A 115,343-nucleotide genomic window follows, 5' to 3' on the forward strand; every position below is an offset into this window, starting at 1 on the left:
CTGGTTCATATCAGTGAGCCGGATCGCGCGGCCAGGAATTGATGAGATCGTCATTGGGCCAAATGACGTTCGTTTTGAAACTTTGCGAGCTGGCGGGCCAGGGGGTCAGCACCAGAACACTACCGACAGTGCCGTACGTGTTGTCCATATTCCAACGGGTATCCAGTTAATCGCCCGCAATGAGCGATCTCAGCATCGAAACAAGGCAACGGCGCTAGAACGTCTTGGAATGGTCCTGAAGCATCTCCAGGAGGACAAAATCGAAGAGGCCAAGGCCGCACGCCATCTTGAAAACCGCAACATCGAACGCGGAAATGAGGTGAAGATCTACCGTTTCTGATCGGTTTAAAAGAATGGCCCGCATATCCGGGCCGTTCTCTCATTTCAGGTTTGTGTGAGCGCTTTTCTTGTTACGCCAGGGTGCGTTCTGCGGCCTGCTGTGATGGTCATCTAAAAGTGAGCCGGCTTCACATTTCGTTCTTCTGCGCCGGAGTAGAAAAATGAAACGAATTTACATGTTTCGAAGTGGACGGCATCGATTGCGGCGCAATTCAAAAGGAGGCTATTCCGTGCTGCAATTAACAATCCACCAATTCAATATTCTAGACACGATGCCGTTCGAGAAGTGCCCGAATATCGTTGGCAAGATTGACAGCTTCGGGAACGAGGACAGTAGCTCCCTCAATTGTGCCGTAATGAGCCTCGAGGCATTGCAGTAGAAGTCGCTTAAGTGCCGTTTCATCCGGTGTCTGGGGCAGTTTTGACGCGAAGTATGTCGCTTCGAGCTGCCGCTCTTTGGTCTGGAACCACTCCTGAAGCTCGGTGAGTGCCCAGTCGCCACGACGAATTGACTTCAGTTGCTCCCGGTTGCGCTCAAGATCGAGGTCTTGTTCAATGAGAATTTGCTCGACTTCGTTGAGCAGTCGAACCACATGGTAGGCAAACTTAAGATCGTACCCATGTTCTTCAATGGATCGAGCTCGGTGTAAATTGGAGGAGTTCGACTTTTTGGCGATCTTGGACATCTGCGCGTAGGCATAGCCTTTGAACTTCTGCCAGGCGCCTTTGTGAAGAAACGCTTTTCGGCTCTCACGCACAAGTTCACTGACCTGCGTCGAATGTGTGACGCATCGTCGTGGCGTGAATAATGCATCGATCATGTTCGGATTGTTTTCCATACAGAGTTGGAAAAACTTCACAATTGAGAATACCGTAAAGTCGTAAGTACGATCTTTTCCGTCACAATCGGGAACATGGTGTTGCTGCCATTGTTCAAATCGCTGGAGTTGTTGTCCAAAGCCGGGAATCTCACCTGCGAGATGGGGAAAAACGTCTTCCTTGGGTGGAATGCAGAAGCCAACAAAATCAATATCCGATCCGCCAGACGAGACCCCATAAGCCTCGCTTCCTATAATGGTCAGGTATTGTAGATTGGAGGGAAGCCAACGCGGCGGCTGAATCGAGCCCTTTTCGTATAGTTTATCAATCAGCGTCATGTGGTGGAATCCCTGCAAACTTGAAATCTTGGCATTCAAATCGTGTTAGATGCCCGGCTATTTATTGGAAATTTGATAGACTATCGGGCTATGATTGTTGTTTGTGCATTGCAATCGACTATCGCCGTTTTCATGGCGCGTCTGGCAGCCGCTATTTGAATGTGACGCAGGCAATTTCGGACGGCGGGGACCGACATTTCCTTTATTTGATCAGGTGAATATCGATCACTGATACGCGCAAGGGCAACCTCCCCGATGATATGAGAAAAGCGCCAGCAAGCGAGATATGGTCCTCGGGGTGCCCCCGTAATCCGGCCGAAATGGTCAGCGGTGGCGACTGATGCGATGATTTGTGCATGTTTTCTGGCCTGTTGTGGTCCACCAAATGCCTCCACCAGATCAACAAATTTTTTGGCACTCATTTCGCTCGTGCGGTGAACATGGGTGTGAAAGCGGGCCGACAGAATACCAATCCTGCGTAGCTCGTTGGATAGCTTCAGCCTGTCCGCCAGCGCATTGACGGGACCAATGCCGAGTTCTTCATGTCCGAGATGCGATGGCAGTTTTTCGTCCGCCGTTAAAGCCTTGCCTAAATCGTGCACGAGCGCACCAAACGTGATCAAAGGATCCTCGAAACGGCAGGCAGCAGTATCGACCACCATCATTGTGTGAGCGAAAGCGTCCCCTTCCATGTGATGCTCGACAGGCTGAATTCTTCCCTTAAGGGCGGCCAACTCGGGAAAAAATGTGGCGAGAGCACCAAAGCGGTCCAACTCCAGGAAGAATGTCGATGGTCTTTGGGTGGCAAGGGCTTTGTTGAACTCGAGGGCAACCCGCTCCGGGGTAAGATGATCGAGTCTACCTGTCGCATGGATTTTTCGGCAGAGAGCGACAGTTTCCGGAGCAACAGAAAAGCCGAGTTTGGCCGCCAGTCTGGCGGCTCTCAGGACACGGACAGGATCGTTGCCAAAGGACTCGGATGTATGGCGCAAACGTTTGGATGCGATGTCATTCAAGCCGCCAAATGGATCGATGATGCTGCCATCAGAATCCATGGCAATCGCATTGCAGGTAAAGTCTCGATTGAACAGATCATCGGCGATTGTAATCGAGGTATCAAACGATGCCGTAAGCTCCTGATTGTCCTGCACAGACTTACGCATGGTACGAGCCAGAGCGTATTCTTCATTTGTCTCAGGGTGAAGAAAGACGGGAAAGTCGGCGCCTACACTTTTGAAACCAGCAGCAAGCATGTCGTCCGGTGTTGCACCAACGACAACATAATCGCGGTCAGCCGGCTCGCGGGACATGAGCAGGTCGCGGACAGCGCCGCCTACGAGAAAAGTCTTCATTTGCTTTCCTGCTGGGTGAAAGTCGGACATTTGGAAAGCTCCAGATCGAGGCAGATTGAAACCCTCGAGTTCTCTTCATTAAAGGGGATTGAAAATCTCTGCCCCATTTCCATTCACAAACTGCAGCGGCTTTAACCGAGTGCTACACAAACGCATATCATATAAAGGCTGCGTCATTTATCTAATCTAACAAATGTTTCAGCCGTCGTATTTTAAGCGATACATCGATGGTGTGAATGGCCCGGATAACCGGGCCATTCTATCTATTCAGGCTTCTGTGAACGCTTCTTTTTGTTACGCCACGGGGCATTCTTCTGCCAGTCGCCTGCCATGATCGAACCATAAGGTATGACCTCATCGACGATTTCGGCCAGTCCGTATTCACCGATCTGCGCCTTGACCTGTGCGGCGTTCTTGTAAGCACCGGGCAATTCCGAAACATCAGCGTTACCACTGAAGAAACGAACATCAAGCCCGCTCGTTTCCTTTGCCAGGATATCGGCAATGTTGTTGGGGCTCAGTCCGCGTGAATCTGCTCCATATGCTGCTGCCAGCTGCCGCAGATGTGCGGTTCTGGAGAAGTTACGCCCGGCGCCGTGCGGCGAGAAGCCAAGACCGTGCGCAGCGTTCGAGCCCCGTACAATTAAGATCGGTTCCGCCATGTTGAGCGGAATGATCGTGAGGTCTGTTGCATCGTCCGCCCATCCGTCGAAGGCCGGTGTTGCGCCTTTGCCGTGATAGAAAAGGCCATCGGATTTCTGGAAAACAAAATTATGCTCGTTCCAGAAACGGTCAGCAACTTTCGCTCCTAGTTTCGCCACAGCCATGTCGTGAAGGGCGAAATGGTTCTCCTTTGTCCACTGACGGACAATCTGCAGCGCCTTCCAGTAATGTTCTCCTTCTTCGCTTTCGGCAGGAATCCATGCATTCTGCTTTAAGGTTTCGGGCGAGAGAATCTCGCGGAAGCGATTGGCGATCTTCATACCGCGATCGTAAAGCCGTGCGCCGGGCGCCCGCGACCCATGATGGGTCACGAGAGCGGTTTCGCCGGTTGACTTCATTTGTCCGACGTAAGCAAAATGATTACCGTCACCTTGTGTTGCAAAATGGTCGATAGCCACACTCACAATCTGATTCAGATAAGGGTTCGTATCGAAAGCGGACATAGTTGCATCGGATGGTTTAAGCTGAGCGCCGCGAGGACGTCCGCCCGGCCCGAAGTGCGTCACGGCATGAACGGCGTCGAGGAGTTCGTTCGGGGCGACCCCTGGCAGAATGGAGATCGCCATCGAACAGCAAATATCGGCCGAGTGCATACCGGGGTGGATTGCTTCGGAGGCGACGACACCGCCGACTGGAATGGTTCCGATCGGTCCTGATGGACAGGCATCTGGCATGATCGCCGCCGCTCGGACACCCGGCGTGCGTGAGAGTTCACGCATGGTTGCGCGGACATTCTCGACGTTTGCCTGTTCTGCAGCATTTTCAGCCCGGATATTCATGTGAATGTCGATATCACTTGCTCCCTTCAGCGGTAGTTTCGGAGCAGGTTGATACGCCATCGCCGCTGCAAGTGCTACCTCGCGCGAGCCGCCGTCACGCAGGACGTCATTTGCGGCATCGAGTGCCTCACGAAACCATCTACCCTGCAGTAAACCTGCATTGATCAGATCCTGGCCGCTGAGTGTCTTAATCATTTTCTTTCCTGCTTTTGCAGTCCTTCTCAATTGTCACCGTTTCTAAGATTGATCCATCACCGAGGTGAGGGGCATGCCTTGCATTTTGCGAAAATGCATTTGTGAAGACGGACAGCGGCGACAAGGATGGGCGAAACCAGGATGGCCCCGCTCGTGCCAGAGAGCGTGTTGCAAAGGAGGAGTCGAACCTGCCAGACCACCCAAAGATGTGCTGTAGTTCCACCCGGCATTCGCAACTGCCCGTCTTCGATCTGGCGACAAATTTTTGAGAAACCTCCTCTCTTGCGAGAGTGCAGAATTTGAATCTGCTCGCCTTGCGGCTTTACCAATGTAGTTCCTCAGGCATTCGCCAGATATTTCAATTGTCTGCAACGACAAGTATTGGTGAAACGCCTGCTCTACCGCTGAGCTACGGGTCCATACAGAAGAAGAACCCGGCAGGATTCGAACCTGCGACCTGGAGAGTAACGATCTGTAGTTTCGACCGGCATTCGTTGCAGTTGCTCGCGCCGACCAATCGGCGCGAGTATTCTCTTTATTGAAGCTCGATAGCTTCGATCTTTTGCAGCCAGGTCCCAGGACGGCTTTCGCCATTGGCAAAAGCTGCAATTACTTCGAAGACGGCATCAGAAAAGCCGCCTATATTGAGTACGTCGTTTCGACTTTCCGCCTGTGTCGTCTGGTATGGCTGGATATCGAGACATACAAGCTTTGCAGCCGGATTGAGCCTTTTTATCCGTGCCCATTCCTGCATCTTTGTTGACGGGCTGCCATAATACGACTGCTCTACCCAGGACTGGTTGTCCGAGATGAACACCACCAGATCCACCCTTGCATGCTCATTGGCAAGCTTTGCCAGAGGTGCGGAGCAATTGGTGCCGCCACCGCCGATCTTTGCGAGTTTCTCGGCATTGGTCATGACCGAGTCACGTCGGTTCAGACGAACGTCGACAACGTCATATTCGAACGGCATCACCCGGGCATTCGGATTTCGCTGCAGGAACGCAGCACTCATCAGGCCAGCCACGTCGATGCAACGAACGACCGAGGTCGCACCCTTGCGATAGCCGGTGACGCTGGAGCCCATCGAACCAGAAACGTCCGGGCAAAGGACCACTCGGCCGTCAAGCACCGGCACATTGCCAAGAGCTGCGTCCATTGCCTGTTGAAGCGCATCGCGAACCTCTTCCGGTACCGCTTCCGACGCCGCTTTCCAAGTTGTCATCAGCTGATACGGAAAAACTCTGGCTTTGCGCACGGCTTCCGGGTCCGAAAGACGGCGGGCAATCTCCTTTGTCATTCCTTCGACTTCAAACACACCTTTGCGCGCAAACGTATTCAAATTCTGGCGAACCGCCTGCCAGCTTCCGTTGCGTGCGATCTCAACCCAATGCTCGCGTGTCAGTGGCAGCGAAGTCAGCAGCTGAAACGGAACGTCCGGCACTGGTTTCGATAGATCGCGCCGAAACTCTTGGAGAGCCTTCACTTCTACCGGCAGCGCTGCGTAGTCGTATGGCTTGCCGATCATCCAGGCATAAAGCGCTTTGCGTTCTTCGTTTGCCGGTTTCGGATGGACCATTTTGACGACGTCTGCCAGAGACGGATCACTACCGACCATGGCGTTGAGAAGCTGACGCGTGCTCGCCATCTCAAGCCATGCCTGCACCATCTTCTTTGGCCGCGTTCCAAGCGACTTGCGTCCCATTACGCCTGAGCGCATGACCTGTACGAAACCGCGCAGCATCTTGCCGCTCTTCACTGTTTGCGGGAATGCAGCAGCAAATGCATTGCTTTGGAGTGTCGAAAGCAGCGCCAGCAGCGTGACCGGCATGTCCTTCATTAGGCCATTTCGCCCAGCATAAACGGCAAGTTTGGCCAGAAACTCTGGCTCGACCTGAGAACTGAGTTCATGCAGGGCAGTCGCTTGCATGTCGCCATCAGCATAAAACGTTCCGTTGAAAGTCCCGGTAGCTGCGAGTTGAGCCAGGGCTTCCTTCGGCGTCAGCTTATATGCCGGGGCACCAGCTTCGTTCACCGTGTTTGTCGATGGAAGCAGCTTGCCCAGGTAAGTTTTGAAGATTGCCTTGTTCACCATGGCATCACCTATTTGAATGTTCGTTGACCTTTACATTCCAAGAAGCGTGCCAGTTTGCGATTTCGCATCGAAAAATCGCTGAGAAAAATCATAACGTATTGAAAAAGAAGAAAAATAAAAATCGAAGAAATATGGCGATCATTTGTTGAGCAAAGAACGAGCCTCGATTATTCTATCTGATAATAGAAGTATTTATACAAAAAGATAAAATGAAAAAACGCGTTGCCTTCAGTATTCTCGGTACCACCCTCGATGTCGGCAAGTGGGACAAACGATGGTCGCGCTGGAGGCCGAATGTTGCGCTGTGCCAGCAGCAAGGCCTGTTCATCGACCGTGTTGAATTGTTGCACGATAATCATTCCGAAACACTGGCAAAGCGCATTATCGGCGATATCGGCACGGTCTCACCGGCAACGGCGGTCAATTGCAACATCGTTAATTATACCAACCCCTGGGATTTCTCGGAGGTCTACACCAAGCTTCGTGATTTCGCCCGCGACTATCCTTTCGATCCGGATGCGGAAGATTATCTGGTGAACATCACCACCGGCACCCACGTCGCACAGATATGCTGGTTCCTTCTGACCGAAGCGCGCATTATCCCGGCACGCCTTTTGCAGCTTTCCCCACCGCGCTATAAAGACTCCGATCCAGATGCTGAAATTGATGTTGCTGGCACGCATAGCATCATCGATCTCGATCTCTCTCGCTATGATGAGATCGCAAAACGCTTTGCATCCGAGCGTGAAGATGCTGCAACTTTTCTGAAATCGGGAATTGTTACACGCAATCAGGACTTCAACTGGATGATCGATCAAATCGAGCGCGTGGTTATCCGCTCCACTGCGCCTGTATTGCTGACAGGCCCGACGGGTGCGGGTAAATCGCAACTGGCGCGCCGCATTTACGATCTGAAAAAAGCGCAGCACAAGGTCAGCGGACCTTTTGTTGAGGTCAATTGTGCAACCCTGCGGGGGGATCAGGCCATGTCCACATTATTTGGCCATGCAAAAGGTGCGTTCACCGGAGCAGTCGGAGAACGTGCCGGCCTTCTCAAATCGGCAGACAAGGGCGTCTTGTTTCTCGATGAGATTGGCGATCTTGGTCTTGATGAACAGGCGATGTGTCTGAGAGCCATTGAGGACAAACGGTTTCTGCCCGTCGGCTCGGACAAGGAAGCCTCGGCAGAGTTTCAGCTGATCGCCGGGACCAATCGCGATCTGGGCGATGATGTTCAGGCCGGGCGTTTCCGCGAGGATCTCTATGCCCGTCTCAATCTATGGACGTTTCAATTGCCAGCCTTGCGCGAACGCCCCGAGGACATCGAGCCGAATGTCGACTTTGAGCTAAAACGCTATCTGGAAAAGGAAGGGCAGAACGTAACCTTCAATAAGGAAGCCCGCCAATATTATCTTGATTTCGCAACCGGTCCGCAGGGGCACTGGCATGCGAATTTCCGGGATCTATCTGCCTCAATTATCCGCATGGCCACACTTGCTCCTCAGGGACGCATTACGGCTCATGAAGTCAAAGAGGAAATTGCCAGGCTCTCACGACTGTGGCGGTCAAAAGCGGGCGAAGATCGCGATCACGAGACTATTGAAATGGTGATGGGTAAAGACGCTGTCGGTAAGCTTGATCTTTTCGACAAAGCGCAACTCTCCGCGGTCTTGAAAACCTGCGGTGGGAGCCAATCGGCAAGTGCGGCCGGACGCGTTCTCTTTGCGCAATCGCGGCAGGAAAAGAAGAGCGCCAACGACGCAGATCGTCTGATCAAGTATCTGGCGAGGTTCGGCTTGACCTTCGATGAAGTGAGAGAGCGGCTGCGCGAGCGCGCCTTTATAGCGAATATATAGTTGTTGAGATCGTTGCTTTAACATTGGCAAAAATGCGCGATGCAACGGGACGATAAATCAATAATGGTATTTTCGGTCGGAGACACGCCCAAATGTCAGATACCCCTCTACTGAACCTTTTTTCTGAAGTCCCCAAAGGAAGCGGCTGGAGTAGTTTTAGAAAGCCTGTCGTGGTGCTGGATGGTCGGGCCGAGGAATGGCGGGAAGATAGAGTTTTTTCTGGCTCCGTCGCATATATTGTTGGAGCTAACGAAAAAAATTTTGAAGAATTGTGCAGAGCGTTGTCCGCTAGGGTCGTCATTTTCTATGAAATGCGGGTCTCCTCTCTCTATAGTCTTCGAGAAATCTCAGAGCTGGAGCACCTCGCAATCAATTGGAACAACAAAGTAGCCGACTTGTCTCCTTTGTCACACCTCGGTTGCCTTAAGACGTTGTCACTGATCGACACACCAAAGGCGACTGATATCTCCCCACTTTCCACTCTACAAGAACTTCGTGCTTTTGAATTCTCTGGTTCTCCAACTCTTTCAAATAAGAATACGGCGAAATCACTTGAGCCTTTGGCCGCACTACCGCGCCTCGAAGAGCTGCGGTTGACGAATCTCAAAGTCGAAGACGATGGCCTACGTCCCATTGCCAAATGTCGTGGTTTGAAAAGGCTATCTGTTGCCAACACTTTTGACACAGAAGACTATGCGTTTCTCGCGGCGAGAATGCCAAACACAGCATGCCATCATTTTAACGCTACTGTTCAAATCCAAGGTGACGCTATCAAACGAGGCATTGACACTATGGTGGTAGGCCGCAGAAAACCCTTCTTGAACTCGCGAGAAGATGCAGGCCGCATTGAAATGTACGAAGCGGCGTTTGCTAAGCTGAAGGCAAAGCATTCCGATTAAAAGGATCGAATGGTCTTCCCGCATCGACTAAGTGAAGACAGGCACAGTTCGAAAATAGAATGGCGTAGCACCGCGCCCGGCGCCGAGTTCCGGAAATAGCAGACATGTTCCTGGTCAACCTACCGCGTTTCCAAAGTGCCGGACATCTGTTTCGTCAGTTGACCGGTCCAACGACGGATCCTGTCCTGATTGATTTCAAGGGAGGGTTATTTTTCCTGAAAGAGAGCGTCCAATGCTGGTAAAAGCGCGTAAATGTTCTTGACTGGCAATCTGGAGTGGTCGACGGGTGCGCGTTCTTGACTGTGAATCAGAAACAGGATCTTGGCTACCAAATTTGCCCCGTTTACCTATGCCGATAGAAATTCCAATCAGAGCCAACGAAAGGCTCTGCCAAACCAGAACCGAGCTGCGTTCGCAGATGGGATCGGAATCTCATGCTGGCCTGTCTAATGGCACGCCAGAGGAATAGCACGGTGCGCGTGGTGCGTAATGGCGGCGTCAGCTTGTCAACAGATGATCGCACCGCCAAGGCCGCCCGGTGAGGGGAGGCGGGAATTTTTCCGACGGCGAATAGGGCGGCTGCTTCCCTAACTGAAGTCCCCACGGCCTTTGCCCGATCCGGGAACTCTGCCGTAATCCGTTGGCTCGTCACTCGATCTTGCCGAAGTCCCGATGCAAAGGCTCGTAGTGCGGCATCGCATCGTCAGGATCGACGCGGTGTTATGATGGGGAAGACAACGCGTGTGATGAAGCAGAGCATAGCGAAAGCCAAAAATCCGTTTTGCGGTTATCTGGTGGTGGAAGCCGAAGCCACTGATGCTGCGGCACATTTAGGAGCTTGTCCTTGAACCATTCCTGCAACCACGACCAATCATCGGCAACGAAATCGCGAAGCTACATTCTTTCATAATGCCCTCGAGAGGCGACATTGTCAGTGCGTCTCGCAATGGGGTGGAGAGGGGCCTAACCGCTTCAGGCTGACAACCCGCACGAAGCCGGCAGCCTTGAGATCGAGGCCGTCAACGAACCTCGATGAAGCGGACCGGGATATCCGGTCCCATATAATCATCGGCGGCTTCCGGCAGAAGCAGTAATTGCGAGCGGTCTGTTGCAGAAAGATGTGTCATAGTAATGTATAGCAACAGCCGCTATCTTCACGAATCCACAATGAGTTTTCAGACCGGGGAACCGCATGGGACATTTTAAGCTTGTTTATCAGAGCTATCCGCTCGACCTTCCAGTTGAAGAGCCACGTATCACCTTGCGGGCCTCAAGTGGATCTTGGCATGGTCAGGAGCTGGATGACTACGTGGTGCTGGATTTAGAAGTGAAATCTCCGAAATTCTTCTTCGATCCCAACAATGACCCCGAGGATGACGTCTCCCAGTGGTTGAACCCGGGTCTGGATACACAGTGGCTCAAAATACCTTTGAGGCGTTTCGAGAACCGTGACTATCGCAGCCTCCAGGAAATCCGGGCCGACTTCCAGGGAGAAGGAACTCGAAACGCTTTGACGAGTGAAGATTGGTGGGAAGCCCCAGGTCTTATCACCACCTACAGCGATGAGTTTTTCGCTCGTGCGGAAATTTCCATCCGCCACGATGGTGGTGGCATGTTTTCGATTCAGCTTTCAGGCACCACCCAGTTCGCAACTGCCTTTGACATAGCCTTTAGTGCTCCCCTGACCGTCAAGCTGATCGGATATCGCAACTCGTCGACCAAAGATGATCTTTTAGGCTGGTTCAACAGCTTTCTCAGAAAAGACGACTTCATTTTCACGTCGCTGCAGCGAGGTGAAGACCTCTATCTCAATGGTGCGGTGAAGTTATAGCCGCGCCAATCGCGCTGAATGCTTCGAGAATGATTAAGCAGATCCATAGATCATGTGAAGATCGAAACCGGATTGTCAGGCCCTCGGAGTTTTGAGACGGTCTTGGGGAGTCTTGCGGTAAACGCTGTCAAAGAGGTATGGTGCAATATAGTGGATACGCTGTTTGATGACGCGCTCGATGAGAAGCGCCTTCTGCGCCCTGCATTCCTTCTGGCGCGCAGGCTCGAATCTCGGGTGTTCCCTGATGTTCTCGACAGGGCTGCGTTTCTTGCCCTGGCAAGGATTGCTGGAATCCCCGGAGGGTACGTCTTGATCCATCATGCCGAGTTCGGCAAGCAGCCGGAGAAAACCATCAGCATTGATCCGGTTTGCGCATGGGACAGTCTTTTTCAAGTTTTCCATGAGGACGTCATTCTGGAGTTCTCCCCAAGCCCGCTATCTGTTTGGTTGCCCGCTGGCGAGCGCTTTCACGTCGTGTTCGGGAGCAAAAATATGATCGCCCAAATCGACAAAATGTGGGATCAGACCGACTCGTTTTCCTTATTCGTTGACGCGTCGCGCTTGACCAAGAAAGGCAAGCAATTTCTGCTCGAAGCCTATGAGCGATACACGATCTGATGTTGCCCGTTCCAGCGTGCATTGGGTCATTCACGCCGATAACCGCCTGCGTTCGAGCAGCGCCAGTGCCGCCAGATCAAGGGAGCGGAAGATGAGAGCAGCGTACCGATTGCGGGCAACTTTTCCGGCGGCTATACTGTCGATAGGGCTGGCCATCAATGTTGCATCGGCAGAATCTGACAACGATCAGGCCCGCGACTGGATCATCAACGGGACTGAGTTGGTCAAGGCGATCGAAGGAAAGTTCGATGATGGCGCTCTGCAGAGTGAGGCTGGTCGTATAACGTCGGGCGCTCGTGGTAGTGCTTATATAGCTGGGGTGGCTGATGCTACCAGCGGGACAGGCTGGTGTGGGGCCGGATCGGTTCTCCCCCATGAGCTTACAGATGCCGTATACATGCATCTTCGAAGCATCACGACGGAGCGTCTTAAAAGGAGAGCATCTACATTGGTGATTGAGGCGCTGGCTGCTATTTATCCCTGCCCTGCGAATTAAAGAGGCGTTTTCGAGTTATGCTATTATTGGAATTCTTGATTTTTTCAGCCGCGTTTGTGGCGGTCATTCTTCTGGCGGCTCACCAAATTGTCGCGCAGATCAAGGAGTACCGATTTTATAAGAGTAACGGCGGTGATTTTTCCGTCGATAGTGGCGCGGACAATCTGAAGCTTGATGAGCGCGTTTACATCAATGCTCTCGGCCTCACGAATTGGCAGCGTTTCTATCTATTTCGTCCGTTTTACATCGTGCTGCTTATAGTGTTCGCCGGCCTGATGATCTTCTCTTTATTCTGACTGACATGATATTAGTCCGCTCCTGACAGCCGTCTTTCAGCATTCGCAAAAGTCCTGCAGACCTTCGAAAACGCGGCTCCAGAAAATTTGATTAGAGGATGATCCTAAGGTGCCTTCTATTCGTCTGCCACCCTCAGTGCGGACATGACTATGCAGATTTTCGGGTGTTGTCATGTTAGCTGGGCTGCAGTTGCCCGCCTGACGGGTTGGTGTAAATTTTGGCGATGCAGATATCAGATATCAGCTTCAAGCGTCACCGTTTTCCGCCACAGATCGTTGCTCATGCGGTGTGGCTTTATCTGCGGTTCAACCTTAGTCTGCGTGAAGTTGAGGAAATGCTGCTTGAGCGTGGGATCGACGTGTCATACGAGACAGTTCGTCGTTGGATCGCCAAGTTCGGACCCCAGATCGCACGCAACTTGCGGCGGCGTCAGGCGCGCCCCGGCGATATTTGGTATCTGGACGAAGTGGTCGTCAAATGCGCTGGAGAGAAATTCTGGCTCTGGCGTGCGGTGGATCAAAACGGCACCGTTCTCGAAGAAAACTTGCAGAAGCAGCGTGATAAAGGGGCGGCAAAGCGAGTGCTCGTGGCGTTAATGAAGCGCTATGGCTTTGCTCCCAAACGGATCATCACCGATAAGCTCCGCTCGTACGGTGCCCAAAGGCAGAAGTGACACCCGGCCTTGACCATTGGTCGCACAAGGGCCTCAATAATCGGGCCGAGAATAGCCATCTGCCGTTTCGAAAACGGGAACGAACCATGCAAGGCCACCGATCACCAGGCATGTTGCAACGGTTCGTCTCTATGCACTCAGCTACCCGCAATTGCTTTTCAGTTCCGTCCAGCCGCCGAGCCGCACAAACAATTCGATACCATCGCCTCGAAGCTTTCGATGCATGGAAAATTGCGGCCGGTGTCGCCTGAATATCTACGAGCCGCTGACCTTTCCGGCCAGAGAAACTTAACGTGACAACACCGCCTTGAGTCTACCGGTGGACAGGAATGGCAGCTCTGGGCAAAGCTCGAGGCAGAAAGTGTCGTCGCCCGCCAAGTGCCTCCCGCTCAGGTGAAGGCATTTGTGCAAAGCCGCGGCACACGCGCCAAGACTGACAGGATTGATGCAGAACTCATCGCGCGGTTCTTTGCTTTCCGACCCGATGCGGGTCGCAGTCTTCCTGCAGAAAAGCTCAGATTTCTCAGAGCATTGACCTCGAAGCGTGCCCAGATGGTGGAGATGCGAAAACGCCTTCTTGCCCAGATCCGTGCGCATCACAAACTTGGCACAGCTGAGATGTTTGACGGCATCGATACCGAACTCAAGGTTTGGCTCGACAGCCTGATCAAAGAGCTTGAGGACAGGATCGTAGCCGCCATATCCAGTGACGATTTGCTGTCCGAGACCGTTAGCGTTGTGCGCTCCATACCCGGAATTGGTCCAGTGGCAAGTACAATGCTGGTCGCTGAAATGCCAGAGCTTGGCACCATCACCGGCGAACAAGCTGCAGCTCTTGTAGGTTTGGCTCCAGTGGCACATGATAGTGGAACCCTGCGTGGAAAACGGTCTATTGCAGGCGGTCGTCGTGCCTTGAGGCACGTGATGTTCCAAGCTGCTCTGGTCGCTGCGCATCATAACCCAACCATGAAAGCATTCGCGGATCGTTTGCGAAAAGCTGGGAAACCGCACAAGGTCATCATCACAGCCGTTGCCCGAAAATTGGTCAACCTTGCTAACACCCTGTGTAAAAAGCGTCAAAAATGGGTGCTTCCGAAAGTATGAGAGATACAGTTGCTAGCAACGTGTTTAGTTTTCTGGCTGGCTCAAGCAGGGCCAAAGAATGCCGCGGTTTAGCAATCTTCTTCACGTCTTCAGAACGGCCATGCCCGTTGAGGTGCGCGTGCAACCTCAAACCATCTAGCCATTTGCAAAACGCCCAGATCATCAAAGCGACGCCCAGCAATTTGCAATCCAATCGGCACGCCTGCACTGTCATATCCGCAATTAACAGAAATGGCAGGCTGTTCGCTCATATTGAACAACAGCGTAAAGTTGATGTGGGATTGTGCACCCTCAACAGTATTGTTGTTTGGGTAAGTCCATTCTGCTGGAAAGCTGACATTGGGTGAAATTGGCGTCAGAACAAAATCGTAATCAGCAGTCGCCGCGACCGTCTTTGACCTGATCTCCAGCGTCATCAAATAGTTACTGAAGACTTCTTCCCCTGTTTTTCCAAGGCCGGATTCAGCCCATTCACGCATGATGGGTAGGATTTTCTCACGTGTTTGCTCTGGAAGGGCCTGCACATCTAAACCGGATCTTGTGCGCCAGAAATGATCCAGACCACGAAGCATTTCGGGTGTCATCCAAGGTTTTAAAAGTTCGACATGTGCACCGGCACTTTCGAATAGTTTGGCGGCCTCTGTGACGGCAGCGGTTACTTGCGGATCGACAGCCATTCCGCAGCCCGGGTCGAGAAGAAGGCCAATCTTTAAGCCACGAACGCTACGCTCAAGATTTAGCCAATCAATGTCGGCTTCTGGGAGGCTCATGTGATCGCGACTGTCTGGCTGGGACAGAATAGCCATGGCCATTGCGGCATCGTGAACGCGTCGTGTCATTGGACCTGCGGCACGTCCCATAAAAGGTGGCTCGATAGGAATGCGTCCCAAGCTTGGCTTATGCCCAACCAGACCACACCATGCAGCCGGTAGCCGTACGGACCCACCAATATCGGTTCCCAGATGGATTGGACCATAGCCCGCAGCACCGGCAGCAGCAGCACCGGCACTCGATCCGCCGGGGTTCTTTTCCAGATTCCAAGGATTGCGGGCGAGTTTGTGAAAGCTGGATGTCCCCGATGATGCCATTCCAAAATCCGGCATTGTTGTTCTTCCGAGAAAGACAGAACCTGCCTCACGCAGGCGGGCGGCGGGTGGTGAATCTGCGCTCTTCGGTGTCATGTCGCCGGAAGCTGTGCCCAGCGGCATCGGCACGCCTTTGGTCGCAATGTTTTCTTTGAGTGTGACGGGAACGCCATCCAGCGATACGCCCTTCACACGAATTGGTTCTCCCGCTTTCCAGCGTGCTTCGGATGCACGTGCCGCTGCAAGAGCACCTTCCGCATCAACAAACCACATCGCATTCAGTTGCGGGTCGTGTTGCTCAATATGCTCAATAACTGCTTTGGTAACTTCAACAGGCGAAAAGGTTCCGGCTTCGTAGCCGTTAATCATTTCCTGAGCGCTGAGGGCATTAAGTTTTGTCATGATTACGTTTGATCCAGTCTAGGAAACGAGGAAATTCAGTTCAGCGGCGCTTCAATTGAAGGATTGCTAAGCTCACGGAAGTGGGCAAAATCCCACTGCCTGCCGGGTGCTGCATCAATAAGGCTGCACGTATAGGCGTGTTTGGGTTCTGAAAGCACATTGATCGCGGTGTCATACTCAACGATGCGGCCATGCTGCATAACCAGAACATCGTCGCAAATTTGCGCTGCCACACGCAGATCGTGCGTGATGAAAAGGATGGAGATGCCGAGCTTTTCCTGCAATTCATCGAGCAGTTGCAACACCTGTGCCTGAACAGAAACGTCAAGTGCAGAAACCGCCTCGTCAGCCACAAGGACATCCGGCTCCATAGCAACGGCTCGTGCAATGGCAATGCGCTGGCGTTGACCACCTGAGAACTGATGCGGATAGCGATCGATTGCATCTTCCGGTAATCCAACCAGTTGCAGCAGTTCCGCTGCGCGCGCTGTCGCCGTGCGTTTATCGACGCCCATATTGACCGGGCCTTCAACAAGGCTTCGGCCAATCGTCCAGCGCGGATTAAGTGAGCGAAACGGGTCCTGAAAGATGATCTGGATATGCTTGCGATAGGGTTTAAGCTGGCGTTGCGAAAGCTTGGCGATGTTGTAGTCGGAAACCTTAATGTCGCCCGCTGTAGGATCGATAAGGCGCATTACACATCGGGCAACGGTCGATTTACCCGAGCCGCTTTCGCCCACTATTCCGAGTGTTCGACCACGCTTGATCGTGAAACTCACATCGCTTGCAGCGAATGTATGCTCGCCTTTAACGAATACCTTGTGCGTGCCATATGCCTTTTGAAGATCATCGACCTGAAGGGCTAGTTCATTAGAAGCAGTCGCGCGTGCTGCGCGTGGCGTCAGGCTTGGCACGGATTGTAGCAGCTTTTTCGAGTAATCTTCCTGTGGGGAGCGCAGTAGTTTTTCGACCGGCGCATGTTCAACCACATTGCCGTTTTTCATCACATGGACGGTATCAGCAATTTCCGCCACAACGCCCATATCGTGCGTAATGAACAAAACCGCTGTGCCGTGCTTCTCCTGTAATTCGGCTATCAGACTAAGGATTTGCTTTTGCGTTGTGACGTCAAGTGCTGTCGTCGGCTCATCAGCAATCAGCAATTGCGGTTCAAGCACAAGCGCCATGGCGATCATGATACGCTGACGCTGACCACCAGATAACTGATGCGGATAGGAGCGATAAACGCGATCAATATCGGGCAGATGAACCTGCTCCATGATGTTGAGAACACGCGCCTTACGCTCGCTGGATGAGAGATTCAAATGCGTGCGCAGCACTTCTTCAATCTGTTCGCCAACACGCAAAACCGGATTAAGCGCAGTCATCGGCTCCTGAAAGATCATTGAGATTTTTCGGGCGCGAATGGCACGCATTGCCTGTGGTCCGAGATCGAGAAGGTTTTTACCTTCCAGATTGATCTGACCCCCAGCGGGTTCTAGCGCACCTTTTGGCAAAAGCCCCATGATCGAAAGCGATGTGACGGACTTGCCCGACCCGCTTTCTCCAACGAGGCAGACTGTCTCGCCTTTCCTGATTTTCAGTGAAATGCCATTGAGAACAGGTTTCGCGTTGCTGTTGCCAGCAAGCCTTACGGTCAGATCGGATATTTCCAGCACTGTGGGTGCATTGTCAAAATTTCGGTTCTTGAAAATCATGATCAGCCCTCGCGTTTCTTGAGACGTGGATCGAGCAGATCACGCGCCGTATCGCCCAGAAGGTTGATGGAAAGGATGCATAGTGAAAGCAACAATCCCGGCCAGAAGATCAGCGATGGCTTAAGCTGAAAATAGAGCCGGCCTTCGGCCATGATGTTGCCCCATGTCGGGATTTCGGTCGAAATGCCCGCACCCAGGAACGATAGAATTGCCTCGGTCAGAATGGCTGATGCGCAGACATAAGTAGCCTGCACAGTCAGCGGTGCCAGTGTGTTTGGCATCAGATGCTGCCAGATGATCTTTGGCATCGAAGACCCAAGCGAAAGCGCTGCTTCAATATAAGGTTCTTCGCGAGCTGAAAGCACAATGGAACGTACCAGACGAACAACGCGCGGAATTTCCGGAATGGTGATTGCCGCCAGAACCGAGCCAATGCTTGCACCGTTTAGCGCGATCAGTGCGATGGCCAGCAAGATGGACGGTATCGCCATAAGGCTATCCATAACACGCATAATGATGGCGTCCGCAACGCGGGAGAAGCCCGCAACCAGACCAATGATCAGCCCAAGAAAGATGCTGACAATTGCTGCACCAATTCCGATGAGCAGTGATACACGCCCACCCATCAGAACACGGGACAAGAGATCACGACCGTAACCGTCCGTGCCCAGCGCATAAGTTTCTGAAGGTGGCTTCAGACGCTGCAAGGCATCCATAGTCATGGGATCATGCGGGACAATCCACGGCGAGATCAAAGTCATCACGATGAGAATGATGAGCACGGCGGCGGCAATGATCGGACCAATGCCAAGTCGAGTTGCCTTTGAGAAGGACAGAGCGCCCAGCAGCCATTGCAGGCGTGCTGCCGGTTGTGGTGTGGCTGACATTAGTAGCGTATCCTTGGGTCAAAGAGCGTGTAGGAAAGATCAATCAGGAGATTGACGAACACGTAAAGCGCACTGGTAAGCAGGATCATTCCCTGAATAACCGGATAATCGCGTGCGAGAACGGCATCCACTGTGAGGCGTCCAATTCCGGGTATATTAAAGACGCTTTCCGTCACAACCACGCCGCCGATGAGCAGAGCAAAGCCTGTGCCTATAACAGTGAGAATAGGAACAGCAGCATTGCGCAATGCGTGATGAAAAAGAACGACTTTTTCGCGCACACCCTTAGCGCGGGCGGTGCGGATATAATCTTCACCCAACACTTCAAGCATGGAAGCGCGGGTCATGCGTGCAATAAGCGCCACATAAATCACAGCCAGTGTGAAACAGGGGAGTGCTGCACGCGAAAGGAACTTACCAAAATTTTCCGTTGGTGCGGTATAGCCCTGAACCGGGAACCAGCGCAGATCAATCGCAAAAAACTGGATGAACAGGTAGCCGATAACGAAAACCGGTATCGAGAAGCCCAACACCGAGAGCGTCATGACGGCGTAATCAATCCATGTACGATGACGCCATGCAGCCAAAATTCCCAGCGGAACTGCAATGGCAACGGACAAGAAGATCGTCATTAAAGCGATGTTCAAAGTCGGCCACATGCGCTGACCAATCATCGTTGTGACAGAGGTACCAGAAATCAGCGATGTTCCGAGATCGCCCTGAAACAAATGGCCGACCCAAGTGAAAAACTGAACATGAAGCGGCAGGTTCAACCCCAACGACTCCCTGATGCGATCAAGCTGCTCGGTCGTTGCTGAATCACCGGCAATGATCGCGGCGGGATCACCGGGTGTCAGGCGCAGAAGGAGGAAAACAAAGATCGCAACGATTGCCATGACTGGGATGACGGCAAGAATGCGACGCAGGATAAAGCCAAACATGGGTTGTCCTTGTCGAAAATTCGGGCGAATGAGAACAAGCTGAGAAGGGGAACTTCCAGATCAAACGCATTCAGATTTATGTGAGCAGTCTAGGTAGGTGGTGAAGCGCAAACGCTATTCGACTTTTTTAACGTTCCAGAATACCTGTACCGGAGACATAACCATGTCTTCCAGCACCTTGCGGCGGGCATGCGGAGAATAGAACTGGCCGAGCGGCAAATAGCTCACATTGTCCATCGCATGAATCTGGATTTTCTTGGCGATTTCCTTGCGCTGTTCAGGTGTCTTTGCATCGATGAATTCTCCACGCAGAGCTTCGATTTCATCATCCTTTGGCCATCCGAACCATGCCTGATCGCCCCGACCGTTCAGCATTGGGCTAATCAGCGGATTGTCGACTTCTGGAACGATCCAGTTCGTAAAGAACATGTTCCAGCCCCCTTCGCTTGGCTTGCCCTGATTGGCGCGTCGCGTTACGACAGACTGCCAATCCATTGGCTGCAGATCGACTTTAAAGCCTGCTGCGCGTAATGCTTGTGCTGCAACAACTGGCTGCGATGCAATCACACGAACATCGGTTGGCTGAAGAATAACAACAGGCGTGCCGTCATAGCCGGATTCAGCAAGGAGCTTTTTTGCGCCTTCAATATCGCCGCCATTGATCAGCGTTTCGCCGCCGGTTTCATCACCCAAAGGTGTGCCACAACCAAATATTGCTCCGCAAACTTTGTAGTACTCAGGATTGCCGACGATGTTTGCGAGGAAATCTTTCTGGCTCAGAGCCATAAGCGCTGCCTGACGGACTTTCTTGTTATCAAAAGGAGGATGTTTGAAGTTCATTCGGCCAATGGCCTGATAGCCCAGATCATCACGCAATTCGATAGCGACGTCATCGCTTGTTTCGAGGATTGGCAGCAGATCAACAGGAACCTGATCGATGAAGTCAACTTCGCCAGACATGATTGCGTTAACTGCCGTCTGCGAGTCAGCCATTGTGACCCAGTTTACTTCGTCAACATTGGCCTTCTTGCCACCGGCCATCCAGCTTGGTGGCTCGTCACGCGGCACGTAGTCTTCAAATTTCACATAAGTGGCACTAACGCCCGGCTGGAATTTTTCGGTAACAAATTTGAATGGGCCGGAGCCAATATATTCTGTGATTGCGGTATCAGCAGGCGTTGCTGCGATGCGTGCAGGCATTATGAACGGAGGCAGGGCGGACTGTTTCGCAATAGTGTCGAGAAGTGGAGGGAATGGTTTGCTCAGCGTCCATACAATCGTCTTGTCGTCTTTTGCTTCAAGGCTGTCTGTGAGCTTAAAAATTGTTTGGCCGCCAGAATCGCGCTGTCCCCAACGCTTGAGCGAGGCAACCACATCCGCAGCCGTTACCGGCGCGCCGTCATGAAATTTCAGGCCGTCGCGCAGCGTAAATGCGTAGGTCTTGTTGTCGTCGGAGACTGTCCAGCTTGCCATCTGTGGCTGCGGCCGAAATTTGTCATCAACGGCGACCAGCACGTCATAAATCATATAGGCATGGTTACGCGTAATATGCGCGGTGGTAATCACCGGATCAAGGACACGTAGTCCTTCCATGACGGCCGTGATTGTCTGCGCCTGAGCTGGAAAGCAAAATGCCGAACCAGCGAGCAAAACGGTTGCGATGCCTGCAAAAGTTGACCGCAAGCGGCTCATGCCGGGATTTGCATGGCCTTTGGCTTTCAGCGATGGCTGTGAATTCTTTTCATGAAGCATTGCTTTTCCCATTTGCAGATGATGTTCCGTTGTTTTTTTTGGCAGCAATGATGCTGACTGGTGGCTTTGACATCCAACTTTTTTACTCGTGTCGAAGTTGAGACTTGTTCCGCGCATTCTTTCCTCCTCCAGTCCGTAAGCCAATCATTCCCGTGATTGACATTGGTATCGACTAGCGATACGGTAGTATTGTTATTGACGATAGCTGGCATATTGCTAATGTGTCAAGGGGATTTAAAGGAGGGACTATGCGCGACGTTGAGAGAGTGGAATATGGTGTTCGTCCGGTGTCTGATGCGGATGAAAAAGACCCGCTTTTTGTCTCCGCGATAGCGCGCGCGATGCAGGTTTTGTCAGCGTTTCATGGCACCAGTAAGCCATTGACTCTCAACGAGATTGCAAAAATATGCGGCATGGGGAAAAGCACTGTGCAGCGCATTGTTCACACACTTCGGCAACAGGGATATATTGAACGCGATCCCAATGACCGTGGTTATGTTCCCGGCGTTCGTATTCTTGATCACACGCTGGATTATCTCCGCTTGAACTCTGTTATTGTTCGTGCGCTTCCGTCTCTTCTTGAACTGCGACGCGATGCGAGTGAGCGGGTTGATTTGAGCGTGCGAGACGATCTTCGTTTGGTTTATGCTCTCCGATTACAAAGTAAGCGGGAAGCATTTTTCGCAACGCTCATTGGCAACAGCGTGCCGCTCTATTGTACATCAGGTGGTCGAGCAGTTATGGCACAACTCAGCGATGATGAAGTAAACGAAATTATTCAACGTTCTAATCGACGCAAATTTACACCGCGTACCATTACAGAGCCCCAAGAAATCTGGGACAAAATTCACGAAGCTCGCGAAAACGGTTATGCTCTTGCTTCTGAAGAAGTTCTTCAGGGGGAAATCGCTATTGGCGCAGCGATACGCGGTCCCGAAGGGCGTCCAGTAGCAGCCATACACATAGGCGGTTCTTTAAGTGAATGGAACAGAGACAACTTCGTTGGTCATTTCGCGCCATTGGTATTGGCTGCAGCAGGAAGTATAAATCGCTTTTAGCTTTTATGGAAAAGCGACTCCATGCGTATCATACGGTTAGTGAGGTAATGCCGACGGGCCAACTTCGCAGGTCATTTCAACGCGAATGGAGACGTGGTTCGTCGGAATCGAATTAGAGCCGGTATTCTTGACTGTCGCTCAAAGGTCAGTGCCGATTGAGAAATAAAGTCATGCGCAAAAAACAAAACGATAAAGCGCGTCGACTCAATTCGACAAATTGCGACGCGCTTTGGTTTCATTGCCTGAAGGCTGTGAAATAGGTGTTTGTCAGGCAAACATCAATCTAAGCTTCTTGCTAACTCCGGCAAAGCCTCAAATATATCTGCAACGATTGCGTAGTCTGCCACCTGGAAGATCGGAGCCTCTTCGTCTTTGTTAATGGCGACGATAATTCTCGAATCCTTCATACCAGCAAGATGCTGGATTGCTCCTGATATACCGCACTTGAAATCGACTGTCATTCGCAGCCACCTCGCTCATTTATTCACAATGACCGGCTTATAGATCTGTAAACATGAAAATTTGCAACACTACCCTCTTCAGTTGTACCGTTTTGCAACGGGTCGGCTGGATCAAGATCGTCCAACACAATTGCTGACGTATATCCGGCCGAGGCGAATGGCCAACGTTGTAGCAATGAGCATAGAAAGACAGTTTGCAAACTGCATCCAAACGAATTTTCTAAAGGTCATAATTGACGCATCGAGGTTGCATGAGCGAGGAATCAAACAGCGAAGACACGCAGGAATATCGACCAACACCGTTATTCAAAACAAACATGCGAGAGATGCCCTTAAAATCGGCTCTTGGTTTCTGGCAAGAATCTTCTGGTCCGCGTTGTGACGTCAACATCTTCCAACCCGAAGCATTTCAGCACGCATTGCACATACCGCTTTGCTGAATTCTTGTTCACAAATAGTCCCGGCGTCGCCCGAAAGCTGCGTCGATCCAATTATCGTATCGGCGCCGATGACTATGACCATTTCAATTTGAAGTTTGTTCTGGCTGGCAATTGGAGTCGAGAGGATGGAGATAAGAAACACGAGCCATTATCTAGAGGCCTCATCATTCATGATGCAGCGCAAGCCCATGCGGGATGTGCGACTGATTTTTCCAGTCTGACCCTGGTCGTTTCACGATCCTTCTCTCGCCGCTTCTGATCTGCCGCGAGGAACATAGTATACGGCTTCGAAGAACCGCAGAGACCGCCTCCGCTCACGGTTGGAGAAGCGCTTCAGCTTCCATCTCTGCAATATCCTGAAAACGGTCAGCAATGCGCGCATGAGCGCGTCCATTGTCGGAAACTCCCAGGGAGACCAGAATTTCATCTGACCCAGGGGCATCCGCAACCATAAAATTCGCTGTCAGGAAATGAGATCGTTTGCCGTTCTCGCTCTTGTGCATCATGGGCAGTGACATCAATGCACCCGGTGCGTTGCGCGTGTTGGCGAATTCCAGATAGTTTGTACCGCCGATCGCGTTGCGGAAAGGATTGCCAAATCGCAGCGTATGAATGACCGCTGAGGCATGTTCAATCTCGCCGTTGATCCCAACTGCCGCAGCCTTGCCGCATGCCTCGACCTTTTCGGCGGGCATAAGCTGCAGGATGCGCTTAGTCATAGTCTGGCTCAGCTCTTCTGCAATATCGATAATTTCTGGCCGCAAGTTTTCAACGAAACCTCGTCCCGCCCATGGATTGCGAATTACTGCGGACACCACGACGATATTGACCGGACGGGCTGCAAGCTTGCCACCTTCAATCAATGTCTCTTCGATGGAGGTGCTGATTTTCCTGATTTCCAGTGCCATGATGTTCTCATTTTAAGGTTTTCGAAGGGTTGAGTTGCATCAAGACTAACCGGAATTCAGTCGGCTTCTTCATCGCATTCACGGAGAGAAGCGTAAAAACTTCCTATGAAGCCTAGTAGCATTCGTATAACGTCGTGCGCATGATGCACGCATGTTGTTGGGAGGCGCCAGCTTGAATCGTACTCTACAGATTTTGTCACTGCGGGCCGTTGCCAGCCAGATCAACAGCGGCGACGACATCGAGACCGTTCTGCAAGATTTGATCGAAGCCGCTTGCCAGCATGCCAACTGGACGCTGGGTTCTATCATGGGCATCGATGCCGCACATGGCTATGCGCATGTGATCGTGCGGCATGATCCGACACTGATTGAACGCCAGTTGCCCGATCGGTGGGAGCTGGCAACCAGCCCCTCTCTGATGGCGTTACAGCGCAACGAACCGGTCTATATTCGTGATGCACGTCAGTCGGATGAGTTTCCGGGATACAGGGCGGAGGCCTTTGAGCGCGACTATCGAACCGTTCTCGTGATGCCCATGAATTGTCTAGACAGCGACGGGCGACCGATGGTGCTCAGTGTTATTTCACGACAACTCACCGAGGTCACACAGGATGATCTCGCCTTTCTGGGAACGATTATTCATCTTGGTGCAATGGCGGTCGAGAGGGAACATCGACACCAAGTAGAAAAGCGTGCGGCGCGGCGTCTCGAGAACGCGCTCAAAGCGCATACGTCCCTGCTGGAGCATGTCCTGAGTGATGGTTCGGTAGGCTCACTTGCCGCCATGGTCGGTACGCTTTTGCCCAATCCGACAATCGTCATTGATTTTACCACCAATCAAATCATCGCAGGTGCATCGCCCAACGAAGCGCTGTTTGAAAAGATTGCGTGGCAGGATGCCGTTTCGACCGCTTTTGCAAGGCCGCTGATGAAAACGGCTCGTGATGCTATCGAGCGAGGCTCGGTGGAATCTGTCAGCTTTTTCCTGGATGATGGTCAGAAACGCATGACCATTGCTGCGCGCGTGGAAGCATTGATGGTCGACAAGCAACTGGTTGGAGCGTTGATCCTGTTTCCAACATCGAGGGAGTTCAGCGACCTTGATCTGCTGATGCTTGATAGTGCAAAATTTGCACTGAGTGTAGAAATGATGCGCAGTTTCATACGTTTTCGGTTTGAAACGCGCACCCAGACCGAACTGTTTTTTGAAGTGGTCGAGGCCCGCTGGCGCAATGCGAGTGATGTTTCGCAAAGGGCTCAGAGGCTTGGGCTCAATTTCTCGACCGCGCGACAGATGCTCCTCATCGATTTTCCGGAAAAAACCAAGGCGTTTGGCGGGGCATCCATTGATATCGAACATATTCTGTCACGCATCATGCAGAAGGCAGGCATTGAGGCCAATCTGATCGCAATCGAAGGTGGTGCTGTTTGTCTTCTTCCGTTTGATGGAAGCAAGCGACAGGAACGGACTACCAAACTAGCCCAGCGCATAGCCGAAGAACTTGGACGCTACTTCGATGAGAAACCGATTGTGGTCAGCGGCAATCGCTGTGCGGGGTTGGCCGATTATCCAGTTGCGTGGGAACGCTGCAACCGCATGGTGCGGATCGGCCGTGCGTTCGGATTGACAGGGGCATTGTCGGCCCAGGATTTCGGACCTTTGCCGATGCTTGTTGCAGCTTCGGAAGCGGTTGATGTGCGTGGATTTGTGCATGATAGTGTTGGAGCTATCGCCGAACATGATCGCGAAAACGGTACACCTTATCTCGAAACACTTTCGACCTTTCTGCAAGAAGGATGTCGCAGTCAGGCCTGTGCCGACACGATGGGGCTTCACGTTACAACATTGCGTTATCGTCTCACGCGGATACAGGAACTGTTTGGCATCAATGTCGAGACACCTGAAAAGCGCTTTGCCATAGAACTGGCAATTCGGCTGTATGGTGTCATCAACAACCAGTTTTCTGCACGCAAACAATCAGAAGCCGAGCCGTCTACGATCTGATCCAACTCAATGAATTCCTTGCCTATCCGTTGAAAATAAAAAGATTTTCAGCGGAAGAATATCTATTTTCACGTTTGTTGATGCGTTCCTACGAAACGAAGCATATTTTTCAAAATCAATCCTGCAAGTAGTAGGGAGAAGCAATCAACAGCCAGAGTTAGCCTTATCTTTATAACAATATGAGGGAAGGCTGACGCATGGTTGAAATGGCGACCTTAAACGACGCACCGATTGATCCGATTGCACTGCGTCGCGCCTTTGGCACTTTCGTGACCGGCGTCACTGTCATAACCACGCGCAGCGCCGATGGCTCGCCACGCGGAATGACTGCAAATTCGTTCACATCCGTTTCGCTTGATCCGCCCTTGCTGCTTGTCTGTGTCGCGAAATCCGCGTCGAGCTATGGCGCTTTTACCGATGCAGGGTGTTTTGCGGTCAATATTCTGCATGAGGGGCAGGTTGATGTCTCGAATGTCTTCGCATCCAAATCCCCTGACAAATTTCAATCCGTCAATCATGATCGCGTTCACACCGGTGCGCCGGTTCTGACCGACAGCCTGACATGGTTTGATTGCACAGCGGTCAACGCAGTCGATGCTGGCGACCACGCAATTCTGATCGGTCAGGTACGGGCTTTTGGCACCAGTCCGTTGGCACCACTTGGTTTTTGTCGCGGACGCTATGCTAGCGTGAAAGACCCGTTGCCGAACGGCTGGCTCGCATCGCTCGGTATGATTATCGGCTATCTCATTGAAGCGGAACCGGGCTTGCTTCTGCGGTCGAATGGAAAGGGTGGCTGGGTATTGCCGAGCGCACATCGTCGAAAGGCGGATAGCCAGCTTGTCGTTGAAGGCGGCGAAGCCCTGCGCCTCCTGCCCGAAAATACGTTCCTTTATTCCGTTTTTGACGTTGCTGACAGCGACCCCGGCTATTTGGTCTATCGTGCGCGCCTTGCCGACGATAGCTGCGCGAAGCTGCCCAATGACCTGCAATTCTTCCCTATTAATGAAATCCCTTACGACCAGATTGCCACGCATGAATTGCGCTCGATGCTCCGCCGTTACGTGCGTGAGCGTCAGGAACAGCGCTTCGGCATTTATATGGATTCCGATGATGGCGGACGCATCGCGATGATCGATGGCGAGGCCCGCGCCTGGATGAAGAACTCACACGAATAGGATATCGCAATGAAAACGACTGTCACGACACTGGAAGGCTCGCAACAAAAACTCTTCATCGGTGGGCGATTTGTGGATCCGGTCAACGGCAAATATATCGCTAGCTACGATCCGACCACAGGTGAGCCATGGTATGAGTTTGCAGAAGCAGATGCCGATGACGTCAATGCGGCTGTGAAAGCCGCAACGGATGCCTTTCAAAACCCGGAATGGCGTCGCATGACGCAGACGGACCGTGGAGGGCTGGTGCGCCGTCTGGCGGAACTTGTCCGAGCCAATGCAGATGCGCTTGCAGAAATTGAAACGTGCGATAACGGTAAGCTGCTCAAGGAAACCAGGGCGCAAATGCGCTCCATGCCTGACAGCTATCACTATTTTGCCGGTATGGCCGACAAGTTGCATGGCGATACGATCCCGATCAACCGGCTGGACACGTTGAACCTCAATCTACGCGAGCCGCTTGGCGTCGTTGGTATGATCACGCCATGGAATTCGCCACTGATGCTGTTAACCGGGACGCTGGCCCCTTGTCTGGCAATCGGCAATACCGTTGTCATCAAGCCGTCCGAACACGCGACAGCTTCAACACTGGCGCTGGCCGAGCTTATTCATGAAGCTGGTTTTCCTGCAGGTGTCGTCAATGTAGTGACCGGCACCGGTGCTATTGCGGGTGAAGCTCTGACCCGAAATCCGGGTGTCGCCAAATTTGTCTTCACCGGCAGCACGGCAACCGGTCGGCGCATTGCAGGCAATGCTGCTCAGAACCTTGTGCCGTGCTCGATGGAGCTTGGCGGCAAATCACCCCATGTCGTGTTCGGAGATGTGGATATCGAACACGCCGTCAACGGTGTTGTCTCAGGTGTCTTTGCAGCAGCCGGTCAGACCTGCGTTGCCGGCTCCCGTTGCTTCGTTGAAGCCAGTGTCTACGACAAGTTTATCGAGGCACTTGTTGCGAGAACGAACCGGATTCGCGTCGGTCTTCCAACCGTGGATGACACGGATATTGGCCCACTCGCACTCGCCGACCAGCTCTCGAAAGTTGAGGGGTATGTTGCCTCCGGTTTGAGGGAAGGCGCGAAGATTGCTGCCGGTGGCCATCGTCCGCAAACAGAGGAACTTTCCAGCGGGGGCTGGTATTTCGAGCCCACGGTTATGGTCGATGCGCAAAATGACATGTCATTCATGCGCGACGAAATCTTCGGCCCAGTCGTTGGAGTCATGCCTTTCCGCGACGAGGCGGAGATGATCTCACTCGCCAATGACACGCATTACGGCCTCGCTTCCGGTATCTGGACGAAGGATATCGACAGGGCGCTGCGTTTTGCCAATCGGATCGAGGCAGGCACCGTCTGGATCAACACTTATCGCTCAGCGTCATTCATGTCGGCCAATGGCGGCTTTAAAGAAAGCGGTTATGGCAGACGCGGTGGCTTTGAAGTCATGCAAGAGTTCTCGCGTTTGAAGAACGTCATCATCGACTATTCCGGCGCTATGCAGGACCCATTCGTCATCCGCCTGAAATAACTTCCAAAATCTAGCCTCGAAAGGCAGCTGATCATGAAATTTGCAGTGTCTCTCACAATGGAGCGTTTTTCACCCAGCATCCCGATGGAAACGGTGAAGAGCAATCTTCTGCAACTTGCACGTATTGCGGATGACGGCGGATTTGAAACGCTGTGGACCGCTGAACATCATACGCTTGAATGCACCATTTCGCCGAACCCGTTTCAAACGCTTGTCTGGCTCGCGCAGCACACGGATCGTATCCGGTTGGGCACTTCGACTCTTGTTGCACCATACTGGAATCCCATCCGGCTGGCAGGTGAATCCGCTCTTTGCGATCATCTCACAAACGGGCGTCTGGAGTTCGGCATCGCGCGCGGTTCGTACCAGTATGAGTTTGATCGTATGGCAGGTGGCATGCCCCAGCAAGAGGGCGTTGCCTACATGAAAGAAATCGTTCCAGCTGTGAAGAAGCTCTGGGCTGGCGATTATGCCCATGACGGACATTACTGGAATTTTCCGGTTACTGCTGCCGTTCCAAAACCGCTACAGCAACCACATCCGCCGATCTGGGTTGCGGCGCGTGATCCCGGCACCTTTGATTGGGCTGTTGCCAATGGCGCAAGCATTCTTTCGACGCCATTGTCCGCTCCAGCGGCTGAAATTCACGTTCTTGGTGAGAAGTTTCGCAAGGCCGTCAGTGATCATCCGGAAGTGCCGCGTCCACGTTTCATGATGCAGCGTCGTACATGCATCTATGACAAGCCAGATGGTTGGGAACTGGCAGTCAAGCACAGCATGGATTATGGCCGCGCTTTTGAAAATCTGATGCAGAATATCGGCACTGTGCGCGATGGTTTCCCGGAGGCCGTTCCTTACGAGACAGTCAAAGGCAAGGATAACTACAATCCCGAAAATATCCGCAAAAACCTGATGTTCGGCACACCTGATGAAGCGATCGAGAAGCTCCTCGACTATGAAGCTGCGGGCGTGGACCAATATTGTCTTGGTCTGACTTTCAATCTGCCTTTTGAGTTGCAAAAGCGCACTCTGGAATTGTTCACCAAGGAGATCATGCCGTTTTTCGCTGAGCGTGAAAAAGAGCAGCAGCGTCAACAAAAGCGTGTGGATGCTTGAGCATGGTTAGAACACTTCGTCATACCGTCGGAGACGTGACACTCAATTACCGCATCGATGGCCATGGCGAACCGCTGATCTGCATCCACGGCGTCGGCTCCTATCTGGAAGCATGGAACGGTGTGGTGGATCGGCTCAAAAGCCGATTTGCCATCCTTACTTTCGATCTCCGGGGACACGGAAAATCCAGTAAGGTCTACGGGCGTTATGAAATCGACGATTTTGTCACCGAGACGCTGGCGCTTGCAGACAAGGTTGGCTTTTCAACATTCAATCTGGTGGGCTTTTCTTTGGGCGGCCTGATCGCTCAGCGCCTGGCACTCACTCATCTCGAACGGTTACGCAAACTTACCCTGTTGTCCACTGTCGCAGGGCGGACGCCGGAAGAGCGAAAGCGTGTTCTCGAACGGCTGGCTGCATTGCGCGCGGGAACACCCGCGGATCATCACAACGCATCCCTGTCGCGTTGGTTGACCGAGGATTTTCAGGAGAGAAATCCTCAGGTCATTGCCCGCTTGCGCGCACGCGATACTGAGAACGACCCGGCTTGCTATGCTTCCGCATATCGTGTGTTGGCAGAGACGGATTTTGGCGGCTTTCTCGATCAGATCCGCTGCCCCACATTGATTGCAACCGGTGAAGATGACATCGGCTCCAACCCGCGCATGGCTCGCTATATGCATGAGCGCATTCCAGGATCGGAACTGCAAATATTGCCCGGTTTGCGACATTCCATCCTGATTGAAGCACCCGAGCTGGTCGCCGATTTGCTTGAAACATTTATCGGGCCAGAGGAAAAAGCCAATGGATGAGACGTTGAAAGCGAGGGGTCAAGCCGTACGACGCAGTGTTTTGGGTGACGACTATGTTGATCGCGCGATGAACGGTGCGGATGAATTTTCCAGCCCGTTTCAGGATGTGCTCAACGAATATTGCTGGGGCGGCGTATGGACGGATGAGGCGCTTGATCTCAAACAGCGCAGCCTTCTGAACCTTGGTATGCTTGCAGCACTCAATCGCATGCATGAATTCGGCATCCATTTCCGTGGTGCGAAGCGCAATGGATTGAGTGATAGCGAACTACGCGCAGCACTGCTTCAGATCGCGGTTTATTGCGGGATCCCCACTGGCGTTGAGGCCTTCAGAATCGCCCGTTCAGTTCGCGATGAAATGCAGCAGAAAGGCGAAATTTGAATTCCGTATTCTATAGGAACTGGGGCCGAAGCAGTCCTCCGTTGTGATGGAAGACGGCTGGCGTGTCTAAAGTCAGGATAAAACGTAACGGCAAGTAAAATATGCCGGGTCAACAATGAAAAGGGAACAAACATGAAACAGTTTAAAAAAATAGCTGCGCTTGCCACAGCGCTTTCGTTACCACTCGCAGCGCTCCCGGCGCAGGCTGGTGTGGTGCTTGATCGAATAATGTCTGCGAAGGTGATGAAGGTTGCCACCGATGCAAACTGGGCGCCTCAATCGTTCATGAATGACAAGAACGAGATGGATGGCTTCGATATCGATGTTGCGAAGAATATAGCTTCGCAACTCGGCGTTAAGGTCGAGTTCGTGACCCCAGGCTGGGATATCATCACAGCCGGTAATTGGCAGGGGCGCTGGGACATGCATGCCGGCTCGATGACGCCGACGCAGGCACGCGCCAAGATTTTCGATTTTCCCGCCGTGTATTATTACACGCCCGCTGCTGTTGCAGTTCACAAGGACAGCAGGGCGACAAAGCTTTCCGATCTTGACGCCAAGGTTGTAGGAGCAACAGCCACCTCGACATTTGAGGCCTATGCCAAGCATGACCTGACGCTTGATGCTGCTGGCGCACCGCCGTTCAAATATGAGTTTGAGCCCAAGGAAGTACGTTCCTACACCAATTCCTCCACAGCGTTTGATGATTTGCGTCTGGGTGACGGCGTGCGACTAGATGCGGTGGTTTCATCCATGCCGAGCATTGTCGATGCGCAGAAGGCAGGGTACCCGATCAAGCAACTTGGAGAACCGGTTTTTTATGAACCACTGGTTCTCGCCATCGAACATGGCGACAAGGAGTTCAATGACAAGCTTGCAGCAATCATCGATGAAATGCGCAAAGACGGCACTTTGAGCAAGCTCTCGGTTAAATGGTACGGCGTTGACTACACCACAGCCAAGTAAAACCATATGATAAAGGTGGCCCATCAGATTGGGCTGCCTCCGTTGTGCAGAGGATCCCCCATGCTCTATCCGGATACCGTCGAGTCTCAGGTGCTCGTTCACAAACCGTGGTTTGTAGCGGTTATGTTCATTACGGTTTTCGCTCTCATGCTAATGTTCAATCTGAGCGGGACGACGATGGGTGAACTGATGCGGCCAGTCATCGGTGAGCCAGCAGAAAGCGGACTTTACGGTCGTTTTGCGATCGCATTCGTTATCGCTGCAATGTTTATTCTCAACGTGGTGCTTATCGGCTTCGCTCCGCGAAACGTCCAGATTGGCGTGGTCTGGCTGGAATTACTGATCCTGTTTTTGCTGTTCTTCCGAACTTTCAATCTCAGTCTTCCTTTCATGGAAGAGAAACTACCATTTCTCATCACGCAGGGTCTTGTAACCACCATCTATATTTCGGCGGTTTCTATCGTTATTGCTTCTGCTATCGCCATTCTGGGGGCGGTGGCGAAGCTTTCCAATAACGGCTTTGCATACGCGATTGCGAGTTTCTACACCTCGTTTTTCCGGGGCTTGCCGCTTCTTATGCAAGTCTATCTGATCTATCTCGGACTTCCGCAGTTGGGCATCATTATTGATGCAGTGCCTGCGGGCATTCTGGCGCTATCGCTTTGTTACGGCGCGTATATGACTGAGATTTTCCGGTCAGGAATTCAAAGCATTGATCGCGGCCAATGGGAAGCATCGCGCTCAATCGGATTTGGGTTCGGTCTCACCATGCGCAAGGTGATCCTGCCACAAGCGCTCCCAGTGATCATTCCACCCACAGGTAACCAGTTTATCTCGATGCTGAAAGACAGTTCGCTCGTGTCGGTCATCGGCGTCTGGGAGTTGATGTTTCTGGCCAGAACTCTCGGGCAAAAGACATTTCAACATATGGAAATGCTGATCACCGCCGCAATGTTGTACTGGGTTTTGTCCATCTGTCTTGAGTTCATCCAGTCTCGCATTGAACGTCACTATGCCAGGAGTAAAGTCCGATGAGCACTGAAACAATTATCGATGCCCGTAACGTTTCCAAATGGTATGGGAGTTTTCGGGTTCTCACAGACATTAATCTGAAGGTTCACAAGGGCGAGCGTATCGTCATCTGCGGACCCTCGGGGTCTGGAAAATCGACACTGATCCGTTGTTTCAATCGACTGGAAGCGCACCAGGAAGGTGAGATCATCGTCAATGGTATAACTCTTCATAACAAGATGCCCAATGTCGCCGACGTTCGAAAGAACGTCGGCATGGTGTTCCAGCACTTCAATCTCTTTCCACATATGACCGTTCTGAGGAATTGCATGGTTGGCCCGATGTGGATCAATGGTGTAAAAGAGGCACAAGCAAGGGAGCTTGCCATGAAGTTCCTCGAACGCGTGCGCATCCCTGAGCAGGCAAATAAGTTTCCGATTCAATTGTCTGGTGGGCAGCAACAGCGTGTTGCCATCGCGCGTTCACTTTGCATGCAGCCCGCAGTCATGTTGTTCGATGAACCTACCTCGGCGCTTGATCCTGAGATGGTTTCCGAGGTACTTGAGACCATGACAGGCCTTGCCAAGGACGGCATGACCATGGTTTGTGTGACCCACGAAATGGGGTTTGCCCGTGCCGTTGCCGACCGTGTTATCTTTATGAACTCTGGGCAGATCGTTGAAGAAGCAAGTCCAAACGAGTTCTTTGGAAATCCCCAGCATGAGAGAACGAAGCTGTTTCTGGGACAAATTCTCAAGCATTAGGTGGCTCCAAATTTTATTGTTCCGGTGAAACCCGTTGAAGAGCACTTCAACGGGTACTCTGATGGTGATGTGTAGTCAGCCTCAAGCAAGAGCTGTGCTATATACCGCAGGAAAATCGCCACCCTTCTTCGTCCGCTTATGCGGATGTCTTATCTTCACGTGCGCGCATCATGGCCACGTCAAAGCAAAATCGTTTGCTCAAATAGATATAAAGGGGAACCAATGAAAACGAGATCAGCCCTCAAAATAGTAGCTCTGTTTGTCGGCTTGCAGTTTTCTGCAAGCTATAGTTTTGCTAATGCGCCAAAGTTGGATGATCTGATTGATCAGAAATACCCGGCTCTCGAAAAGATCTACAAGGATATCCATGCGAACCCCGAACTGGGGTTTCATGAGATCCGCACGTCGAATTTGTTGGCCGTTGAACTCAGAAAAATTGGATTTGATGTAACCACCGGTTTCGGCGTTGAATCTAGTCTTGTTGGCATTTTCAAGAATGGCGACGGTCCCACGATCATGTTGCGCACAGAACTCGATGGGCTGCCAATGGAAGAAAAGACCGGCCTCGATTATGCAAGCCGTGTGCAGGTTCCGGCTACTCAGTGGCCCGGCAATAAAGACGAAAGTGCCAAAGTTTTCGTTGCTCATAGCTGTGGCCATGACATTCACATGGCGGCATGGCTTGGAGCCGCACAAATGCTGGTAGATTTGAAGGACAAATGGCAGGGTACCCTGGTGATGATTGGTGAGCCTGCCGAAGAAATTGGCGGCGGTGCAACAGCGATGCTCAAAGCTGGTTTGTTTGAGAAATTTCCCAAGCCGGATTTCGGTTTCGCAATGCATGTAAATGCCGATCCGGCCGGAAAAATCACGGTGAAGGACGGCGCCTTCAGTGGCAACTCAGATACATTTGACCTTACGTTCAAAGGGCGCGGTGCTCACGGCAGTGCTCCACACCTTTCACTCGACCCAATCGTTATGGGTGCCCATTTTGTCAATGACATACAATCTGTCGTCAGTCGCGAGAAGGATCCGCGTGAGCCCGGCGTTATTACTGTAGGAAGTTTTCAAGCGGGAACTGCAGGAAATATCATTCCTGATAACGCAACACTGAAACTGACCATGCGCTCAACTTCGCCTGATACACGTGCGCTTTTGCTTGATGCAATGCGCCGCGTGGCACAGACCACTGCAGAGTCCGCGGGCGCGCCTCCACCAGAACTGCAGCGCATCGGAGGTGGTGCAGTGGCGGGTATCAACTCTTCAGAATTGATCGAGAACGTCAAACCCGCCTTAAATGAGGCTTTTGCAGACAAGGTCACTTACGTACCTTCGGCAGTCCAGCCAACTTTAGGAGTGGAAACTTATCCTGAATTTATCGAGGCAGGCGTTCCATCGATCTTTTACTGGATAGGCGGGTCGACGCCTGAAGCAATTGCGAAAGCAAAGGAAGGAAATAGCCCTGTTCCTTCCAACCATTCGCCACAGTTTGCGCCGGATCCCGAACGTTCTATTAAAACAGGGGCCAAAGCTTTGGCTCTCTCGGTGCTGGTTTCTTCGGAAATGCATGACAACTGAGCCGCTGGCAAACATCAGGCCTTTTGCTTGCAAGGATATACGTCGTTCAGCTCAATCTGCATCAGTGGACTGAGGAGAACCTTGAAGATTGGTGGCAAGACGTATAGAGCTGGCGTACAACTTCGCGCATAGTTCGACAAGCTTGGCGTAGTGTGTCCACCAACAAAAGGCGGACGCACAGCCGGGGTCCACGGGGCAACCGGAGTATACGCCAATGTTTAAGAGCGCGGCAGCGTTCGGACTTTTTTAGCCTTCTTTATCCATTGCCGACCGAGGATGCCGTTGACGTCATGTTCAAGCGCAAGCAGCGAATTAATACGTTTGCCTCAAGGCAGGTTGCAACAAAGCAATTTTTCGAAGCGGGCTCGTATCTATGTCCCCTGTCGAGTCCCACAGGCCTCGCACGCTGTTTTTGATATTCTTCGACGACCTGCGTTCAGCTGTTCTGGTGGACACATTCCTCAGATTGCCCAAGAGCAAAAGGTGCGATGAAATTCGCGTTGACTTTTTGTAAAAAAAGTCTGGGTCCATGTGGCGTCATGTGGACGAGGTGGATACTTCCATTTTCACGGGGAACAAACGCAATCTCGTTGATCTTCGGTATTTTCCATCAACTAGACATGAGTTACGTTGGCGCTCACGTTAAGGTAACGGTGCCACTTTTTTGATTACGAACGGCTCGAGTTTCAGGCTAACGCCTTCGCATCTTATCTTATTCTCCCTACTGGCATATTCCGCCTTGCTCTTGATGTTGCGCGCAAGCGATTGGATATCAGGGACCGTGGACATGGCTATGTGTTTGTGGACAGTCAGCCCTGCAATTATCTCGTATACGAAAGGTTATTGACCGAATTGTCGATGTATTTTGCGGTGTCAAAACAGGCAATCGAGGTAAAGTTAAAAAGATGGGATTGCTGACGGATCAGCGGAATAAGTCCCCCGACGCGCTTTCAACAATCATGATGGGAAATATCATGGGCCCGATCAAAGCGTAAGCCTGATCTAGGCTTGAAATCATCTATTTAAATTCCGTAACAATCAGCGACATTGTCACCTATTCTTGACTAGGCTCAGGACCCATTGATTTTAGAGTTATGAACTGATTCAGTTTCGCTTGAGCAGACTGATCGATGAGTAATCTTTACTGGCTGAGTGAAGGACAAATGGCACGCCTTCGTCACTTTTTTCCCTAGGGTCAGGACCCATTGATTTGAGCAGGCCGCTGTGATTGAGGCTCACAGCGAGGAGCCTGAATGATGAGTGATTTGTATTGGCTGACGGACGAGCAGATGGCGCGTCTTCAGCCGTATTTTCCGAAGAGCCATGGCCGGGAGCGCGTCGATGACCGGCGGGTTTTGAGCGGCATCATCTTCGTCAATCGTAATGGGCTGAGGTGGCGGGATGCGCCGAGAGAATATGGCCCGGCAAAGACGCTCTACAATCGCTGGAAGCGGTGGAGCGACAAAGGCATCTTCATCCGCATGATGGAAGGCCTGGCGACACCTCAGGCTCCCGAACGCAAGACGATCATGATCGACGCGACCTATCTCAAAGCGCACCGCACGGCGTCGAGCCTGCGGGTAAAAAAGGGGGGCCGGGACGCCTGATCGGGCGCACGAAAGGCGGCATGAACACCAAGCTGCATGCTGTGACCGATGCGAATGGCCGTCCCATCAGCTTCTTCATGACCGCTGGCCAGGTCAGCGATTACACTGGTGCGGCCGCTTTGCTCGACAGTCTGCCCAAAGCGCAATGGATGCTGGCCGACCGAGGCTATGATGCCGACTGGTTCCGCGACGCCTTGCAGGAAAAGGGTATCACGCCCTGCATCCCGGGACGGAAAATACGGAACGAGACCGTAAAATACGACAAGCGGCGCTACAAACGCCGCAATCGCATCGAGATCATGTTCGGCCGCCTGAAGGACTGGCGGCGCGTCGCCACGCGCTACGATCGGTGCGCGAAGGCCTTCTTCTCCGCCGTCGCCCTCGCCGCTACCGTCATCTTCTGGCTCTGATCAATGAGTCCTGACCCTAACCATGCGCCTTCGTTTCCTGATGTTGTCTTTGATCTCTTTATGGGCATCTACCCGCCCACTGATCGCTTTGTCACTCGCAGGGCCGACGTAACTTCGTTTATCCTTGCCTTGGGGGGGGGGAATGTCGAAATAGCAGTAATCACGATTTTTGACTGTAACCTTCACGAACCATCCCTCCAGGGGGAAAGACTGCTGCAAATTGCGCATCCATTGCCCGCTGATTTAACTCAGCGAACATTGTTCGATAACTAATGTCGATATCTTTCATTTCTGACGCTTTCCTTTTGAGTGGTCTGGCTCTGGTAAGGGTCGAGAAAACCATTTCGCAACGCTGTTATAAGTCTCTGTCAAAACCTTATAACTAAGTTTGTGCGAGATGTTGTTATAAGTCATTGGCAGAACCTTATAACGAGCAGGACGACAGATGCCTGGCATTGACCGCAAATATCATTCTCTGCTGTACTAACGGCTCGCTTTTGAGCCGATCACTTACCCGCAGCTCAACGCCTTAACGGCGACGAGCTGCATCGGCGGCCTCAGGGTCGACATTGCCGCGTAACTTTCCCGTAATTTTCGATGGCCATACGTCCCTGCATTGGTGCGCCCCAACGGCTAATGGACGACCGCTGTGGTGATGGAACAAAAGGACAGCCATGAATAAGATCATTTCAGGTGCACTCGTCTGCTTGACGCTGACGGCGTGCAGCCAGACGGAAAAGGGTGCGGGCATTGGTGCGGCGGGCGGCGCTATCATTGGTGGGCTTGCAAGCGGCACATGGGAGGGCGCTGCAGTGGGCGCTGCGGCAGGTGGAGTGGGAGGGGCCGTGGTAGGCAACATCAGCGAACGAAACGAGAAGAACCGCCGCGACCGCTGGGAACGGCAGGATCGCCGCGACTACAGATGCAGATACCGGGACTATTACGGTCGCTGCCGATAAAGATTGCGGCCTGGGTGGCGCATGTCAATGGCGGGATGGACACCGGATGCTTTTCGAACCCTCGCATTCTAGTTCAACAGCAGTTTGATGATGTGCTATAACCTGATGGTCAGGACCCACGACTGTCGAGTTTATCTGAACCAGAGCCGTCGTTTTGCTGTAAAGACTATTGAGATGATATTCCGGGACTTGACTGGTTAGGCCATTATGAAACTTCTACTTATTGAAGACGATCCGGATATGACTGATGCCTTGAGGGTAGCCCTCTCGCAGCATGGTATCATTATTGACGCTGTCGGAAATCTGGCAATGGCACGGGAAGCAATCGCCATGGCGGATTATGATATAGTCCTCATCGATCGGCAACTGCCGGATGGTGATGGCAGTACGTTCCTCGCTGATTTGCGTCGTGCGGGTTCAAATACGCGATCGATCATAATTTCCGCTCTAAAGTCGACCGACGAGCGAATTTCCGGGCTCAATGACGGTGCTGATGACTATTTGCCGAAGCCGTTCGAAATTCCCGAGCTGATTGCCAGAATGAGCGCTGTGCTGCGGCGGTCCCCGACAACGGGGCCGTCTGTTCTAGCTGCCGGAAATGTTACCTATGATCGTGTTTCATGCGATGTTCATGTCAACGGCGTTCGTGTTGCGCTGACCCGTCGAGAGTTGCTCATTATGGAGACGCTTCTGAGAAACCGCGGTCGTACCGTGTTACGCTCGTCTCTTGAGGGACACGTCTATTCCTTTGACGATGAAATTCAATCAAACTCGCTGGAGTCCAACATGTCTCGCCTGCGCCGAAAGCTTGGCGAAGCGGAGGCCGACATCGTCATCAAGAACATTCGTGGCATAGGCTATTTTCTTCATGAGCAGAAATAGAATGACCACAACATCGCTTCGCTGGCGGTTCACTCTTGGGTTTATTGTCCTGCAGTTATGCGCGGTCATCGCCTCGCTGGGCCTGGTGTTTTATCTCCTTTCGGGCATCAAACCTGATGTGGCAATTACATCCGTCTGGCTGTCTCAGGAAATAGCAGATTCGATTAGTCTTGGGTCGGATAGTAAGCCGCGCATAGAACCAACAGCCAAGCTGACAGAAATGATGAATGACGCGCCTGAGTTGTGGTTCGTGGTAGATTTGGGCAAAGATACTGTTCTTCTACACGGCGCGCCTCCCGAGAAAATCACAGATAACATACCATTCTTGCGGACGTTCAGAAGCATGGAGCTCCATGGCTATCTCGATGATCCGATGAGTGTTGCCCGAATGGAGCGTTTCGACACTCAGGCCGGCAAGGCAACGATTTTTGCGGGTGGTATTTCTATGTCTCAATACGGTGTGACCGTGCTACTGGGGAACCTTGCCATCGGCGTGCCGGCGCTAATCCTTGTCGCCATTTCCCTTATTGGCGTTCCGGTTGTGACGCGTTGGGCGCTGCGTTCGTTCGGCGATCTGACTGGGCGTCTCGACAGAATTGATCTCGACGCACGTGGTGCTCTGGTGGAAGAGAATGGCTTGCCAAATGAGGTGCTTCGCCTGGTGCGTGGCATTAACAAGGCATTGCGTCGTCTCGATAGTGGGTTCGAAGCGACGGAACGCTTCTTTGTTAATGCCGCCCATGAACTCCGAACGCCGATTGCTATCTTACAAGTGAGAATCGATACCCTTTCACCTGGCGCAGACAAAACGCATCTTCAGACGGCCACCAAACGACTTACAGTGATCGCAAACCAGCTTCTGGATACTGAGAAATACCGGCAAAAGCCGCAGCAGAGTGCACCTGTCGATCTTAATAGAGCTGTATCAAACGTGGTCGCAGACCTTGCTCCGCTGGCGATCGCCGAAGGCTATGAGATTTCGTTCGACAGCGAAGCGGAAGACGTGTTCGTTCGTGGTGATGCAGAAGCTTTGGAGCGTGCATTCGTCAACTTGGTGCGCAATGCAGTCCAGTACGGAGGTGGCAGGGGGCAAATATCGGTAGGAATTGCGGCTGACGGCAGTGTCACTGTAGCAGATCAGGGTTGCGGAATTGCCGACGATAAGCAATCGCGCATATTCGAACCGTTCTACCGGATCAGCCCGCACGGCTCAGGTGCGGGCCTTGGGCTCAGTATGGTCAACGAGATTGTGACCCGCCATGGAGGATATGTTGAGCTTTCCTCCGCGCTAGGCAAAGGCAGCACCTTCGCGGTTCGCTGGCGCGAGACGCGCATTTTCCGCCAGCCGTAGACGTGAGCCGGTGATGCCGACTGTTCTCTAGATGGTTCATTCGACGATACAGGCTGAAAAACTGGGATCGCCCTTGATGTCTCGAGAGCACTCTGCGGAGTGCCATCCACGTTGCAAACAGACATTGTTGATCGGTCAGCTTTTCAGTGTGCTTCAAACATTGACGATTGACGGGTATTGCCAGGCTGCTCACCAACTGTGAGCTGTGAGGATTGCTCTCCGTAATTTTGGGGTAATTTTCATGACGGAGAAAGCCAGTAGTTTTCAATGGCATGGACCAATAATTAATGACACGACACACCACCCGCAGGCGTTGCATTTTAGCGGCGGCGGTCTTTTTTGGTCTGCTGGTCGTCTGGCAGCTGTTTTTGCGTACACCGGCGAAGCCTGAACTGGTTACAGCGCAAGTTCGAATGGGCGACATTGAGGAGGTCGTATTGGCGACCGGGGTTCTCGAACCGCTCGAGCTGGTGCGTGTCGGTGCCCAGGCTTCGGGTCGCGTTGAACATCTGGCGGTCAAGATCGGTGACATTGTCGAGGCTGGCCAGTTGGTGGCTGAGATCGATCCCCAAACCCGGCGCAATGCCTTGCGGGACCGGGAGGCCGCTTTGGCCAATATCCGTGCCGTCCACGTCGCGCGTATGGCTGGTCTGGTGAAGGCCGAAAAGGATTTAGAGCGCCAGCGTGAACTGCTGGCAGGAAATTCGACGCCGCGCGCCCAGTATGACGCAGCAATCGCTGCGCGAGATAGTATGCGGGCGGAGGTCCGTGCGCTCAAGGCTCAGGTCGCCCAGGCGCAGGTCGCACTGGAGTCTGCGGGTATTGAGCTTGGTTATACCCGCATTACCGCCCCAATCGCTGGCACCGTGGTAGCAATCGTCACCGAAGAAGGTCAGACCGTCAATGCCTTGCAGACCGCCCCGACCATCGTCATGATTGCGAGATTAGACACGATGACTGTGCGCGCAGATATTTCCGAGGCTGATGTTGTGCGTGTAAGGCAGGGGCTACCGGTTTGGTTCAGCATTCTTGGCGATCCGAGACGCCGTTTCGATGGTGAATTGCGCCAGGTGGAACCGGCCCCAGTAACTATCGCCAACGAGAGCAGTATTGCCGCAAGTGGGACTAGTTCAACCAATGGCGCGGTCTATTACACCGGTTTGATCGACGTGGGAAACGCCGATGGGGTTTTGCGACCTTCCATGACGGCGCAAGTCTCTATCGTTCTCAGCCGCGTTAGCGGGGCCCTGTTGGTCCCGCTGAGTGCGGTAGAAGGCGCACCTCGGGCGGGCGATATTGCGCGCCTCCGGGTGCTCGACGCGACGGGTGAGGTTGAGATCCGGGAGGTGCAGGTCGGCATCGACAACGGCGCGGAGATTCAGATTCTAAGTGGTCTTCAGGCAGATGAGATTATCGTCCTTGGGGCATCCACAGACGCGCGTATAGATGGCCAGGCTCAGCTGGCCGCGGCGACGCGGTAGGGCCGTTCCATGACAGAGCCACTGATCCGCTTACGGGGGGTATCCCGCGCTTTTCCTGCAGGCGACGAGATGGTGCAGGTGTTAAAAGACGTCGATCTCGACATCGAAGCCGGTGAGATGATGGCAATCATCGGTGCCTCGGGCTCTGGAAAATCAACCCTGATGAACATTCTTGGCTGCCTCGACCGTCCGACGACCGGCAGCTACTGGATAGAAGGACGCGAGACGTCAAAGATGGGCGTTGACGAACTGGCTGCGCTACGCCGTGAGCGGTTTGGTTTTATCTTCCAGCGCTATCATTTGCTTGGAGCCCTAAGCGCGGCCAGTAACGTCGAGGTGCCGGCCATCTATGCCGGACGCAGCCGGTCCGACCGGCATAAGCGAGCCATTTCATTGTTAAGCCGACTGGGCCTCGCCGAGCGGACGGGCAACATTCCCGGCAAGCTATCTGGCGGCCAGCAGCAGAGGGTGTCGATCGCCCGTGCTCTGATGAACGGCGGCGAGATAATTCTGGCGGACGAGCCGACAGGAGCATTGGATACGCATAGTGGTGCCGAAGTGATGACAATCCTGCGGGAGCTTCACGCCGAGGGACACACCATAATCCTTGTAACCCACGACAAGAAGATTGCAGAACACGCGGATCGAGTTGTAGAGATCAGCGACGGTGTCATCGTTTCCGACGAGCGTAATATATCCAAGTCAACTGCGGCGGCCCGTCCCATCCGCGAACATGCAGCCGACGCTGGTTGGCGCGGCGCAATTGACCGGATGAGCGAAGCCTTTCGCATGGCCGGTGCGGCTATCTGGGCACACAAGATGCGTTCGCTTCTCACCATGCTCGGCATTATCATAGGTATCGCCTCAGTGGCTGCTATCTCGGCCTTGGGGGCCGGCTCGCAACAACAAATCCTGAGCAGTATCAGTTCGCTCGGCACCAATACGATCGAAGTGCGAGTTGGGAAAGGCTTCGGTGATCTTGAAGCGGGCAAGATACGGACCTTGGTACCGGCCGATGCCAAAGCTCTGGCGAACCAGCCTTATGTCGATAGCGTGACGCCAACTGTCTCGACCAGCGTAACTGTCAAGCGCGCAACCGTGGCAGTCAATGCGTCCGTTACTGGCGTTGGAGCAGATTTCTTTCGTGTAAGGGGCCTTGAATTGGCGCAGGGAAAATTGTTCGGTTCCAGCGATGTTACCGCCTACAGCCAGAAGGTAGTGATAGATGCAAACGCCGCACGAGACCTCTTTCCCGACCGGGTGAACCCAGTGGGGCAGGTCATTCTTCTGGGAACAATGCCAGCGAGGGTGGTGGGCGTGACAAAACAGGAAAACTCTTTCGGCCCGGCAATAGATACGTTGAGTGTTTATGCGCCCTATACGACCGTTATGGGCCGCATGCTAGGTCGTCCGAACGTCGACGGCATAACGATCCGCATTCGTGAGGATGTTGATCCAGGAAATGTCGAGGCCGCGGTTTCGCGCCTCATCGAGCGTCGGCACGGCGCGAAAGACTTTTTCCTAACCAACTCGGCGACCATTCGAGAAACCATTGAGACCACCACGCAAACCCTGACGCTGCTGATTTCGTCAGTCGCCGTGATCTCACTGATAGTCGGCGGCATAGGTGTGATGAACATCATGTTGGTGTCAGTGACTGAGCGCACCAAGGAGATCGGTGTTCGTGTGGCTGTTGGAGCTCGCCGCAGCGACATCCTCTCCCAGTTCCTAATCGAGGCCATCTTGGTCTGCCTCGTGGGCGGCTTGATGGGCGTGATAGTCGCTTTCGGGATCGGCACGCTCTTTAACGTGTTGAGCCCCAACTTTAAAATGATCTTCTCCGCAGGTTCCATTGTAATAGCTTTCGCCTGTTCAACCATTATCGGTGTGGTGTTCGGCTTTCTCCCGGCGCGCAACGCCGCCAATCTTAACCCGATCGAAGCCCTTGCGCGCGACTAGGGAAGAGGCTGATCGGCAGCGATGTCGCCGAAACGGTGAGGAACGACGGCAATTAAGGTGGAACGCCGCCTGCTAAGCCTGTGCCCGTTACAGTCCCGCTGTGATTATTGGATTTGGCGTAGCGTCAGGATACTGACGCATGCAAGGCGACATCTAGCGAACGGCGGCCATTGCCAGCGAGCCAAGGCACGAATTTCACAAGTTCGGGGTTGATTTCGCGCATGAGTTCGAGATCAATCAGCTCTGCAAGCGGCCCGCTTTCCAGGCTCTTTGCCATATGTGCGAGGTCAGCGTTTGCAGCGAGAACGTCCTCAGGAAGCCGGTCATAGGTTATTGGGCGACCGGCGGCTTCACTGAGGGCACCCTCAAGCTCGTGTCCAGTCAGGCGGTCGCTCGCGATCTTAAGGGTTGCGCCGCCAAAACGGGACTTGTTAGAAAACATGGCAGCAACGAACCTGCCGATGTCTTCCACAGAGATTAACTGAATGGAATGATGCGGCCGGATAAGGGAAACCAAACGGCCCTCATCCAGACCGAAACCGGGGCGCACCAGCATCTCCATAAAAATCGTTGGTCGGATGATAGTGATGGTCATGTCCAGTTGTCGAACATGGGCTTCGATGCGGGATTTCGCATCGAAACGTGGAACGCCTGTCAGTTCATTGCCCACGCTAGCGCCCGATGAATAAACAAAATGGTTGATGCCCGTTTCAGCAGCAATATCTGCAATCGAGATACCATGACGAATTTCGTCCTCGGCGGCCAGGTTTGCTGGCAACACGCTGAAGACACCATAGGCGCCTTTCATCGCCGAGCGGATTACATTGGCTTCTTCAAATGAGCCCTGCACAAGCTCGATTCCAGCATTTCGCAATTGCACAGATGCAACTTTGCTGGAATCCTGAACGAGCGCGCGAACGGACCATCCTGCCTTCAACAAGGCTTTGGCGACAGATCCTCCTTGTCTTCCAGTGGCGCCGAAAACGAGAATGGGATGCTTGCTATTGGTCATTTGAAACCCTCGCGTTAAACAAGAGCCATCCATATATACGAATAATATTCAGCTGGAAGACGGCACATTTTCCAGCGTTAGTAACAAGGATGATACCTATGGAAGAAGAAATCGATGCTGGCAAAGCGCGCGGACCAGAGAAAGACAGGCAATTCAGGCCCATTCCGTCAAATGGAGTTTGCAGTCTGCTGAGTGACAAATGGACGGTGCCGGTTCTGTTGCGTCTTTCTATCGCTGAGGATCATCGGCTCCGCTTTTCAATATTGAGAAAAGAGGTCGGCGAAATCACCCAACGCATGCTGACACGAACTCTGCGCAATCTCGAGCGAGACGGCTTCGTTATACGCCACTATTTCCCTGAAGTGCCGCCACGTGTCGAATATGAACTGACGGATATCGGCCATGGAGCCTTCCACGCCCTTGAAGGGTTTAATTTATGGTTGCGCAACAATATGGATGTCATCAAGGCGCGCAGACTGGCTTACGATCGAGTAGAGTACTAAACCCAAGTCCCCAAGCTGTGCTCAGAGGGTCAAAGGTCGCCTCAGCTTAGCAGAGCTGGTTGCTACAGATTTTATATTTTTAATTGGTGCGCGTCGGCTATGTGCGATTATTCCGATCGACCACACAACCCTCTGTCAATCCAGGAAGCGGTCAGTCTCATACTGCAATGTCACGTGGGCAGCGTCAAAAGTAGTCATTCGATTGAAACCTCCAGGCCGCCCCGCCTTCCCAATTGGAGAATATGCAGTCATGGTGGGCACATCCAGCATGGCGATGTATTGTTTCTCGTCTTCGGCGGGTGGGATATCTCCGATGAGCTCCAGAGGATGCGGTTGCTGAACCAATCACCCCATCGAGGCGGGCGAATTCAACTGCTTATAGGCTTTGCAATAGTCCTCGCTTCAAGATGGCTTCGCTCTTAAAGGCCGTTGCTCGTTTCAGAATATTTGATGGACGCTTCTGATGCACTTCTGTTTTCAATCAGCGATCTGACTCTGATTGACTGAACAGTACAGACTTAAGCGACTCCATCAAATCACTGAACGCGCCTTATAGTGCGTTGGCAACCGCAGCGGCCTGACGAAACGAAACCAGCTTTCGGTTCCGCTCGTCCCACAGCACTAGCTTCACGCATTGCAGGCTTTGCCATAGGGTGATCCTGCCGATTTCGCCTAACTCCGGATGGTCTCGCAGAACCTCCTGTAGGCGATAATAGGGAACCCTGCTGGAGAGGTGGTGCACATGGTGGACGCCAATGTTTCCGGTTATCCAGCGCAAGACAAGCGGCAGATCGTAATGAGAAGCACCATGCAAGGCAGCTTTCGGAAACTGCCATTCCGGTGCTTTCGACCAGTGCGTTTCCTCGAACTGATGTTGCACGTAGAAGAGCCAGACGCCGATCGATCCGGCCAACAGAACGATAGGCAGATGGACCAATAGAAACGATACCGGTCCAATTGCCCAAATCAACAGTGAGGCAACCAACGCCACAACGACGTTGGTAGTCATTGTTGATATCCAGGGGAGGGCGCCGTCGCGCATCATGCCGATTGGCAGGCGTTGCTGGAACAGAAAAAGCCACGCGGGCCCTAAGCCGAACATGACCAGCGGATGCCGATAAAGACGATAACCCAACCGTCCCCACCAGGAGCGGTCGTGGTATTCGCTCACAGTGAGAGTGGTGATGTCGCCAACACCGCGCTGATCGAGATTTCCTGTTGAGGCATGATGAGTTGCGTGCGCCATACGCCAATAGTCATATGGTGTGAGGGTGAGAACGCCGAGAACGCGACCGGTCCAGTCGTCGAAGCGACGGCGCGCGAAGAAGGAGCCATGGCCACAATCGTGCTGGATAATAAATAGGCGGAGCAGAAAACCAGCGGCGGGAATAATCATGACCAGGCCCCACCAGAGACCCAAATGCACCGCAAGCCAAGTCAACATCCAGAATACAACGAAGGGGATAGCTGTCACTGCGAGTTCGAAGATGCTGCGGCTTATCCGAGGTGTGCGATATTTCAAGAGAACCTTCAGCCAGGCCTTTTCGTCCGAGCTTTCCCCAGTCTCGGAAATTGTCTCTTTACTCATTGTTGGTGACCTGCCTTCAGTAGGGCTGCAGTTCGATAAAATTGTTCCGCGTGTTGATACTGAATCTTTGCTTCGATGTCATCGTCGGCACGCACGCTTTCGGAGGCAAGGAGAATATGCTGTGCGTATCGACGTTTCAGGTTCTCGGAAGCTGTGTTCGCCGCCGCAGTAATAGCCGGGCAGGTTAGTGTAGGAACGGGGCGAGAAATGCGGTGAGCTGAATTCAATAAAAGATTCAAGCCTTGAACGGCTCGCTCCTCAAAGTTTGTAATATCAGAAATAATCGACGGCGACTGATGCAGGCTATCTGCAAATAATATCACACTTTAAGGACGGCATCGCGCTAATATCTCTGCATATAGTGCTATTGAGGCCGTTTGATGTTTATGCCGCACACAAATATGGCCGTCTTTGTAAATGTGCTTCGAAATCCGTTCCGAGTGCAGATCATGTATGGATTGATTTTCTAGCGTTACCTGAAATTGATTTTAAATTTAGGCGGCGAGACAACGCTATATTGGAAAAACTAGCTCAAGTGCATCATGCCTTCGGTCTGGTCCAGTGTACAGGACATTTTTTCGATGCAATAAATGCGTGGTTCGAAGGACTTGAATCGAGGCCGGGAATGTTGACTGGTTATCTGGAGAATTGAGTGTGCAGCAATCACGGAAGATTTGCCTTCAAACATGCTGTCGTTTAAACAAGCACCCGCGAAATGTCCGCGGGTGTTGGCTCAGCTAACGCTATTTACAAGTGTCAGTAGCCGTGCGTCCCATCATAACCGTTGATTTTTGGTGCGAGCCAGCCTTCAGGTTTACGCGTGGGCCGGTAGACTTCAACGATGAGCGGATAACAGGCGGCAGTATCGGATGAATGCTCTGAAGAGCAATCGCCGCCGGGGCATGCTGACATACAGCCCAACAAGTCTATTTCAGCGAAGAATTCGATATAGTCCCCGGCGCGAACAGGGCTTGCTTTCATGAAATATTGTCCTGTATCCCGCGTGAAACCTGTGCACATGAAAACGTTGAGTACATCGTGAACAAAGTTGCCAGCCTCTTCAAGCGACTTGCCTGTCTCTTTGGCAAAGGCGCGTGTCAGATTGGAGTGGCAACAATGATGATACTGGCCGCCATCGCTTAGCAAATTGTGGGTATACGGATCACAACGCGTTCCAATGACGTCGTGTACCGAGCCACCAAATTCGTCGAAGCCGTACCAATCCAGCGTGTCATGCGTGATCGTTGCAATGGGACGCAGATATGGCATATTTGAGAAAAGTTGATCCCCCGGGCCGACATGCGTTCCATTGAGCGCGCGTGTCTTGCCCGTATACAGTCGTTCACGTAGATTTTTGGTGTTGAACAGGTTGAGGTCACCCACCTGCGAACCTTCGCTACAGATGATGCGGCAGAAGTGTCCTGCAGGCACCTTCCAGCAAGCTGCATCCCTAACCGGAACGACGGTGCGTTCAACAAATTCCAGTTCATCGCGCAGCGCCCGATAGGCTGCAAGATCCGGGCGCGGAAGTGTATCGACGGGGTAGCAGATCACAGGCTTGATCGCCTTGCGAGCAGATGCATCTTCTGGCGCAAGGGTAATGGGCTCAGGTTTCATCCCTGTGTTTCTCCTTAATATCGATTGGCGGCTCTATACTCTGGCCCATTCCGAAATGGCATCTAGCAGCTGTTTTGTATAGGGGTGTTTTGGTGATGAAAACAATTCCTCTGTCAGACCGACTTCAACAAGTTTTCCGTTTTGCATAACACCAACTGCAAGATCATGGGATATGAAAAGATATGTCAATCCCATTTGCTGCTGTAGTCGCGGCAATAGCCTTAATATTTGATCTTGAACCAGAACATCCAGCGCCGATACTGGTTCGTCCAGAATAATCAGCTCAGGTTGCAGAGCTAATGCTCTTGCAATAGCAAAACGCTGCCGCTGGCCGCCCGACAGCTCTCTTGTACGATGAGAGAGGTAACTATGATCGAGGGCTACTTGTGCAAGGAGCTCTTCCGCACGGTTCCTCTGATCCTTTCGTGAGCCAATACGGAAAGCCCGTAAGGGCTCCATGATAAACTCGGCGACATTAAATCTTGGATCGAGCGAGCTGAATGGGTTTTGGTGCACGAATTGAATCTTGCGCCTGATATCAAAAATGTCGCGTCCCCGCAGAGCGCTAATATCTCGTCCGCCGCTCAATACTCTTCCACTGCTAGCACGTTCGAGCTGTGCAGCAATACGGGCCGTTGTGGTCTTCTCTGATCCAGACTCCCACACTAACCCGAAAGTTGTCCCTGCATAAACTGACAACGATACTTCATCAACGGTAACAGTTTTTCCGCCGGTCTTGCTATTGAATGTTTTATTTATGTTTAGGAGCTGCAGATACGGCATCCTCATATTGCTCTTCTTGGTGTTGCATTTGAGTCTGAATCAATTCAATTGTTAAGGACGACCACCAATTATGCGTCCTTTCCACTTTGAGCGCGTTGGTATAATAAGATAAGCGCTGGAAGTGCGTAATTTGGAAAAAAATTCCCCATTCGTGCCGTAAATCATTACATCGCTACTTTGCCCGGGGCGGGTCAACCTGTCAGTTTTATCCACCTCCGACTACCCGTTCAGCGTTTATCTGAAACCAAATCCTGTTTACCTGCAAAGAGAACTGTAATGGCCCATGACTTTATCGCTCATCTTCGCCGTCGTCGAAGCCAATACAACATTGGTAGGAACGTAAAGCTGTCTCAACCCGAGATCACCAGCATAATTCAAGAAGCTGTTCGCCAAGCGCCCAGTACCTTTAATTCTCAAAGTTCTCGGGTCGTCATTCTTTATGGGGTTGAGAGCGTTCAATTTTGGGATATCGTGACAGAGGCGTTGCGACCACTCGTGCCTACAGATGCTTTTCAACCAACTGAGGCGAAGATAAAGAGATTTGCATCTGGAGCAGGAACGGTGCTTTTCTACGAAGATCAGCAAATTGTTCGTGAGCTGCAGGAGACCTATCAGCTCTATGCGGACAAATTCCCTGAGTTTTCTGAGCAATCATCGGGAATGGCGCAGTTTTCAGTTTGGACTGCTTTAGCAACTGTCGGGATTGGGGCAAGTCTGCAACACTATAATCCTGTGATCGACAGCCTTGTTGCTCAGCAATGGGATATTCCGCAAAATTGGAGATTGCGGGCGCAGCTACCGTTTGGTTCGAATGAGAGTGAGCTAGGCGAAAAGAGCTTCATCAATGATGCGCTGCGCTTCAAAATAGCAGGCAATATCTGATCGATTCAGACATTCTGTGCATGAAGCTAGATTCCGGTTTTGGCTGATGTGGTTGGTTTGCGATAACCTCTAACGGTGATTGCAGAAATTTAAGGTGAAGAAGATGACGACGGTGAAGCTCTGGACTGACAGTGATGCTGAGAAATCACCACGCGTTAAAGCCGTATTCGACGATATCAGGGCAGTTCGAGGATCAGACTTCGTAAATAACTTCTGGCGGGGTCTGGCGAACGATCCTCTCACCCTCGAACGGACGTGGCAAAGTTTGAAAGAAGTAATGATTGCGCCGTCAGCGCTGGATCCCCTCACAAAAGAACTGATCTATGTTGCTGTGTCTGTTGCAAGCGGTTGTAATTACTGCATTCATTCCCACACGGCTGCTGCGCGCGCCAAGGGAATGACTGACGCGCAGTATGGTGATCTGCTTGCCGTTATAGGAATGGCATCGGAGACCAATCGGATTGTCACAGCCTTGTCTATTCCTGTTGATCCAGAATTTGATGTGACTAGCTGAAACGGATAATCTCAGCGTTGGTTCGTTGGCCGAAGACATGGTTTACGACCTGTTTCCTTCGCGATGCTGTTTGGCGAAAAATTGTTCTCGTTTTGGCATTAAGATAGAAAAAGCTGCCTGCAAGCATCGACCTCGACCGGCTATTGATGATCCAGTAAGAGTTTCAATTACCGCGATGGTTGAAGTCCAACTGGGCGCCGACTAACGGTCTGAAACGACTGTTTCAGCATGTGAAAGGTCGCACGATTGTCGTGGTCATCTGGCATTTCAAAATCTGTTAGTCAGGAAAAAATTGTTCTGATCTTGGCTGTAGCATTGTTTGCTGGCTTTGCCTTGAGCCTTGAAGGTTTCAGGACAACGGGAAATCTTATAGCAATTATACGCAGTATTTCAGTGCTGGGCATTCTCGCTATTGGCATGGGGCTGGTGGTTATCGGTCGTGGTATCGATTTATCCATGGTTGCTGTGATGGTGATAGCGACGGCGCTTCAACTTGAATTGTTACATTATGGTTGGAGTCTGCTAGCCGCAAGTTCGATAGTGTTTCTGGTCGTAGTAGCTATCGGTTTGGTCAATGGGTTTCTGGTTGCCTATGCTAGTGTCCCGGCGCTTTTTGCGACGCTCGCCACAAGCGCATTTGGCTTTGGTTTCGTTCGTTCACAGATATTGACGCAAGATGTGATTGCCATACCGCAGGATGCGTTGATGCTTCTCTCACTTGGACAGGCTCGGCTGGTGGGGCTTCCGCTTGATGTGCTACTTTTTCTTGGTCTGCTGATCACAGGCTGGCTTTTTCTCCGATATACAAAACCGGGACGGTTCCTCTACCTCATGGGCGATAACTATGAGGCCGCGCGAACCATGGGCATTGGCGTGCGACCGCTCACTCTTCTGAAATACGTCATTAGTGCTCTACTGGCGTGGGTGGCAGGAGTTGCCACAGCTGTCAGCTTACAAAGCATGAATACCCGCATCGTGAATTCAACGCTGCTCTATGATGTCATTTTGGTCGTGGTGATTGGCGGCATTGGCCTTTCGGGAGGGAAAGGCGGGATGCGCAACGTTCTGGTCGGTGCTCTGTTGATTGGCATTCTTCTCAACGGTATGACTATCCTCGACCTCCCCAATATCTATCAGAATTTGATCAAAGCAACAATTTTGCTGACTGCAATCATTCTCGATGGACGTCTCAACCCACGCGATGAACAGACCAGCCAGCAAGGCGACATCTGACATTTATAACTTGGGGCGCGCTTGGCGGTCCATCGAAGAGAGGGTTGGAAAATGAAATTATGGAAGCGTGGTTTACTTGCTGCTCTGTCCGCGACGATGGTGTTGGCTGTGGGAGCTTTCGCAAGCTCCGCGCAGGATGCGGACAATGCCGGACCTGTTGCTTATGAGAATGCGCTTAAGGGCAAGCGCGTTGTGCTTGTACCAATGACAATGGGCTTTGATCTTGCTCAGGGGTGGAACTACTTTATTGGTGAAGAAGTCAAAGCGTTCGGTGGTATCTGGGAGACACGCGATCCGAACTGGAGCGTGGATGCTGGCGCGCAGGCAATTACAGATCTGATTTCTTCAGCGAACAAACCAGATGTGTTGATCGTACAATCACCTGACATCAACTCCTACAGCCGCCTTTATAAACGGGCACAGAATGCAGGCATTTTTGTAATTCAACTGGATAACCCATCGAACTTTGCGTCTGACGTTTTTGCTGGTTCAGACTGGAAGAAGCTTGGAGAACTTGAAGCAGAAGCCGTTATTAAAGGTTGTGGACCAAATTCCAGCAAGAAGATCGGCGTTATACAGGGGGATCAGGTTAATGCATCGAGCCTCGATCAATGGGCAGGTGTGCAGGCCGTCCTTGAAAAGAACCCTGAATTTAAGATCGTTGGTCAGCCAGATTCCAACTGGGATCCGACCACCGCTCGCAATGCAGCCACCACCCTGCTACAGCAAAATCCTGACGTTTGCGGCATTATCGATTTTTGGGACGCTACCGCGCAGGGAACTGCTGCTGCCATTCGTGATGCAGGTCTAAAAGACAAAGTGTTTCTTGTGACCACCGGTGGCGGCGAACAAATCGACTGCAACCTGCTGGAAGATGGTACATTCGGTGCTATTGTAACCAGCGAGCTGGTTCGTCAGTCGCACGATGTTGTAACCGCGATAAAGCTTCTGCTACAGGGCAATGAGAAGCCCGGTGATAAGGCGAGATACCTCTACACACTCGAACGAGCCCGCACGAAAGGTGATCTGACGCCTGGCGTCTGCTGGAGCCAAAAGGCAATCGAAGCGGCGAAGACGTAAAGTTACAACGATGGAGAGCACAGCCTTTCTTGCGTTGTGCTTTCCTATTTTTGCGTATGCATCCCGGCTCCAATAGCGGGGAGTAGATGACAGACATTGCCTTTCGGAAAGCCGGAAACATCGAATGAAAATGAGAGAAGCGCTAGCGCGGTTTCGCTACAACAGGATACCGGACCATCTCGCCGGAGAAATTCTCGTTAAGAACTGGGCCGATAATCTGGTTCCGTTTGTCTTTCTTATCGCGGTGGTTGGAATTTTCGGTGTGCTTGTTCCAGGCTTCTTTACCGCGGGCAGTCTCCTTGATACATCACGGCAACTGGGAGAGTTTCTGATTGTCGTTATCGGTCTAACGGTGGTTATCATCGGAGGCGGGATCGATCTGTCGGTAGGGTCTATTTTCGCTCTAGCAGCTTTTGCCGCACTCGCCATCATCTACATTGGGGAGGGGCCTGTCTGGCTTGCATTTATCGCCGCGATCGGAGTGGGGGCATTGTTTGGTGCGTTCAATGGTTTCCTCATTGGTTATCTTCGTCTGCGCGCATTTCTCACAACCCTTGTTACGCTCATCATCGGTCGTTCGATTTATGATATTCTGATCATTCACTACGGTAAACAGATCCAAAGCTCTGCAGTCTATTCTGATAGCTTTGACTGGATGGGTATGGGTACCCTATGGGGCCTTCCTGTGAGTGCGCTGATCGCTCTGCTTTTTACGGCGTTCGCACATCTGATCATTACCCGATCGCGCATTGGCTGGCACATCAGTGCAGTTGGCGGCGCTCGACGTTCTGCATTCAATATCGGCATTCCAGTGCGGCGTACAGTTTTCCTGACCTATGTTGTTTGCGGAGGTGCGTGTGGCATAGCCGGTTATCTGTTTGCTGCAAGGCTGTCTGGAGCCGGGCCAGGAACGGGGCTTGGGTTGGAATTGCTGGCATTGACAGCTGCTGTTGTGGGCGGAAACAGTCTTGGTGGTGGACGTGGTTCCATTGCAAAGGGCTTTATGGGTGCTGTTGCCGTTCTGCTCATCAACAACGGATTAATACGCATCGGGGCGGGAACGGGTACCAATCAGATGATACTGGGATTGTTGCTGGCTCTTGCGATCGTTTTCGACGTTCGATGGCTCAAGAACCGCCACAAGGTCGTGTCTGAGGTTTATGTGGCACCTGTGCACCATCGGATGCAATCGGCCGTGTCGGCGATTCCCGGATCGGGCACGCCATACGCGCTTAACAATTCACTGGCGAGTGCTGAAGCGATCGGTATTGGTGAAGTCGAGGGTCCGGAAGATGTAGTTCTGGATCGGGACGATAATCTTTATGCGGGCACCCGACATGGTGAAATCGTGCGTTATTTTGCACCTGATTATAAGCGATCTGAGATATTTGCTCATATTGGCGGCTTTCCGCTGGGGTTGGCCATCGACCGTGACGGATCGATAAAGTCGTGCGTGGGTGCTATGGGTTTGTACTCTGTTGCACAGAATGGGGTGGTCAGTGAATTATCAACGGAGACTGGCCGCTCCCTTTTTTCCGTTATTGACGATGCGCGTCTGCGTGATCCGAATGATTGCGACATAGATCGTCATGGTCGGGTCTGGTTTACGGATTCAACGACGCGTTATGATGCGCACGACTGGGCTCTGGATTCAATTGAGAGCCGACCCACCGGACGTTTGTTGGTTTTTGATCCAAAGACCGGCAAAACACGGACAGTCCTTAAAAACCTCCGCTATGCCAATGGCGTTTGCATAGCCCATGACGGCGAGTCGCTATTCCTGGCGGAATCGTGGGCGTGCTCGGTTCATCGCTACTGGATTGAGGGACCAAAGGCGGGCACCCTCGAAACAGTTATCCGCGACATGCCGGGCTATCCAGATAATATCAATCGTGCCTCCGATGGCACTTACTGGATGGCGTGGCTGGGTATGCGCACACCAAGTTTCGATCTTGCGTTGCGCAATCCCGCGATGCGCAAACGCATGACGCGGCGTCTTCCGCAGGATGATTGGCTGTTTCCCAATATCAACACGGGTGGTGTTGTGAAATTTGATGAAACTGGCGCTGTTGTTGCAACACTTGGCGATATTGGCGGTGCAAGCCACCCAATGGTGACATCCATGCGTGAGCACAAAGGCTTTCTCTATATTGGCGGTATCCTCAATAACCGGATTGGTCGCATCCGGATTGACGGAGCTGATCCTGACTGGACAGGCTGGAACTCTTATTGGAACGGTGCAAAATGAGTTTCATTGACCGCCTTTTTGATCCCTTCCGTGGCAAGGCAATTACGATTCCTCCCTATGACGGTGCATACAAACCAAATAGTGCGCTTGATGATGCCCCTGTAGTCCATTCGCATAAAGAGCCGGATAATCTCGTTCTTTGGTCGGGAGAGCCTGTATTTTCATCCGGTGCTTCGGTGTTCAAAATTACTGGCGCCACAGTGCAGAAGATCGCTTGTTACGATGCCGAAATCTCCGCGCTGGCGGCGCTTTCCGATGACGCGCTCATTGTTGCGCTTGATAGCGGCAAGCTTCTCGTCCATGGTGGTGTCCATGACGGCAAGACCTTCGACCGACTCGGATCAACCAATCTTTGCTGTCCAACTGCTGTGTCGGTGATTGACGCGACAACCATCGCCGTAACAGTGGGCTCTGCCACATATGCGCCGTCTGACTGGGTTGTGGCTCTCATGACCAAACAGGCGAGCGGATCTGTGTGGACACTTGATATTGTCTCTGGAAAAGCCTGTCTTCTGGCAGACAAGCTTGCATGGCCATCGGGCGTTCAGGCTCACCGTGATGGCTCGATCCACGTCAGTGAGGCTTTTGCACACCGCATTATTCGCATCGACGCCAGAACGGGATTAGTTCCGGTTCTGACCAGAATTCCGGGTTACCCGGGGAAACTGTCGCCTGCTCAAAATGATGGTTTCTGGCTATCTGTCTTTGCACCGCGAAATCGTCTGATCGAGTTTGTATTGCAGGAGAAAGCCTTCCGTCGCGATATGCTTGCAACGATTGAGCGCGAGTATTGGATTGCTCCCGCCCTATCTGCTGGCTCCGACTTTCTTGCGCCATTGCAATGCGGCTCGGTTCGCACGATGGGCGTACATAAGCCTTGGGCGCCATCGCGTTCATACGGTCTGGCAGTTCTGCTCGATAGCCAATACCTGCCGGAGCAAAGTTTTCATAGCCGTTCTGATGGAACCCGCCACGGATTGACATCGATACTGAATGTGGGCTCGTCGGTGCTTGCAACCTTGAAGGGAGCTGATTTGATTATCGAGCTCGGTAACGGTGATGGACAATGACAGTTTTGCTGGAAACCAAAGCGATCACGAAGTCATATCACGGCAATGTGGCCGTTAATGCAGTTGATTTCGACCTTCACTCGAGTGAAGTGCATGCGCTAATTGGAGAAAATGGAGCCGGAAAATCGACGCTGAGCAAATTGATTGCCGGTGTAGTTGAGCCGAGTTCGGGCAAGCTTATCCTGGACGCAAAGGAAGTGCAGTTTTCAGGCCCTGCCGATGCTTTGCGAAATGGTATCGCAATGGTGTTTCAGGAAACGAGCCTTGTACCCTCGATGACTGTTGCCCAGAACCTCTATCTCGGTGATGAGAAGGCATTCAATCGTTTGCGCGGTATTACTATTGCGGCACAACAATTCCTTCAATCGCTAAATTTTACAGTTGATCCCACTGCCAATGTTTCAACGCTTGGTGCTGCAAAACGTCAGATGGTAGAGATTGCGCGCGCAGTGCGGTTGAATGCCAGGATCATCATTTTTGATGAACCAACCGCCACTCTGACACCCGAAGAGCGCAAACATTTCTTCGCGCTTATCAGACGATTAAAAAAACGCGGGGTGACTATTGTCTTCATCAGCCACGCCCTGGAGGAAGCACTGCTCATCTCGGACCGCATCACTGTCATGCGTGACGGTCAGAAAGTGATCACGGACAAGACGGTCCATCTGAACCAGGCAAAGATCGTTCAGGCAATGATCGGTCGCAAACCTGTCGAGGGTTCTCAGCTACGCAGGGCAATTCGCACTGGTGGTCGGCGAATTCTTTCGGTAGAAGATGTGTCTATGGGGGCGATGGTTCGCAATACATCCTTCTCAGTATTCGAGGGACAGACGACTGGCATTTTCGGGCTTGTTGGTTCTGGCAGAACAGAAACGGCGAAGATCATTGCCGGAGTTTTCAAACGCAATTTTCTGCGTGGCGGAACCATCGAGTACCGCGGACAGCCGGTGCGTTACACAACGCCGCGTGATGCCGTGCGGGACGGGATCGTTTATGTCACCGAAGACCGCAAAGTCGATGGCTTCTTTGAAACCATGTCAATCGCTGAAAATCTCTATGCGGGACTTCTGGCTGCTGGTTTAGAGCGACTGCCTGTTGTGAGCTACAAGGAAATGAAGGTGCTCGCTGATACTTGGAGAGGTAAGCTCGCCATCAGGAGTATTGATTCAAAAGCTCAGGTTATTGAACTTTCGGGCGGCAATCAGCAGAAGGTTGTCATCAGCAAAGCGCTTGTGCAGAAGCCCAAACTCATTATCTTTGATGAGCCGACACGGGGCGTTGATGTGGGAGCTATTGCGGAGATCCACAGCCTGATCGAAGGTCTTGCAGATCAGGGGCTGGCTGTTATAGTTATCTCATCGTATCTGCCAGAAATTTTGGCCCTTTCTGATCGCATTCTGGTTTGTCGCCAGGGGCGAATTGTTGAAGAATTTTCACCACTTGCGGTCACTGAGAAAGACATTATGTTTGCTGCGGTGCACTGATGAAGTTTTGAGCAGAAACGTGTTGTTTACGCGGCAAAAAAATCGGAACTGTTTTCCAGGGCCCTCTTTCTAGTCTCAATCCGCCTTATACAATTGGACGGCAACTCATCGAGACTATACGCCGCCATTTTTCCCTCTCGCAATCGGTTGCACGTAACCACGCAATAGGGCTTCTGCGGAGGTTCGAATTGCGGATGCCGAACGAAGGCTTGATACTTATCCGCACGAGTTTTCCGGCGGACAAAGACAACGCATTGCCATCGCAAGAGCACTTGCCAGCCGTCCACGTTTCATCATTTGCGATGAACCGACATCAGCACTCGACGTCTCGGTTCAGGCCCAGGTTCTGGATTTGATGACCTCGCTGCAGATTGAATTTAATCTTACTTTTCTGCTAGTAAGCCACAATTTAGCAGTTGTGAGGCAGATGGCAGGTCGTGTTGGCATTTTGCGCCATGGTGTTCTGTAGAACAGGGTGCGGTGGAAAATGTCTTTGGGATTCCAACTCACGCTTAAACGAAAATGCTAATTGGTGCGGTACCTGATATTAACGAAGCACTGGTTAGGGAGAACTGGCATTATGACTGACTGGGTCTTTGCCCGCATTCCGATTTAACTGCTTTGCTTCGTTGTCATGAACAGATTGCTGGCCATGAAGTCAACGAACCCCCGAATTTTGGGTGATAAATATCTGTTCGTGGGCCATAAAACACGGAAGATGCCTGTTTCAATTATGTATTCATCGAGTATCGGAACCAGCTTGCGTTCTGCAAACTGCTGTTCGACTGCAAAGCTTGGCAAGCATGTGATCCCAAAGCCGCCTTCCGCGAGGTGAATAAGCGGTTCCAGAGTGCTGGCGGCAGTCGTCACAGGTAGTGTAATTCGGATATCGGTTTGACCTACTATCAGTGGCCACGGTTCCAGTTTTCCCGAATTTGCATAGCGATGATGCATACATCTATGATGTAGAAGATCCTCGGGTATAACAGGCGTGCCGTTTTGCTTGAGGTATTCTGGTGAAGCGACAATCCGATGTTTAAACGTTCCAAGCTTACGGCTCATTAGTCTCGTATCACGAATTTCGCCTGTTCGCACGACAGCATCAAACCCTTCCTCAATCACGTCAACCAAACGATCCGTGGTGCCCAGTTGGAAGCAGCCATTCGCGCATCGGGCAATCATGATCGTGCGATCTATTTCCGGATCGGTCGAGGTCGGTATCCAGTTGTTTACGACAAGAATATGACTTTCACTTTTGGCAAGGCACATGAACACCTTCAAGGGGAAGAGCTGACGATCATTGCTTGCGGTATGGCTGTTCACGGCGCGCTTGAGGCTGCCCGTGTGATGAATGCCAAGGGTCGCTCTATCGGGGTGATCGACATGGCGTCAATCAAACCGTTAGACCGGGAGTCGATCCTCTCTGCTGCGGTGCGTTCTAAGAAACTGATGACCGTGGAGGAACACAACGTAGTGGGTGGGCTCGGCGCTGCTGTTGCCGAAGTTCTGGCTGACGAAGGCGCGGGTGTGAAACTCAAACGTCATGGAATCTATGACGAATGTAGTCTTATTGCGCCGCCCTCCCACCTCTATGCGCACTACAAGCTGGATAGTGAAGGTATTCGCAGCGTTGCGGAACAGTTTTTGACGGAGAACTGACGCGCTCGACCAGCACCAATTCCTCCGATTTGGTTGCGTGGTTTTACTTTGCTCCTTGTCTCTTCGCTGATTGTGGTTGTAGAGCAACATAGACATTCAAAGGCCGATGCTATCTGTCGTGACAGAGGATGAGAGGGTCAGTCTCCTATCCGGTGTAAGTCATTTGTGTCCAAAATTCGACCAGAATAGCTGTTCTGCGCAAAATGCTGAAAACGATGCGCGCCGCCAACGATGATCTACGCGCTAATTGTGATCGCTAGCATGCGTTGGAGACCCGCCTTTGGGGGAAGCGGCTTGCGAGTTAGCTTTTACTTTGGATATATAATTATATTAATAAGGAACATAGAATTCCTTATTAATATTTATTGTATAAAATATTTATATATTAAGTCCCATGTGATGGATAAAATAAATGGAGACAATAATGAAATAAGATATAACCACTTTCTATCTACCTCTAATCCATATGGGTAAAAAAGAATTATTAATGAATTCATTAATAACCAAGGCAAGTTATATATTAATGCTTGCATAATAATAAAACATAATATTACTTATTACCACGACCACCGCTATCTCCGCCCCCTTTCTCGCGACCGCCGCTAATTGAGGATGATCCGCCGCCACAATCCCCCATAGGAGTGAATCTACCCCAATCTGGCTCTCCCCCATTATTGATGCTGTTTTCAATAGAGTTGCCTGCTCCCCATCCGGCGAGGGCTCCTAATGCACCTCCTATTCTGCCTCCCCAAGGCCCGCCAAGAGCGGAGCCTGCTGCATTTCCCGCAACACCTCCTGCAGCTGCACCAGTACGACCACCCCAGCCACTATTACCTCCATAGTTGGCACCATCTTTAGCATCCAAGCTTCCGCCGCCTGACACCATCATCATTTCTTCAATTGTCAATTCGCGCATAGCTACTCTCCCAATGCGGTTAAACACTGAGTAAGGATAGCAAGCATACAATTTGAAAAATATCCCAGCTTATGGGCCGCAATTTCAACGCTGACCGCGCTTCCGCGCCATTCAAACTCGTGATGGGAGGCGGGGGTAGCGTTGCCAGAGTAGGTATGAATTCACTCTACAGGCTCAGCCCATGATCATAAACCAGCCGCTTATGCTCCTGCTCGATCTGCTTCTGGCGCAGGAGTTCGGCTTCCTGCTGTAATCGGCCCTATCCTCAATCCGGAGGCCTTGCACCAGATCGCGGGCGCGCTCACTATAGCCGCTGAGGTCAAAGCCAACTGCAGCTTGTCGCACCCGTTCCGTCAGATTTTTCACATGGGCAATGGCATGTTCCAGCCCGTCACGCACGAGACACGCCAGTTCTGGGGACCTTTCTTTGATTTTCTGGGCTGCGAGACTGTTCCGCCGCCGCTCGACTACTGGTTCCACGTCGTCGCCACGCTCGTTGAGATACCAAGCCCCGCTAGATACCTGGGGTAACGGTTCCCGGTGCGGCCACCCCCCTCGCACCATCTGCTCAAATTCTGTATGCACATCACCCTGTGTCCCTGCAACATGTGCCAAATTAAACGCTTCATCGCGCTGAACCTTCAGCGTTCGATGGTCGCGCCCCCGAGGCCGTAGCTCTCCGGCGCTGCATTGAGGTCCAGCGTCCAAAGCTTCCGCCGGGCTTCCAGACGATGCCCCGCATTTCAATCCCGGTTAAGACCCTCCGGGCCGATCTCGCGCGTCGTCAGCAGAATTTGCGCATAATGATTGAGTTCATCGCCCTCACGACCCGGTGCGTGCTACGCAATATCCGTCACCATCCCGGCATCAACAAATGCCCGATGACAGAACCCGCGCACCGGCTCGACGCGTTGCTCGTGAGACAACAACCCATTCGGCAGCGCCAGCCGTAGTTCACGGGTAGCCTGAGATTTCCTGAGTGTCTCGGCCGCTTCTAACGCATTCCATGGCGCCGATCGGTCTTGTGTCCAGACCGGAGCTATGGATGGTCTAGGCATTTTCTGGCTCAAAGGGCGTGAAGACGCAGGGCTATCCCTGAAAGCCGCCACTCGTGAGAAATTCCGCTTCATCTGGCGTGGTCTCTCGTCCAAGTATGGAGTTTCGGTGCGGAAAACGACCGAACCGCTGTATGATGTTCCGGTGGCCCTCCGCATGCGACAGCCAGGGTTCTCCCAGCCTGCCGTTGAGAGCCACTGAGATGTCCTGGTCGGCCATTTCCTCCGAATGAGCGAACGGAAGACAGAAAAACAGGCGCAGATCTCCCGTAATGTGCTCCATGTGCCCCGCCGCCTTAGCGAACCGGGCATAGTGACGAGCAAGCGGATCCGTTGCATACATATGCCCGGTGCCACGAAATGCGTTGCGTGGGAACTGGTCAGTTAGGATGAGGAGTGCCAGTCCACCTTCAGGCGTTTTCATCCAGCTGTCATACTGTCTTTCGGCAACTTTCATATGGAGGTTGAGAAAACGTTCACGAAAGCTGCGATCGAAGTTCTTGTCCTTGTCGAACCATCTTCCCTGAGAACCGGCCTGCTTCCAGAAGCTGACAACATCCAAAAGCAGCTCTTGATCCCTGAGGCTTCGTTTTTCAGGCATGGCAATCATGATGATGTCTCCGAGCTACTGCGGTTGCCTTTAACATTTCCATGAATCAAGTCGCGGCCTGCATAAATTCCCCCGACCATCTCAATCTCTAAACGCTCGGTGTCGCGCTTACGGATATCAGCCATCAGTTCCATCGCCATTTCCGGCTCGTCACCAAGAACAACCAGCACTCGTTCCCCAAGAAGGAGTGCGGATTCGAGTGTTTCGCGAACCTGGTAGTTAACCCCTGCGTGAAGCAACTCAATGGCATGCTCGCGATCAACAGAGCGTGCCAAGACTGGCACGAGTGGAAACTCGTGTCGGGCAAGCTCAGCAATCGCGTTGGCGGCCTTTGCGTCGTTGACAGCGATGACGATCGCCTTCGCATGCTCTGCACCGGCGGCATGAAGGATGTCGAGGCGCGCACCATCACCATAATAGACTTTGAAGCCAAAATCCTCAGCGTTCCGGATCGCCTCGGTACTCGTCTCGATGATTGAAATCGAATGCCCCCGCGCCAATAGTGGCTGACTGACGATTTGTCCAAAGCGACCGAAGCCAATGAGCAGAACGTTGCCCGACAGCTCGTTGGCGACTTCAACTCCCTCCATTGACTGTGCTGTTTTTGGTAACAGCCGATCATGGAGGATAATCATCAATGGCGTCAGCACCATTGAGATAATGATAATCGCCGTCAGGTTGGCATTCCACTCGGCCGTCAGGATGCCGAATTGCGTGGCGGTCGCATAAAGTACGAAGGCGAATTCGCCGCCTTGAGCCATCAAAACCGTGCGCTCGATGGCTTCACGATTATCGGCTTTGAGTAATCTGGCAACCCCATAGATGACCGTCATCTTGAGGATCATGAAAGCGGGAACCGAAATCGCTATCACGGTCCAATTCGCTGCGATGATGTTGAGGTCAAGCGCCATTCCCACGCCAAGGAAGAACAGCCCTAGAAGTAATCCCCGGAATGGTTCGACATCGGCCTCGAGCTGATGGCGAAAGGAAGACTCCGACAAGAGCACGCCGGCAAGGAACGCGCCCATCGCCATGGAGAGCCCCCCCGCCTGCATGAGCACGGCAGATCCCAGCACGACCAGTAGAGCGGCCGCCGTCATCACCTCGCGTGCACCGAAGCGGGCGAGCAGGCGAAACATCGGATCGAGCAGATAACGGCCTGCCAATACGAGTGCCGCGATGGCAGCAAGACCGATAGCAACACCCATCAGACGGTCGCCAACCGTCGCCTCGGCCCCTCCCGGCGCGAGAAACGCTACTAGCGCGAGCAGCGGCACGATGGCCAGATCCTCCAGTAGAAGGATTGCAATGATGCGTCTTGCCTTGGGCAATCCCATCTCGCCGCGCTCTTGCAACATTTGCATCACAATGGCTGTCGAGGTCAGCACGAATCCAGTACCAGCAACGAAACTCGCTGATGTCGGATAGCCAAGCGCAATACCGACCCATGCAAGTGCGGCGATGGCGACGCCCACCTGCAATAGGCCGAGGCCGAAAATCTCCCCGCGCATCGCCCATAGGCGTGATGGTTGCATTTCAAGGCCGATGATGAACAGGAACAACACAACGCCCAGTTCAGCAACATGAATGATGGATTGTGCATCATGGAAGAAGCCGAGACCGAACGGGCCGATTGCAAGACCAGCTGCCAAGTAACCGAGGACTGAGCCGAGCCCCGCCCGGCGGAACAGCGGTACGGCAACTACTGCGGCTGCAAGAAGAACAACGACGGCGAACAGATCAACGCCGCCATGATGAGCCGCTTGTGCGGCCTGGGTAACAGTTTCAGCGGCCATAGGCTTAGTTTTCTCTATTTTGCAGGGATGCGGAATTCCGTGATCAGCCCGTCCACGATCGTCACATAAGCTTCGCTGCGGCCATTGAAGACGCGGCTCTGCCAATCGAACACAATATGGGTGGTATTTTCAGTAGTAACCGCTTCGAGAATCGTCATTCGGGCATTAGCACCGATGGCGTCTGAACGTGCCCACGACCGCACTCCGTCGGCTCCAGTGAGGATGCGACCCCAGTCATTGACGATGCCGACGGGAGAAAAAGCAGCAACAAACGCATCTTCGTCACCTGCATTTATCGCATTGGCACCAGATTGAAGGGCTGGTGGGAGAATGATCGACATGGTTGCTCTTCCTTGTTGGTTAGCAGGTAAATTCAGCGGGGCGATTTCCACGAGTTGCCATATCGCTATCGCCGACAGGGTCGCAGGCACCGCAAAGACGACGAAAAGAATCGATAATTCTCGCGTCACTGTATTGCCCGACCGGGTAACGCCAATCCACATATTCAACAGAGCGATAGCAAGCCAAACTAGAATAAAAAGCTCTCCGCCTGAGATTTTGCCTAGGAGCAAAAACACGCAGAGCAGCAGGATTCCGCCTGCTATGACGAGTAGTACCCGCATTAGGGCGTTCTCCTCTAAGGTCGGTGCGAGACCGAGAAGCCACTTCATACTAGGCCACAAACTACGCCAGAGACATTGCTGCTACTGACAATTGCCACACGAATTTGGCTGCCGATACGCCGTTGAAAGAAGGCGCTTCGAATGTCCCTGCGTCTGTTCAGCCAATTGCTTTCAACACTCTGCTGGGTGGTTTGAAAAAACGATGCCTCCATTACCCTGCTGTTATTCTTCGAAAAACCATTTCGATATCTTCCATCACAGGCTGTCAATAAGTAACGGTTACAACAATTTCGATTAACTCCCTGCGCGGGCCGCTGACGGAGCAAAGATTTCTATTGAGCGGATAAAGGCACTCTCATCTTCGTGCTTATGGCGGCGCGATGATGACAGAGGCGCACCAGCATAGTTGAAAGAGCCTGTGGGCACTGTCCAAGCTATATCGGATCTACGAGAGAACCGTCGCTATGCAGAAAGACCGGACCTGTGTTGCTGAAGTTCCCACCGCACCAAGGAACAAAAGCAACCGTACTTCTTACTGGAAACGCGGCGATCACCCGCACTTATCACGTTCATCATCGCAATGCTGGTTCCGGCGCTGTGGCATCTCTTGACTACCTGAAGACAAAGGTGACCAGGCCACACGTTGTCGCCAAAAAATGCCGTTCAGGGTAGAGAGTAGCCGGTTCCTCAAGAACTTACAGCGATTCCTGTCTAAGGCGCAGTGAGCGTACCAATAAAATATCGAGATCCGAATGTTTCCAGCCTCTCGGCCTTTCGTGTACGGGAAGAGCCAGATTTGCCTTCATCAATTAGAGACGATCGGGCTCGATATCAACGTGCTTTCTAAGGCACGGTAGTGAAAATCGAGCCGGTTAGCTTATTTTGCTGCCGCAGCTAGGAAACCGCAAAGTCCTTTGCGCGCCACCGACGTGCTCATCGTCTGCCCCACTTTGAGTGTGAAGATAGCGTCAACGCGTATGCCCTTGCCCTGCTTACGAGCGGTCACGCGCAAGGTCTGCATGCGACCCGATCCAGATCCATCTTGAAAGGCGTCAATGGACGAGAGCTGCTTGTTGATCGTGATGCCAGAAAAGCCGTCGGCTGCGATGGCTTGTGCCATACGCTGCAAGGCATCCGACGATTTGATACCAGTAAAGCTTTGTGTCGCGCGATAGACAGTCGGAGTTAAGAGCGGAACTCCCTCTGACTTAAAGCTTTGCTCACACGTAGCAGCAAAGCCCCCACCGGTTGCCATAAGGGTCAACAGACCCGTAATCAGAAACATTCGCATTCAAACTTCCTCCAAATAGACCGAAACCCCACCGTTGGTGACGATCACAACAGCATGCAGATCAAAAATACAATAAGCGCGTCGTCAAAATAGCGTTGATAATCTTCGCTTATACGATCGCGATTTGGGCGTACGGAGAAGACAGCGGTGGATGTTTCCGATTTTTCGCGGAATTTGCCTGAGATTAGCGACGATTGTTAGAATCGAGATGCCGGATCTCCACACGGCAATGCTGGTAATCGATCCTTCCAGGAGCAATGAAAGGAACTAGCGGTCAAGCAGATGAGCATTCTGCCAGGAACAGCTTGGCCCTGCAGTTTGCGACTTAAAGATATAAACATTTCTTTATGTGCTATTGACATTTTGCGTCCGATACAGGAAAGTTACCTGGCCTAGGTTCTCCGGTCGTCTCTTAGATGTGCCGGGGCTAAGAGGGAAGTTGGTGCCCCAGACTATTGGGAAAGCCGACGCTGCCCCCGCAACTGTAAGCGGCAAGCTGATGTCCAGAATGTCACTGGGGTTCTCCCTGGGAAGACGGAGAGAAGCAATGACCCGCGAGCCAGGAGACCTGCCTTCGCAAAGTAACGTCCACGGGCGGGGTGTCCCGGTGTGCCGTAGCGAAGGCCGCGTAGCGGTCCCTATTGCTATGAGTTCGCTGACCCATGCCCCCAACTTTTTGGGGTGAGTCATGTCTCAAACCGCAATTCCGGTCGCCGCGAGCGGCGAGCCATATGTTAATCGTCAACCGATCACGAGGCGTGACGATTTCACGTTTCATCTAAATTTCCATCGTTTTGATGAGAACTATCTGCCCTCAACCAACACGCGTGTAACGACCAACTTTGCAAATTTAGCCAGGGGGAGGAACCGCCAGGAGAACCTTAGTAACGCGCTGAGAATGATTGATAATCGGTTCAACGCTCTGGCGCATTGGGATAATACCGATGGCAATCGCTATAGGGTTGAACTCGAAATCATCTCGGTCGAGATGAATATTGATGCGGAAGGCAACTCGGATGCTTTCCCACTGATAGAGATATTGAAAGCCAATATCGTTGATCAAAAGACTGGCGAACAGATCGAAGGCATTGTTGGAAACAACTTCTCTTCTTATGTTCGAGATTACGACTTTAGCGTCGTTCTGCCCGAATATAACAAGGGGCGCTCCACGTTCAGCATTCCAGATGACTTCGGCGACCTGCATGGAAAGCTATTCAAATGTTTTCTAAAGTCGAATGCGTATAAAGAGCATTTTCGCAAGCCACCAGTCATCTGCTTAAGCGCTTCTAGCAGTAAGACATATCACCGGACTGGTAACTATCATCCGGTGCTGGGTGTAGAGTATCGGCAAAACGAATTATCTTTGACTGATCAATATTTTAAAAAAATGGGGTTGCAGGTCCGCTTCTTCATGCCGCCAAACAGTGTTGCGCCATTCGCTTTCTATTTTGTTGGCAACCTCCTTGATGACTATACCAATCTTGAGCTTATCGGAACAATCAGCACGATGGAGACTTTTCAAAAGATCTATCGGCCCGAGATTTACAATGCCAATTCGGTAGCTGGGGCTTGCTTTCGGCCAAGCCTTAAACACGAGGACTACTCACTGACACGTGTTGTCTATGATCGCGAAGAGCGAAGCCGATTGGCTGTTAAGCAGGGCATATTCGCTCAGGAACAATTCATGACGCCGTATAAGACCGTACTTGAGCAATGGTCTGCCAATTACACGCTTTGATGAGCCAAAAGATAAGGTTATCTATCATGAAAAGACTATTGCCCACGTCGACCGCCGGCAGTTTACCAAAGCCTTCCTGGCTTGCAGAACCTGAAAAACTTTGGTCGCCTTGGAAGTTACAGGATGAGGAACTGATCGCTGGCAAGCAGGATGCTCTGCGCTTATCCTTGGACGATCAACGACAGGCGGGCATCGATATAGTCAGTGACGGCGAACAGACGCGTCAGCATTTTGTCACAACATTTATCGAGCACCTTGACGGTGTTGATTTTCAAAAGCGAGAAACAGTCAGAATCCGCAATCGCTATGATGCGAGTGTACCGACAGTCGTTGGAGCCGTGTCCCGTCCAAAACCGGTTTTTGTCGATGATGCGAAGTTCCTACGTCAGCAAACCCAGCAGCCCATTAAATGGGCGTTGCCGGGGCCTATGACGATGATCGATACGCTTTATGATGCCCACTATAAGAGCCGTGAGAAACTAGCCTGGGAGTTCGCAAAGATACTCAATGAAGAAGCTAAAGAACTGGAGGTTGCCGGCGTAGATATTATCCAATTCGATGAGCCAGCATTCAACGTGTTCTTTGATGATGTCAATGATTGGGGCGTTGCTACCCTTGAGAGGGCAATCGAGGGTCTCAAATGCGAAACGGCAGTTCATATTTGCTATGGATACGGAATTAAGGCTAATACTGATTGGAAAAAGACCCTTGGTTCCGAATGGCGTCAATATGAGGAATCCTTCCCCAAACTGCAGAAATCCAATATCGATCTGATCTCGCTGGAATGTCAAAACTCACATGTTCCGATAGATCTGATAGAACTCCTTCGAGGCAAGAAGGTGATGGTGGGCGCCATTGATGTTGCGACCCAAACCGTTGAGACGCCGGAGGAAGTTGCCAGCACTTTGCGAAAGGCACTTCAGTTTGTTGATGCAGACAAACTATATCCATGCACCAATTGCGGCATGGCACCATTGCCTCGGCAAGTGGCACGAAGGAAATTAAGTGCATTGAGTACGGGTGCTGAAATTATCAGAAAAGAGCTTTCGACCTAACTTTCCATCAGATACCAGAGGTCGACATTATCCTTATGAGCCACCGCTTCGACAATGGAGATATAGCTGCGTTTGGCAATGTCATGTCCCGCCTTGGCTCCATTCACGGTGTTATAACGGTATATGAAGCCAAGCGTTGCGGTCTCAGACCGTCAACAAATACCAGAGCGGTGAGAGCCTTCATTCACGGGTGCCGTCGGATATTATTCTTTCCAGTTTCAACGTACAAGAGACGACGAGGATGTCGTCGTCTCTTCAGTGTCCCCACTAGATGGGGCGAGTTTGGTTCGACATATCTGATAGGAGCGGGAGCTCTTTACAAAAGCCAACACAATGAAGCTGATACTTTCCAGGCGGTCGTGTCCTACTTGTCGCTTTCAGCAACAAGAGCGAGTGCACGGACCGGAGAGCCGGTGCCATTGACAAATTTCAACGGCGCCGCGATCAGGATCGCACCTTTTGCAGGCAACTGATCTAGGTTACTCAGGCTTGCCAGACCGTAACGGTTTGCCTTGTGCATAAGATTATGCGCGGGAAACGGAGGGTGCATGGTGCCAGCGGATCCTGCGTCAGTACCTACTGTTTCCTGCCCCCATCCGATTATGCCTTTCGAAAGAAGGTACTCGATTGCATCGACCGTAGGACCGGGAGAGTGAGGGCCGTTTTCATCGGCATTCAAAAATGTGTCAGCCGACCCATTGCGCTTGTACCAATCCGTACGCATTAGAACCCACGAACCTGCTTCGATTTCACCGTGCTCTGCTTCCCATTCCTTGATGCTCTCAACCGTCAGCAGATAATCGGCGTCGGCGGTTGCCTGAGCCGACCGGTCAATAACGTTTAAAGGGGCAACAAAGTTCTGCGGCGGGATCGTGTCGGTAGTATTGCCAGAATGATCTTTTCCGGTAATCCAGTGACAAGGGGCATCGAAATGGGTGCCGGTATGTTCGCCAAGCTCCATCCAGTTCCAGGCCCAGAAGGGCCCGTCTTGATCATATTGGCTAATAGTGTGAACTTTAACATTTGGCGTGTTTTTGCCGAATTGGGGAGGAAGGTAAAGGACAGGTGTATCCGGACCGAGTGGCGCGGTGATGTCAACAACCTTGACAGCACCAGACAATAGTCCAAACGCGAGGCTGGCAAGCGCAGATGTATCGTTCATGCAATCCCCATTTCGTCCTGAGCCGGCGCCGGCATTATTGTGCGGTCCTTTATGAACCGGTCTCTTTCGGACGTTCGTTCAAAGCCTATGTCAAGGAATATGCTCTTGCAAGTATCTTACCTGTAAAAACTTCTATCAATCTTTCTGTCGAAGAAGGGTTTTGGCTAAGAAGCCATGTATTCCGGCAATTTAAAGCCGCTTGAACGCGCCGAGATTGGTGACGAGACCTCGTGCAAAGTAACGCGAATATATGCATTCAAGTATAAAATCATGAACCACTAAAAATAGAGTTGCTTGCGCCAGGGCATTCTCGCCGGTTTGCCTGCGCTAGGGGCAGGCTATTGTGTGATGCGTCGCCCAATAATTGGCAAGGATGCGGTGATGCGGTTGATTTAGGCTTGAAATATCCGTTGCTTGGCGCAATTCTCGCAAATTGCAGCGCAACGATATCTACCGGGGCAGTAGAATATGGATCTCGAATTTATAGTCACCGAAGTCGATGAAGGCGAAAAGCAAGAGCTGCGTCTTTGGTTACGCATGCTGGCAACAACTCGACTAATCTCACAGGAGATTCGCCGCCGTTTACGCAATGAGTTTGGAGTTACGCTGCCTCAGTTTGACATTCTTGCGCAGCTCTACCGGGAACCGGATGGTTTACGACTAGGGGAGCTTTCGCGCCGGGCCATGGTGACGAATGGCAACATCACAGGTTTAGTTGAACGACTGGAAAGCGACGGGCTCGTGCGACGGGAGACACCTGGTGCCGACAGGCGCGTTACTGTCGCGCGCTTGACAGATTCGGGGCAGACGGTGTTCGCAAAGATGGCGAGTGTCCACGAAAGCTGGTTGCGTGATCTGATGGCGGAGGTCGACCGGGACACCATCGCGTCGCTGTTAAGCGACATGAAACTTGTCAAGAATTCGGTGGGTAATCACCTTATCGATGATGATGAAGAATAGTGTTGAATGTCACTTCGAGGATTTGAATTAGCTGCGATATTCGTGATTTTCGAGCTGAGAATCTTCGCAAAAAAAGAATAGGAACAAGAGGTTATAGAGAGCGAAATCATTCTGCGCGCGCAGAAATAGCGCGGAAATTTTTTCGCTTGCTTATTTGATCAAATGATCTTTAGATATATTCATCTTGGATCGCTCTTACCGTTTGAAGGCGCGTTGATGCGGTCGGTTTGGGACATGAAATGAAGACGATGGGATGGAAGTTGCACAGCCGATTGCGCTGCTGACCATGGTAACGGAAGCAGGTTCCTCTACACGCTCGCGTGTGGCTGAGACACAGAGATAACAGGAAAGATAGATAGATGGTCCGCCTTGCCAAACGCATAACCGAAAGCTCCAAAAAATCCTTTGGCATGTATGCGCGGGCGGCGGGGCTTGGTGCGGACGCCGGTGATCTCATCCATATGGAGCTTGGAAGTCCCCATGCCGATACACCGCTTCATATCAAGAAGGCGACCGTTAATGCCTTGATGGCGGGCGATGTCCACTACTCACATCTTCAGGGAATTCCCAAACTGCGCGAAGCACTGGCGGCCCGTCTTTGTGAAAAAAATGGAATGGATGTTTCGGCATCCGACGTTGTTGTAACCAACGGGTTGACCCACGCATCCTTCGCAGCTTTTATGGCGCTGCTGGACCCAGGAGATGAAGTTATCCTGCTGGAGCCATACTATCCCCAACATATTGGCAAGATAGAACTTGCTGGAGCCATACCTGTACTGGCACCCCTCGATGCGAATGACCGCTTTTCGATCAAGGCGGATTTGATCGAACCAAAGATCACAGATCGCACAAAAATGATTGTTTTGATCAATCCGTGTAACCCCACGGGACGGGTCTACAGTCTCAAGGAGTTGGAGGTTTTGGCAGATATTGCTCGCCGCCATGATTTGGTGGTGGTCGCTGATGAGGTTTACGAAGATATTCTGTTCGATGGTGTTCGCCATGTTTCGATCGCTTCATTGCCTGGCATGAAGGAACGAACGATATCAATGTTCGCATTTACCAAAAGCTTTGCGATGGACGGCTGGCGACTTGGGTATCTCACCGCACCCTCGCACATGATCGAAGGCATTCTGAAGATCACCACAAACGACGTCACACACGTGAACACCTTTATTCAGGCGGGCGCTCTGGCCGCAATATCCGGTCCGAAAGAAATATTGGCTGAACTGGTGGGCGACGACAAGTTGAAGCGCGACATCGTTGTATCAAGGTTAAACCAGATGTCGGGTGTCACCTGCGATTGGCCACAAGGTACTATTTACGCGTTTCCAAAAATCGCTGCATTGGGAGTTAAATCGCAGGATATGGCTGAACGCATTATGACGGAAGCGGGTGTCGTACTGGAAGCGGGGAGCTTTTACGGAGCCTGTGGCGAAGGACATTTGCGCGTCTGTTTTGGTTCACAATCACTTGCACGCGTCAACGAGGCCATGGATCGCCTTCAACGGTTCTTTGGATCTCTTTGAGGAACTGGGGCCAGATATCTGCCGTTTGGTTGCGCAGACTAAGGCAATTATAGTTGAAACTTAAAATACCATATGAACAAATAATCAAAATGGTCGGCAAGGTGGAAGCAGGAACTTCTACCGGAAAGAAACGACCCATAGAGGGAATAAAAATATGATGATTTCTCGGCGTAGTTTTCTGGTTCTGACAAGTCTTGCGGGCGCTGTTGCGATGAGTTCTGCATCGCTTGCTGCCGACGCGCTTAATATCGGTGCTTATCCAAGCAACCCCCCTTTCGAGTTTAAGAATGCAGATGGGACATTCGAAGGCTTCGAAATCGATATTGCGAAGGAAGCAGCAAAACGCGCAGGCCTGGAGCCGGAAATTGCCGACTACGGGTTTCAAGCGCTGTTTGCTGCCACGACTTCGCGTCGCATCGACGTGGCGGTTTCGTCAATTACGATCACGCCGGAACGCCTGAAGTCGCAGTCCTTCACCCAACCCTATTATGATTCAGATATTGGGGTTGCTACCAAAACCGATAGTGCCGTAACAGGATTGGCCGATTTGAAGGGCAAGACGGTTGGTGCCCTTTCTGGTTCCACGGGCGAGAAATGGGTTAAGGATAACAAGGATGCCAAAGGCTTCGCCGATATCAAAGGCTACAACTCGCAACAGGATTTGTTTCTTGATCTCGGTGCGGGCCGTATCGACGCAGTGATTTCCGATGTTCCGGGAATGGAGCACTTATTTCTTAAGTTGAAGGGCTTTGTTGTTAAGGATCGAATCCAGACCGGTGAGCAATACGGTCTGATGATGGCGAAGGACCATCCGCTGCTTGGCAAGCTCAACGATGCAATTTCTGCCATGAAGAAGGAAGGTGTTACTGCAGCCATTCATAAAAAATGGTTCGGTACCGATCCTGCAGCTGGTTCCTCGACAGTGACAGTCGCGCCGATCCCAAAACCATAATCTTTTGAAGCCATTCTTCTGACGTTGGTGACAGATGGGTCGCATTCGCAGGATCGGCCCATCTTCGACCGTAACTGGTCAAAATGGCCGGTCGTGCGCTCCCAGGATTGCCTGCGAAGGACGCCAATATGACATTCGTTGAAACCTTTCTGAACTCCGAAGTTCTAGCATCAAGCCTGCCGGCGCTGGGACGTGGTCTTCTCAACACGTTTCTTATCGGCATCGCCAGCATATTCTTTGGTATTCTGTCTGGCTTGCTGATCAGCATTATTCGTCTATACGGCCCAAAGTTACTTCGCTATCTCGCGGTCGCCTACATCGATGTATTCCGCGCCATGCCAGTTTTGGTCGTGCTGATCCTGATCTATTATGCACTTCCATTCATCGGCATACGCCTGTCTGCCTGGACCTCAGCAATCATGGCATTTTCCATGGTTATGGCGGCATACTCGGCAGAAGTGTTCCGGTCGGGCATCGAAAGTGTACCGCGCGGTCAGTTCGAAGCCGCGTCGGCACTTGGAATTTCATTTCCTGTTACGCTTTGGAAAGTGGTTTTACCGCAGGCGATCCGTATCATCATTCCGCCAACGACCAGCAATTGTGTGTCTATGTTCAAGGATACTGCACTGGCCTCTACTGTGGCTTTGCCCGAGCTTCTGAAGGAAGCCCAGGACGCTCAAGCGCTTTATGCCAATCCTACGCCGTTGATTGGCGCCGCACTAATCTATCTCATCATTCTGCTGCCACTGGTGCGGCTTGTGGCGCTTCTTGAGGCGCGCTTCAAAAAGGAAAAAGTCCGATAGGTACAATCTAGGTTTACGGCAGACATCGGCAACATCAACATGGCAGGCATCAATATGAGCGGTTATTTTCTCTATCATTCGATAGGTACCTTTCCCGGTAAGGCGGAAAAAGTCAAAACGGCACTCGAACGTTATTCAGATATATGGTCAGCAGAAAATGACGAGCAATGGCCAGAGATGTTGGCACAGCGCGGGCATTTCATCCAAAGTTGGGAGCGTTTGATTGGCGCTCCTGCAGGAACCATGACCACTGCGGAGAACGTAACGCTCGCCCTTTATAGTTTGATCGGCGCGCTGCCTGAAGAGTTACTGCGCGGTCGCCGAATTCTGGCGGCTGGCGATTGCTTTCCGAGCCTACATTTTTTGCTGGCTGGCTTGCAGGCGCGGTTGGGATTTACACTGCAAACCGTGCCGATGAGACAGGGCGAAAGTTTTGTGCGCGACGAGGATTTCATCGACGCTTGGGGCAGTGATGTTGCGATTGCACTGACAACATGGGTTTCTTCCACGACATCCAAGCTTGTCGACCTCGACCTGATCAGTAAACACGGTAGGCAGCACGGAACAATCATTATTGCCGATGTGACGCAGGGCGTGGGAATTCGTCCCTTTTCTGTCGGTGAACTTGATGTCGTTGTCGGTTCGTCTCTTAAATGGCTTTGTGGAAGTTCAGGAGCAGGGGCGATCTATGTCCGCCCGCAATTACTGACGACCTGCAAGCCTGAATTGCGTGGGTGGTTTAGCCAACCTAATCCCTTTTCATGGGATCTCGATAGTTTTACCTACGCCGATGATGCGCGGCGCTTCGATCACGGTACACCTGCTGTTCTGGCAGCGATAGCGTCGCAAGCAGGGCTTGATTTTGTTTCGACGACCGGTGTCGATAACTTGGCCAGGCATAACGAAATATTGACAGGTACAATTGTGGACCGGGTGATTGCCAACTCTGCACTGACACTGATCTCCCCAGAAAAGTCTCAAGAGCGCGGCGGCAGCGTCATGGCACGAGCGGACACCGCTGAACGGGCAGCTGCTATCATGACCGGCTTGAAGGCTGAAGATTTTTACTGCGATTGTCGCGGTCGTATTTTGCGGTTTTCACCCGGGTCGGTGACCTCTGAGGGAGAAACGCAAGCCTTATGCGATGCGTTAGACAGGCTGGCCGTAGGCTAAGCATTCCTATTAGATGTCGATTTCTGCACGAACCTGTCGTTTTTATCTAATTTGTGCGACACCTGGTGATCCTATTGGCCGGTATAATGCTATAGTTGAGGAACACGGAGACAAGGAATTTGAAGCAAATGATCGGTGAACCCCGTCTGTTGAAGGTATCTTCGCGCGTAACCGTGCAAGATGGTGTCTACGAACAGCTTCGTCAGGCTTTGATGTGGGGTTCATTCGAACCGTCCCAGGCGGTAACGATCGCAGCACTTGCTGCAGAGTTCGGGACAAGCCATATGCCAGTACGCGAGGCATTGCGACGGCTGGCGGCGGAGAACGGTCTGGAAATTGCGCGTAACGGATCGGCACGCGTGCCCGATACGTCGCGGGAACGGCTGGATGATATCTGTCGGGTTCGTGTTGCCCTGGAAGGGCTTGCCACCGAACTTGCAACACCACGCATGCAAGCTTTAGACGTAGACCGTTGTCGGGCACTTGCACGAGAGCATGAAGCACTCGGTCACGATGGCAAAATCTACGAGATGTTGCGCAAGAACCAGGAGTTTCATTTCACGATTTATGAACTATCCGGGTCGGAAACTTTACCGCAGATGATTGAAACGCTGTGGTTGCGACTTGGGCCCTACATGCGTCTTCTTTCCAATCATGTTCGTCAAGAAGTTGATAAGGGCATTATCCATCCTTATTCAGCCTACCATTACGAAATGCTTGATGCCATTGGTGCTGGTGACGCAAAAAAGGCGGGCGGGCTTATGATCCAAGATATTGAAGCAACCCAACGGCTGTTGCAGAAACTCTGTTAGTAGCAGAGCCATTCATCCTGATGTGCAATTAGGCACTCTAATTTGCCGAGAGAGAACTCTCAAAAGAGTTCGATCTCCCACATTCGGGCGCTAAAGGCCTTCGACCTGCCGTATTTAACGGCAGATCGTGACAAGGGCGCTAAACTCTTTCGAGTGCGATGGCGATACCTTGTCCCACACCGATGCACATCGTTGCGAGAGCAAAGCGGCCGCCACTGAGCTTGAGCTCCAGTGCCGCTGTGCCGGTGATGCGCGCTCCTGACATGCCTAGCGGATGTCCGAGAGCGATGGCTCCGCCATTTGGATTGACCCGGATGTCGTCATCGGCAACTCCCAGAAGACGTAGCGTCGCTAATCCTTGGCTGGCGAAGGCTTCATTGAGTTCAATGACAGCAAACTGCTCCTGCTTCATGCCCAGCCGCGCCATCAGTTTCTTGCTGGCGGGTGCCGGGCCAATACCCATGAGGCGTGGAGCAACGCCTGCCGTCGCGCCGCCCAGAACGCGAGCAACGGGGGTGAGCCCGAACTTCCGGGCAGCGGCCTGCGATGCGATGATGAGTGCTGCAGCTCCATCGTTGACACCTGACGCGTTGCCCGCGGTGACTGTGGCACCTTCCAACTGGTTGATTGGTCTCAATTTGGCCAATGCATCAAGGCTGGTTTCACGTGGATGTTCGTCAGCGCTGACAACTATAGGTTCACCTTTGCGCTGAGGAGTGGAAACAGGCGTTATTTCTTGCGCCAGTCGACCATTGCTTTGTGCGGCCGCGGCCTTCTTTTGACTTTGCCAGGCGAAAACATCCTGGTCCATGCGCTTGATTGCATAATCGACAGCCACGTGGTCTCCGGTCTCCGGCATGGAGTCGATGCCGTATTGAGCTTTCATGACCGGATTGACGAAGCGCCAGCCGATTGTCGTATCATGAATTTCTGCACGTCTCGAGAAAGGGCTGTCTGCCTTGGGTAAAACAAAGGGCGCGCGGCTCATGCTTTCAACGCCACCTGCAATCATAAGCTCAGCTTCGTCGGCGCGGATAGCGCGTGCTGCAGCGAGCACCGCGTCCATTCCAGAGCCGCAAAGTCTGTTGATTGTCGTACCGGTGACGTTAACGGGCAAACCGGCAAGCAGTGCCGCCATGCGGGCAACATTGCGGTTATCTTCGCCCGCCTGATTGGCGCATCCGAAAATCACATCCTCAATCGCTTCGCAATCCAGCGCCGGATTGCGCTCAACCAGCGCTTTGAGCGGAATAGCAGCAAGATTGTCTGTTCGGATGCTGGATAAGGCTCCGCCAAAGCGACCAATTGGCGTGCGGATGTAGTCACAGATGAACGCTTCTGTCATCGGGTTTCTCCCATCTGTTGTGTCGCGAACATCGGGCCGCCTTTGATTGCGGGGAACCCGTATCCATTGACAAGAACGAGATCGATATCGTCGGAACGTTGCGCAATGCCCTCTGCAAGCAAAGCCTGTCCTTCAACCATCATGGCGGCGAGGAGGCGCTGCATGATGGCTTCATCGGGCAAATGGCGGGGAATAATTGCATTGCGTTCACGGTAATCGTCGATCAGAGTGTGGACTTCCTCGTCGCTCACGCGAACACCATCCTCATAGCGATACCAGCCAAGACCTGCCTTGCGTCCAAAACGCCCGGCTTCGCATAGTTTGTCGGCAACATCGAAATAAGGAAGGCTGGGATGACGGGTGGCCGCCGCTCTCTTGCGCCGCGCCCAGGCAATTTCCAAACCGGCCATGTCGTTAACCGCAAATAACCCCATTGGAAAGCCATAGGCTTCCATCGCGCGATCAATATCTTTGGGGTAGGCGCCCTCAGCCAGCATTTTTTCAGCCTCCGTCCGGTATGCCGAAAAAATCCGGTTACCAATAAAGCCTTCGCAGACGCCGGTGATGATGGGCAGCTTCTTGATCTTGCGCGCGAAAGCAATTCCTGTGACGAGCGTTTCGTCGGATGTATCTTGGCAGCGCACCACTTCAAGCAAGCGCATGATATTGGCTGGCGAGAAAAAGTGCAGCCCCAGCACCCGGTCTGAGCGGTTTGTGACCGCGCTCAACTCATTCGGGTTGAGATAGCTTGTATTGGTTGCCAGAATGACAGATGGAGGCAGCAACATGTCGAGTTGCCGGAACAGCGAGGCCTTGACCGTGAAATCATCAAACACGGCTTCGATGACGAGATCAGCGTTGGCAAGTGCTGCCATATCAGCGCTGAGCGTAAGCCTTGCACGTTGGCTTTCTGCGGCCTCGGTCGAAAGCCTGCCAGTGTCGACGGCTTTCTGGATTAAATCGGCAATCCGTTTAGCACCTTTGCTGGCTGCATCTGCAGTTTGTTCATAGCCTATGACATTATAACCAGCAGTAAGACAGGCGGCAGCGATACCTGCCCCCATCAAACCGGTGCCGGCGATGCCGATAGTCGAAAGTGGTTGGGGTTTTGCTTCCATGCCTTCCACTTTTCCCGCCGCGCGTTCGGCGAAAAACAGATGCCGCAGCGCGGCCGCTTCAGCACTATCGCGCAGGCGAATGAAAGTCTTTCGTTCTTCGCCTAAACCTTCTGCAATCGAAGCGGTTATCGAGACTTGAACTAGCCGCGCTGCTTCGCCGGGAGCAGCCGCACCACGCGCTTTTCTCAGAATTTGGGCTTTGGCATGTTCAAAAGCGGTTGCATCGGGCGCAGCAACGGACAGATCGCGGGTCCGACGCAACGGCTGACCGGCCATTGAAGTGGCGAGCTTGATGGCGTCGGCCACAAGATCGTTGTCTGCTATTTGGTCGATCAGACCCAGTCGCTGCGCTTCTTGAGCGGTAATCTGGCGACCGGTGGCGATCATATCGAGTGCTGGAAGGGGCCCGATCAGTCGAGGAAGGCGCTGGGTGCCCCCCGCACCCGGCACGATCCCAAGTTTAACCTCCGGCAAGCCAAGAGAGGCGCTTAATGATGCGATACGCGCGTGAGCTCCAAGCGCTACCTCAAGTCCGCCACCCAAAGCAGGCCCGTTGATCGCGGCTACCACAGGTTTATCGGCGCTTTCGATGATGGTGATTACGTCCGGCAATGTTGGTTCGGTGGGAGGCTTGCCGAATTCGCGAATGTCCGCTCCTCCAATGAAGATCTTGCCTGCACCGATCAGAACGGTCGCGCGGATCGCTGTTTCAGTAGAAGCATGGCCAATGGCTGCGGCAAAGCCTCTGCGCACCTCTGCGGATGTTGCATTGACTGGAGGGCTATCGACGGTGACGACAAGAACGCCGTCTATAACCGTACCCGTGACAGTTGGAGAGAATTCGCTTTTATCAGCCATGGCGGTCTCAGTCTGGTATTACGGCGAAAGCCTGTATTTCGATCTTAGCCCGGTCTTCGATCAATGCGACGACCTGAACTGCCGCCATCGCGGGGAAGTGCTTACCGATTACATCGCGATAGGCGCGGCCGATCCCTTTAAGATTGGTGATGTATTCATCCTTGTCGGTGAAGTACCAAGTCATTGAGGCGATATGTTCCGGGCTGCCCCCAGCTTCCGCCAGGATTGCCACAATGTTTTTCAATGTCTGCTCGGTCTGCTCGACGAAATCGTCGGTCTCAAACTGTTGTTGTTCGTTCCAACCGATCTGTCCGCCGATGTAAACGGTACGCCCACGCGCTTCAACGCCATTGGAATAACCGATTGGGCGTGCCCAGCCTTGCGGCTGAAGGGTCTTATGCATGTTATATCTCCAAAAATGCGCGCAATAGCAGGCTCTAAGTGGCTTTCAGCAGTTCGCGTGCGATAATGAGTTTCTGCACTTCGGTCGCGCCTTCATAGATGCGAAGTGCACGTATTTCACGATAAAGCCGCTCGACGATTTCGCCGCTTTTCACGCCACGACCGCCAAACATTTGAACGGCTTTGTCGATTGTCTGTTGGGCGTTTTCCGTCGCAACCATCTTTGCCATCGCGGCCTCTTTGGTTGTGCTCAGCTTCTGAACGTCGCGCCGCCATGCTGCTCGATAGGTCAGAAGAGCGGCAGCATCGATGTCGGTCGCCATGTCGCCAAGTGTCGCTTGCGTGAGTTGCAAGTCTGCCAATCTGCCACCGAACATCGGGCGTGACTTCGCATGTGCCAACGCCTCGCTTGCAGCACGGCGCGCAAAGCCCAGGGCAGAGGCGGCAACGGATGCGCGGAAAATATCGAGCGTGCGCATGGCGATTTTAAAACCTTCGCCCGGCGCGCCGAGCCGACGACCAGCGGGGATGCGACAATTATCGAAGCGGATCGTGGCCAGCGGATGCGGAGCGATGACATCAATGCGCTCTGCAATTGAAAAGCCAGGATCGTTGGCTAAAACGACAAAGGCCGAAATGCCTCGTGTTCCTGGCGCTTCGCCTGTGCGGGCAAAGACTGTATAGACATCAGCGATGCCGCCATTGGAAATCCATGTCTTCTCGCCGTCGAGCACGTAATGGTCGCCGTCCAATCTCGCCGCGCAACCCATCGCCGCTACATCTGAACCCGCGAGCTTCTCCGAAAGGGCAAAGGCCGAAATCCATTCTCCACTTGCCACTTTCGGCAAGACTGCTTGTTTGAGTTCGTCCGACCCGCTAAGGCTGATCGCGCCGGTGCCAAGTCCTTGCATGGCAAAAGCGAAATCGGCAAGTCCGTCATGATAAGCCAGTGTCTCGCGGGCGATGCAAAGCTTCCGGGAATCGATCCCGTCACCGCCCGTCAGACTGACCGCCGCTTGGAGCAGTCCGGCTTTTCCGAGCGCTTTCACCAGAGCGCGGCAGGCATTATCCGTATCGTGGTGTTCGACACCGGTGATCGCCGGGCTTTTCACAAAAGCATCAAGTTTTGCCGCCCAGTCTAAATGGGCTTTCTCAAAAAACGGCCAGTCGAGATGTTCCCGTGTGAGTGGCAGCGTTGCGAAACCATCCATGGATCAGTTTCCCTCGAAAACGGGTTTCTTCTTGGCTGCGAAAGCCTCGAACGCGCGGCGGAAATCCTGCGTTGCCATGCAGATGGCCTGCGCCTGGGCTTCTGATTCCACCAGCTCTTCAATGCCCATCGCCCATTCTTGACTGAGCATGGTTTTTGTCATGCCATGCGCGAACCATGGGCCGTCGGCGATATTGCGTGCCAGAGCCTCGGCCTTTTCCAAAAGCTCGCCCTGCGGATGCAGTGCGTTGAAAAAGCTCCAGCGCTCACCCTCTTCGGCGCTCATAAAGCGTCCGGTGTAAAGCAGTTCCGACGCGCGGCCCTGACCGATCAGTCGCGGGAGAATGCCGCATGCGCCCATATCGGCGCCCGCAAGACCGACGCGTGTGAAGAGGAACGCAGTTTTTGTTTCAGGCGTCGCAATGCGTAGATCCGATGCCATTGCCAGAATGGCACCGGCGCCAGCGCAAATGCCGTCTACGGCGGCGATAATTTGCTGCGGACATTTACGCATGGCCTTGACGACATCGCCGGTCATACGCGTGAACGCGAGAAGGTCGGGCATCGTCATGTGGGTCAGAGGCTCGATGATCTCGAAGACATCGCCGCCTGAAGAAAAGTTTCCGCCAGCGCCGGTCAACACGATTGTGCGCACATCGGAAGCATAAGCGAGATTGCGAAAAAGATCGCGAAGCTCAGCATAGCTTTCGAATGTCAGCGGATTTTTCCGGTCCGGGCGGTTAAGGGTCAGTGTTGCGACGCGACCGTCTTCACTCGTCTGCCACAGAAAGTGATCGGCCTGATAGTCCTTGAAAGGCTTTAGATTGCTCGCCATCGAAACGGTGCCGTCGTTCATCCTGCCATTACCTCCCCACCAGCGATTGCTATCGCCTGTCCAGTTATTGATTGCGCGCCGGGCGATGTCAGCCACAGCACGGTTTCAGCCACTTCCTCAGGCTGTATCAGGCGCCCCTGTGGGTTCGCCTTGACGAATTGCGCCAGAACGTCTTCTTCTGATCTTCCGGTTTTTGCGATGATAGCCTCGATGGAGCGGGCTATGATGGGCGTATCGGTAAAGCCCGGGCACACTGCGTTGACCGTCACGCCCGTGCGCGCGAGCTCCAGCGCCAGTGCTCGGGTCAGCCCGATAACACCGTGTTTTGCAGCACAATAGGCCGAAACATAAGCATAGCCGCTCAGGCCAGCTGTGGACGCAATGTTGATGATACGCCCGTCTTTTCCGCCCGCCTTGATATCATCGAGTGTCATCTGCGTAACGTTGAAAACACCGGTCAGGTCGACGTCGAGTACGCGGCTCCATGTATCGAGACTGGTTTTCTCGAAAGGAGCGCTTGGAGCTTCCCCGGCATTGTTTACAAGAATAGTCACAGGGCCAAATGCGGCACGCGCCCCGTGCAGTCCTTTTTCAATTGCATCGCGATTTGTGACATCGAAACCATCAGCAAGGAAACATCCCTTCCAGTTCAAAGAGGAAGCGGTTTTTTCTAGCCGCTCACGACTGCGCCCCGCCAGGGTCACATTGGCTCCTGCCCGCGCAAGACCAGCGGCAATAGCGGCGCCTATGCCACTGCCCGCACCAGTGACGAGTGCATGTTTGCCATAAAGGGCTGAGCCAACGGCCGGATCGTTCATTGCTATCTCTCCGTTATCTCACCCGCTTTTACTTCGCGCCTTGCGGCGCTGCGTTTGCGCGTGCGAGGTTGGCTTCATACTGATATTTGCTTGAACGATATTGCTTCGGCCAAGCAATGGAATTGATGCCGATTTTAGCGGCCTCATGCAGCGCCCAAGCCGGGTCCGCAAGATGTGGGCGTGCCACCGCGCAGAGATCCGCGCGACCAGCTGCGATGATCGAATTTGCATGATCGGCTTCCGAAATCGCGCCGACGGCAATTGTTGGGATGTGGATTTCGTTGCGAATTTTATCGGAGAACGGGGTCTGGAATAGACGGCCATAAACTGGCTTTTCTTCCTTCCAGACCTGACCTGACGAACAGTCGATCAAATCGGCACCGGCAGTCTTGAACATTTCCGCAAAGATCGCCGCATCTTCTGGCGTGTTGCCGCCCTCGAACCAGTCGTGGCAGGAAAGGCGAACCGAGATCGGCTTATCCTGCGGCCAGGCTTCGCGGACCGCGTGGAAGATTTCTAGCGGATAGCGTGCGCGGTTTTCGTAACTGCCACCATATTCGTCCTCGCGGCGGTTGGTGAGTGGCGAGAGGAAGCTCGATAAAAGGTAACCATGCGCGCAGTGCAGCTCAAGCCAATCGACGCCTGCAGCCGCCGCTCTTTTGGTCGCGGCGACGAAGTCCGCTTTCACCCGATCCATATCGGCGCGATCCATCGCTTTTGGGACCTGGCTGTTCTTGAGATAGGGAAGGGCGGAAGCGGAAAGCAATGGCCATGCTCCATTCTCAAGAGGCTGGTCAATACCTTCCCACGCAAGCTTGGTTGCACCCTTGCGGCCGGCATGGCCGATCTGCATGGCAACCTTTGCATCACTGTTTGTGTGAACGAAATCGACTACGCGCTTCCAGCCTTCACCCTGCGCATCGTTCCAGATGCCTAGGCAGCCGGGGGTAATCCGCGCATCAGGCGACACGCATGTCATTTCGGCAAACACCAATCCTGCGCCGCCCATGGCGCGGCTGCCCAGATGGACCATATGGAAATCGTCTATCAGGCCGTCGGTTGCGGAATACATGGCCATTGGTGATACGACAATGCGGTTGGGCAAGGTGACGCCACGTAAGCTATAGGGGGTGAACATCGGCGGCAGACAGCGCTGGTCTTCGGCAACGTTGAGACCTTGCTTGCGGGCGAACCAGCGTTCGTAGCCTTCAAGCCAATCCTTGTCGCGCAGGCGTAGATTCTCGTGGCTGATACGCTGCGAACGCGTGAGCATGGAATACATGAACTGTTCCGGCTCCAGCGTATCGGCATAACGCTGGCCGACTACCTCGAACCACTCCATGGCGTTGCGCGCGGCGTTTTGAATGCGTGCGACATCAACCCGGCGGATTTCTTCATAGGCATGCAGGACGTCTGGTATGCCCTCCTTGCCATGTCCGAGCTTCTGGAACTGGTTGGCCAGTTCAATCGCGTCATCGATGGCAAGTTTGGTACCCGATCCGATTGCAAAATGCGCGGTATGGGCCGCATCACCCATCAAAACCACATGGGAATTGCCGTTGAAGTGGCTCCATTTTCCGCATATGAGGCGGCTGAAGTTAAGCCAGGCCGAGCCGCGCATATGGCGGGCATTGGTCATCAGTGGAGCGCCGTCGAGTGTCTCTGCAAAGAGCTCTTCACAAAAATTGATGGATGCTGACTGGTCCAACTGATCCAGACCATGCGCCTGATAGGCTTCCTCGGTAGTTTCGATGATAAAGGTCGAGGTTTCGTCGTCGAACTTATAAATGTGCGCCTGGAACCAACCATGATCAGTCTTGCGGAAATCGAACGTAAAGGCGTCAAACAGTTTTTGAGTGCCGAGCCAGATATAGCGATTGGGCCGGACGACCATATCCGGTTCGAACACATCCTCATAGCGATTGCGAATGCGGGAGTTCAGGCCGTCCGATGCAATGATGAGATCGGCATCAGGGAATTCAAGATCACTTTCTACGTCGGTTTCAAACTGAAGCTTCACACCCAGCGCTTCGCAGCGCGCCTGAAGAATATTGAGCAGGCGTTTGCGTCCGATACCGACAAAGCCGTGACCGCTGGTGCGCTGACGCGTTCCTTTGAAGAGGACCTCGATATCGTCCCAATGGTTGAACGCGTCCTGAATTTCGGCCGCACTTTCGGGATCCCACACCTTCATGGATTCCATCGTCGCGTCGGAAAAAACCACGCCCCAGCCGAAGGTGTCGTAGGGGCGGTTCCGCTCCACGATCGTAATGTCATGTTCTGGATGAAGCTTCTTCATCAGAAGGCCGAAGTAAAGGCCGGCCGGACCCCCTCCAATACACACGATACGCATGTTGAGTTCCCTTTCCGATAGCTGCCGAACGGCGCCGGTTATTTATTTTAAGTTTAAAATATAATTAGGAGTTTGGGCGCGTCAAGCGAAAAAAGCGCCGGCTTCCGCAAGTGGGCATCTGCGGGAGTAAAATGCAGGATTTGACCAGAAATATGCAAATGCAATAATTATACTCGTTCTAAAAAGCCCTATTGACACAGTTTAGAATTCGAAAATATGCTGATGCAAATGAATTGATATTCCGGCAAACGGAAAAGGGGAATTGTCATGGCGGAGCGCTCATTCGCCCGCGAAGTCGAGGATCTGAAGCTCGGCGACGGCGAAATTTTTAGCGGCGAAGGCATCCTCGCCATCACAAAGGCGTTGCTTCAGTCAGGCGTTTCCTATGTCGGCGGTTATCAGGGGTCGCCAATATCCCATCTGATGGACGTTCTTGCGGATGCGAAGGACGTGATGGAAGATTTGGGTGTCCATTTTGAATCTTCCGCATCGGAAGCCGCGGCGGCAGCCATGCTTTCAGCCTCTGTGATGTATTCTGTCCGCGGTGCGGTAACTTGGAAATCCACGGCCGGCACCAATGTCGCCTCGGATGCGCTCTCCAATCTCGCATCGGGCGGAGTGACCGGCGGCGCACTGGTCATCATCGGCGAGGATTACGGCGAAGGTTCCTCTATCATGCAGGAGCGGAGCCATGCCTATGCGATGAAATCGCAAATGTGGCTTTTAACCCCGCGCCCTAACCTGCCTTCGATTGTGGAAGCCGTTGAAAAAGGCTTTGAACTATCGGAAGCCTCCAACACACCCGTCATGTTGCAGGTTGGTATTCGCAGCTGCCATGTGCATGGTCAGTTTGTTGCGAAGGATAACAAACGTCCCAACCATACGCTGGCGCAAGCGCTGGAAAACCCCAGACGCGATGTTAACCGCATCGTGCTGCCACCCGCATCTTTCCTGCACGAGAAGGAGAAGCTCGAGAAACGCTGGCCGGCTGCGGTAGAGTTCGTCAAGGCAAATCATCTCAATGAATATTTCGGCCCTAAGGAGGGCGACGTTGGCATCATCCTGCAAGGTGGACTTTACAACAGCGCCATGCGCGCGTTGCAGCAAATGGGTCTGGCCGATGTCTACGGTGAAAGTCGAGTTCCACTCTATGTCATGAATGTCGCCTATCCAATGATAGACGATGAAGTCATCAATTTCGTTTCCGGCAAGAAAGCTGTGGTGATGCTGGAGGAGGGGGCGCCTGAATATATCGAACAGGCGCTGCATACGTTGCTGCGCCGTCGCGATATTCAGACGAAACTGTCCGGCAAGGACGTGCTACCACTTGGCGGTGAATACACGACGCCTGTGCTCTTGAAAGGCCTGACGGCATTCTTCGATGCACATGCGCCGCAGTTACTCGGCAACCGTCCGCCGCTGCCCGATCCGTCGCCGGTTCTCAATGATGCACGCGTGAAGGCGCTTGCTGAGGTGGTGCCACCGCGCCCAGCCGGCTTCTGCACCGGTTGTCCGGAGCGTCCAATCTTTGCCGCAATGAAGCTTCTTGAAAAGGAACTTGGCGAGCATCACGTTTCAGCGGATATCGGCTGCCACCTTTTTTCCATTCTGCCTCCATTCAATCTTGGTGGCACGACAATGGGCTACGGTCTTGGTCCAGCTTCTGCTTCCGCGTTCAATGTGAAAGCGGGCAAGCGATCCATTTCAGTGATGGGCGATGGCGGCTTTTGGCACAATGGTCTTGCAACTTCGGTCGGCAACGCCGTCTTCAACAAGCAGGATGGTGTCATCCTCGTGGTCGATAATTATTATTCGTCGGCTACTGGGGGACAGGATGTGATGTCCTCTAGAGCGATCAATCCGCGCCGCAAGACCAATAACTCCATTGTTGATGCGGTCAAGGGAATTGGCGCGGGCTGGGTTCGCCAGATCGACCACACATATGACGTTGCAAAGATGCGGGACACGCTGAAAGAAGCGCTGACGACGGATGAAAAGGGTCCGAAGATTATCGTCGCGTCGTCTGAATGCATGCTTAACAAGCAGCGCCGCGTGAAACCGCAATTCGCCAAAGCAGTCAAAGACGGCAAACGAATGGTCAAGCAGCGTTTCGGGGTTGATGAGGATGTGTGCACCGGCGATCACGCGTGCATACGCCTTTCAGGCTGCCCGTCGCTTTCTGTAAAGCACACAGATGATCCGCTGAAGGACGATCCGGTCGCAGCGATCGACAATTCCTGCGTTGGTTGCGGTAATTGCGGTGAGGTTTCGGAAGCAGCGGTTCTGTGTCCTTCATTTTATCGGGCCGATGTCATTCACAACCCGACGGGTTGGGACAGGTTTTTGCATCGCTTGCGCTCAGCCGTCATTGGATGGCTGCAAAAGCGCCGCCGTGCGGCACGCATCGTTTTTGCGGATTGAGGAACTGGCCATGTCACCATTGAATGCATCGCCCACCGCTCTTTTGTCCCAGGACAAGCCACTGTCAATTGCCATTCTTGCCATGGGGGGCAGGGCGGGGGTGTTCTGGCAGACTGGGTTGTGGCGTTGGCGGAAACCAATGGCTGGGTTGCGCAGACAACTTCTGTGCCCGGGGTGGCGCAGAGAACCGGTGCGACGATCTACTATCTGGAGCTGTTGCGTGCCCGCGAAGGTGCGCATCCGATCTTGTCGCTGATGCCTACGCCTGGCGACGTTGACATCGTCATCGCGGCCGAATTGATGGAAGCGGGACGATCAGTACTGCGCGGCTTAGTCACACCGGACAAGACTTTGCTCATTACGTCCACCCATCGCTCCTTTGCGGTTGGCGAAAAGGAAAAGCCAGGTGACGGCATTGGCAATCCGGTGGTTGTTGAGGACGCGACGGCGTTTGCAGCGCGCAAGACCATCGCATTCGATATGGAAGCGCTGGCAAACAGGAGCGGCAGCGTTGTTTCCTCTGCCTTGTTTGGTGCGCTTGCGGCTTCCGGGGCGTTGCCCTTTGCGAAAACGGCCTTTGAGGCGACCATCAAATCTGGCGGCAAAGGCATCGAGGCTAGTCTGAGAGCTTTCGAGGCTGCCTTTCAACGCACGCTTAGTGGGGCCAACGACAAGCTCGCAGCGAGCCCTATCAAGCGGCTGGACCCTTTGCCCGAGCAGGCGGAACATCCGGTATTGGACGCGCTTATTAAGCGCATTCGCAGTGAATTTCCAAGTGAGTGTCACGCGATGCTTTTTGCAGGTATCAAGAAGCTGACCGAATTTCAGGACCCGGCCTATGCGGATGAGTATCTCAACCGGTGTGCAGGCTTGCTTAAGGCCGATCTTACGAATGGCGGCACAGCGCAAGGCTTTGCCTTCACGCTTCAAGCGGCAAAATATGTTGCTGTTGCTATGGCTTATGACGATGTGGTCAGGGTGGCTGACATTAAGGTACGCGGCTCGCGGTTCGAGCGGGTGCGCAAGGAAATCGGCGTTAAAAAAGATCAGATCGCCTATACGACCGAATTTATGCATCCGCGCATGGAAGAAGTTTGTGGCACATTGCCGAGAGGCATCGGCGCGTGGATCGAAAATCGGCCGAAGATCTTTGCATGGCTCGACAAGCGTATCAGCAAAGGGCGCCGGGTGAATACGGGAACGCTGTTCTGGTTCTGCGGCCTTTATTGTGTTTCGGGCTTGCGTCGTTTCCGACGTGGTAGTCTGCGCCATCAGCGCGAGACGCTCCATTGCGAATTCTGGCTGGAACAGGCTCTCGCCGTCTTGCCCCAGAACTACGATCTCGCCGTTGAGGTCCTTGCCTGCCGCCGTCTGGTTAAAGGCTATTCCGATACGCATTCGCGTGGCCTATCAAAATTCGACCGCGTCATGTCCGCCGTGCCTGTTTTGAGCGAACGCGACGACGGCGCAGCCTGGCTTCGGCGTTTGCGGCAAGCGGCACTGCTTGATGAACAAGGCATTGCGCTTGATGGGGCATTAAAAACAATCACAACGCTCTGATCAAACAGCGCAGTCCATCGCAAAGATCGCAGAACAAACATGTTCGAATGAGAAGTCGGCGTGCTCGAGGACGTGCGCCGTTGCGTCAGAAAAAAAGGGGAAGACCATGTCTCAAGCGCAGGGCATCAACGCTCCGGCTGTGACCGGAAGAGAGATATCGGCAGGCAAAAGCCTGCTTGTCGTGGGCCTCTGCTGGCTTGCGATTTTTGCGGAGGGCTATGACGTTGGTGTCATCGGGGCGATACTACCTGCCTTGTCGGTTGATCCGGTCTGGCAGCTAACCCCGATAGAGCTTGGAGCCATCGGCAGCTACACGGTGGTAGGCATGCTGATCGGCGGTATTCTTGCGGGTACGCTGAGTGAGCTTTATGGGCGCAAGCCGTTGTTTATAGCCTGCATTTCCTTGTTTTCGCTTTGTATGATTGTCAGCGCGATGGCACCGTCACCCTTCATCTTCGGATTGAGCAGGTTCATATCGGGCATCGGACTTGGCGGAATTATTCCGGTCGCAGCGGCGCTAACAGTTGAATACTCTCCGATGAAGAAAAAGAGCTTCAATTACGGTCTGATGTATTCGGGCTATTCAATGGGATTGCTCGCTGCCGCTCTATGTGGTCGCGGCCTCCTCGAAGACCATGGCTGGCGCACTATCGTTTTGATTGGCGCCATGCCTCTGCTGTTTATCCCTATCTTCCTAGCATTGTTGCCAGAAAGCGTGGAATCGCTGGTCCAGCGCGGCAAACATGATGCGGCGCGCAATACGGCAAGCCGCATGGGAGTTGGTGTTCCGCCCGTAATGGCCCGCAAACATGGAAAGGTTCGCTGGCACACTGTATTTAGTGAAATCTTCTCTCCTAAAAAGGCCTTTGAAACCGCCTGTTTCTGGATCGCGCTTTTCATGGGGCTGCTGCTTGTCTATGGCCTCGCACAATGGCTTCCACAGATCATGCGCAAGAACGGCTATGATCTCGGCAATAGCCTACTGTTTCTTGCAGTCTTCAGCCTGAGTTCTGCCGTCGGAGGCATCGTGTTGGGGACATGGGCGGATCGCTTCGGCGTGCGCCGGACTGTTGCCTGCTCATACGCGCTCGGCGCGTTTGGAATTGTGGCGCTTGCCTTCAAAGGCTCTTTGCTGATGAACTATGTGTTTGTTGCGATTGCTGGTTTCGGTACAGTGTCGGCCTCGCTGGTTTTGACAGGTTTTCTGGCGCAGCAGCTTGATTCCTCGATCCGTTCTGCTGGAACCGGATGGGCGCTAAGTTTTTCTCGCATCGGCGCTTTGACGGGGCCGCTGTTGGGTGGTCTGATCGCAAGCCTTAACATCGGCCCGCAGTGGAATTTCTACATCTTTGCGTTCGTTGCGGCGCTTGCAGCTTTGGCAACCGCTCTAATCCCGTCCCGATCGGCGGCGTAGGCCTCAAAAAGCCGATCCGCGCTGGAGTTCGGATCGGCCTATCATTCAAAGGGATATTAAAGCTCGTTTTTACGGATATTGCGGAGCATTTTCTGTAAGGTGCCGACAAAAGCGCGGTGCTCATCTTCATCGATGCCATCAAAGAGTTGCAGCAGAAGATCGTACATGGTCGGCCAGGCCTGGTTGAAAATGTCTCTTCCTTCTTCGGTCAGCGAAATATCGCGGATGCGCATGTCCCCTGGACGCGCCTGACGGCGAATGTAGCCCTGTTCTTCCAGGGAATCGAGTGTGCGGCTCATCGTTGATTGTTCGGTTACTGTAAAGACCGAAAGTTCGTTGATTGTGGCTGAAGGCGTGACACTGAGGACAGCGAGTGCGCGCAGCTTAACCGTCGTGATCTGGCTGCCTTTCAAACCTTCGGCGAGGTTCGCATTATAGCGTGCCATGAGGCGGTTCATCAGGTAGGGCGCAAAATTGTTCAAGCCGATCTCGCCCAACAAACGCACAGGATTCGCCTCCTGATGCTCGGAAGCCAGAACCGTACCTGAGAAGCGTTCCTCCATGAGTTCCCTCGCTTTAGATCATGGTTGCAACAGTTATGCGCCCGATGCGGTTTGGCATCAGGCGCAACAGGGCGCTCTCGGTGTTAATATCGGTTGGCGAAAGAAGCCAGAAAAAAAGGTGGATACGAGCCTTCTATCGCATCCACAGAGCTCCTCAATCAGGAGCGAGAGGCCTCACCCGAAATCCCATTGCTATTACCGGCAATCGAGACCTGGTCGTCATTCAGTCTCAAGCTTGTGCGCGTGACCACCAAAATGATGAGAAGAATGATCGCTTCCATGATGGCGAAAGTTAAGAAGGCGCTGACAAATGATCCCTCTGATACCTTGATGACCACGCCCATGACCCAGGGCGAAATAAAGGTCGCAAGGATTGCAAAAATCTCAGCATAGCCAACCGCTGCGGTCGCAAGGTCTTCGGGATATTTCTCACTGAGAAAGGCGAAGATCGCACCGCCGCCAAAAAGCGCGGCACCGCTCAGAAGCGCCATCATTATCAGCGCGCCGAAGCCAAGTGGTATTGCCATGCCAATGGTGAACATGACCGCCACAAGGAAGGCAAGCACTGTTCCGAATTTGATCATCCCCGTCTTGTTCAACCTGTCTGCGGCGTAGCCTCCGATGACGAGAAACACGACTTGGGACAGTCCCATCAATGTGCCGATCAGTGCGGCGTCCTCCACTGGCATCTGATGCACGGCAATATATGCGGGAATGACCCAAGTTGCGGTTCCGGCAATAGCCATCGTGCAGGCAGAAATGCCCAGACTGCCGACGATGATCCATTTCGAGCGGAAAATGCTGGCAAGTGACGCCGTGGAGACCTGCTGTTTCTCGGCTTCCCAGCGGAAATTCGTAAAGCCGATATGGGCTGGATTGTTGCGGGTGAACATGAGCACCAAGGCTGCTGTTACCAGCGTTCCGATGGCAAGAATGGCGAAGAAAGTGCGCCATCCATAGGAGATGGAAAGCGGAATGCCGATCGCAAAGTCCAGCGTGATTGCGAGACTATAGGCGGCGAGGATCAAGCCGATCATGCTGCCGCGTCGTTTTTGCGGGAACCAGCCGATAATGAGTTTCATATTGCCAAGGAAGATTGCTGCATCGAAGAAACCGATAAACAGACGCAGCGCAATCAGCTGGGCATAGGTTTGGACATAGACTTGCGCCATCATGCCGATTGCTGTGCAGAACAGGCCAATCAGCAAGAGCGTGCGCGCCTTCATCCGGCGGCTAAATTGCGACCAGACAATCATGCCAAGCCCATAGGTCAGCGCGAAAATTCCCTGCGCCAGACCGGCCTGTGCGGAATCGAGTTGGAGGGTTTCTGAAATGAATGGTATTACCGCTGCAAAGGCGTACCAGTCCGCGGCCAGAAACATCTCGCACAAAAGCGCCAGCCCCAGCATTCCCCATTGCCAGCGCTTTATTCTTGATTGATCTAAGTCCGTTAGGCTTTCCCATTGCATGGTCTGGTTCCCCTTGTTTTTACCTGCAACTTCATGATGGTTCCGTGGCGGAGCGTGCGGTGCTCAATGCTCGAAGACGGACCTCAGACCGTCAACAGGAAATTGCGCACCAGTGTCGCCGCTGCTGGCGCTTCTTCAAACAGAAGGTGGCCGGTTGCATCGAGTTTCTCCAAACGCGCGCCCTTGATCCCACGCTGCCATTCCGCGGCATATTGCGCTGGAATAACCCGGTCCTCTGTACCCCAGAGGATCAGAGCCGGCATGTTCAGCCGGTGCATCCAATGGTTGAGCCTTTTGTTGCCGCGTCCCTCGGTTGCGTGGATGCGCGCCAATGCGCCCATTTCGCGTCCAAGCGCTTGATCAAACCGGCTGTCGGGCTCGCTCGGAAAATAGCGGAGCGCAACATGCGGGTCATGTGTCAGATGAGCAGGTATATCGGCTGGCGCGACCTCAAACAGATTGGGGAGAGGAATTGTTGGAAGATCCAGACCAGCAGGTGCTGCGAGAAACAGCGCGGACAGCCTTTCGGGATGTCTGATCGCAAATTCGGCTGCTATCCATCCGCCAAGCGAAAACCCGCCCAGGCTGAAATAATCCAATCCCAGCGCATCGAAGAAATCCATGTAATGTAGCACATAATCGCCGATCTGAACGATATCGGCATCATCATCACTTTCACCAAAATTTGGATGAAACGGAATGATGAGCCGGTGTCGCGAGGCAATGTTGGTCAGGCTTTCGAAGCCAGGAAATGTGCCAGTGCCGTGCAGAAAGACAACGTTTCTACCCTCACCTTTTACGAGATAGGTGACGGTTTTACCACGAATTTCGACCTTGCGTTTTTCAAAACTGCTCGAGTAATTCAACATCTTTCCACCTTATGCCGCTTGTTTGGTGTGACTGGACCAATTGCTTTCTCATCTGCTCGACGGCGCTTTCGATCCGCGTTTGCAGAGCCTCAGGCAAATCCCTGTCCATTTCGAGTTCCGCCGAACAGGCATAAATGCCCGTTGCAACCGTTCCCGCTTCGAAAAACCCGAACAGTGGACGAAGATGGTGTTCGACGACCAGAGCATGACGATGCCCGCCACCCACTGCGCATAAGACGGTCGGGCGACCACGCAGAGCCAATGGGTGGACGAGATCAAATACGTGCTTGAAGAGTCCTGGATAGCTTCCCTGATAGACCGGACAGCCGACTATCAGAGCATCACAATGCTCGATCTCAGAAATCAGACTCTCCGATTGCCGGTCCAGCGCCTGTCGGTTGACGGTGTAAAGGTTTGGTCCTGCATCAGAGAGATCTAGATGCGTAACCGATGCCCGGTCCTCCGCTTCCAGTCTTGCGGCAATCGCTTGCGTTAGCCGATGAACTTTCGTCGGGCGATCACACCCAACGAAGCTGACAATGTTTCTCATCATGGCGGGTCTCAGTTTTCGCTGATACCGAATACGGTCCATCGCGCATCGGGACCGGGCAGGCCAAGGAGACCTTTGCCGCATTCTTCTACGATCTGGTCGGCAAGAAGGATATGCTGGGTGCCGGAGTGGATGTCGCGATAAAAGCGCTGCATGGCCGTATTGTGAAGGGAGGCGCCGCGGGCGGCCCGATGCGCAAAGGTTGCCACATCCGAAACAATGTCGTGCATATAGCGCAGTGAGAGTTTCACCATGGTCATCTGATCGAGAGACGGGACTGCGCCCGAGGCCGTTGTCTTTGAGACATCTTCCCATGTTTCAAAAGCAAGTGCCCGCGCAGCCCTGTAGCGGGCTTCTGTATTGGCAAACTGAAATCGCAAGCTGGCACTGTCAGCACTCTTGCCAAATGGATCCTGCCGCTGGCGGATAACTTTGGCGAGTTCGTCGAGTATTCGGCGACCAACACCGATAGCCCAGCTTGTATGGGTGAGGGCGCTATAGCCAGCCAACCCCAGATGGCCCTGGGCCTGCCCACGTTTCGGCGCAGATTGCGTGAAGCTATAGGTCATGGAATCGGGCACGAAGAGATCTTCATCGGTTGCCAGAGTGTAGTCGAAACTCCCGGTGGCGCGCAGGCCCAAGACATCCCAGTTGCCAAGCAATTGGATAGTTGAGCGCGGGTGATGGGCAACAATGATCTGCGGGGCGCCGGTTTCGTCTTTCAGAAGCTCCTTCCCGTTCGGGTCTTTGGGGTCGAGCAAAAAACATCCGGAATGTATCCATTCCGCGTGGAAGATAGAACTTCCATAAGCCCAGTTACCTCGGATCATGTAGCCGCCGTCGACCTTACGGGCGAAGCCGCGCGGTACACCATTGCCTGCAATGGTGATATCGACGCCATTCTTGAAGACATTGGCAATCCCTTCGTCATCGAGATAAATTGCCATTGTGGTGCCTTCCATATTGTTGACCATCGTGCACCAGCCAGATGATGCATGGGCATAGGAAAGCGCTGCCATCATTTTCATGGCATCGATTGGACGTAATTCGGCACCACCAACCTCTTTGGGAAACAGCATCGTGTAGAAGCCCCCCTTACGCATGGCGTCCACAACATCGTCATGCATGCGTCCAAGGGATTCCGCTTCCTCAGCCTTTTCTTCAATCAAGGGTAGAATTTTACTCAGACGGTCGTTGAAGCCCTGAAGGAGCTCGGCATAGTTGTCGATCGTGTCAGTCCGGTGCACGCTGGTATCCAAGTTAGTTCCCCTTGATTTAGTGGTTATAAGCGGGAATGATACGAGCAAGAGTGGGAACAGACATTCCCCCCAGATGGGGGGCTTGGGAATTCGGGAGAGAGAATGCCCAGGGATATATTATCGACAGACGAGCGAATATCTGCAGCGCTTTCCGTTGCGGAGAGTCGTAATTATGACGATTTCACAATAGCTTGCGATTATTTTTCCGCGCATGTTCTGCGCGTGCGTTCGCTTGGAATTTATTTGCTGGAGAACAATCGTCCGCGCCTTTTTCACAGCATAAACACGCCTACTGGTTTTTTGCTTGAATATCAGAACGGGCTTGCGGATTCGGATCCGATGATTGCGGCAGTTGTGCAAAATGCCAGTGCGGTCGCGGGCTCGCAATTGCCGCAGAATGCGACTGGCAATGTGCCATTGATGCGAACGCTGCTTTACCGTTGGAACTACAACGATAACTTGTGCTGCCCGGTTTATGTGAGTGGCAAGATCCAGGCGCTGATCTACGCTGCCGGCTTCGAGATGCATGCAGCACAGCTCGAAGAACAGGTTTCACTGCTTTGCCGCTCGTCGGCACTTGCGCTGCGCAATATTCATGAAGCTCGTCCCGCCAATACGCCCGGTACCAATCTGGCAAATTTATCGCCACGTCTATCGACGGTCGCCCGCTTGCTGGCTGCAGGCAATACCAACAAGCAAATTGCACGACATTTGGAGCTTTCACCCCATACTGTGAAGGATTATGTCGACGACCTGATCAAGCGGTTCGGTGTCCGCAACAGGACCGAAGTGGCGGTGCTTATCAATCGCATGAGCGGAGCGAGGAAAGCCGAGCCAGCGGGATTTATGCTATCGGGACAGGAGCGTGGTCTGCCCATAGAGCATTTCTGAAACCGCTCTCTGTCATTTGGCTGATAATGCGTTTCGCTATCCGAGCTATCAGGGACAGAGATACATGACCGCCCGGCTTTTTGGATCGCTCAGTGTGTCGATGACATTGCAGTGATGCGTATCCTCGATTTCAAAGGCTCTTGTTTCTACCCCCAATCCGTACCAGATGTTTGCGAGCAGGGCATTTTGACGTCTGAACTCCATAAGTTCATCGGCACCGACGCAGCAATGAACTGCAATATCCGGACGCGGGCGCTGCAGCGCGGCGCTTTCTGTGAGGGCTTCTTCTGCATCCATCTGGAAAATGTCGTTCATTTTGGTTCTCAAAAGCGGACGCAAATCGTGTAATCCGCTGATGGACAGGACCCGTTTGATCCGCTCTGCTGACGCTTTTGCTATGGGCGCATTTTCGCAAGCCATGCGGCTGACCAGATGTCCTCCCGCGGAATGCCCCGACAAGGCGATGTCACCGTCCACTTCCTGTGCTAACAGGTCGATGAAGCGGCCAATTTCGTTGGTAATGTCGGAAATGCGCGCTTCGGGGCAGAGCGTATAGCTCGGCATGGCAACGCGATATCCGCGCTCAAGCGCGCCCTGCGCCAGATGCGACCAGTAGCTTTTATCCAGCCCCTTCCAGTAGCCCCCATGAACATAGACGAGAGTACCTTTGGCCGCACCATCGGGCAAAAGTAGGTCGTACTGGTTTCGCTCGCGCTCTCCATAGGCGATGTTGGGTATCAAACGACCCTGATCGCGCATCGTCTCGCGAAAGCCTAAGGCTAGTTTCGTCCAGCGCGGAGGATAGCTGGCTGAACCACTGATGGCCTTCATATTATCATATGCGGTATCGAAGTCTTGAAGCAATGGAGTCTCCTGCATGTTTCACGCTTTAAGCGGCGTTAGACGCGGCTTTCGGCGGCCGCCTGCGCGCGCAGGGCGGATCGCTGCAATTTTCCAGATTCTGTCTTGGGAAGGTTCGAAACCCAGCTTATCAGGCGCGGATACTTGTAGGGCGCGAGCTCACTTTTGACATGGCGTTGCAGTGTTTCCTGCAAGTTTGCATTGCCACTATAGCCCTCGTTCAACACGACATAGGCCTTTACGATGCAGCCACGTTCCTCATCGGGCGCTGCAACGACGCCACATTCTGCGACTGCTGGATGCGCGAGCAGGCTGGCTTCGACCTCAGGTCCGGCGATATTGTACCCGGCGGAAACAATCATGTCGTCATTGCGCGCCTGATACCAGAAATAGCCGTCCTCGTCCATCACATAGGTATCGCCGGTGATATTCCATCCGTTCTCGACATATTTGGTCTGACGCGGATCGGCCAGATATTTGCAGCCGAGCGGTCCGCGAACGGCAAGGCGACCTGGAGTGCCGGGCGCGCATTCCTTCCCGTTGTCATCAATCACGCGTGCTTCATAGCCGGGAATTGGCTTGCCAGTGGCGCCAGGACGAATATCGTTTTCAGGCGAGGAAATGAATATATGGAGCATTTCAGTTGCACCAATACCGTCTGCAAGCGAGAGCCCGGTCGCACGCTTCCATGCTTCGAAGGTCGGTAAAGGCAGAGCCTCACCAGCTGAAACACATTTGCGCAGCGAAGACAGATCATATTGATCGAACTTGGAAAGCATAGCGCGGTAAGCGGTTGGCGCGGTAAAACAAACGGTCGGCTTATATTCTCCAATCGCGAGCGCAAGATCATGCGGTGCAGTCTTTGGGGGAAGCGCAGTCGAAGCACCAATCCTGAAGGGGAACAAAACTAGTCCACCAAGTCCGAAAGTGAAGGCCAGGGGCGGCGAACCGATGAAGATATCGTCTTCGGTCGCGTCCAGAATGTGATGTGCATAGCAGTCGCATACAATAAGCAGGTCACGGTGGAAGTGGATGGTCGCTTTCGGCAGGCCAGTGGTTCCCGATGTAAAGCCTAGGAGGCAGGGGTCGTCTGCGCGTGTTGCCACTGCTTCAAAGTCGCTCGATGCGTCTGCCAGCAATGCGCCAAGCTCACCACCCGCATTGTCCTCCCAGGTCACCACGGTCTTAATATACTCAGTCTGTGCAAGGGCAATTTGCATTTCACTGATCAGTGCGTTGTCGCAGATAGCGATGCTGATTTGAGCTTTGTCGATGATCTGGACCAGTTCCTTGGCGCGCAACAGGGGCATGGTCGCGACAACCACGCCACCTGCCTTTATGATTGCGAGATAGAGTGCAATCTTGGTCGGGTTATTGCCCGAGCGTATCATCACACGATTGCCCGTTTTCATACCCAGCTTGTCGGTCAGGACATTTGCGATCTTGTTGATCATTTCGGCAAGATCGCTATAGGTCCAACGGATGCCGGGCGCTTGCAAAGCGACCCGGTCACCTTTGCCTTTGCTCAGATGTGTATCCACCAGTTCATAGGTGGCGTTCAGCTGTTCGGGGTAGCCGAGTGCGTCGAGATTGATGATGTCTGGTAGAAGTTCCGCAGCCGGGAGATTATCCAGAACGAATGTGTCCATATGAGCGCTGGGGTGCATGCTCGTCTCCTGTCAAATGCCAAAAATTTGCGTTTGCCCACGGGGTCAAACGTGCAAGTAACGTTCCTTGATGTCCGGGGTGTTCAAAAGCGCACTATTGTCGCCACTCCACACCACTCGGCCTTTTTCTATAACGACGTGACGGTCCGCAAAGCGTGCGAGCGCATCAACATTTTTGTCGATAACGAGGATTGCATCGCCTTCATCCTTGATGTTGCGCAGGCAGGACCAGATCTCTTCGCGCATGAGGGGTGACAATCCTTCGGTCGCCTCGTCGAGTACAACCATCTTTGGATTGGTCATCAGTGCGCGACCGACCGCCAGCATTTGCTGCTCGCCGCCGGAAAGCTGGTTGCCCATGTTGCGGCGCCGTTCCTTAAGGCGCGGGAACATGCGGTAGATGCTTTGTAGCGTCCATTTGGATGAGCGCGCGTCTGAGCGCCGGGTGGCCAGAAGGTTTTCCTCGACGCTCAGTGTCGGAAATATCTGTCGCCCTTCCGGAACAAGTCCTAGACCCTCACGCGCTATTGCATGCGGGGGCTTGCCGGTAACGTCGTGGCCATTGACAAAAACCTTGCCACCTTTGGGCGGCAGCAAGCCGAAGATTGATTTGATGGTCGTGGTTTTGCCCATACCATTTCTGCCGAGGATGGTCACGACCTCACCCGCGCCGATTTCAAAATCGATCCCGAAGAGAACGCGGGACTGGCCATAGGCGTTCTGGAGCCCTTCGACTTTCAACATTGTGTGGCCTCCTCTTCACCCAGATAGGCGGCGCGCACGTCTGGATCGGACCGCACTGCCGCGGGTGTTCCCGATGCGATGACGCGCCCGTAGACAAGCACACTCACTTGATCAGCCAGAGAGAAAACGGCATCCATGTCATGTTCGATCAGAACAAGAGTATGGGTTTTACGCAGCGAGCGCATTAACTCAACGAGCACCACCGATTCTTCGTGGCTGGTGCCCGCCAAAGGCTCATCGAGCAGTAGCATTCGCGCCTTGGTGGCGAGAGCGATGGCTATCTCAAGCTGGCGTTTCTCGCCATGAGAAAGCGCTCCTGCCCGACGATGGGCGCGGTCATCGAGCTGCACACGGGCAAGGGCTGCCATTGCTTGTTCATTGACTTTGGCTTCCTTGCTTGCCGCCTGAAAGAAGCGGAAACTCGAGCCGGATCGGGCCTGAACCGCGAGTGCAACATTTTCAAGTACGCTGAAGCCTTCAAGGACCGATGTAATCTGAAACGAGCGCGCAAGCCCCAGATGGACACGATTGGGCATGGGCAAATTCGTAATATCTTGGCCGTCGAAGACCACCGTGCCCCGGTCGCTTTTAAGGTTTCCCGAAAGCTGATGGATCAGCGTGGTCTTGCCCGCGCCATTCGGACCGATCAACGCATGGATCTCGCCGTGCCTGACGGTGAGATTGATACCGTCTGTGACCTTAAGTGCGCCGAAGCTTTTGTGCAGTTCATGAACCTTTAGAAGCTCATTCGACATCGGAGCCTCCACGCAGCTTGCGGATCAGCCCGCCGATACCGTCGCGGCTGAAGAGCACGACGAGAACGAGGAAAAGACCGAGGCCGAGCTTCCAGTGCTCGGAAAAGTGAGCCAACACTTCTTCCAGAACAATAAAGGCTGTTGCGCCGAGCACCGGGCCTATCAGCGTGCCCATGCCACCCAATACAACCATGACAATCAGTTCCCCAGAGCGCTGCCAGCTCATAAACGCGGGCGAAACGAACTGGATCTGATTGGCTAGAAGAACGCCTGCAATCGCCGCCGCAACGCCAGCAATTACGTAAGCAGTGAGCTGAAACGAGAAGGTCGAGAAGCCTATAGCGCGCATACGCACCGGATTATCCCTTGTTCCACGTAGCACGCGACCGAACCTTGAATGCACCAACATGCGGAAGATGAAGAACGCGCTAATCAGCAATGCCAGCACGAAATAGAACAACACAAGATTGCTCGAAAGCAGTGCATTGTTAAACAGTGTGGAACGCGACGACAGCGTCATTCCATCGTCACCGCCAAAGGCCGACAGAGACACCATGAAGAAAAAGGCCATTTGACCAAAGGCCAGGGTGATCATGATGAAATAGACGCCGCTGGTTCTCAGCGAGATGTAGCCGGTGACGAAGGCGAAGATCGCCGCGGAAATGATGGCAGCGATCAGCTGCAGAAGCAGATCATCTACACCATAGCTCGACAGGATTCCGACGGCATAGGCCCCAATGCCGATATAGGCGGCATGGCCGAATGACACGAGTGCGCCGTAACCCATGATGAAGTTGAGTGACAGTGCTGCTAGCCCAAAAATCATGATGCGGGTGACGATTACAAGAAGAAAGCTATCGTCCAGGACAGATGCAACAAGTGGAACAATTGCGAATGCCGCAAATACCAGCCACGGTCCTGTATCCTGTAAACGGGACCGCTGGTCGTTTGGCTTTTCCGGTGTAGCGACAGTGTCGATGATGGGGGAAATATCGCTCATCGCGTTCCTCCCTGCGCCGGGAACAGGCCCGTCGGACGGAAGTAGAGAACGGCTGCCATGAGGATATAGGTGAGCATTGGCACGAGCGTGCGTCCCATTTGGGAGGCGGCTGCCGGATCAAGCAGATTACGGAGCAGCATGGGCCCGAAGGTACGGCCAAGCGTATCAACGAGGCCTACAGTTATGGCTGCAACAAAAGCCCCACGCACGGAACCGACCCCACCGATCACGATAACGACAAATGTCAGGATTAAGATGGAGTCACCCATGCCCGGATCGACGGAGAGTATGGGGGAAATCATGCCACCCGCAAAGCCGGCAAGCATTGCGCCAAGTCCGAAGACCACCATGAAGAGGCGACGAATATTGATACCGAGAGCCGAGACCATGTCGCCGTTGCTTGCGCCGGCACGCAACAGCATGCCGATGCGGGTGTGATTGACGAGGAGGTACAGACCGGCTGCCGTGAGAAGACCGGCCGCAATGATCAGCAGGCGGTAGACGGGATATCGAAGGTTCCCAAAAAGCTGGATAGAACCGGAGAGGGATTCGGGCATCGGCACGCTGAGCGGCGCTGCGCCCCAGATAATCTTCACCAGTTCGTTCACAATCAGGATCAGTCCAAATGTCGCCAAAACCTGATCAAGATGGCTACGTTCGTATAGTCGTCGAAACACCAAAACTTCCAGTACAATGCCGATGACGAGGGTAACCGGAAGGGCGATCAGGATGCCATAAAGGAAACTGGTGGTCATGGCAGTGAAAGTCGCGGTCAGATAAGCACCGACCATGTAAAGAACGCCATGAGCCAAATTGATGAGGTCCATGACGCCGAAGATCAGCGTTAGCCCGGCGGCGACGAGAAAGAGCAAAATGCCAAACTGAATCCCATTGAGGGACTGCAGCAAGAAGAGATTGAGCATGAGGGATTTCCGAAACTCGTTGTACTGAAACCTGGTTCACGCCAGACGAATTGGCGTGAACTGTTTCAGACTTGGAAATTGAGGACTGTGCTCACTTGAGCGACCTTCTTCCACCCCGTTACATCTTGCATTCAGCTGCGTAGTTGTCCTTGTAGTCGTTAAAGACCGTTTCAACGTATGATGTGGCGAACTGGCCGTCGTCACGCTTGACAACTTTGGTCAAGTAGAAGTCCTGAATTGGAAAATGGTTGTCGCCAAAACTGAATTCACCGCGCGGCGATGTGAACTTCGCGTCTTTCATGGCCGCGCGCAGGGCGTCCTTGTCCGCCAGATTGCCATTGACCTTCTTGACGGCTGCGTCAATCAGCATGGCGGCATCATAGGCCTGCACCGCAAAAGTTGCCGGAATGCGCTTGAACTTGGCTTCATAAGCTGCAGCAAATTCCTTGGCCGGTGCTGATTCAAGATCCGGCGCCCAGTTTGAACCGGCGAAAAAGCCGACTGCTGCATCCTGTTGCGCGGGTAAAGTGGTTTCGTCTACGGTGAATGCCGAGAGAAATGGAGTTCCTTCGAGACCCGCCTGGCGATATTGCTTGACGAAATTCACACCCATGCCGCCAGGCAAAAAGGCGTAGACTGCGTCTGGCTGTTCCGCTGCGATCTGCGCCAGCTCAGCTGAATAGTCCAGCTGGCCGAGTGGCACGTATATTTCTTGCGCGACCTCGTTCTTATAGGAATGCTTGAATCCGGCGAGTGCGTCTTTACCTGCCTGATAGTTTGGAGCGATCAGGAAAACGCGCTGGTAATTCTGCTTTTCGGCATATTTGCCGGAAACTTCATGCATCTGGTCATTTTGATAGGACGTCACGAACAGATTGGGGTTGCAATCCTTGCCAGCCAGATTGGATGTGCCTGCATTGGTCGAGATCAGGAATGCGCCGGAATCAGTTGCCGGCTTGACGATTGCGTTCAGGACGTTTGAGAAAATCGGTCCGATAACGAAATCCACCTTGTCACGCTGGATCATCTGCTGGACCTTGTTAACACCGATATCGGGTTTCTGTTCATCGTCCTGGATGATGATTTCTGCATCAAGGCCGCCGAGCTTGTTGCCCAGCTTGTCCATGGCAAGCAAGAAGCCGTCGCGGGATTGTTCGCCCAGCAAGGCCGACGGCCCACTTAGCGTATAGATCAATCCGATCTTGATCTTGCCGTCTTCGGCCTGCGCGGTCGCGTTCCACATGGTTGCGGCGAGCAGCGCCAAGGCTACCTTCGTCGAAATTTTCATTGTTCCACCTCGATTGCAGATTTTTGCTTTATTTTCTTTTTCTTTCGCATTGTCGGACACAAACGGCTTCGCGCTTTTGCTGAAAGTGCTTAAGACCCGGCAGATGAACTCCCATACGTCTGCCGGGCGAAGGCATTATTCTGCTGGCGCGGGCAAAAACTCAACCTCATGAGCCGGTGCGACGCGAACTATTTCGGCGGGATCACCGACATTATTAATGCGAACAAACAGATCCCACAGCTTTGCAGTCGGCGAAACCCAGAATACGCACTTCACCGGCTGTTCAGACTTGTTGAAAATGCCGTGCGAAACGTTACGCGGCAGGCAGACAAGATCGCCGGCTTCGGCGACAGCATCCTTACCGTCGAGCAGCAAGTCGAGGCGCCCTTCCAGCACATAGATGAATTCTTCCTGTGTGGTGTGAATGTGCGGCGGAACGAAGGTGCCGGGAGGAAAGGTTGCGTGCCAAGACATAGAGCTTTCGCAAACATGCTTGGGCACATAGGTCTGCCCCAGAATATGCCAGACAACGCCGTCCACGGAGGAACCGGATTTTGTCACGTCAGCTTGAAGAACTGTCACTTTAATTCCTTTCACTCGATTTCAGACGCAAGTTTCAGGCCGAAGCCCGCGTCGCTTCCCTGTTAACTTGTTGTGTTGAAAAGCCAGCCTTTGTGGCATAGCCGTGAACAATTGCTTCACGCTCGGCAAAGCTGATGATGCCGTCCAGATCAGCAACACCGGATGGTGCGCGGCGTTCGACCTCATCGATGACGCCTTCCGGACCGCCCAGCCTGTTGAGGCGGACGATTTCAGCGGTGGCAGGCAAACGAATGGCCTGGTATGCCGCAAGTGCCGCGCGACCGTGTTCAGCGGCGGCCAGATGATCGGCGAGTGTGCGAGCGTCGATGATTGCCTGGCTCGCACCGTTGGACCCGACAGGATACATCGGATGAGCAGCATCACCGATCAGGGCCACCCGGCCGTCTGTCCACCAACGGGCGGGATCGCGGTCGCACATCGGATATTCGAAGAATGTATCGGTTGCCTTAACCAGCGCGGCAAGATCGATTACTTTGATGCCGAACTTTTCGACATGTGGCATCAGTTCTTCATGCGTGCCGAGACGGCTCCAGTCTTCTCGTTTCGGTGCAGGCGACCCGTCAGCGCCCGGACGATAGGTTACGACCCAGTTGTTGAGAATTTTACCGGGTGTCGAACCTTTAGCTATGGGGTAAAGTACCAGTTTATAAGTAAAGCCGCCCGCGACGATCATGGTGCGGCCATCGAGGAAGGGGTCGCTCTCAACTGCGCCGCGCCACATCATGACGCCATTCCATTTGAGTCCAGCTTCGTTCGGGAACATTTGCTGCCGGATGGCGGAGTGAATACCGTCGGCGCCAATCACAATGTCACCTGTCTTTGAGACGATTTTCGACCCTTCAGCGAAATGCACCGTCGCAGAGCCTTCGTTCTGGGTATAGCGAACGCACCGCTGGTTCGCGACGATGCTGTCAGGGCCTAGACGTTCGATGACCGCATCATAAAGCAGTTTCTGCAAGTAGCCGCGATGGATCGAAAATTGCGGTACATCATAGCCTGCATCCATTCCGCGAGGCTCGCGCCAGACTTCCTGGCCCTGTCGCGTGGCATATATCAACTCACGCGTACGGATACCTGTGGCGTCCAATGCGGGTAGCAACCCGACCTCAGCGAGTTCGCGGATGGCGTGCGGAAGAACATTAATGCCAACGCCCAGTTCGCGGACTTCAGGCGCTGCTTCGAAAATCTGACAGTCAATGCCTCGTGCATGCAGCATCAGTGCCATGGTGAGGCCGCCAATGCCTCCTCCGACGATAATCACGTTCATACGCGGTTCCCTTTATTCGTGGCAGCTCTTTGGCGCCTGGGGACCACGATAAAAGCGGGAACCGCGCTGTCTATCACCAAATCGCCATTCCTAACAGAAAACCGCCAGAAACGCGTTTTATGGCAAAATTTTCGTGGTGCTTGCGCTCTTCTCACATCGTGATAGTTTAATCTTCAAATAAAATGCTCTCTAAATGAGATACGGGGAATATCGTGATGCAGACCAACAGCTATATGCACCGGCTTTCGCCGTCCATCGATTCGTTCCAGAACACCATGTCCGGGCTACTCAGGCCTTGCCGCATCTCCAAGAAATCAAGCCCGACCTATCGCACTGAAGTCGCGCACGGGCGCATGCGTCCCTTCGGTCTGACGGCAATCCGCATTGGTGGTCATGCGCGTATTGAGGTGGAGGCGCATAACGATATGACTTTGTTGCAGATTCCTTTGCAGGGCATCTTCGTTTCCCGTGACCGGCGGGGTGATGAACTCTTATATCAATCAGGCATGAACGCTCAGTTGGTTGATGCACATTCGGCGATCGACCTGGAATTTCATCCCTCAACGCGCATGTTGATCTTCAGTTTGAATGACGCCCAGATCGATATTCTGGGGGGCAAAGAATTTATCGAGCAGTTTACTCATAACAAACGTGTCGTTTCCTTCGAGACTCTAGCTGGACGGGCCTTCTATCAACTGGCGCACTTCGTCATGAAGGAGATTGAGAAGGATAAGGAAGCGTTCTTCCATGGCGGCCTGTCGGAGCGGCTGGAGGATAGTCTGCTAGCATCGCTTGCGGCAGCCCTCGATAGGCAACTTTGCTCTAAGCCACAGATAAGTGCAGTTCCGAGCTATGTCCAACGGGCTGAAAAATTTATGCTCGACAATCTCCACAAGCAACTGACTTTGCAGGAACTTGTGGACGCGACCGGTACAAGCGCGCGAACCTTACACCGAACCTTCCGCAGCGTCAGGGGCAACACGCCGCTCGGCGTGTTCAAGAACATGCGATTGGATAAGGTGCATGCGGAGCTTGCTCGCGGATATGCTGGGCCCGGCGATATTACCCGTATCGCAATGGCATGGGCATTCAATCATATGGGCTTATTCTCAGCCGATTACCGCGAGCGCTTCGGCTATCTCCCATCAGAAACCGTGCGCCACGCTCATTGATGGTTCAATAGCCTCTGTCCCTCGCATTGGAGATCGTTCGCCGCTAAAAACAACCATAATTTGGTCTGAGGGACAGGGTCGTCGAAGGCGAAAGTGTCAGGATTCGAAAACAGAAATTGCCGCGACGGGAAGCCCTCGGGCGCTCATCTTGAGAACAGTGACACAGGTTTCGGTTTTCTGCGCTGCTCCCAATGCTCGCAAGGTGCGTCAGCGAGATGGCTGAGACGCGCTGCGCGTCCATGCGACTTCGTTGGCTGGATCCCATCAATATGCTGTGGCCGGACCTGCAACTCATTGTGAGTTTTTTTACGGCTTGCGACGAGGCGCCGCTTTCCCATTTGAGCTTCCTATTGAAAGATATAAGTCGTCATATATCATCAAATTGCCCTTTAAATTGATAATATATGAAGAACTGCGATCAGTTCGTCGAGAACGTGGCCCGTATGGTGGCTGCCGTTGGATCTTGTAATGATTTTCCAGTGAGATTGTTGGCCTCGAAAAAGATGATCGCTGCAATACGCTCAGCAGGTTGCCTAACGTGTTGAGCGCGTTTCGCGTTGTAGAGCACCTCTCAGTACTTAACGACATCCATCGGGATGATGCCGGATTGGCGTTCGGGAATGGGCCGTTGCCTCATCAGAGGCGAGAATTAAGGCGATGTCCATTCCAAACAAAAGAAGGGGTCGGACTTGCCGAATTCCCAAATCTCAATCTTTTCCACAATGCTTTCTGGCAAGGGGTACTAAGTTTGTCGAAAAACCGCAGGCGTGACAGTATATTTCCAGAACAAGGCACTGAGCGCGAGGGCAATTTGAAGATGCAGGTACCGCGGCGTTTCTTACCATCGCTTCCGCTCCTAACTGCGTTTGAAGCCGCTGCTCGAACAGGCAGTATCACTGCAGCTGCGCGAGAACTTGATTTAACACAAAGTGCTGTGAGCCGACAGATTAAAGCCCTTGAGCAGCAAATCGGGGTCGAGTTATTTCACAGAGAACGCCAAACGATTAAACTGACTGTTGGCGGAGAAGGATATGCCCGTGATGTGCGTGAAGCTCTGCGTCGGATAAGCAATGCTTCCCTAAATCTTCGGGCAAACCCTGCAGGTGGTAGCCTGAATTTAGCTGTCCTGCCGACATTTGGCTGCCGTTGGCTTGCACCGAGGCTGCCGTCATTTCATAAAAGCCGTCCAGGGATTATCATTAATGTCATTTCCAAATGGAATGAGATTGATCTGCAGACTGATCAGATTGATGCAATGATAAATTTTGGAAAGCCTGACATCGAAGAGGTAGAATTCGCATTTCTTAAGCGCGAAGTCGTCGTACCGGTTTGCAGTCCAGAGCTTCTGGAACGATATCCAATTTCCTGTGCTGCAGATATCAAGCTCGCGCCTCTGATCCACCTTGTTTCACGTCCAAACGCTTGGGAACTTTGGATGTCGTCCAACAATGTTTCATTTGATTCAGTACATGGGGTATTATTCGATCAATTTGAAATGGTCATCCGATCGGTCGTTGCTGGATTAGGCTTCGCACTGGTGCCGGAGTTTATGATCCGCGAAGAGCTTGCGACCGGTAAGTTGGTTGTTCCTGTGGAGCGAGGGTTGAAGGGCTCAGAATATTATTACCTGGCTTGGCTCAGTGAGCGTGCAGCATACTGGCCTTTGATGGTGTTCAAGGATTGGATCAAAAGTGAATTAATGGGAGAGCAAACGAGCCTGGAAGGGCTTGAAAAACCTATCATTTGAATTTTTGACGGCCCATAATATTGGAAACGAAACTTTGCCTGCTGATCCTTTCGGAGATATTGATGGTCAGTGCATGGCTCGCCTTTGGGCCTTCGATGCGAACGTTCAGGACGATTAGGCGGAAGCCGCCTTAGATGGCGTTCCCCAATCTTTGAACTCATCATCGTGCAGAAACGTTGCTCTTTCTCCAAATTGTGACCACTTCGCTCAATTAACTCTGCTTCCACCCCGGTTTGCTTTAGCCTTTTTTTCTGAGCACTATGGTCGCGGTAGAGGCAACACTTAGCATGATCAGAGTCACGGTCATAAGTGCCCAATTCAAAGGGAGGAGCGTCAGGGCGGAGCTTGCTATGATGATGCCGGAGGCATTGGCCGTCCGCAAAAGTGCGAACACTTCCGCTCGTCTTACAGGAGGAGCCAGCTGATCGAGCTTCAACGAATAATATGTCCCGAGCGGTGCGATAACCAGTCCCATTAGGATTGTGCCAACAATCGTTGTCGTAACAGACAGTTGAAGAGCAGTGATTAGTGCGCCTGTAGCAGCGATAAAGAGCTGAACAGTCACGGCCTTTTCTGACGAGATCCTATTGCGAACACTGACCCAAACGCCTCCTAACACTGAAGCCAGACACAAAGGCACGGTAAATAGAAAGGCAAAGACGGGCTCGTAGCCAAACTTTAACGCAAGTGAGACCGCCCCTATCTCAGTTGCCGCGACGATGGCGCTTCCCGCTGCCGCGCACAGCAACCATAGTGAAATAGCACCATTGAACAGGGAGCTGGAACCGCCTTGCGCATCAGCTTTTTGTACGAATGGCGCACTGGGAAGAAGTAGTACTGGAATTGCCCCGATCCCGGCAAAGCAGAGCAATGCTAACATTGGAGAAATGCTTCCAATGCCAGAAGCCGCTACCGGTGCGAGCACGAAGGTCAGCTCATTCAGTGTCGCAGCGATGCCGAGTGCACGGGGCAAATCATTGGTGTGTGTTAGGGAACTTAGCAAAAGGCGCAGGTGACCGTAAACGGCACCATTCACCGAACCAGCAACTGCTGCAAAACCCGCAAGCCAGAATAATGGTGCTTCCCAAGCTGCAAGCAAAGCGATAGCCACAAGTGCGCATGTCCGGAAAAATACAAGAATCCTCAGAAAAGAAACAGGATTAAGATGGCGACCAACGCGTACGATTGGCACTGCGCATGCAATCTGTGCCAGTGTCATCGTTAGTATCATCGTTGCGCCACCTGCGGCACTTGCCCCTATAGACAACGCAATGAGGGAGAAGGTGATAGGGCCACCCGCCTGTGGGAAGCCTGATGCTCCGTACGATATGTACCAGCGCAAAAGCGGCTTTGAATTTGATAAGCGAGAGGTAAACCTGTTGCAGGTGTCCATCTCCTTAGCTCAGTACATTTCGGACAAAACACACCCTATGAGCGGTATTGTTGACGTAGGAATACATCTGAGACGAGCTGTAGATCGCGAACATTCCAGTCTGGTATTCAACAATTTGATCGCCCATTTGCAAAGTGAGTGTACCCTCTGTCACAAAAATCATCTCGTGCCAGCCAGACGGGTCAGGCTCCGCATCGTAGCGTTCACCTGCCGCAAGGCTCCAAAGCCACATCTGTGCTTCAGCGGAGGCTGGCGCGCTGCCAAGCAGCGTCGCCATGCTGTCGGGTTTCAGGCCTCTCCAAGTCACTTCATTGATATTTGATCGTGTTGTGCGTTCAGGATCCTTTACAAGTTCAATAAAGTCCACTCCCAGAGCGGAAGCAAGTCTGTCCAGACTTGAAAGGCTAATATTGGCCTCGCCGCGCTCGACGGCCACAATCATCCTGCGACTTATGCCTGATGCATCAGCCAGCGCTGTTTGACTAAGACCTGCGTCTGTGCGCAGCTTTTTCAGATTTCCGGAAACATGCATTAAAACATCGCCACGCTCTTGACTGCGCAATATATTGCTCATAACGTATCCCTACACGCATTGGCCATGCTATTCAACTGTCAACTTTCACCGGACGGGCAGTCCGTGGAAGCCGATCGAACTCGACCTTCAGTTACTTGATAGGACGTACATAGTCATGCAGCAATACCCCATCGTTCTCGATGATGTCGCGATCCAGGGCTTACTGGATAAGTTAGATGTTCGCAGCCTTCTTGAGCGCATGTTCAGATCACTTGGTGACGGAACTGCGACGCAGCCACCACAGACACTGAGCCTGTTTCCGAATAACGCAGGTGATTTCATTACCTATCTCGGCGTACTGGCTGATGAGAAGGTCTTTGGAGCGAAGCTCTCCCCCTATATTGCGGATGGCGAAAACTCCCTGGTGACAGCATGGACTGTTATGATGTCATCTGAGACGGGAACCCCGTTGTTGCTTTGCGACGCTAAACGTCTGACAACTGAACGAACCGCGGCGACGACGGCAATTGCGGTTGATTATCTTGCAAGGGATAATTCTGAGATCCTAGCAATAATTGGTACCGGTGCGGTCGGGCAAGCGCACCTGCGCTATGTTGAGAAACTTAGGGGTTGGAAAGATGTGCGCCTTTACTCTCCTCGGGCAGCACAGCAAACTGAACTCCCAACACAGTTGAAGTCCGGGGCAAATGTTCGTGTCGCTGCAAGTGCCGAAGAGGCGATCAGAGACGCTGACGTCGTGTTGCTATGCACTTCATCCGGAACACCGGTCATCGAATTTGAACATTTGCGTAAAGATGCACTGGTCACTTCAATTAGCACCAATGCAGCGAATGCACATGAAATCGAGCCGGTAGCACTCGCGGATTTCGACGTCTATTGCGACTATCGTCTGACAACACCGCAATCCGCGGGCGAGATGAAAATCGCTGCCGCTTGCGGGGAGTGGAGTGTCGATCAAATTCGCGGTGATCTACCGGAACTGGTCACTCATCGCGCAGAGAAGCCTTCATATGAGCGTCCCACATTTTTCCGCTCCATTGGACTTGGTCTAGAAGACATCGCGGCAGCAGCGGCGGTTCTGACTGCAGTTAAAGCCCAGTAAAACAATCAACGTAAAAATAGGTGTATCTATGAAAATTCGCGACTTTGGCGTCGAGATATGGATGAACGCATGGGAGAACAAATGCGAGTGGAACCTCGCTGAGACTTGTGTGGAATCCTTGACAGTCGCGCAACTTCTGGAGATGGCGGGAAAGAACGATACAATTTTATCGGAAATTCTTCCTATAAAGCTTACATACGGCGCGATTGAAGGCAGTGATCGTCTCCGCGATCTTATTGCCGGGCTTTATCAGAAGCAAAACCGCAATAATATCGTGATCACACATGGCGCAATCGGAGCCAATGCGCTTGTTCACGAAACACTCGTTGAGCCGGGTGATCGCGTAATCTCCGTACTTCCGACCTATCAGCAGCATTACTCGATTCCGGAAAGCTACGGTGCGGATATACAGATTCTCAAACTTCGTGAGGAAAATGGATTCCTCCCGGATATCGAGGAACTCAAAGAACTCGCTGTACCGGGCACGAAGCTTATTGCCATCAACAATCCCAACAATCCAACGGGTGCGTTGATGGATGAGGACTTCCTGAAGAAGATCGTTGATATCGCGCGTGCGTGCGGTGCGTGGATTCTTTGCGATGAGGTTTATCGCGGTACTGATCAGCACGGCGATGGCATGACCACTTCTGTAGCTGATCTCTATGAAAAAGGTATCAGCACCGCCAGTATGTCGAAAGCATACTCACTGGCAGGTCTCAGGCTTGGCTGGATTGCCGCTCCTGCGGAACTAATTCATGCTGTTTCGATCCATCGCGATTACAATACTATCAGCGTCGGTATGCTTGATGATCATTTTGCGGCGATCGCTCTAGAGAACCGCGACAAGATACTGAAACGAAGCCAGGAAATCACGCGCGGAAATCTCGCCATTCTAAGTGATTGGGTAGAGAGCGAACCTCTGATTAGTTGGATAAAGCCGCAGTCAGGTACGACAGCGTTGCTTCGCTATGATCTGCCTATGACATCGCAAGAATTCTGTTTCGGTCTGCTCCATTCAACGGGCGTTATGCTTACACCGGGTAGTGCCATGGATATGGAGGGCTATTTGCGCATCGGCTACGCGAACGGATCGGAAATCCTGCGAGAGGGTTTGACGCGGATTTCCAGCTATCTGAGAGAGCAGCAGGCCAAACTCACTTAATCATTGTTTTGCTGCGCTGCGATCAGTTCGCAGCGCAGCATCTGTTTCATAATAAAAGGGGAATCTGATGAAATTTATTCTTGCAACATTGCTCATTAGTACGTCTGTGACGGTCGTCGGAGCGCAACAATTGCACATCGGTACAAGTGCAGATTATCCGCCTTGGGAATCTGTCGATGCAAATGGCCAGATCGTTGGATTTGACAGAGATGTTGGTGATGAAATCTGCCGGCGTATTGGAGCAACCTGTGAATGGCAAAACCAAGCTTATGATGGCTTGCTGCCCGGCTTGCAAGTCGGCAAGTTTGATCTCGTTATTTCGGGTACTTCAATTAATGAAGAACGAGCACTGCGGGTGGATTTTTCGTCCGCTTATGCCGACGCTCCAAATTCCATGGTTGTCGCCTCGGGACATGAAGCTGCGTCTACCAAAGACGCTTCTGGATTGATTGTGAAACTCGAAACTTCTGCAATCGGTGTGCAGGCTGGCACGACCCATGAGCAGGTAATCCGCGCGCATTTTCCAAATGCGGATGTTCGCGTCTATGACCGTCCTGACCAGATTGCCGATGACCTTCTGGCAGGTCGTATCGATGCGGGCCTGATGGAACGTTCCGCGTGGGGGCCTCTGGTAAAAGAGCGGGGAGAAGGCAAGCTTGTCTTTGCCGGTCCGCTTCTAACCGGAGCTGATTTTCCAGAATTTGGACAGGGGCAGGGTATTGCGCTGAAAAAAGGCAACAATGAACTGCGGACAAGAGTGAACGAAGCTATTGCTGCGATGCTTAAAGACGGCACAGTCGCGAAGCTCTCTCAAAGCCGATTTGGGTACGATCTTTCCAAGAAGTAACGCTAAAATGGGGTAGCTTTTCCGCTATCCCGCATTTGTTCTGGAATAGTCATGAATAAAGATAATGAATTCCTTTCGTCCGCAATAAATGATCTGTCTGAACTCATAAAAATTCCATCGGTCAGCGCAAGGGGACAATCCTTGATTGCATGTGCCGATAAGGTAGCAGCCTTACTGAAAGCTGATGGATTTAAAACGGAGATATTTCCAGGGGATGTGGGCCCATTCGTTGTTGCAGAGACGGGTGAGGGTCCGTTCACAATGGTGATCTACAATCACTATGATGTGCAACCTGAAGACCCAATCGAGCTCTGGACAAATCCACCATTCAGCCTGACTGAATGCGACGGCCGGTTGTATGGAAGAGGTTCCGCTGATGACAAGGGCGAGTTTATGAGTCGCCTCGCGGGCTGGCGCAAGTTCAGGTACAAGAATTCTGTTCCTCTGCCCTATCGTCTTATCTGGGTAATTGATGGTGAAGAAGAAATTGGGAGCCCGTCACTCTCGCATTTCCTTCAAAGACGCTTTTCTGGACTGAAGGCAGATCTATGTTGGTGGGAATTTGGTGAGATCGACAGCGACGGTCATCCGATTGTTCTGATGGGCTTTAAAGGTGTTACCGCGGTCGAGTTACGATGTCGAACAGCACGCGCTGATCTACATTCAAGTTTCGGTGCCCTTTTCGATAACCCACTGTGGCGCATTTCGGCCGCAGTTGCCTCTATGCGCGATAAGCAGGGTCGCGTGCTGATCGACGGGTTCTATGAATTGGTCTCAGCTGTACCCGGGCACGTCGAGGAACTAGTCTTTACGCCTCCATACGGCCTGAAGGGACTGCAAGCAGCCACTGGCGGGCAACGTCTTCTAGAAGGAACTGGCGAGAAAAATTTCTACCGAAAGCTCAATCTTGAACCATGCCTTAACGTCAATGGCATCAGCGGTGGTTACGCTGGGGAAGGTGCCAAGACGGTGCTTCCAGCGGAGGCGTCAGCCAAGCTGGACTTCCGACTTGTGCCAGATCAGCAACCGCTTGCTATCGTTGACCTTGTACGTAAGCATCTCGATACACATGGGTTTGAGGATATTGAACTGATCGTGCACGACGCTGAAGTGCAGGCAGTACGCAGTGATCACGGGCATTGGGCGGTCCAAAAGGGTATTGAGCTGTTGGAAAAGCATTTTGGCAAAAAGCCTATCGTTCAGCCAAGCTCGCCCGCTTCAGGATTAGCGCATCCCTTCGTTAAAGAGATGGGTGCAACACTATTTGGTGCCGGACTGACCCACCATGGTGCGATGCTTCATTCACCTGACGAAAACATCATCATTAAGCAGTTCGCCAGAATGATCGAATTTTCTGCGGAGTTCTTTGAAGCACTCAGCCGCCAGCGAAACTCTTCCGAAGAGGTACAATGATGTCTACAGTCATTGCATATCTTCCTCAGCTTCTTCACGGTCTGGGTATTACGTTTCTGGTTGCTGTGGGCAGCTTTTTTTGTGGTCTGATGGCAGCGATTGTGCTGGCCCCACTCGCTATTTATGCTCCCGCTCCCGTGCGAAGGGCGATCAGTTTGTATGTCGGATTGATCCGTGGTTTGCCCGAACTCCTGGTGATCTTTCTGATTTTTTATGGCGGCACTGTTCTTCTGACCAATATTGCTGGCCAATATGTTGAAGTGAACGCGATAACTGCAGGCATAGCGGCACTCTCTTTTGTGTCAGCGGCGTATCTCACGGAGATACTGCGCGGCGCGCTATTAAGCGTCTCCAACGGCCAGTGGGAAGCGGCTATGGCTTTGGGTTTAAGGCGCCCACGGGCTTTCCTTCTGATTGCTCTGCCACAGATGATGGCGCGAGCACTTCCGGGGTTAGGCAATCAATGGCTCGTGATCCTCAAGGAAAGTGCACTTGTTTCGATCATTGGACTGGAGGAACTTATGCGCATGTCAGTTGTTGCAGCCGGTGCAACACGCCAGCCTCTGGCTTTTTATCTGACAGCCGCAGCCCTTTACATAGCCGTAACGGGGGCCTCGACACTAATCATCAGGGCATATGCCGCCCATTTAACGCCCCAGGCGCGGTAATATCATGTCTATTGAACTTTTTCTTCCAGCGTTTCTCGCTATTCAAAACAGCATCTGGTTGA

Annotated in this window: 99 protein-coding genes, 7 pseudogenes and 1 riboswitch (2 of these 107 cut by a window edge); of the genes and pseudogenes, 58 read left to right on the forward strand and 48 right to left on the reverse strand. The window is 52.7% G+C overall.

The window, feature by feature from the left end:
- Positions 1-340, forward strand: the 3' portion of a protein-coding gene (gene prfH / locus KMS41_23900; protein QWK81551.1) for a peptide chain release factor H. It extends 272 nt beyond the left edge of the window; the window shows 340 of its 612 coding nt (coding positions 273-612); the start codon falls outside the window, past its left edge; the stop codon is at positions 338-340.
- 262 nt (positions 341-602) lie between these two features.
- Here the strand turns inward: prfH and KMS41_23905 are convergent, their stop codons facing one another.
- From KMS41_23905 to KMS41_23920, 4 genes are all read right to left on the reverse strand, one after another.
- On the reverse strand, positions 603-1,496 hold the full coding sequence (locus KMS41_23905) for a nucleotidyltransferase domain-containing protein (protein QWK81552.1): 894 nt from the start codon (positions 1,494-1,496) through the stop codon (positions 603-605).
- An 80-nt stretch (positions 1,497-1,576) separates the two neighbouring features.
- The gene (locus tag KMS41_23910; protein QWK81553.1) at positions 1,577-2,848 is read right to left on the reverse strand and encodes a hypothetical protein; all 1,272 of its coding nucleotides are present in this window, start codon (positions 2,846-2,848) and stop codon (positions 1,577-1,579) included.
- A gap of 263 nt (positions 2,849-3,111) precedes the next feature.
- A complete protein-coding gene (locus tag KMS41_23915) occupies positions 3,112-4,545 on the reverse strand; it encodes an RtcB family protein (protein ID QWK81554.1) in 1,434 nt (477 codons plus the stop codon).
- Positions 4,546-5,080: 535 nt separating this feature from the next.
- Complete coding sequence (locus tag KMS41_23920) at positions 5,081-6,640, reverse strand: TROVE domain-containing protein (GenBank protein QWK81555.1); 1,560 nt, start codon at positions 6,638-6,640, stop codon at positions 5,081-5,083.
- 209 nt (positions 6,641-6,849) lie between these two features.
- Between KMS41_23920 and rtcR the strand changes: the two genes are divergently transcribed.
- The gene (gene rtcR / locus KMS41_23925; GenBank protein QWK81556.1) at positions 6,850-8,496 is read left to right on the forward strand and encodes an RNA repair transcriptional activator RtcR; all 1,647 of its coding nucleotides are present in this window, start codon (positions 6,850-6,852) and stop codon (positions 8,494-8,496) included.
- A gap of 92 nt (positions 8,497-8,588) precedes the next feature.
- Complete coding sequence (locus KMS41_23930) at positions 8,589-9,395, forward strand: hypothetical protein (protein ID QWK81557.1); 807 nt, start codon at positions 8,589-8,591, stop codon at positions 9,393-9,395.
- Positions 9,396-10,377: 982 nt separating this feature from the next.
- On the opposite strand, the pseudogene KMS41_23935 reads toward KMS41_23930, so the two are convergent.
- Positions 10,378-10,522 (reverse strand): annotated as a pseudogene (locus KMS41_23935) (IS1182 family transposase).
- A 65-nt stretch (positions 10,523-10,587) separates the two neighbouring features.
- On the opposite strand from KMS41_23935, the gene KMS41_23940 reads away from it, so the two are divergent.
- From KMS41_23940 to KMS41_23965, 6 genes and pseudogenes are all read left to right on the forward strand, one after another.
- Positions 10,588-11,226, forward strand: a complete 639-nt coding sequence (locus tag KMS41_23940) for a hypothetical protein (GenBank protein QWK81558.1) — start codon at positions 10,588-10,590, stop codon at positions 11,224-11,226.
- Positions 11,227-11,376: 150 nt separating this feature from the next.
- Positions 11,377-11,844, forward strand: coding sequence for a hypothetical protein (locus KMS41_23945; protein QWK81835.1), 468 nt, complete (start codon positions 11,377-11,379; stop codon positions 11,842-11,844).
- 91 nt (positions 11,845-11,935) lie between these two features.
- The gene (locus KMS41_23950; protein QWK81559.1) at positions 11,936-12,340 is read left to right on the forward strand and encodes a hypothetical protein; all 405 of its coding nucleotides are present in this window, start codon (positions 11,936-11,938) and stop codon (positions 12,338-12,340) included.
- A gap of 17 nt (positions 12,341-12,357) precedes the next feature.
- Positions 12,358-12,636 carry a hypothetical protein gene (locus tag KMS41_23955; GenBank protein ID QWK81560.1) on the forward strand — a complete coding sequence of 93 codons (279 nt, stop codon included), beginning with the start codon at positions 12,358-12,360 and terminating at the stop codon, positions 12,634-12,636.
- A 230-nt stretch (positions 12,637-12,866) separates the two neighbouring features.
- A pseudogene (locus KMS41_23960) lies at positions 12,867-13,561 on the forward strand (IS6 family transposase).
- Between the two features lie 55 nt (positions 13,562-13,616).
- A pseudogene (locus KMS41_23965) lies at positions 13,617-14,414 on the forward strand (IS110 family transposase).
- Between the two features lie 89 nt (positions 14,415-14,503).
- Here KMS41_23965 and KMS41_23970 read toward each other — a convergent pair.
- From KMS41_23970 to KMS41_23990, 5 genes are all read right to left on the reverse strand, one after another.
- Positions 14,504-15,901, reverse strand: coding sequence for an amidase (locus tag KMS41_23970; protein ID QWK81561.1), 1,398 nt, complete (start codon positions 15,899-15,901; stop codon positions 14,504-14,506).
- Positions 15,902-15,936: 35 nt separating this feature from the next.
- Positions 15,937-17,619, reverse strand: a complete 1,683-nt coding sequence (locus tag KMS41_23975; GenBank protein ID QWK81562.1) for an ABC transporter ATP-binding protein — start codon at positions 17,617-17,619, stop codon at positions 15,937-15,939.
- A gap of 2 nt (positions 17,620-17,621) precedes the next feature.
- Positions 17,622-18,506, reverse strand: coding sequence for an ABC transporter permease (locus KMS41_23980; protein ID QWK81563.1), 885 nt, complete (start codon positions 18,504-18,506; stop codon positions 17,622-17,624).
- Positions 18,506-19,447 (reverse strand): ABC transporter permease, encoded by a 942-nt coding sequence (locus tag KMS41_23985; protein ID QWK81564.1) that lies wholly within the window; start codon positions 19,445-19,447, stop codon positions 18,506-18,508. The genes KMS41_23980 and KMS41_23985 overlap by 1 nt, the downstream gene beginning before the upstream one ends.
- Before the next feature lie 114 nt (positions 19,448-19,561).
- Positions 19,562-21,139 carry an ABC transporter substrate-binding protein gene (locus KMS41_23990; GenBank protein ID QWK81836.1) on the reverse strand — a complete coding sequence of 526 codons (1,578 nt, stop codon included), beginning with the start codon at positions 21,137-21,139 and terminating at the stop codon, positions 19,562-19,564.
- Positions 21,140-21,447: 308 nt separating this feature from the next.
- On the opposite strand from KMS41_23990, the gene KMS41_23995 reads away from it, so the two are divergent.
- Entirely contained in the window at positions 21,448-22,257 is an 810-nt protein-coding gene (locus KMS41_23995; protein QWK81565.1) for an IclR family transcriptional regulator, read from the forward strand.
- A gap of 278 nt (positions 22,258-22,535) precedes the next feature.
- On the opposite strand, the pseudogene KMS41_24000 reads toward KMS41_23995, so the two are convergent.
- Positions 22,536-22,700 (reverse strand): annotated as a pseudogene (locus KMS41_24000) (FAD-binding protein).
- A 772-nt stretch (positions 22,701-23,472) separates the two neighbouring features.
- The gene (locus KMS41_24005; GenBank protein QWK81566.1) at positions 23,473-24,066 is read right to left on the reverse strand and encodes an amino acid synthesis family protein; all 594 of its coding nucleotides are present in this window, start codon (positions 24,064-24,066) and stop codon (positions 23,473-23,475) included.
- A gap of 172 nt (positions 24,067-24,238) precedes the next feature.
- Between KMS41_24005 and KMS41_24010 the strand changes: the two genes are divergently transcribed.
- The 12 genes and pseudogenes from KMS41_24010 (at position 24,239) to KMS41_24065 (ending at position 37,419) form a co-directional block, all read left to right on the forward strand.
- Positions 24,239-26,071, forward strand: a complete 1,833-nt coding sequence (locus KMS41_24010) for a helix-turn-helix domain-containing protein (GenBank protein ID QWK81567.1) — start codon at positions 24,239-24,241, stop codon at positions 26,069-26,071.
- Positions 26,072-26,268: 197 nt separating this feature from the next.
- Positions 26,269-27,249 carry a flavin reductase gene (locus KMS41_24015; GenBank protein QWK81568.1) on the forward strand — a complete coding sequence of 327 codons (981 nt, stop codon included), beginning with the start codon at positions 26,269-26,271 and terminating at the stop codon, positions 27,247-27,249.
- Between the two features lie 9 nt (positions 27,250-27,258).
- Positions 27,259-28,773 (forward strand): aldehyde dehydrogenase, encoded by a 1,515-nt coding sequence (locus KMS41_24020; GenBank protein QWK81569.1) that lies wholly within the window; start codon positions 27,259-27,261, stop codon positions 28,771-28,773.
- Positions 28,774-28,806: 33 nt separating this feature from the next.
- Entirely contained in the window at positions 28,807-29,889 is a 1,083-nt protein-coding gene (locus KMS41_24025) for an LLM class flavin-dependent oxidoreductase (protein QWK81570.1), read from the forward strand.
- Between the two features lie 2 nt (positions 29,890-29,891).
- Positions 29,892-30,701 carry an alpha/beta hydrolase gene (locus KMS41_24030; protein ID QWK81571.1) on the forward strand — a complete coding sequence of 270 codons (810 nt, stop codon included), beginning with the start codon at positions 29,892-29,894 and terminating at the stop codon, positions 30,699-30,701.
- Positions 30,694-31,083: a carboxymuconolactone decarboxylase family protein gene (locus KMS41_24035; protein ID QWK81572.1), complete on the forward strand. Its 390-nt coding sequence runs from the start codon at positions 30,694-30,696 to the stop codon at positions 31,081-31,083. Before KMS41_24030 ends, KMS41_24035 begins: the two co-directional genes overlap by 8 nt.
- A gap of 132 nt (positions 31,084-31,215) precedes the next feature.
- Positions 31,216-32,049: a transporter substrate-binding domain-containing protein gene (locus KMS41_24040; GenBank protein ID QWK81573.1), complete on the forward strand. Its 834-nt coding sequence runs from the start codon at positions 31,216-31,218 to the stop codon at positions 32,047-32,049.
- Between the two features lie 60 nt (positions 32,050-32,109).
- Positions 32,110-33,084, forward strand: coding sequence for an amino acid ABC transporter permease (locus tag KMS41_24045; protein QWK81574.1), 975 nt, complete (start codon positions 32,110-32,112; stop codon positions 33,082-33,084).
- Positions 33,081-33,824, forward strand: coding sequence for an amino acid ABC transporter ATP-binding protein (locus KMS41_24050; protein QWK81575.1), 744 nt, complete (start codon positions 33,081-33,083; stop codon positions 33,822-33,824). The genes KMS41_24045 and KMS41_24050 overlap by 4 nt, the downstream gene beginning before the upstream one ends.
- A 222-nt stretch (positions 33,825-34,046) precedes the next feature.
- Entirely contained in the window at positions 34,047-35,402 is a 1,356-nt protein-coding gene (locus KMS41_24055; protein QWK81576.1) for an amidohydrolase, read from the forward strand.
- Between the two features lie 663 nt (positions 35,403-36,065).
- Positions 36,066-36,320, forward strand: a pseudogene (locus tag KMS41_24060) (ImmA/IrrE family metallo-endopeptidase).
- Between the two features lie 338 nt (positions 36,321-36,658).
- Positions 36,659-37,419 (forward strand): IS5 family transposase gene (locus KMS41_24065; GenBank protein ID QWK81837.1). Its coding sequence is split into 2 segments (ribosomal slippage): positions 36,659-36,998 and positions 36,998-37,419, totalling 762 coding nucleotides; the frame shifts between segments, so codons are not numbered across the junction.
- A gap of 18 nt (positions 37,420-37,437) precedes the next feature.
- Here KMS41_24065 and KMS41_24070 read toward each other — a convergent pair.
- Positions 37,438-37,708 (reverse strand): annotated as a pseudogene (locus KMS41_24070) (hypothetical protein).
- 385 nt (positions 37,709-38,093) lie between these two features.
- On the opposite strand from KMS41_24070, the gene KMS41_24075 reads away from it, so the two are divergent.
- The 5 genes from KMS41_24075 (at position 38,094) to KMS41_24095 (ending at position 44,051) form a co-directional block, all read left to right on the forward strand.
- Positions 38,094-38,378: a hypothetical protein gene (locus KMS41_24075; GenBank protein QWK81577.1), complete on the forward strand. Its 285-nt coding sequence runs from the start codon at positions 38,094-38,096 to the stop codon at positions 38,376-38,378.
- A 207-nt stretch (positions 38,379-38,585) separates the two neighbouring features.
- Positions 38,586-39,260, forward strand: coding sequence for a response regulator transcription factor (locus KMS41_24080; GenBank protein ID QWK81578.1), 675 nt, complete (start codon positions 38,586-38,588; stop codon positions 39,258-39,260).
- A gap of 1 nt (position 39,261) precedes the next feature.
- The gene (locus KMS41_24085) at positions 39,262-40,611 is read left to right on the forward strand and encodes a HAMP domain-containing histidine kinase (GenBank protein QWK81579.1); all 1,350 of its coding nucleotides are present in this window, start codon (positions 39,262-39,264) and stop codon (positions 40,609-40,611) included.
- A 287-nt stretch (positions 40,612-40,898) separates the two neighbouring features.
- Positions 40,899-42,092: an efflux RND transporter periplasmic adaptor subunit gene (locus KMS41_24090; protein ID QWK81580.1), complete on the forward strand. Its 1,194-nt coding sequence runs from the start codon at positions 40,899-40,901 to the stop codon at positions 42,090-42,092.
- Between the two features lie 9 nt (positions 42,093-42,101).
- Positions 42,102-44,051, forward strand: a complete 1,950-nt coding sequence (locus KMS41_24095; protein ID QWK81581.1) for a MacB family efflux pump subunit — start codon at positions 42,102-42,104, stop codon at positions 44,049-44,051.
- A gap of 124 nt (positions 44,052-44,175) precedes the next feature.
- Here KMS41_24095 and KMS41_24100 read toward each other — a convergent pair whose 3' ends face one another.
- Complete coding sequence (locus tag KMS41_24100; protein ID QWK81582.1) at positions 44,176-45,063, reverse strand: NmrA/HSCARG family protein; 888 nt, start codon at positions 45,061-45,063, stop codon at positions 44,176-44,178.
- Between the two features lie 161 nt (positions 45,064-45,224).
- Between KMS41_24100 and KMS41_24105 the strand changes: the two genes are divergently transcribed.
- Entirely contained in the window at positions 45,225-45,566 is a 342-nt protein-coding gene (locus KMS41_24105) for a helix-turn-helix transcriptional regulator (protein QWK81838.1), read from the forward strand.
- A 550-nt stretch (positions 45,567-46,116) separates the two neighbouring features.
- On the opposite strand, the gene KMS41_24110 is transcribed toward KMS41_24105, so the two are convergent.
- The 3 genes from KMS41_24110 to KMS41_24120 all read right to left on the reverse strand — a co-directional run bounded on the left by KMS41_24110 (position 46,117) and on the right by KMS41_24120 (position 49,554).
- Complete coding sequence (locus KMS41_24110; protein ID QWK81583.1) at positions 46,117-47,154, reverse strand: fatty acid desaturase; 1,038 nt, start codon at positions 47,152-47,154, stop codon at positions 46,117-46,119.
- A 756-nt stretch (positions 47,155-47,910) separates the two neighbouring features.
- A complete protein-coding gene (locus tag KMS41_24115; GenBank protein ID QWK81584.1) occupies positions 47,911-48,771 on the reverse strand; it encodes a DUF1989 domain-containing protein in 861 nt (286 codons plus the stop codon).
- A 33-nt stretch (positions 48,772-48,804) separates the two neighbouring features.
- Positions 48,805-49,554 (reverse strand): ATP-binding cassette domain-containing protein, encoded by a 750-nt coding sequence (locus KMS41_24120; protein ID QWK81585.1) that lies wholly within the window; start codon positions 49,552-49,554, stop codon positions 48,805-48,807.
- Between the two features lie 276 nt (positions 49,555-49,830).
- Here KMS41_24120 and KMS41_24125 point away from each other — a divergent pair, with 276 nt between their 5' ends.
- The 8 genes from KMS41_24125 to KMS41_24160 all read left to right on the forward strand — a co-directional run bounded on the left by KMS41_24125 (position 49,831) and on the right by KMS41_24160 (position 58,534).
- Positions 49,831-50,436, forward strand: coding sequence for a nitroreductase family protein (locus KMS41_24125; protein ID QWK81586.1), 606 nt, complete (start codon positions 49,831-49,833; stop codon positions 50,434-50,436).
- A gap of 103 nt (positions 50,437-50,539) precedes the next feature.
- Positions 50,540-50,950 carry a carboxymuconolactone decarboxylase family protein gene (locus KMS41_24130; protein ID QWK81587.1) on the forward strand — a complete coding sequence of 137 codons (411 nt, stop codon included), beginning with the start codon at positions 50,540-50,542 and terminating at the stop codon, positions 50,948-50,950.
- Positions 50,951-51,196: 246 nt separating this feature from the next.
- Positions 51,197-52,183, forward strand: a complete 987-nt coding sequence (locus KMS41_24135) for an ABC transporter permease (GenBank protein QWK81588.1) — start codon at positions 51,197-51,199, stop codon at positions 52,181-52,183.
- 51 nt (positions 52,184-52,234) lie between these two features.
- Positions 52,235-53,263, forward strand: a complete 1,029-nt coding sequence (locus KMS41_24140; protein ID QWK81589.1) for a sugar ABC transporter substrate-binding protein — start codon at positions 52,235-52,237, stop codon at positions 53,261-53,263.
- A gap of 124 nt (positions 53,264-53,387) precedes the next feature.
- Positions 53,388-55,511: an SMP-30/gluconolactonase/LRE family protein gene (locus tag KMS41_24145; protein QWK81590.1), complete on the forward strand. Its 2,124-nt coding sequence runs from the start codon at positions 53,388-53,390 to the stop codon at positions 55,509-55,511.
- Entirely contained in the window at positions 55,508-56,581 is a 1,074-nt protein-coding gene (locus tag KMS41_24150) for a hypothetical protein (protein QWK81591.1), read from the forward strand. Before KMS41_24145 ends, KMS41_24150 begins: the two co-directional genes overlap by 4 nt.
- Positions 56,578-58,065: a sugar ABC transporter ATP-binding protein gene (locus KMS41_24155; GenBank protein ID QWK81592.1), complete on the forward strand. Its 1,488-nt coding sequence runs from the start codon at positions 56,578-56,580 to the stop codon at positions 58,063-58,065. Before KMS41_24150 ends, KMS41_24155 begins: the two co-directional genes overlap by 4 nt.
- A 187-nt stretch (positions 58,066-58,252) precedes the next feature.
- Complete coding sequence (locus tag KMS41_24160) at positions 58,253-58,534, forward strand: ATP-binding cassette domain-containing protein (GenBank protein ID QWK81839.1); 282 nt, start codon at positions 58,253-58,255, stop codon at positions 58,532-58,534.
- A 143-nt stretch (positions 58,535-58,677) separates the two neighbouring features.
- Here the strand turns inward: KMS41_24160 and KMS41_24165 are convergent, their stop codons facing one another.
- Positions 58,678-59,334: a hypothetical protein gene (locus tag KMS41_24165; protein ID QWK81593.1), complete on the reverse strand. Its 657-nt coding sequence runs from the start codon at positions 59,332-59,334 to the stop codon at positions 58,678-58,680.
- Between KMS41_24165 and KMS41_24170 the strand changes: the two genes are divergently transcribed.
- Positions 59,308-59,724, forward strand: coding sequence for a hypothetical protein (locus KMS41_24170; GenBank protein ID QWK81594.1), 417 nt, complete (start codon positions 59,308-59,310; stop codon positions 59,722-59,724). The genes KMS41_24165 and KMS41_24170 overlap by 27 nt on opposite strands.
- A 550-nt stretch (positions 59,725-60,274) precedes the next feature.
- Here the strand turns inward: KMS41_24170 and KMS41_24175 are convergent.
- A complete protein-coding gene (locus KMS41_24175; GenBank protein QWK81595.1) occupies positions 60,275-60,640 on the reverse strand; it encodes a hypothetical protein in 366 nt (121 codons plus the stop codon).
- 279 nt (positions 60,641-60,919) lie between these two features.
- On the opposite strand from KMS41_24175, the gene KMS41_24180 reads away from it, so the two are divergent.
- On the forward strand, positions 60,920-61,171 hold the full coding sequence (locus KMS41_24180) for a hypothetical protein (GenBank protein QWK81596.1): 252 nt from the start codon (positions 60,920-60,922) through the stop codon (positions 61,169-61,171).
- 308 nt (positions 61,172-61,479) lie between these two features.
- On the opposite strand, the gene KMS41_24185 is transcribed toward KMS41_24180, so the two are convergent.
- The 5 genes from KMS41_24185 to KMS41_24205 form a co-directional block, all read right to left on the reverse strand.
- Entirely contained in the window at positions 61,480-61,698 is a 219-nt protein-coding gene (locus tag KMS41_24185; protein QWK81597.1) for a MobA/MobL family protein, read from the reverse strand.
- 31 nt (positions 61,699-61,729) lie between these two features.
- Complete coding sequence (locus tag KMS41_24190) at positions 61,730-62,296, reverse strand: DUF924 family protein (protein ID QWK81840.1); 567 nt, start codon at positions 62,294-62,296, stop codon at positions 61,730-61,732.
- 5 nt (positions 62,297-62,301) lie between these two features.
- Positions 62,302-64,101 carry a monovalent cation:proton antiporter-2 (CPA2) family protein gene (locus tag KMS41_24195; protein QWK81598.1) on the reverse strand — a complete coding sequence of 600 codons (1,800 nt, stop codon included), beginning with the start codon at positions 64,099-64,101 and terminating at the stop codon, positions 62,302-62,304.
- 14 nt (positions 64,102-64,115) lie between these two features.
- Positions 64,116-64,772, reverse strand: a complete 657-nt coding sequence (locus KMS41_24200; GenBank protein QWK81599.1) for a nuclear transport factor 2 family protein — start codon at positions 64,770-64,772, stop codon at positions 64,116-64,118.
- An 829-nt stretch (positions 64,773-65,601) separates the two neighbouring features.
- The gene (locus KMS41_24205; GenBank protein ID QWK81600.1) at positions 65,602-66,015 is read right to left on the reverse strand and encodes a hypothetical protein; all 414 of its coding nucleotides are present in this window, start codon (positions 66,013-66,015) and stop codon (positions 65,602-65,604) included.
- Positions 66,016-66,392: 377 nt separating this feature from the next.
- Positions 66,393-66,606: riboswitch (cobalamin riboswitch) on the forward strand.
- Between the two features lie 97 nt (positions 66,607-66,703).
- Between KMS41_24205 and KMS41_24210 the strand changes: the two genes are divergently transcribed.
- Complete coding sequence (locus KMS41_24210; GenBank protein QWK81601.1) at positions 66,704-67,753, forward strand: DUF1852 domain-containing protein; 1,050 nt, start codon at positions 66,704-66,706, stop codon at positions 67,751-67,753.
- A 26-nt stretch (positions 67,754-67,779) separates the two neighbouring features.
- Positions 67,780-68,808 carry a methionine synthase gene (locus KMS41_24215; protein ID QWK81841.1) on the forward strand — a complete coding sequence of 343 codons (1,029 nt, stop codon included), beginning with the start codon at positions 67,780-67,782 and terminating at the stop codon, positions 68,806-68,808.
- 364 nt (positions 68,809-69,172) lie between these two features.
- Here the strand turns inward: KMS41_24215 and KMS41_24220 are convergent, their stop codons facing one another.
- Entirely contained in the window at positions 69,173-69,970 is a 798-nt protein-coding gene (locus KMS41_24220; protein ID QWK81602.1) for a cyclase family protein, read from the reverse strand.
- 468 nt (positions 69,971-70,438) lie between these two features.
- Between KMS41_24220 and KMS41_24225 the strand changes: the two genes are divergently transcribed.
- The 6 genes from KMS41_24225 to KMS41_24250 all read left to right on the forward strand — a co-directional run bounded on the left by KMS41_24225 (position 70,439) and on the right by KMS41_24250 (position 76,199).
- Positions 70,439-70,930 carry a MarR family transcriptional regulator gene (locus KMS41_24225; GenBank protein QWK81603.1) on the forward strand — a complete coding sequence of 164 codons (492 nt, stop codon included), beginning with the start codon at positions 70,439-70,441 and terminating at the stop codon, positions 70,928-70,930.
- Between the two features lie 359 nt (positions 70,931-71,289).
- Complete coding sequence (locus KMS41_24230; protein QWK81604.1) at positions 71,290-72,459, forward strand: aminotransferase class I/II-fold pyridoxal phosphate-dependent enzyme; 1,170 nt, start codon at positions 71,290-71,292, stop codon at positions 72,457-72,459.
- Positions 72,460-72,613: 154 nt separating this feature from the next.
- On the forward strand, positions 72,614-73,411 hold the full coding sequence (locus KMS41_24235; GenBank protein QWK81605.1) for an ABC transporter substrate-binding protein: 798 nt from the start codon (positions 72,614-72,616) through the stop codon (positions 73,409-73,411).
- A 128-nt stretch (positions 73,412-73,539) separates the two neighbouring features.
- The gene (locus KMS41_24240) at positions 73,540-74,214 is read left to right on the forward strand and encodes an amino acid ABC transporter permease (protein QWK81606.1); all 675 of its coding nucleotides are present in this window, start codon (positions 73,540-73,542) and stop codon (positions 74,212-74,214) included.
- A 54-nt stretch (positions 74,215-74,268) separates the two neighbouring features.
- A complete protein-coding gene (locus KMS41_24245; protein QWK81607.1) occupies positions 74,269-75,387 on the forward strand; it encodes an aminotransferase class V-fold PLP-dependent enzyme in 1,119 nt (372 codons plus the stop codon).
- Between the two features lie 128 nt (positions 75,388-75,515).
- A complete protein-coding gene (locus KMS41_24250) occupies positions 75,516-76,199 on the forward strand; it encodes a GntR family transcriptional regulator (protein ID QWK81608.1) in 684 nt (227 codons plus the stop codon).
- A gap of 139 nt (positions 76,200-76,338) precedes the next feature.
- Here KMS41_24250 and pcaF read toward each other — a convergent pair whose 3' ends face one another.
- From pcaF to KMS41_24285, 7 genes are read right to left on the reverse strand one after another with little or no spacing between them, the layout of a single operon-like run.
- Positions 76,339-77,544, reverse strand: a complete 1,206-nt coding sequence (pcaF, locus tag KMS41_24255; GenBank protein ID QWK81609.1) for a 3-oxoadipyl-CoA thiolase — start codon at positions 77,542-77,544, stop codon at positions 76,339-76,341.
- Entirely contained in the window at positions 77,541-79,520 is a 1,980-nt protein-coding gene (locus KMS41_24260; protein ID QWK81610.1) for an enoyl-CoA hydratase/isomerase family protein, read from the reverse strand. Before KMS41_24260 ends, pcaF begins: the two co-directional genes overlap by 4 nt.
- Before the next feature lie 7 nt (positions 79,521-79,527).
- Positions 79,528-79,923: a RidA family protein gene (locus KMS41_24265; protein QWK81611.1), complete on the reverse strand. Its 396-nt coding sequence runs from the start codon at positions 79,921-79,923 to the stop codon at positions 79,528-79,530.
- A gap of 34 nt (positions 79,924-79,957) precedes the next feature.
- On the reverse strand, positions 79,958-81,133 hold the full coding sequence (locus tag KMS41_24270; GenBank protein ID QWK81612.1) for an acyl-CoA dehydrogenase family protein: 1,176 nt from the start codon (positions 81,131-81,133) through the stop codon (positions 79,958-79,960).
- 3 nt (positions 81,134-81,136) lie between these two features.
- Positions 81,137-81,988, reverse strand: a complete 852-nt coding sequence (locus tag KMS41_24275) for an enoyl-CoA hydratase family protein (GenBank protein QWK81613.1) — start codon at positions 81,986-81,988, stop codon at positions 81,137-81,139.
- Positions 81,985-82,785, reverse strand: coding sequence for an SDR family oxidoreductase (locus tag KMS41_24280; GenBank protein QWK81614.1), 801 nt, complete (start codon positions 82,783-82,785; stop codon positions 81,985-81,987). The genes KMS41_24275 and KMS41_24280 overlap by 4 nt, the downstream gene beginning before the upstream one ends.
- A 28-nt stretch (positions 82,786-82,813) precedes the next feature.
- Positions 82,814-85,138, reverse strand: coding sequence for a bifunctional salicylyl-CoA 5-hydroxylase/oxidoreductase (locus tag KMS41_24285; GenBank protein ID QWK81615.1), 2,325 nt, complete (start codon positions 85,136-85,138; stop codon positions 82,814-82,816).
- Between the two features lie 267 nt (positions 85,139-85,405).
- Here KMS41_24285 and KMS41_24290 point away from each other — a divergent pair, with 267 nt between their 5' ends.
- The 3 genes and pseudogenes from KMS41_24290 (at position 85,406) to KMS41_24300 (ending at position 90,533) form a co-directional block, all read left to right on the forward strand.
- Positions 85,406-87,559 carry an indolepyruvate ferredoxin oxidoreductase subunit alpha gene (locus tag KMS41_24290; GenBank protein ID QWK81616.1) on the forward strand — a complete coding sequence of 718 codons (2,154 nt, stop codon included), beginning with the start codon at positions 85,406-85,408 and terminating at the stop codon, positions 87,557-87,559.
- A 10-nt stretch (positions 87,560-87,569) separates the two neighbouring features.
- Positions 87,570-89,119 (forward strand): annotated as a pseudogene (locus tag KMS41_24295) (indolepyruvate oxidoreductase subunit beta family protein).
- A 106-nt stretch (positions 89,120-89,225) separates the two neighbouring features.
- Entirely contained in the window at positions 89,226-90,533 is a 1,308-nt protein-coding gene (locus tag KMS41_24300; protein ID QWK81617.1) for an MFS transporter, read from the forward strand.
- Positions 90,534-90,589: 56 nt separating this feature from the next.
- Here KMS41_24300 and KMS41_24305 read toward each other — a convergent pair whose 3' ends face one another.
- From KMS41_24305 to KMS41_24325, 5 genes are all read right to left on the reverse strand, one after another.
- Positions 90,590-91,096 (reverse strand): MarR family transcriptional regulator, encoded by a 507-nt coding sequence (locus KMS41_24305; GenBank protein QWK81618.1) that lies wholly within the window; start codon positions 91,094-91,096, stop codon positions 90,590-90,592.
- Between the two features lie 158 nt (positions 91,097-91,254).
- Positions 91,255-92,565 (reverse strand): MFS transporter, encoded by a 1,311-nt coding sequence (locus tag KMS41_24310; protein ID QWK81619.1) that lies wholly within the window; start codon positions 92,563-92,565, stop codon positions 91,255-91,257.
- Between the two features lie 83 nt (positions 92,566-92,648).
- A complete protein-coding gene (locus KMS41_24315) occupies positions 92,649-93,434 on the reverse strand; it encodes an alpha/beta hydrolase (GenBank protein QWK81620.1) in 786 nt (261 codons plus the stop codon).
- Positions 93,409-93,987: an NAD(P)H-dependent oxidoreductase gene (locus KMS41_24320; protein QWK81621.1), complete on the reverse strand. Its 579-nt coding sequence runs from the start codon at positions 93,985-93,987 to the stop codon at positions 93,409-93,411. Before KMS41_24320 ends, KMS41_24315 begins: the two co-directional genes overlap by 26 nt.
- Positions 93,988-93,995: 8 nt before the next feature.
- Positions 93,996-95,243, reverse strand: coding sequence for an acyl-CoA dehydrogenase family protein (locus KMS41_24325; GenBank protein QWK81622.1), 1,248 nt, complete (start codon positions 95,241-95,243; stop codon positions 93,996-93,998).
- Between the two features lie 222 nt (positions 95,244-95,465).
- Here KMS41_24325 and KMS41_24330 point away from each other — a divergent pair, with 222 nt between their 5' ends.
- Entirely contained in the window at positions 95,466-96,134 is a 669-nt protein-coding gene (locus tag KMS41_24330; GenBank protein QWK81842.1) for a LuxR C-terminal-related transcriptional regulator, read from the forward strand.
- Between the two features lie 48 nt (positions 96,135-96,182).
- On the opposite strand, the gene KMS41_24335 is transcribed toward KMS41_24330, so the two are convergent.
- From KMS41_24335 to KMS41_24375, 9 genes are all read right to left on the reverse strand, one after another.
- Positions 96,183-96,998 carry an alpha/beta hydrolase fold domain-containing protein gene (locus KMS41_24335; protein ID QWK81623.1) on the reverse strand — a complete coding sequence of 272 codons (816 nt, stop codon included), beginning with the start codon at positions 96,996-96,998 and terminating at the stop codon, positions 96,183-96,185.
- Between the two features lie 35 nt (positions 96,999-97,033).
- Positions 97,034-98,662 carry a benzoate-CoA ligase family protein gene (locus tag KMS41_24340; GenBank protein ID QWK81624.1) on the reverse strand — a complete coding sequence of 543 codons (1,629 nt, stop codon included), beginning with the start codon at positions 98,660-98,662 and terminating at the stop codon, positions 97,034-97,036.
- 45 nt (positions 98,663-98,707) lie between these two features.
- Positions 98,708-99,406 (reverse strand): ABC transporter ATP-binding protein, encoded by a 699-nt coding sequence (locus KMS41_24345; GenBank protein QWK81625.1) that lies wholly within the window; start codon positions 99,404-99,406, stop codon positions 98,708-98,710.
- Positions 99,400-100,161 carry an ABC transporter ATP-binding protein gene (locus KMS41_24350; protein ID QWK81626.1) on the reverse strand — a complete coding sequence of 254 codons (762 nt, stop codon included), beginning with the start codon at positions 100,159-100,161 and terminating at the stop codon, positions 99,400-99,402. Before KMS41_24350 ends, KMS41_24345 begins: the two co-directional genes overlap by 7 nt.
- Positions 100,151-101,161 carry a branched-chain amino acid ABC transporter permease gene (locus tag KMS41_24355; GenBank protein ID QWK81627.1) on the reverse strand — a complete coding sequence of 337 codons (1,011 nt, stop codon included), beginning with the start codon at positions 101,159-101,161 and terminating at the stop codon, positions 100,151-100,153. Before KMS41_24355 ends, KMS41_24350 begins: the two co-directional genes overlap by 11 nt.
- Positions 101,158-102,084 carry a branched-chain amino acid ABC transporter permease gene (locus KMS41_24360; protein QWK81628.1) on the reverse strand — a complete coding sequence of 309 codons (927 nt, stop codon included), beginning with the start codon at positions 102,082-102,084 and terminating at the stop codon, positions 101,158-101,160. Before KMS41_24360 ends, KMS41_24355 begins: the two co-directional genes overlap by 4 nt.
- A 118-nt stretch (positions 102,085-102,202) precedes the next feature.
- Complete coding sequence (locus tag KMS41_24365) at positions 102,203-103,372, reverse strand: ABC transporter substrate-binding protein (protein ID QWK81629.1); 1,170 nt, start codon at positions 103,370-103,372, stop codon at positions 102,203-102,205.
- Between the two features lie 135 nt (positions 103,373-103,507).
- Positions 103,508-103,954, reverse strand: a complete 447-nt coding sequence (locus tag KMS41_24370; GenBank protein ID QWK81630.1) for a cupin domain-containing protein — start codon at positions 103,952-103,954, stop codon at positions 103,508-103,510.
- Positions 103,955-103,988: 34 nt separating this feature from the next.
- The gene (locus tag KMS41_24375) at positions 103,989-105,242 is read right to left on the reverse strand and encodes a flavin-dependent oxidoreductase (protein ID QWK81631.1); all 1,254 of its coding nucleotides are present in this window, start codon (positions 105,240-105,242) and stop codon (positions 103,989-103,991) included.
- Between the two features lie 215 nt (positions 105,243-105,457).
- On the opposite strand from KMS41_24375, the gene KMS41_24380 reads away from it, so the two are divergent.
- Both KMS41_24380 and KMS41_24385 read left to right on the forward strand, forming a co-directional pair.
- Positions 105,458-106,414, forward strand: coding sequence for an AraC family transcriptional regulator (locus KMS41_24380; protein ID QWK81632.1), 957 nt, complete (start codon positions 105,458-105,460; stop codon positions 106,412-106,414).
- 817 nt (positions 106,415-107,231) lie between these two features.
- The gene (locus KMS41_24385; protein QWK81843.1) at positions 107,232-108,161 is read left to right on the forward strand and encodes a LysR family transcriptional regulator; all 930 of its coding nucleotides are present in this window, start codon (positions 107,232-107,234) and stop codon (positions 108,159-108,161) included.
- A 238-nt stretch (positions 108,162-108,399) separates the two neighbouring features.
- Here the strand turns inward: KMS41_24385 and KMS41_24390 are convergent, their stop codons facing one another.
- Together KMS41_24390 and KMS41_24395 are read right to left on the reverse strand one after the other, a co-directional pair.
- Complete coding sequence (locus KMS41_24390; GenBank protein QWK81633.1) at positions 108,400-109,392, reverse strand: MFS transporter; 993 nt, start codon at positions 109,390-109,392, stop codon at positions 108,400-108,402.
- A 166-nt stretch (positions 109,393-109,558) separates the two neighbouring features.
- Positions 109,559-110,128 carry an XRE family transcriptional regulator gene (locus tag KMS41_24395; GenBank protein QWK81634.1) on the reverse strand — a complete coding sequence of 190 codons (570 nt, stop codon included), beginning with the start codon at positions 110,126-110,128 and terminating at the stop codon, positions 109,559-109,561.
- A 115-nt stretch (positions 110,129-110,243) separates the two neighbouring features.
- Here KMS41_24395 and KMS41_24400 point away from each other — a divergent pair, with 115 nt between their 5' ends.
- From KMS41_24400 to KMS41_24425, 6 genes are all read left to right on the forward strand, one after another.
- Positions 110,244-111,191 carry an ornithine cyclodeaminase family protein gene (locus KMS41_24400; GenBank protein ID QWK81635.1) on the forward strand — a complete coding sequence of 316 codons (948 nt, stop codon included), beginning with the start codon at positions 110,244-110,246 and terminating at the stop codon, positions 111,189-111,191.
- Between the two features lie 28 nt (positions 111,192-111,219).
- Positions 111,220-112,353: an aminotransferase gene (locus tag KMS41_24405; protein QWK81636.1), complete on the forward strand. Its 1,134-nt coding sequence runs from the start codon at positions 111,220-111,222 to the stop codon at positions 112,351-112,353.
- A 67-nt stretch (positions 112,354-112,420) separates the two neighbouring features.
- The gene (locus KMS41_24410; GenBank protein QWK81637.1) at positions 112,421-113,200 is read left to right on the forward strand and encodes a transporter substrate-binding domain-containing protein; all 780 of its coding nucleotides are present in this window, start codon (positions 112,421-112,423) and stop codon (positions 113,198-113,200) included.
- A gap of 51 nt (positions 113,201-113,251) precedes the next feature.
- Positions 113,252-114,613: a M20/M25/M40 family metallo-hydrolase gene (locus KMS41_24415; GenBank protein ID QWK81638.1), complete on the forward strand. Its 1,362-nt coding sequence runs from the start codon at positions 113,252-113,254 to the stop codon at positions 114,611-114,613.
- Entirely contained in the window at positions 114,610-115,281 is a 672-nt protein-coding gene (locus KMS41_24420) for an ABC transporter permease subunit (protein ID QWK81639.1), read from the forward strand. Before KMS41_24415 ends, KMS41_24420 begins: the two co-directional genes overlap by 4 nt.
- A 1-nt stretch (position 115,282) precedes the next feature.
- Positions 115,283-115,343, forward strand: partial view of an ABC transporter permease subunit gene (locus KMS41_24425; protein ID QWK81844.1) — the start only. The gene runs 623 nt beyond the window's last position; 61 of the gene's 684 nt are visible here — the first part of the coding sequence; its start codon is at positions 115,283-115,285; the stop codon falls past the right edge of the window.

The sequence above is a fragment of the Ochrobactrum sp. BTU1 genome, from assembly GCA_018798825.1.
Classification (GTDB): domain Bacteria; phylum Pseudomonadota; class Alphaproteobacteria; order Rhizobiales; family Rhizobiaceae; genus Brucella.

Bases quoted from the DNA above. Each gene is read 5' to 3' on its own strand.
- KMS41_23905 (QWK81552.1), bottom strand. From the start codon at position 1,496: ATGACGCTGATTGATAAACTATACGAAAAGGGCTCGATTCAGCCGCCG.
- KMS41_23910 (QWK81553.1), bottom strand. From the start codon at position 2,848: ATGAAGACTTTTCTCGTAGGCGGCGCTGTCCGCGACCTGCTCATGTCC.
- KMS41_23915 (QWK81554.1), bottom strand. From the start codon at position 4,545: ATGATTAAGACACTCAGCGGCCAGGATCTGATCAATGCAGGTTTACTG.
- KMS41_23920 (QWK81555.1), bottom strand. From the start codon at position 6,640: ATGGTGAACAAGGCAATCTTCAAAACTTACCTGGGCAAGCTGCTTCCA.
- rtcR (QWK81556.1), top strand. From the start codon at position 6,850: ATGAAAAAACGCGTTGCCTTCAGTATTCTCGGTACCACCCTCGATGTC.
- KMS41_23930 (QWK81557.1), top strand. From the start codon at position 8,589: ATGTCAGATACCCCTCTACTGAACCTTTTTTCTGAAGTCCCCAAAGGA.
- KMS41_23940 (QWK81558.1), top strand. From the start codon at position 10,588: ATGGGACATTTTAAGCTTGTTTATCAGAGCTATCCGCTCGACCTTCCA.
- KMS41_23950 (QWK81559.1), top strand. From the start codon at position 11,936: ATGAGAGCAGCGTACCGATTGCGGGCAACTTTTCCGGCGGCTATACTG.
- KMS41_23955 (QWK81560.1), top strand. From the start codon at position 12,358: ATGCTATTATTGGAATTCTTGATTTTTTCAGCCGCGTTTGTGGCGGTC.
- KMS41_23970 (QWK81561.1), bottom strand. From the start codon at position 15,901: ATGACAAAACTTAATGCCCTCAGCGCTCAGGAAATGATTAACGGCTAC.
- KMS41_23975 (QWK81562.1), bottom strand. From the start codon at position 17,619: ATGATTTTCAAGAACCGAAATTTTGACAATGCACCCACAGTGCTGGAA.
- KMS41_23980 (QWK81563.1), bottom strand. From the start codon at position 18,506: ATGTCAGCCACACCACAACCGGCAGCACGCCTGCAATGGCTGCTGGGC.
- KMS41_23985 (QWK81564.1), bottom strand. From the start codon at position 19,447: ATGTTTGGCTTTATCCTGCGTCGCATTCTTGCCGTCATCCCAGTCATG.
- KMS41_23990 (QWK81836.1), bottom strand. From the start codon at position 21,139: ATGAGCCGCTTGCGGTCAACTTTTGCAGGCATCGCAACCGTTTTGCTC.
- KMS41_23995 (QWK81565.1), top strand. From the start codon at position 21,448: ATGCGCGACGTTGAGAGAGTGGAATATGGTGTTCGTCCGGTGTCTGAT.
- KMS41_24005 (QWK81566.1), bottom strand. From the start codon at position 24,066: ATGGCACTGGAAATCAGGAAAATCAGCACCTCCATCGAAGAGACATTG.
- KMS41_24015 (QWK81568.1), top strand. From the start codon at position 26,269: ATGGTTGAAATGGCGACCTTAAACGACGCACCGATTGATCCGATTGCA.
- KMS41_24020 (QWK81569.1), top strand. From the start codon at position 27,259: ATGAAAACGACTGTCACGACACTGGAAGGCTCGCAACAAAAACTCTTC.
- KMS41_24025 (QWK81570.1), top strand. From the start codon at position 28,807: ATGAAATTTGCAGTGTCTCTCACAATGGAGCGTTTTTCACCCAGCATC.
- KMS41_24030 (QWK81571.1), top strand. From the start codon at position 29,892: ATGGTTAGAACACTTCGTCATACCGTCGGAGACGTGACACTCAATTAC.
- KMS41_24035 (QWK81572.1), top strand. From the start codon at position 30,694: ATGGATGAGACGTTGAAAGCGAGGGGTCAAGCCGTACGACGCAGTGTT.
- KMS41_24040 (QWK81573.1), top strand. From the start codon at position 31,216: ATGAAACAGTTTAAAAAAATAGCTGCGCTTGCCACAGCGCTTTCGTTA.
- KMS41_24045 (QWK81574.1), top strand. From the start codon at position 32,110: ATGCTCTATCCGGATACCGTCGAGTCTCAGGTGCTCGTTCACAAACCG.
- KMS41_24050 (QWK81575.1), top strand. From the start codon at position 33,081: ATGAGCACTGAAACAATTATCGATGCCCGTAACGTTTCCAAATGGTAT.
- KMS41_24055 (QWK81576.1), top strand. From the start codon at position 34,047: ATGAAAACGAGATCAGCCCTCAAAATAGTAGCTCTGTTTGTCGGCTTG.
- KMS41_24075 (QWK81577.1), top strand. From the start codon at position 38,094: ATGAATAAGATCATTTCAGGTGCACTCGTCTGCTTGACGCTGACGGCG.
- KMS41_24080 (QWK81578.1), top strand. From the start codon at position 38,586: ATGAAACTTCTACTTATTGAAGACGATCCGGATATGACTGATGCCTTG.
- KMS41_24085 (QWK81579.1), top strand. From the start codon at position 39,262: ATGACCACAACATCGCTTCGCTGGCGGTTCACTCTTGGGTTTATTGTC.
- KMS41_24090 (QWK81580.1), top strand. From the start codon at position 40,899: ATGACACGACACACCACCCGCAGGCGTTGCATTTTAGCGGCGGCGGTC.
- KMS41_24095 (QWK81581.1), top strand. From the start codon at position 42,102: ATGACAGAGCCACTGATCCGCTTACGGGGGGTATCCCGCGCTTTTCCT.
- KMS41_24100 (QWK81582.1), bottom strand. From the start codon at position 45,063: ATGACCAATAGCAAGCATCCCATTCTCGTTTTCGGCGCCACTGGAAGA.
- KMS41_24110 (QWK81583.1), bottom strand. From the start codon at position 47,154: ATGAGTAAAGAGACAATTTCCGAGACTGGGGAAAGCTCGGACGAAAAG.
- KMS41_24115 (QWK81584.1), bottom strand. From the start codon at position 48,771: ATGAAACCTGAGCCCATTACCCTTGCGCCAGAAGATGCATCTGCTCGC.
- KMS41_24120 (QWK81585.1), bottom strand. From the start codon at position 49,554: ATGCCGTATCTGCAGCTCCTAAACATAAATAAAACATTCAATAGCAAG.
- KMS41_24125 (QWK81586.1), top strand. From the start codon at position 49,831: ATGGCCCATGACTTTATCGCTCATCTTCGCCGTCGTCGAAGCCAATAC.
- KMS41_24130 (QWK81587.1), top strand. From the start codon at position 50,540: ATGACGACGGTGAAGCTCTGGACTGACAGTGATGCTGAGAAATCACCA.
- KMS41_24140 (QWK81589.1), top strand. From the start codon at position 52,235: ATGAAATTATGGAAGCGTGGTTTACTTGCTGCTCTGTCCGCGACGATG.
- KMS41_24145 (QWK81590.1), top strand. From the start codon at position 53,388: ATGAAAATGAGAGAAGCGCTAGCGCGGTTTCGCTACAACAGGATACCG.
- KMS41_24150 (QWK81591.1), top strand. From the start codon at position 55,508: ATGAGTTTCATTGACCGCCTTTTTGATCCCTTCCGTGGCAAGGCAATT.
- KMS41_24155 (QWK81592.1), top strand. From the start codon at position 56,578: ATGACAGTTTTGCTGGAAACCAAAGCGATCACGAAGTCATATCACGGC.
- KMS41_24170 (QWK81594.1), top strand. From the start codon at position 59,308: ATGACTTTCACTTTTGGCAAGGCACATGAACACCTTCAAGGGGAAGAG.
- KMS41_24165 (QWK81593.1), bottom strand. From the start codon at position 59,334: ATGTGCCTTGCCAAAAGTGAAAGTCATATTCTTGTCGTAAACAACTGG.
- KMS41_24175 (QWK81595.1), bottom strand. From the start codon at position 60,640: ATGCGCGAATTGACAATTGAAGAAATGATGATGGTGTCAGGCGGCGGA.
- KMS41_24185 (QWK81597.1), bottom strand. From the start codon at position 61,698: ATGCCTAGACCATCCATAGCTCCGGTCTGGACACAAGACCGATCGGCG.
- KMS41_24190 (QWK81840.1), bottom strand. From the start codon at position 62,296: ATGCCTGAAAAACGAAGCCTCAGGGATCAAGAGCTGCTTTTGGATGTT.
- KMS41_24195 (QWK81598.1), bottom strand. From the start codon at position 64,101: ATGGCCGCTGAAACTGTTACCCAGGCCGCACAAGCGGCTCATCATGGC.
- KMS41_24200 (QWK81599.1), bottom strand. From the start codon at position 64,772: ATGAAGTGGCTTCTCGGTCTCGCACCGACCTTAGAGGAGAACGCCCTA.
- KMS41_24205 (QWK81600.1), bottom strand. From the start codon at position 66,015: ATGCGAATGTTTCTGATTACGGGTCTGTTGACCCTTATGGCAACCGGT.
- KMS41_24210 (QWK81601.1), top strand. From the start codon at position 66,704: ATGTCTCAAACCGCAATTCCGGTCGCCGCGAGCGGCGAGCCATATGTT.
- KMS41_24215 (QWK81841.1), top strand. From the start codon at position 67,780: ATGAAAAGACTATTGCCCACGTCGACCGCCGGCAGTTTACCAAAGCCT.
- KMS41_24220 (QWK81602.1), bottom strand. From the start codon at position 69,970: ATGAACGATACATCTGCGCTTGCCAGCCTCGCGTTTGGACTATTGTCT.
- KMS41_24225 (QWK81603.1), top strand. From the start codon at position 70,439: ATGGATCTCGAATTTATAGTCACCGAAGTCGATGAAGGCGAAAAGCAA.
- KMS41_24230 (QWK81604.1), top strand. From the start codon at position 71,290: ATGGTCCGCCTTGCCAAACGCATAACCGAAAGCTCCAAAAAATCCTTT.
- KMS41_24235 (QWK81605.1), top strand. From the start codon at position 72,614: ATGATGATTTCTCGGCGTAGTTTTCTGGTTCTGACAAGTCTTGCGGGC.
- KMS41_24240 (QWK81606.1), top strand. From the start codon at position 73,540: ATGACATTCGTTGAAACCTTTCTGAACTCCGAAGTTCTAGCATCAAGC.
- KMS41_24245 (QWK81607.1), top strand. From the start codon at position 74,269: ATGAGCGGTTATTTTCTCTATCATTCGATAGGTACCTTTCCCGGTAAG.
- KMS41_24250 (QWK81608.1), top strand. From the start codon at position 75,516: ATGATCGGTGAACCCCGTCTGTTGAAGGTATCTTCGCGCGTAACCGTG.
- pcaF (QWK81609.1), bottom strand. From the start codon at position 77,544: ATGACAGAAGCGTTCATCTGTGACTACATCCGCACGCCAATTGGTCGC.
- KMS41_24260 (QWK81610.1), bottom strand. From the start codon at position 79,520: ATGGCTGATAAAAGCGAATTCTCTCCAACTGTCACGGGTACGGTTATA.
- KMS41_24265 (QWK81611.1), bottom strand. From the start codon at position 79,923: ATGCATAAGACCCTTCAGCCGCAAGGCTGGGCACGCCCAATCGGTTAT.
- KMS41_24270 (QWK81612.1), bottom strand. From the start codon at position 81,133: ATGGATGGTTTCGCAACGCTGCCACTCACACGGGAACATCTCGACTGG.
- KMS41_24275 (QWK81613.1), bottom strand. From the start codon at position 81,988: ATGAACGACGGCACCGTTTCGATGGCGAGCAATCTAAAGCCTTTCAAG.
- KMS41_24280 (QWK81614.1), bottom strand. From the start codon at position 82,785: ATGAACGATCCGGCCGTTGGCTCAGCCCTTTATGGCAAACATGCACTC.
- KMS41_24285 (QWK81615.1), bottom strand. From the start codon at position 85,138: ATGCGTATCGTGTGTATTGGAGGGGGTCCGGCCGGCCTTTACTTCGGC.
- KMS41_24290 (QWK81616.1), top strand. From the start codon at position 85,406: ATGGCGGAGCGCTCATTCGCCCGCGAAGTCGAGGATCTGAAGCTCGGC.
- KMS41_24300 (QWK81617.1), top strand. From the start codon at position 89,226: ATGTCTCAAGCGCAGGGCATCAACGCTCCGGCTGTGACCGGAAGAGAG.
- KMS41_24305 (QWK81618.1), bottom strand. From the start codon at position 91,096: ATGGAGGAACGCTTCTCAGGTACGGTTCTGGCTTCCGAGCATCAGGAG.
- KMS41_24310 (QWK81619.1), bottom strand. From the start codon at position 92,565: ATGCAATGGGAAAGCCTAACGGACTTAGATCAATCAAGAATAAAGCGC.
- KMS41_24315 (QWK81620.1), bottom strand. From the start codon at position 93,434: ATGTTGAATTACTCGAGCAGTTTTGAAAAACGCAAGGTCGAAATTCGT.
- KMS41_24320 (QWK81621.1), bottom strand. From the start codon at position 93,987: ATGATGAGAAACATTGTCAGCTTCGTTGGGTGTGATCGCCCGACGAAA.
- KMS41_24340 (QWK81624.1), bottom strand. From the start codon at position 98,662: ATGCACCCCAGCGCTCATATGGACACATTCGTTCTGGATAATCTCCCG.
- KMS41_24345 (QWK81625.1), bottom strand. From the start codon at position 99,406: ATGTTGAAAGTCGAAGGGCTCCAGAACGCCTATGGCCAGTCCCGCGTT.
- KMS41_24350 (QWK81626.1), bottom strand. From the start codon at position 100,161: ATGTCGAATGAGCTTCTAAAGGTTCATGAACTGCACAAAAGCTTCGGC.
- KMS41_24355 (QWK81627.1), bottom strand. From the start codon at position 101,161: ATGAGCGATATTTCCCCCATCATCGACACTGTCGCTACACCGGAAAAG.
- KMS41_24360 (QWK81628.1), bottom strand. From the start codon at position 102,084: ATGCTCAATCTCTTCTTGCTGCAGTCCCTCAATGGGATTCAGTTTGGC.
- KMS41_24365 (QWK81629.1), bottom strand. From the start codon at position 103,372: ATGAAAATTTCGACGAAGGTAGCCTTGGCGCTGCTCGCCGCAACCATG.
- KMS41_24375 (QWK81631.1), bottom strand. From the start codon at position 105,242: ATGAACGTGATTATCGTCGGAGGAGGCATTGGCGGCCTCACCATGGCA.
- KMS41_24380 (QWK81632.1), top strand. From the start codon at position 105,458: ATGCAGACCAACAGCTATATGCACCGGCTTTCGCCGTCCATCGATTCG.
- KMS41_24385 (QWK81843.1), top strand. From the start codon at position 107,232: ATGCAGGTACCGCGGCGTTTCTTACCATCGCTTCCGCTCCTAACTGCG.
- KMS41_24390 (QWK81633.1), bottom strand. From the start codon at position 109,392: ATGATACTAACGATGACACTGGCACAGATTGCATGCGCAGTGCCAATC.
- KMS41_24395 (QWK81634.1), bottom strand. From the start codon at position 110,128: ATGAGCAATATATTGCGCAGTCAAGAGCGTGGCGATGTTTTAATGCAT.
- KMS41_24400 (QWK81635.1), top strand. From the start codon at position 110,244: ATGCAGCAATACCCCATCGTTCTCGATGATGTCGCGATCCAGGGCTTA.
- KMS41_24405 (QWK81636.1), top strand. From the start codon at position 111,220: ATGAAAATTCGCGACTTTGGCGTCGAGATATGGATGAACGCATGGGAG.
- KMS41_24410 (QWK81637.1), top strand. From the start codon at position 112,421: ATGAAATTTATTCTTGCAACATTGCTCATTAGTACGTCTGTGACGGTC.
- KMS41_24415 (QWK81638.1), top strand. From the start codon at position 113,252: ATGAATAAAGATAATGAATTCCTTTCGTCCGCAATAAATGATCTGTCT.
- KMS41_24420 (QWK81639.1), top strand. From the start codon at position 114,610: ATGATGTCTACAGTCATTGCATATCTTCCTCAGCTTCTTCACGGTCTG.